This window comes from Cedecea sp. FDAARGOS_727 (assembly GCF_012273235.1).
Lineage (GTDB): Bacteria > Pseudomonadota > Gammaproteobacteria > Enterobacterales > Enterobacteriaceae > Cedecea > Cedecea davisae.
In genome coordinates this window covers 3563644-3678604 of the sequence record NZ_CP050966.1, presented here as the reverse complement: position 1 = coordinate 3678604, position 114961 = coordinate 3563644, and the positions used below count along the sequence as shown (strand labels likewise).

General features: G+C 53.7%; 106 protein-coding genes, 3 tRNA genes, 6 pseudogenes and 1 riboswitch (2 of these 116 running past the window's edge). Of the genes and pseudogenes, 65 read left to right on the top strand and 50 right to left on the bottom strand.

All coding sequences use genetic code 11. The annotated features are described in order from the left end of the window. Together fliZ and fliA are read right to left on the bottom strand one after the other, a co-directional pair. Positions 1–308, bottom strand: partial view of a flagella biosynthesis regulatory protein FliZ gene (fliZ, locus tag FOC35_RS17295; protein WP_016537024.1) — the 5' portion only. Its footprint begins 238 nt before the window's first position; only the first 308 of its 546 coding nucleotides appear in the window; it begins with the start codon at positions 306–308; the stop codon falls past the left edge of the window. A gap of 38 nt (positions 309–346) precedes the next feature. Further along, positions 347–1066 carry an RNA polymerase sigma factor FliA gene (gene fliA / locus FOC35_RS17290; protein WP_039898361.1) on the bottom strand — a complete coding sequence of 240 codons (720 nt, stop codon included), beginning with the start codon at positions 1064–1066 and terminating at the stop codon, positions 347–349. A 391-nt stretch (positions 1067–1457) separates the two neighbouring features. Between fliA and FOC35_RS17285 the strand changes: the two genes are divergently transcribed. Next, positions 1458–2414: an ATP-grasp domain-containing protein gene (locus FOC35_RS17285; RefSeq protein WP_172569611.1), complete on the top strand. Its 957-nt coding sequence runs from the start codon at positions 1458–1460 to the stop codon at positions 2412–2414. A gap of 5 nt (positions 2415–2419) precedes the next feature. Then, entirely contained in the window at positions 2420–3136 is a 717-nt protein-coding gene (locus tag FOC35_RS17280; protein WP_172569610.1) for a class I SAM-dependent methyltransferase, read from the top strand. 74 nt (positions 3137–3210) lie between these two features. On the opposite strand, the gene FOC35_RS17275 is transcribed toward FOC35_RS17280, so the two are convergent. From FOC35_RS17275 to FOC35_RS17260, 4 genes are all read right to left on the bottom strand, one after another. Further along, positions 3211–4338: a DegT/DnrJ/EryC1/StrS aminotransferase family protein gene (locus FOC35_RS17275; protein ID WP_172569609.1), complete on the bottom strand. Its 1128-nt coding sequence runs from the start codon at positions 4336–4338 to the stop codon at positions 3211–3213. A gap of 65 nt (positions 4339–4403) precedes the next feature. Continuing rightward, positions 4404–7754 carry a bifunctional class I SAM-dependent methyltransferase/glycosyltransferase gene (locus tag FOC35_RS17270; RefSeq protein ID WP_172569608.1) on the bottom strand — a complete coding sequence of 1117 codons (3351 nt, stop codon included), beginning with the start codon at positions 7752–7754 and terminating at the stop codon, positions 4404–4406. A 39-nt stretch (positions 7755–7793) separates the two neighbouring features. Then, positions 7794–9221 (bottom strand): hypothetical protein, encoded by a 1428-nt coding sequence (locus FOC35_RS17265; RefSeq protein WP_172569607.1) that lies wholly within the window; start codon positions 9219–9221, stop codon positions 7794–7796. 200 nt (positions 9222–9421) lie between these two features. Continuing rightward, positions 9422–10261 carry a flagellin gene (locus tag FOC35_RS17260; RefSeq protein ID WP_172569606.1) on the bottom strand — a complete coding sequence of 280 codons (840 nt, stop codon included), beginning with the start codon at positions 10259–10261 and terminating at the stop codon, positions 9422–9424. Positions 10262–10675: 414 nt separating this feature from the next. Here FOC35_RS17260 and fliD point away from each other — a divergent pair, with 414 nt between their 5' ends. The 4 genes from fliD (at position 10676) to amyA (ending at position 14436) form a co-directional block, all read left to right on the top strand. After that, a complete protein-coding gene (gene fliD / locus FOC35_RS17255) occupies positions 10676–12097 on the top strand; it encodes a flagellar filament capping protein FliD (RefSeq protein ID WP_016537034.1) in 1422 nt (473 codons plus the stop codon). 9 nt (positions 12098–12106) lie between these two features. After that, positions 12107–12517 (top strand): flagellar export chaperone FliS, encoded by a 411-nt coding sequence (fliS, locus tag FOC35_RS17250; RefSeq protein WP_016537035.1) that lies wholly within the window; start codon positions 12107–12109, stop codon positions 12515–12517. Next, complete coding sequence (gene fliT, locus FOC35_RS17245) at positions 12517–12879, top strand: flagella biosynthesis regulatory protein FliT (RefSeq protein WP_016537036.1); 363 nt, start codon at positions 12517–12519, stop codon at positions 12877–12879. Before fliS ends, fliT begins: the two co-directional genes overlap by 1 nt. Positions 12880–12948: 69 nt before the next feature. After that, the gene (gene amyA / locus FOC35_RS17240; protein ID WP_172569605.1) at positions 12949–14436 is read left to right on the top strand and encodes an alpha-amylase; all 1488 of its coding nucleotides are present in this window, start codon (positions 12949–12951) and stop codon (positions 14434–14436) included. A gap of 57 nt (positions 14437–14493) precedes the next feature. Here the strand turns inward: amyA and yedD are convergent, their stop codons facing one another. Continuing rightward, positions 14494–14913, bottom strand: coding sequence for a lipoprotein YedD (yedD, locus tag FOC35_RS17235; protein WP_016537038.1), 420 nt, complete (start codon positions 14911–14913; stop codon positions 14494–14496). A 193-nt stretch (positions 14914–15106) separates the two neighbouring features. On the opposite strand from yedD, the gene yedE reads away from it, so the two are divergent. Together yedE and yedF are read left to right on the top strand one after the other, a co-directional pair. Beyond that, complete coding sequence (yedE, locus tag FOC35_RS17230; RefSeq protein ID WP_016537039.1) at positions 15107–16321, top strand: selenium metabolism membrane protein YedE/FdhT; 1215 nt, start codon at positions 15107–15109, stop codon at positions 16319–16321. Further along, positions 16318–16554, top strand: a complete 237-nt coding sequence (gene yedF, locus FOC35_RS17225; protein WP_016537040.1) for a sulfurtransferase-like selenium metabolism protein YedF — start codon at positions 16318–16320, stop codon at positions 16552–16554. The genes yedE and yedF overlap by 4 nt, the downstream gene beginning before the upstream one ends. Before the next feature lie 33 nt (positions 16555–16587). Here yedF and FOC35_RS17220 read toward each other — a convergent pair whose 3' ends face one another. The 3 genes from FOC35_RS17220 to fliE form a co-directional block, all read right to left on the bottom strand. After that, complete coding sequence (locus FOC35_RS17220) at positions 16588–17442, bottom strand: MurR/RpiR family transcriptional regulator (RefSeq protein WP_016537041.1); 855 nt, start codon at positions 17440–17442, stop codon at positions 16588–16590. A gap of 301 nt (positions 17443–17743) precedes the next feature. After that, positions 17744–18541 (bottom strand): YadA C-terminal domain-containing protein, encoded by a 798-nt coding sequence (locus FOC35_RS17215; RefSeq protein ID WP_172569604.1) that lies wholly within the window; start codon positions 18539–18541, stop codon positions 17744–17746. A gap of 600 nt (positions 18542–19141) precedes the next feature. Next, entirely contained in the window at positions 19142–19459 is a 318-nt protein-coding gene (fliE, locus tag FOC35_RS17210; RefSeq protein ID WP_016537054.1) for a flagellar hook-basal body complex protein FliE, read from the bottom strand. 229 nt (positions 19460–19688) lie between these two features. Here fliE and fliF point away from each other — a divergent pair, with 229 nt between their 5' ends. The 15 genes from fliF to lpxO all read left to right on the top strand — a co-directional run bounded on the left by fliF (position 19689) and on the right by lpxO (position 32360). After that, a complete protein-coding gene (gene fliF / locus FOC35_RS17205; RefSeq protein ID WP_172569603.1) occupies positions 19689–21383 on the top strand; it encodes a flagellar basal-body MS-ring/collar protein FliF in 1695 nt (564 codons plus the stop codon). Continuing rightward, the gene (gene fliG / locus FOC35_RS17200; protein WP_016537056.1) at positions 21380–22372 is read left to right on the top strand and encodes a flagellar motor switch protein FliG; all 993 of its coding nucleotides are present in this window, start codon (positions 21380–21382) and stop codon (positions 22370–22372) included. Before fliF ends, fliG begins: the two co-directional genes overlap by 4 nt. After that, entirely contained in the window at positions 22365–23060 is a 696-nt protein-coding gene (gene fliH / locus FOC35_RS17195) for a flagellar assembly protein FliH (RefSeq protein WP_172569602.1), read from the top strand. The genes fliG and fliH overlap by 8 nt, the downstream gene beginning before the upstream one ends. After that, a complete protein-coding gene (fliI, locus tag FOC35_RS17190; protein WP_016537058.1) occupies positions 23060–24418 on the top strand; it encodes a flagellar protein export ATPase FliI in 1359 nt (452 codons plus the stop codon). Before fliH ends, fliI begins: the two co-directional genes overlap by 1 nt. 12 nt (positions 24419–24430) lie before the next feature. Then, positions 24431–24874 (top strand): flagellar export protein FliJ, encoded by a 444-nt coding sequence (fliJ, locus tag FOC35_RS17185; protein ID WP_016537059.1) that lies wholly within the window; start codon positions 24431–24433, stop codon positions 24872–24874. Beyond that, positions 24871–26103: a flagellar hook-length control protein FliK gene (locus tag FOC35_RS17180; protein ID WP_172569601.1), complete on the top strand. Its 1233-nt coding sequence runs from the start codon at positions 24871–24873 to the stop codon at positions 26101–26103. Before fliJ ends, FOC35_RS17180 begins: the two co-directional genes overlap by 4 nt. A 121-nt stretch (positions 26104–26224) precedes the next feature. Further along, positions 26225–26692, top strand: a complete 468-nt coding sequence (fliL, locus tag FOC35_RS17175) for a flagellar basal body-associated protein FliL (RefSeq protein WP_016537062.1) — start codon at positions 26225–26227, stop codon at positions 26690–26692. 4 nt (positions 26693–26696) lie between these two features. After that, positions 26697–27701: a flagellar motor switch protein FliM gene (gene fliM, locus FOC35_RS17170; protein ID WP_016537063.1), complete on the top strand. Its 1005-nt coding sequence runs from the start codon at positions 26697–26699 to the stop codon at positions 27699–27701. Beyond that, entirely contained in the window at positions 27698–28108 is a 411-nt protein-coding gene (gene fliN / locus FOC35_RS17165; RefSeq protein ID WP_016537064.1) for a flagellar motor switch protein FliN, read from the top strand. Before fliM ends, fliN begins: the two co-directional genes overlap by 4 nt. After that, the gene (gene fliO, locus FOC35_RS17160; protein ID WP_172569600.1) at positions 28109–28489 is read left to right on the top strand and encodes a flagellar biosynthetic protein FliO; all 381 of its coding nucleotides are present in this window, start codon (positions 28109–28111) and stop codon (positions 28487–28489) included. After that, positions 28489–29229, top strand: coding sequence for a flagellar type III secretion system pore protein FliP (gene fliP, locus FOC35_RS17155; RefSeq protein WP_016537066.1), 741 nt, complete (start codon positions 28489–28491; stop codon positions 29227–29229). The genes fliO and fliP overlap by 1 nt, the downstream gene beginning before the upstream one ends. Positions 29230–29241: 12 nt before the next feature. Beyond that, entirely contained in the window at positions 29242–29511 is a 270-nt protein-coding gene (fliQ, locus tag FOC35_RS17150) for a flagellar biosynthesis protein FliQ (RefSeq protein ID WP_172569599.1), read from the top strand. Next, the gene (fliR, locus tag FOC35_RS17145) at positions 29508–30293 is read left to right on the top strand and encodes a flagellar biosynthetic protein FliR (protein WP_016537068.1); all 786 of its coding nucleotides are present in this window, start codon (positions 29508–29510) and stop codon (positions 30291–30293) included. Before fliQ ends, fliR begins: the two co-directional genes overlap by 4 nt. 347 nt (positions 30294–30640) lie before the next feature. Continuing rightward, positions 30641–31264, top strand: a complete 624-nt coding sequence (gene rcsA / locus FOC35_RS17140) for a transcriptional regulator RcsA (RefSeq protein ID WP_016537069.1) — start codon at positions 30641–30643, stop codon at positions 31262–31264. Between the two features lie 187 nt (positions 31265–31451). After that, a complete protein-coding gene (lpxO, locus tag FOC35_RS17135) occupies positions 31452–32360 on the top strand; it encodes a lipid A hydroxylase LpxO (RefSeq protein WP_172569598.1) in 909 nt (302 codons plus the stop codon). Positions 32361–32425: 65 nt separating this feature from the next. Here lpxO and dsrB read toward each other — a convergent pair whose 3' ends face one another. After that, the gene (gene dsrB, locus FOC35_RS17130; protein ID WP_016537071.1) at positions 32426–32614 is read right to left on the bottom strand and encodes a protein DsrB; all 189 of its coding nucleotides are present in this window, start codon (positions 32612–32614) and stop codon (positions 32426–32428) included. Between the two features lie 132 nt (positions 32615–32746). On the opposite strand from dsrB, the gene yodD reads away from it, so the two are divergent. Beyond that, entirely contained in the window at positions 32747–32980 is a 234-nt protein-coding gene (gene yodD / locus FOC35_RS17125) for a YodD family peroxide/acid resistance protein (RefSeq protein WP_016537072.1), read from the top strand. Positions 32981–33383: 403 nt separating this feature from the next. Here the strand turns inward: yodD and dgcQ are convergent, their stop codons facing one another. The 3 genes from dgcQ to FOC35_RS17110 all read right to left on the bottom strand — a co-directional run bounded on the left by dgcQ (position 33384) and on the right by FOC35_RS17110 (position 36541). After that, positions 33384–35180: a cellulose biosynthesis regulator diguanylate cyclase DgcQ gene (gene dgcQ, locus FOC35_RS17120; RefSeq protein WP_172569597.1), complete on the bottom strand. Its 1797-nt coding sequence runs from the start codon at positions 35178–35180 to the stop codon at positions 33384–33386. A 171-nt stretch (positions 35181–35351) separates the two neighbouring features. After that, entirely contained in the window at positions 35352–35531 is a 180-nt protein-coding gene (locus tag FOC35_RS17115; protein ID WP_172569596.1) for a YodC family protein, read from the bottom strand. A 92-nt stretch (positions 35532–35623) separates the two neighbouring features. After that, positions 35624–36541 (bottom strand): DUF808 domain-containing protein, encoded by a 918-nt coding sequence (locus FOC35_RS17110; RefSeq protein ID WP_115586391.1) that lies wholly within the window; start codon positions 36539–36541, stop codon positions 35624–35626. Between the two features lie 168 nt (positions 36542–36709). Between FOC35_RS17110 and yedA the strand changes: the two genes are divergently transcribed. Beyond that, entirely contained in the window at positions 36710–37627 is a 918-nt protein-coding gene (gene yedA / locus FOC35_RS17105) for a drug/metabolite exporter YedA (RefSeq protein WP_016537076.1), read from the top strand. Here yedA and FOC35_RS17100 read toward each other — a convergent pair whose 3' ends face one another. The 7 genes from FOC35_RS17100 to FOC35_RS17070 form a co-directional block, all read right to left on the bottom strand. Beyond that, complete coding sequence (locus tag FOC35_RS17100; RefSeq protein WP_172569595.1) at positions 37628–38128, bottom strand: very short patch repair endonuclease; 501 nt, start codon at positions 38126–38128, stop codon at positions 37628–37630. 10 nt (positions 38129–38138) lie between these two features. After that, positions 38139–39548, bottom strand: coding sequence for a DNA cytosine methyltransferase (locus FOC35_RS17095; protein WP_254065300.1), 1410 nt, complete (start codon positions 39546–39548; stop codon positions 38139–38141). A gap of 109 nt (positions 39549–39657) precedes the next feature. After that, positions 39658–40353, bottom strand: a complete 696-nt coding sequence (locus FOC35_RS17090) for a phosphohydrolase (RefSeq protein WP_016537079.1) — start codon at positions 40351–40353, stop codon at positions 39658–39660. A 49-nt stretch (positions 40354–40402) separates the two neighbouring features. Further along, positions 40403–41956 carry a fructose PTS transporter subunit IIA gene (locus FOC35_RS17085; protein WP_172569594.1) on the bottom strand — a complete coding sequence of 518 codons (1554 nt, stop codon included), beginning with the start codon at positions 41954–41956 and terminating at the stop codon, positions 40403–40405. 21 nt (positions 41957–41977) lie between these two features. Beyond that, on the bottom strand, positions 41978–44560 hold the full coding sequence (locus tag FOC35_RS17080; protein ID WP_172569593.1) for a glycoside hydrolase family 38 C-terminal domain-containing protein: 2583 nt from the start codon (positions 44558–44560) through the stop codon (positions 41978–41980). Positions 44561–44659: 99 nt separating this feature from the next. After that, on the bottom strand, positions 44660–45775 hold the full coding sequence (locus tag FOC35_RS17075) for a PTS fructose transporter subunit IIC (protein WP_172569592.1): 1116 nt from the start codon (positions 45773–45775) through the stop codon (positions 44660–44662). After that, positions 45768–46082, bottom strand: a complete 315-nt coding sequence (locus FOC35_RS17070; RefSeq protein WP_172569591.1) for a PTS fructose transporter subunit IIB — start codon at positions 46080–46082, stop codon at positions 45768–45770. Before FOC35_RS17070 ends, FOC35_RS17075 begins: the two co-directional genes overlap by 8 nt. Positions 46083–46164: 82 nt before the next feature. Between FOC35_RS17070 and FOC35_RS17065 the strand changes: the two genes are divergently transcribed. Then, complete coding sequence (locus tag FOC35_RS17065; RefSeq protein WP_172569590.1) at positions 46165–46314, top strand: hypothetical protein; 150 nt, start codon at positions 46165–46167, stop codon at positions 46312–46314. 494 nt (positions 46315–46808) lie between these two features. On the opposite strand, the gene drpB is transcribed toward FOC35_RS17065, so the two are convergent. Then, complete coding sequence (gene drpB / locus FOC35_RS17060; protein WP_172569589.1) at positions 46809–47081, bottom strand: cell division protein DrpB; 273 nt, start codon at positions 47079–47081, stop codon at positions 46809–46811. Positions 47082–48278: 1197 nt separating this feature from the next. On the opposite strand from drpB, the gene mgtA reads away from it, so the two are divergent. From mgtA to FOC35_RS17025, 7 genes are all read left to right on the top strand, one after another. Continuing rightward, positions 48279–50972, top strand: a complete 2694-nt coding sequence (gene mgtA, locus FOC35_RS17055) for a magnesium-translocating P-type ATPase (RefSeq protein ID WP_016537087.1) — start codon at positions 48279–48281, stop codon at positions 50970–50972. Positions 50973–51048: 76 nt separating this feature from the next. Next, complete coding sequence (locus FOC35_RS17050; protein WP_172569588.1) at positions 51049–51288, top strand: hypothetical protein; 240 nt, start codon at positions 51049–51051, stop codon at positions 51286–51288. Continuing rightward, entirely contained in the window at positions 51288–52940 is a 1653-nt protein-coding gene (locus tag FOC35_RS17045) for a Na/Pi cotransporter family protein (protein ID WP_172570389.1), read from the top strand. The genes FOC35_RS17050 and FOC35_RS17045 overlap by 1 nt, the downstream gene beginning before the upstream one ends. 66 nt (positions 52941–53006) lie before the next feature. Beyond that, complete coding sequence (locus tag FOC35_RS17040) at positions 53007–53348, top strand: DUF2493 domain-containing protein (protein WP_039898378.1); 342 nt, start codon at positions 53007–53009, stop codon at positions 53346–53348. Positions 53349–53844: 496 nt separating this feature from the next. After that, a complete protein-coding gene (locus FOC35_RS17035; protein WP_244878513.1) occupies positions 53845–54327 on the top strand; it encodes a hypothetical protein in 483 nt (160 codons plus the stop codon). 114 nt (positions 54328–54441) lie between these two features. Next, positions 54442–55710 carry an MASE1 domain-containing protein gene (locus FOC35_RS17030; RefSeq protein WP_172569587.1) on the top strand — a complete coding sequence of 423 codons (1269 nt, stop codon included), beginning with the start codon at positions 54442–54444 and terminating at the stop codon, positions 55708–55710. Positions 55711–55746: 36 nt separating this feature from the next. Beyond that, on the top strand, positions 55747–57072 hold the full coding sequence (locus tag FOC35_RS17025) for an HdeD family acid-resistance protein (RefSeq protein WP_172569586.1): 1326 nt from the start codon (positions 55747–55749) through the stop codon (positions 57070–57072). Between the two features lie 18 nt (positions 57073–57090). On the opposite strand, the gene FOC35_RS17020 is transcribed toward FOC35_RS17025, so the two are convergent. Both FOC35_RS17020 and FOC35_RS17015 read right to left on the bottom strand, forming a co-directional pair. Further along, the gene (locus FOC35_RS17020; RefSeq protein WP_016537095.1) at positions 57091–57426 is read right to left on the bottom strand and encodes a multidrug efflux SMR transporter; all 336 of its coding nucleotides are present in this window, start codon (positions 57424–57426) and stop codon (positions 57091–57093) included. Positions 57427–57648: 222 nt separating this feature from the next. Further along, a tRNA-Ser gene (locus FOC35_RS17015) sits at positions 57649–57738 on the bottom strand. A 94-nt stretch (positions 57739–57832) separates the two neighbouring features. Between FOC35_RS17015 and mtfA the strand changes: the two genes are divergently transcribed. From mtfA to FOC35_RS16995, 4 genes and pseudogenes are all read left to right on the top strand, one after another. Continuing rightward, on the top strand, positions 57833–58630 hold the full coding sequence (mtfA, locus tag FOC35_RS17010) for a DgsA anti-repressor MtfA (RefSeq protein ID WP_172569585.1): 798 nt from the start codon (positions 57833–57835) through the stop codon (positions 58628–58630). Positions 58631–58730: 100 nt separating this feature from the next. Beyond that, a tRNA-Asn gene (locus tag FOC35_RS17005) sits at positions 58731–58806 on the top strand. Positions 58807–58967: 161 nt separating this feature from the next. Beyond that, complete coding sequence (locus tag FOC35_RS17000) at positions 58968–60236, top strand: integrase arm-type DNA-binding domain-containing protein (RefSeq protein WP_014229917.1); 1269 nt, start codon at positions 58968–58970, stop codon at positions 60234–60236. 424 nt (positions 60237–60660) lie between these two features. Beyond that, positions 60661–61898 (top strand): annotated as a pseudogene (locus FOC35_RS16995) (IS110 family transposase). 76 nt (positions 61899–61974) lie between these two features. Here the strand turns inward: FOC35_RS16995 and FOC35_RS16990 are convergent. After that, positions 61975–62769 (bottom strand): helix-turn-helix transcriptional regulator, encoded by a 795-nt coding sequence (locus tag FOC35_RS16990; protein WP_041165282.1) that lies wholly within the window; start codon positions 62767–62769, stop codon positions 61975–61977. 86 nt (positions 62770–62855) lie between these two features. On the opposite strand from FOC35_RS16990, the gene FOC35_RS16985 reads away from it, so the two are divergent. After that, positions 62856–64046, top strand: coding sequence for a CynX/NimT family MFS transporter (locus FOC35_RS16985; RefSeq protein WP_014229922.1), 1191 nt, complete (start codon positions 62856–62858; stop codon positions 64044–64046). Between the two features lie 208 nt (positions 64047–64254). On the opposite strand, the gene FOC35_RS16980 is transcribed toward FOC35_RS16985, so the two are convergent. Further along, complete coding sequence (locus FOC35_RS16980; RefSeq protein WP_048762596.1) at positions 64255–64860, bottom strand: nitroreductase family protein; 606 nt, start codon at positions 64858–64860, stop codon at positions 64255–64257. Between the two features lie 216 nt (positions 64861–65076). Then, entirely contained in the window at positions 65077–65652 is a 576-nt protein-coding gene (locus FOC35_RS16975; protein WP_048762607.1) for a YceI family protein, read from the bottom strand. Positions 65653–65960: 308 nt separating this feature from the next. On the opposite strand from FOC35_RS16975, the gene FOC35_RS16970 reads away from it, so the two are divergent. After that, positions 65961–66347: a helix-turn-helix domain-containing protein gene (locus tag FOC35_RS16970; RefSeq protein WP_014229926.1), complete on the top strand. Its 387-nt coding sequence runs from the start codon at positions 65961–65963 to the stop codon at positions 66345–66347. Between the two features lie 189 nt (positions 66348–66536). Here FOC35_RS16970 and FOC35_RS16965 read toward each other — a convergent pair whose 3' ends face one another. From FOC35_RS16965 to FOC35_RS16955, 3 genes are all read right to left on the bottom strand, one after another. Continuing rightward, on the bottom strand, positions 66537–67109 hold the full coding sequence (locus tag FOC35_RS16965; RefSeq protein WP_014229927.1) for a flavin reductase family protein: 573 nt from the start codon (positions 67107–67109) through the stop codon (positions 66537–66539). A gap of 93 nt (positions 67110–67202) precedes the next feature. After that, positions 67203–67718, bottom strand: a complete 516-nt coding sequence (locus tag FOC35_RS16960; RefSeq protein WP_014229928.1) for an NAD(P)H-dependent oxidoreductase — start codon at positions 67716–67718, stop codon at positions 67203–67205. 17 nt (positions 67719–67735) lie between these two features. Continuing rightward, positions 67736–68701, bottom strand: coding sequence for an aldo/keto reductase (locus tag FOC35_RS16955; protein ID WP_082144865.1), 966 nt, complete (start codon positions 68699–68701; stop codon positions 67736–67738). Positions 68702–68817: 116 nt separating this feature from the next. Between FOC35_RS16955 and FOC35_RS16950 the strand changes: the two genes are divergently transcribed. Further along, complete coding sequence (locus FOC35_RS16950; protein ID WP_041165285.1) at positions 68818–69711, top strand: LysR family transcriptional regulator; 894 nt, start codon at positions 68818–68820, stop codon at positions 69709–69711. 196 nt (positions 69712–69907) lie between these two features. On the opposite strand, the gene FOC35_RS16945 is transcribed toward FOC35_RS16950, so the two are convergent. After that, positions 69908–70795 (bottom strand): LysR family transcriptional regulator, encoded by an 888-nt coding sequence (locus tag FOC35_RS16945; RefSeq protein ID WP_048762594.1) that lies wholly within the window; start codon positions 70793–70795, stop codon positions 69908–69910. A gap of 142 nt (positions 70796–70937) precedes the next feature. Between FOC35_RS16945 and FOC35_RS16940 the strand changes: the two genes are divergently transcribed. The 3 genes from FOC35_RS16940 to FOC35_RS16930 all read left to right on the top strand — a co-directional run bounded on the left by FOC35_RS16940 (position 70938) and on the right by FOC35_RS16930 (position 73784). Beyond that, positions 70938–72335: an amidohydrolase family protein gene (locus FOC35_RS16940; RefSeq protein ID WP_172569584.1), complete on the top strand. Its 1398-nt coding sequence runs from the start codon at positions 70938–70940 to the stop codon at positions 72333–72335. 14 nt (positions 72336–72349) lie between these two features. Further along, positions 72350–72823 (top strand): DMT family transporter, encoded by a 474-nt coding sequence (locus FOC35_RS16935; protein WP_012539997.1) that lies wholly within the window; start codon positions 72350–72352, stop codon positions 72821–72823. 100 nt (positions 72824–72923) lie between these two features. After that, positions 72924–73784, top strand: a complete 861-nt coding sequence (locus FOC35_RS16930; RefSeq protein WP_048762592.1) for an SMP-30/gluconolactonase/LRE family protein — start codon at positions 72924–72926, stop codon at positions 73782–73784. Positions 73785–73889: 105 nt separating this feature from the next. Here the strand turns inward: FOC35_RS16930 and FOC35_RS16925 are convergent, their stop codons facing one another. Further along, the gene (locus tag FOC35_RS16925; RefSeq protein WP_014229934.1) at positions 73890–74843 is read right to left on the bottom strand and encodes an aromatic alcohol reductase; all 954 of its coding nucleotides are present in this window, start codon (positions 74841–74843) and stop codon (positions 73890–73892) included. 69 nt (positions 74844–74912) lie between these two features. On the opposite strand from FOC35_RS16925, the gene FOC35_RS16920 reads away from it, so the two are divergent. Further along, the gene (locus FOC35_RS16920; RefSeq protein ID WP_196781243.1) at positions 74913–75347 is read left to right on the top strand and encodes a helix-turn-helix domain-containing protein; all 435 of its coding nucleotides are present in this window, start codon (positions 74913–74915) and stop codon (positions 75345–75347) included. A 330-nt stretch (positions 75348–75677) separates the two neighbouring features. Beyond that, positions 75678–76634: an alpha/beta hydrolase gene (locus FOC35_RS16915; protein WP_048762591.1), complete on the top strand. Its 957-nt coding sequence runs from the start codon at positions 75678–75680 to the stop codon at positions 76632–76634. A 517-nt stretch (positions 76635–77151) separates the two neighbouring features. Here FOC35_RS16915 and FOC35_RS16910 read toward each other — a convergent pair. Next, positions 77152–78084: a LysR family transcriptional regulator gene (locus tag FOC35_RS16910; protein ID WP_048762590.1), complete on the bottom strand. Its 933-nt coding sequence runs from the start codon at positions 78082–78084 to the stop codon at positions 77152–77154. 121 nt (positions 78085–78205) lie between these two features. On the opposite strand from FOC35_RS16910, the pseudogene FOC35_RS16905 reads away from it, so the two are divergent. The 6 genes and pseudogenes from FOC35_RS16905 to FOC35_RS16880 all read left to right on the top strand — a co-directional run bounded on the left by FOC35_RS16905 (position 78206) and on the right by FOC35_RS16880 (position 86818). Then, positions 78206–79645, top strand: a pseudogene (locus tag FOC35_RS16905) (NAD-dependent succinate-semialdehyde dehydrogenase). Positions 79646–79686: 41 nt separating this feature from the next. Further along, positions 79687–80013, top strand: a complete 327-nt coding sequence (locus FOC35_RS16900; protein ID WP_014229939.1) for a carboxymuconolactone decarboxylase family protein — start codon at positions 79687–79689, stop codon at positions 80011–80013. A 39-nt stretch (positions 80014–80052) separates the two neighbouring features. Beyond that, the gene (locus FOC35_RS16895) at positions 80053–81033 is read left to right on the top strand and encodes an NAD(P)H-quinone oxidoreductase (RefSeq protein WP_048762588.1); all 981 of its coding nucleotides are present in this window, start codon (positions 80053–80055) and stop codon (positions 81031–81033) included. Positions 81034–81317: 284 nt separating this feature from the next. After that, positions 81318–82465 (top strand): IS3 family transposase gene (locus FOC35_RS16890; protein ID WP_172568949.1). Its coding sequence is split into 2 segments (ribosomal slippage): positions 81318–81555 and positions 81555–82465, totalling 1149 coding nucleotides; the frame shifts between segments, so codons are not numbered across the junction. Between the two features lie 191 nt (positions 82466–82656). Continuing rightward, positions 82657–83430, top strand: coding sequence for a Hachiman antiphage defense system protein HamA (locus FOC35_RS16885; protein ID WP_064793688.1), 774 nt, complete (start codon positions 82657–82659; stop codon positions 83428–83430). After that, the gene (locus FOC35_RS16880) at positions 83417–86818 is read left to right on the top strand and encodes a DEAD/DEAH box helicase (RefSeq protein WP_064793687.1); all 3402 of its coding nucleotides are present in this window, start codon (positions 83417–83419) and stop codon (positions 86816–86818) included. The genes FOC35_RS16885 and FOC35_RS16880 overlap by 14 nt, the downstream gene beginning before the upstream one ends. Positions 86819–86842: 24 nt before the next feature. Here FOC35_RS16880 and FOC35_RS16875 read toward each other — a convergent pair. Then, positions 86843–87106: pseudogene (locus tag FOC35_RS16875) on the bottom strand (JAB domain-containing protein); the annotation flags it as partial. A gap of 393 nt (positions 87107–87499) precedes the next feature. Between FOC35_RS16875 and FOC35_RS16870 the strand changes: the two are divergent. Both FOC35_RS16870 and FOC35_RS16865 read left to right on the top strand, forming a co-directional pair. Continuing rightward, positions 87500–88075 (top strand): hypothetical protein, encoded by a 576-nt coding sequence (locus FOC35_RS16870; protein WP_172569583.1) that lies wholly within the window; start codon positions 87500–87502, stop codon positions 88073–88075. A gap of 5 nt (positions 88076–88080) precedes the next feature. Beyond that, positions 88081–88380: a hypothetical protein gene (locus FOC35_RS16865; RefSeq protein ID WP_172569582.1), complete on the top strand. Its 300-nt coding sequence runs from the start codon at positions 88081–88083 to the stop codon at positions 88378–88380. A 158-nt stretch (positions 88381–88538) separates the two neighbouring features. Here the strand turns inward: FOC35_RS16865 and FOC35_RS16860 are convergent. Further along, a pseudogene (locus tag FOC35_RS16860) lies at positions 88539–88658 on the bottom strand (patatin); the annotation flags it as partial. A 161-nt stretch (positions 88659–88819) separates the two neighbouring features. Between FOC35_RS16860 and FOC35_RS22780 the strand changes: the two are divergent. Continuing rightward, on the top strand, positions 88820–89020 hold the full coding sequence (locus tag FOC35_RS22780; protein WP_254065396.1) for a hypothetical protein: 201 nt from the start codon (positions 88820–88822) through the stop codon (positions 89018–89020). A 60-nt stretch (positions 89021–89080) separates the two neighbouring features. Further along, complete coding sequence (locus tag FOC35_RS16855; protein ID WP_172569581.1) at positions 89081–89407, top strand: gamma-glutamylcyclotransferase family protein; 327 nt, start codon at positions 89081–89083, stop codon at positions 89405–89407. Positions 89408–89453: 46 nt separating this feature from the next. On the opposite strand, the gene FOC35_RS16850 is transcribed toward FOC35_RS16855, so the two are convergent. Together FOC35_RS16850 and FOC35_RS16845 are read right to left on the bottom strand one after the other, a co-directional pair. Continuing rightward, on the bottom strand, positions 89454–90029 hold the full coding sequence (locus tag FOC35_RS16850; RefSeq protein WP_172569580.1) for a DUF1349 domain-containing protein: 576 nt from the start codon (positions 90027–90029) through the stop codon (positions 89454–89456). A 29-nt stretch (positions 90030–90058) separates the two neighbouring features. Beyond that, positions 90059–91081 carry an LLM class flavin-dependent oxidoreductase gene (locus FOC35_RS16845; RefSeq protein ID WP_172569579.1) on the bottom strand — a complete coding sequence of 341 codons (1023 nt, stop codon included), beginning with the start codon at positions 91079–91081 and terminating at the stop codon, positions 90059–90061. A gap of 159 nt (positions 91082–91240) precedes the next feature. Then, positions 91241–91343, top strand: a riboswitch (TPP riboswitch). Positions 91344–91403: 60 nt separating this feature from the next. On the opposite strand from FOC35_RS16845, the gene tenA reads away from it, so the two are divergent. The 4 genes from tenA to FOC35_RS16825 are packed head-to-tail and all read left to right on the top strand — an operon-like array spanning position 91404 to position 94546. Further along, positions 91404–92084: a thiaminase II gene (gene tenA, locus FOC35_RS16840; RefSeq protein ID WP_172569578.1), complete on the top strand. Its 681-nt coding sequence runs from the start codon at positions 91404–91406 to the stop codon at positions 92082–92084. Continuing rightward, positions 92081–92821: an ABC transporter ATP-binding protein gene (locus FOC35_RS16835; RefSeq protein WP_172569577.1), complete on the top strand. Its 741-nt coding sequence runs from the start codon at positions 92081–92083 to the stop codon at positions 92819–92821. Before tenA ends, FOC35_RS16835 begins: the two co-directional genes overlap by 4 nt. After that, on the top strand, positions 92818–93585 hold the full coding sequence (locus FOC35_RS16830) for an ABC transporter permease (protein WP_172569576.1): 768 nt from the start codon (positions 92818–92820) through the stop codon (positions 93583–93585). The genes FOC35_RS16835 and FOC35_RS16830 overlap by 4 nt, the downstream gene beginning before the upstream one ends. Before the next feature lie 25 nt (positions 93586–93610). Then, positions 93611–94546, top strand: a complete 936-nt coding sequence (locus FOC35_RS16825) for an ABC transporter substrate-binding protein (RefSeq protein ID WP_172569575.1) — start codon at positions 93611–93613, stop codon at positions 94544–94546. Between the two features lie 55 nt (positions 94547–94601). Here FOC35_RS16825 and zigA read toward each other — a convergent pair whose 3' ends face one another. From zigA to FOC35_RS16785, 8 genes are all read right to left on the bottom strand, one after another. Beyond that, on the bottom strand, positions 94602–95822 hold the full coding sequence (zigA, locus tag FOC35_RS16820; RefSeq protein ID WP_172569574.1) for a zinc metallochaperone GTPase ZigA: 1221 nt from the start codon (positions 95820–95822) through the stop codon (positions 94602–94604). Positions 95823–95969: 147 nt separating this feature from the next. Next, a complete protein-coding gene (locus FOC35_RS16815) occupies positions 95970–97514 on the bottom strand; it encodes a methyl-accepting chemotaxis protein (RefSeq protein ID WP_172569573.1) in 1545 nt (514 codons plus the stop codon). Positions 97515–97901: 387 nt separating this feature from the next. Further along, a complete protein-coding gene (cbl, locus tag FOC35_RS16810) occupies positions 97902–98849 on the bottom strand; it encodes an HTH-type transcriptional regulator Cbl (RefSeq protein ID WP_039898381.1) in 948 nt (315 codons plus the stop codon). Between the two features lie 106 nt (positions 98850–98955). Then, a complete protein-coding gene (nac, locus tag FOC35_RS16805; protein WP_016537106.1) occupies positions 98956–99873 on the bottom strand; it encodes a nitrogen assimilation transcriptional regulator NAC in 918 nt (305 codons plus the stop codon). A 254-nt stretch (positions 99874–100127) separates the two neighbouring features. Beyond that, on the bottom strand, positions 100128–100631 hold the full coding sequence (locus FOC35_RS16800) for a protein disulfide oxidoreductase (protein WP_016537107.1): 504 nt from the start codon (positions 100629–100631) through the stop codon (positions 100128–100130). Next, positions 100621–101250 carry a DsbA family protein gene (locus FOC35_RS16795; protein WP_172569572.1) on the bottom strand — a complete coding sequence of 210 codons (630 nt, stop codon included), beginning with the start codon at positions 101248–101250 and terminating at the stop codon, positions 100621–100623. The genes FOC35_RS16800 and FOC35_RS16795 overlap by 11 nt, the downstream gene beginning before the upstream one ends. Then, positions 101247–103133: a protein-disulfide reductase DsbD gene (locus FOC35_RS16790; RefSeq protein ID WP_172569571.1), complete on the bottom strand. Its 1887-nt coding sequence runs from the start codon at positions 103131–103133 to the stop codon at positions 101247–101249. The genes FOC35_RS16795 and FOC35_RS16790 overlap by 4 nt, the downstream gene beginning before the upstream one ends. A gap of 48 nt (positions 103134–103181) precedes the next feature. Further along, on the bottom strand, positions 103182–103547 hold the full coding sequence (locus FOC35_RS16785) for a hypothetical protein (protein WP_016537110.1): 366 nt from the start codon (positions 103545–103547) through the stop codon (positions 103182–103184). A 191-nt stretch (positions 103548–103738) separates the two neighbouring features. Between FOC35_RS16785 and FOC35_RS16780 the strand changes: the two genes are divergently transcribed. After that, a tRNA-Asn gene (locus FOC35_RS16780) sits at positions 103739–103814 on the top strand. A gap of 77 nt (positions 103815–103891) precedes the next feature. Here FOC35_RS16780 and FOC35_RS16775 read toward each other — a convergent pair. Continuing rightward, a complete protein-coding gene (locus tag FOC35_RS16775; RefSeq protein WP_172569570.1) occupies positions 103892–104761 on the bottom strand; it encodes a hypothetical protein in 870 nt (289 codons plus the stop codon). Positions 104762–105452: 691 nt separating this feature from the next. On the opposite strand from FOC35_RS16775, the pseudogene FOC35_RS16770 reads away from it, so the two are divergent. From FOC35_RS16770 to FOC35_RS16760, 3 genes and pseudogenes are all read left to right on the top strand, one after another. Beyond that, positions 105453–106684 (top strand): annotated as a pseudogene (locus FOC35_RS16770) (pyridoxal phosphate-dependent aminotransferase). Continuing rightward, positions 106680–108128 (top strand): annotated as a pseudogene (locus FOC35_RS16765) (Na+/H+ antiporter NhaC family protein). Before FOC35_RS16770 ends, FOC35_RS16765 begins: the two co-directional pseudogenes overlap by 5 nt. Before the next feature lie 5 nt (positions 108129–108133). After that, on the top strand, positions 108134–108766 hold the full coding sequence (locus tag FOC35_RS16760; protein ID WP_172569569.1) for a transcriptional regulator: 633 nt from the start codon (positions 108134–108136) through the stop codon (positions 108764–108766). A 46-nt stretch (positions 108767–108812) separates the two neighbouring features. Here FOC35_RS16760 and nfsB read toward each other — a convergent pair whose 3' ends face one another. The 3 genes from nfsB to FOC35_RS16745 are packed head-to-tail and all read right to left on the bottom strand — an operon-like array spanning position 108813 to position 110838. Continuing rightward, positions 108813–109466 (bottom strand): oxygen-insensitive NAD(P)H nitroreductase, encoded by a 654-nt coding sequence (gene nfsB, locus FOC35_RS16755; RefSeq protein WP_172570388.1) that lies wholly within the window; start codon positions 109464–109466, stop codon positions 108813–108815. 57 nt (positions 109467–109523) lie between these two features. After that, positions 109524–109829 (bottom strand): putative quinol monooxygenase, encoded by a 306-nt coding sequence (locus FOC35_RS16750; protein ID WP_172569568.1) that lies wholly within the window; start codon positions 109827–109829, stop codon positions 109524–109526. Position 109830: 1 nt separating this feature from the next. After that, entirely contained in the window at positions 109831–110838 is a 1008-nt protein-coding gene (locus FOC35_RS16745) for a zinc-binding alcohol dehydrogenase family protein (RefSeq protein WP_172569567.1), read from the bottom strand. A 111-nt stretch (positions 110839–110949) separates the two neighbouring features. Here FOC35_RS16745 and FOC35_RS16740 point away from each other — a divergent pair, with 111 nt between their 5' ends. Next, a complete protein-coding gene (locus tag FOC35_RS16740) occupies positions 110950–111870 on the top strand; it encodes a LysR family transcriptional regulator (protein WP_172569566.1) in 921 nt (306 codons plus the stop codon). Here FOC35_RS16740 and FOC35_RS16735 read toward each other — a convergent pair. Beyond that, positions 111867–113504 carry a methyl-accepting chemotaxis protein gene (locus FOC35_RS16735; protein ID WP_172570387.1) on the bottom strand — a complete coding sequence of 546 codons (1638 nt, stop codon included), beginning with the start codon at positions 113502–113504 and terminating at the stop codon, positions 111867–111869. The genes FOC35_RS16740 and FOC35_RS16735 overlap by 4 nt on opposite strands. Positions 113505–113704: 200 nt before the next feature. Between FOC35_RS16735 and FOC35_RS16730 the strand changes: the two genes are divergently transcribed. Beyond that, on the top strand, positions 113705–114961 hold the 5' portion of the coding sequence (locus FOC35_RS16730; RefSeq protein WP_172569565.1) for an AMP nucleosidase. 198 nt of this gene lie beyond the right edge of the window; 1257 of the gene's 1455 nt are visible here — the first part of the coding sequence; the start codon lies at positions 113705–113707; its stop codon lies off the right edge, out of view.

Sequence of the window (114961 nt, the reverse complement as noted above, 5' to 3'; positions counted from 1 at the left end):
CTCATTTCGGTTTGCTCAAAGAGATATTGCTTGAAACCGATAATATCGAAGTAATTATTTTGTTCTTTGCAGTGCAAATCGCCACAAAAACGACACAGCGCAACCCATTCCTTTTGCTCGATAAGCCAGGTGGCCTCGTCAATTAAGGTATCCAGTTGAGCAATGGTGGCTTTATTAATAATGACCCCGCTACGCGTCAGCGTGATACGGTCAAGAAGCTTGCTGCAATGTGCACAATGTGTCTGGGTGTGTTTGAAATCTTTGAGATAGCGGCTTAATGGCCGTCTTTTTGACTGCTGCACCGTCATGATAATTCCCAGGTCGTCAGATAATTGTGCGGCACTCCTTACAACTTACCCAATTTGGTGCGCAAGCGCTTAATCGCCTGGCTATGCAGCTGGCTCACCCTCGACTCACCAACGTCAAGCACCGCGCCAATCTCTTTAAGATTCAGCTCTTCCTGGTAATACAGCGTCAGCACCAGTTGTTCGCGTTCCGGTAAAGCTTCAATGGCTTCCATCACGCGCTGGCGCAAATTACTGTCCAGTAATTGCTGCAGCGGGTTTGCCTGCTGATGTTCCTCGGTGACCAGTTCGATACTATCGCCGTGCTCTTCACGCCACTCGTCATAAGAGAAGAGTTGGCTATTGTTTGTGTCGAGCAACATCTGGCGATACTCGTCGAGTGGGATCTCCAGCCGCTCCGCGACTTCCGTCTCGGTAGCGTTGCGCCCCAGCTCCTGCTCCAGTTGACCAATCGCCTGTGCCACGCCGCGGGCGTTACGCCTGACGCTTCGCGGCACCCAGTCACGGCTGCGCAATTCATCAAGCATCGCCCCACGGATGCGTTGCACCGCGTAGGTAGTAAATGCCGTTCCCTGCAGGGCATCGTAACGTTCGACTGCATTCAACAACCCGATGCCGCCTGCCTGTAGCAGATCGTCAAGCTCTACACTCGCCGGCAGACGTACCTGCAGGCGCAATGCTTCGTGACGCACAAGCGGTACATAACGCTGCCACAGCGAGTGTTTATCCATTACACCTTCAGCGGTATACAGTGAATTCACGATAAACAGCCCTGCGTTAATTGAGTTATCGGCATGATTATCCGTTTCTGGAGGGGTTTTAATCGTCAGAATAGTGGGTGAAATGGGGGGTTATTTGGGGGTTATGAAGAAATAAACCTCTAGGATTTTAGCCATAAGCTATGGCAAATCGTGTTCAGGCTTACTTAAAAGTATCAATTGGTTGTTAATTATTAACGCCACATACTATAGCTATTCCTCGCTAATTAAGCCGGACAATCTATCGTCCAAAAAAGATGGAAAAAAACCTTTTATTCCGGGCCTGAGTGCGCCTTGTTTTATCTTAAAGTGTTAATATATGTGTTGTCTTTACGCACCAAAAACGGGTTCCCTTTCCTCCCGAACCCGTTCGATTACAAGGTAGGTTCCCCGAATGAAGATTTTAATTACGGCTTTAGGTTCAATGTCCGCTAACGCCGTGATAGATGCGTTGAGACGCGCATCTCATACCGTCATAGGATGTGACATCTATCCTGCCCACTGGCTTTATTGTTCCCAACGGGTTGACGCTTTCATTCAGGTCCCCCGCGCTACCGATGCCGAAGCCTATATTGAAAGCATCAATGCTATTTGTGGCGACCATGAGATCGACCTGATTATTCCGCTTACCGATGTTGAAGTTGACGTACTTTCCCTGCACCGCACTCGGCTGCGCTCGCCTTCGGCTCTAACGCTGATGGACGCGGAGTCTATCGCTATTGCCAGGGACAAATTCGCCTGGAGCCAGCGTTTTGCCGGCAACGATACCTTTCTGCCGCTGCCCTCGATACTGCTGGCCGACTACCGGCCACAGGCGCTCGGCTTCCCGGTTATTCTCAAGCGCAGGGATGGCCGCAGCAGCGAAGGGCTGCGCCGTATTGAGACTGAAGTCGAACTGCTCGAACTCAGTGCCAGACTTAACGGCGACGACTGGATCGTGCAGCCATTTCTGGCAGGAGAGGTCCACGTTATCGATATTGTGCGCCAGCAAGAAACCGGCGCATGGGCAGGTATCGCGCGCAAAGAGCTGCTGCGTACCACCAACGGGGCCGGTCTAACCGTTGAAGTATTGCCAGACGACGCATTGGTTGCAAAAGCCGCCGCCGTCGCCCGGCTGCTGGATCTGAACGGCTGCATCAATATTGAATTTATGCGCCATAAGACCGGCGATTACCTGATGGACATTAACCCTCGCTTCTCGGCGGGAGTCGAGTTCTCGGTGATGGCGGGCTACGACATGATAATTAACCATATTCATTGCTTTACCCGTCAGCCGATCCAACCCTCTGTTGCGGTACAAAATGCCGTATTTACGCGCCACTACGTCGCTGAAAAATCAATTACAGGATAGAGAAAATGAGCCAAACCACCGAGCCAGCTAAGCTGATTACGGCCGAGGACTGGGATCAAAAATGGCAGGGAATTTTCGATCATTACCAGAATGATATTCGGCACGCCTACTATATTGATGCCGTCAGAAAGAGCCACGAAAAGCGCGTGCTTGAAATTGCTGCCGGCAGTTTCCGCGATATCGTGCAACTGACAAAACGCGGCGTTGAAGGCCACGGCATCGACTTTTCACCCGAATCGGTGAGCCTGGCGAAAAAACTCTATCCTTCTTTGCAGGATCGTTTTTCCGTAATGAACGCCTTCAATCTGCAATACCCGGATAAGCATTTTGACCTGACCTACCACAACGGGTTCTGGGGATATTTTGCTGAAGAAGAGATTCATCAAATGGCAACTGAACAAGCAAGAATCACGAAAGGAAGAATGATCGTTACCGTTCATAATGCACACAATAAATCCTTCGTGAATTACTTCAATTCTAAAAAAGCCGGTGATGCTGTTTTCGACATCAAATTCTTTACCATTGAGCAAATGCAGGAAATCCTGGGGCGTATCTCCAGTAGAGTTATTATCATTCCTGTTGGCAAAGGCAAAAAAACGCATGAAGACTGGCTCATCCGCCACGGCCTGCACAACCCGCTGTTGATAAACGGCATGTTTAAATGGTCCGGCGACCGTTATCTCGAGCGCAGCGAACGTTTGATGTGCATTGCCGAAATGTAGTCCTAAACTGTCGCCTGTAAAAGGGGCTCTGTCTTACGACAAAGCCCTTTTTTGTTATTCACTCCGCCAGCACGCTATGCCGCGGCGCTTTGCCCAAGGCTAATACGTCTTACCGCGGCGATAATACGCTGCTGCTCCTCTTCGCCCAGGTCAGGGAAAATAGGCAGGCACAGCACCTTCTGAGAAAGCTCATTGGCTACCGGCAAATGTTCCGGGGCGGAAGAAGGCAGATGCCGGTACATGGCAAACGAGCTGATGAGCGGGTAGAAGTAACGGCGTGAATAGATGCCCTCTTCTTTCAGGGCGTCATAAAGCGCATCGCGGCTAATCGGGAAACGCTCATCCACCAGAACCGGATAATAGGAGTGGTTCCACTCATAGTCGCTTTTCTGGGTATAAAACTCCAGCCCTGGAATACCGGCCAGCCCTTCGCAATAGCGCTTATAAATAGCGGCGCGAGCGTTTAATGCCCCGTCAATATGCTGGAGCTGTAGCAAGCCAAAAGCCGCCTGTACTTCATTCATTTTGGCGTTAATGCCCGGAGCAATCACCGTGGTTTCATCGGCAAAGCCAAAGTTTTTCAGGTAGTCGATGCGTTTTTTAGTTCTGGCATCCGGGCAGATAATCGCCCCGCCCTCGATGGTATTAAACACCTTGGTGGCGTGAAAGCTCAGAATAGACAGATCTCCGCAGTTAAGAATGCTGGAGCCGTTTTGCTTCACGCCGAACGCATGGGCGGCATCATAGATAACCTTCAGACCGTACGTGTCTGCGATGCGCTGAATTTTATCCACATCGCACGGGATGCCGTAGCAGTGTACCGGCATAATCGCGGTAGTTTGCGGGGTGATCAGAGCCTCGATAGAGTCCGCATCAATATTAAATGTCTGCGGGTCAATATCGGCAAATACCGGCGTCAGGCCATTCCACAGCAGGCTGTGCGAGGTGGCCACAAAGGAGTAAGGCGTGGTAATGACTTCGCCACTCAGCCGCAGGGTCTGGAATGCCGTCAACAGCGCCAGCGTGCCGTTAGAGAATAGCGATAAGTATTTAACCCCGAGATAATCGGCCAACGCCTGCTCAAGCTGCTGATGAAACGGACCGTTATTGGTGAGGTACTTATTGCCCCAAATTTGCTCGAGATACGGAATAAACTCTTCAAGCGGCGGCAGCAGCGGGCTGGTTACAAAGATATCTTTCATAGTGCATACACCTCAGCGTAGAGACGGCGGGGACGGCGAGTGCATCGTTACCCGCCGCGGCCACATCACTCCATTACGGTAAAAGTACGGGGCGCCTCGCCCGCGCAATAAATGCGCCAGGCCTCCTGTAGCGCCCGTTCAAAGGTAGCCGTCGCGTTGAAACCGTTTTCATTTTCCCTCGGGAGATTGCCTCGCATCGTCATACGTATTTCATTCAGTTCGTCAACGTTATCGCGCCAGCCGATTGCTTTGTTGATGTAATCTTCTACGCTGTAGGCAACAAACTGCTCCAGCCCGTATGAGCGCATAATGTCCACACCCTGGCGGGCGGCCATGGTCGCGCCGCACAGCGTCAGGGTTGGCACGCCCATCCAGCAAGCATGGTTGCTGGTGGTGCCGCCGGAGTAAGGGAAGGCATCCAGCAAAATGTCGATTTCATGGTGATAGGCCAGGTAATCCACCAGCGAGGCTCTTCTCTTGAAAATCAGCCTCGACTCATCAATACCCAGCTGCTGCAACTTTTTCGTCATAGCCGCTACCATCTTGTCATCGTTCATAAAGCCAATGACAAACCGCGACTCGGGATACAGGGTCAGAATTTTGGCCCAGACCCTGAGGACTTCATCGTTGATTTTTTTCGGGCGATTAAAGCTGCCAAACGTAAGCCAGCCATTTTTAAGCGCCGGCAGCGGCTGAATATCCGGGCTTTGCGGATGGGGTTCGAAGAACTTACGCATCTCAATAAACATGATGCTTTCAGTCAGTTGCTGTTCGAGATCGGCAGGCTGGGCAAGCGTCGCGGTCAGAATGCGATAATCCATGGTGCTCAGGCCGGTTGTCCCGGGGTAACCAATCCAGGAAATTTGCACCGGTGCCGGGCGTAGCGCAAACGCGGGCAGGCGGTTATCTGAGGTATGGCCGGAAAGGTCGAACAGAATATCTATGCGATCCTCATTAATCTGTTCGGCAAGCCGGCGCTGGCTCAACTTGTCAACATGGCGCCACAATACGGAACCGGCCTCTAAGTGCTCGGTTACCTCGTCGCGAATTGGCGATACGCTGTAGCCAACCAGTTCAAAATGCTCGCGATTCAGCCCATCCCAGAACGGCTCCAGGAAATGGCTGACGGGATGTTTACGCAGATCCCCGGAGACAAAGCCCACACGCAGTTTTTTAGCCGGATCTTTTTCCCCGGCGTAAGAAAAATGCAGATCGCAGGCTTTGGCCCATTTATCCACCGCCTGCCCGTATTGCAGGTGTTTTTCAAACAGCTGTTCAGCCGTCACGTTGTGGTCGTGAGTCAGCACAAACAGCAGGCTGGTGAAGTACTCAAAATTGCCCGGCTCAAGCTCTATTGCCTTGTTAAGGAACCAGGCCGCCTCGTCGAGCTTTTGACTGTCGCTTAAAATCACCCCCATGGTCGCAAGATGAATGGCCTTAACGCCCTCACTGCGCAGGGAGGCTCGGGAACATTGCTCCGCCAGCGCCATCTCTCCGTGCTGATAATAGGAGTAGGCCAGGCTATGCCAGAAATTGACATTTTTTTCCTCAAGCCTTAATAACCCCTGTAAAACCCCCCGGGCATGATAGTGATCGCTGGTTTTCTGGAATGCAGTCGCCAGGTCATAATAAATATCCAGGCTGGAGAAGTAATAGCCCATCAGGCGACACAGCGCATTTATCGCGTCATCCCACTGATTGGACAAAATGCAGGTACGGGAATAGCAGCGTAACGCTGAGATATCCTCGGGATTATCGCTCAGTAATTGCTCAGAGCGCGCTTTAGCCTGCTGAATATCTTTAGCCTGAATGAGCTGATTTATCTCATCATAAATATCGTCGCCGCTTTGTTCCGTTCGCGGCACGTCATTAACATCCTCACTCAGGAGTCCGCCCCGATTGGTGGAAACGCTAAGCAGGAGTAAGGTATTCAGCAACTGCCGTAAATATTGAGTGTTTCCGGTACGCAGAAAAGATTGATAATGTTTTTTCCAGGCAAGGGGAGATCCCGTCAGCGCGCCTTTATTGCGCAGTGAGAGAAAACATTGCCACGCATCATCGCTGACACCGGCCATCCCGCTGCGCAAGTAGCACAGCTCTTCCGCCGTCAGAGTAAAGTCTTCGCCCCAATAATTTTGCAGCGTCAGCGCTTCACCCTTTTCCGCATCGAAAGATTCCGGCGGCACGATGGCGCTTAGCGTATCGTTTTCTGCCCGATTGTAGGCACCTGGTGATGCACTCCAGTAAAGGCCGGAAGGCTGCTTAAGGTAGAGCTCCTTTAGCGTCGCCAGCACTTGCTCACGAACGTCGGCATGCTCTTCGGGCATACGGCAGTTAAAGACTAGCTGATCGACGCTCAGGCTGAGTGGCCATGCCGCGCCCAGCAGATCCAGCACTCGTAGCGTAACGGGATTGTCGCTACTTAACGCTTGCCCGCTGCCGCTGGTATGCCCTTTAACAATCTGAGCATTGTCATTGATTCTGCGCGTAAAGCTCCCCGACCAGTGAAGCGTTTCAAGGCTCGCCAGATCGGGAAGCGGCGGAAAATGCGCCTCTTCCCGTGCGGCAGCCAGCAGGCTGAAACGTTCGCTACGTGATACGCTAAAATCCAGATATTGCTGAGCCGCTACCCGATCCTGCCCGGCAACCAGACCATGGAGCGTGGCAACTTTGTCACCGTAATAGTCCGGTAATTCATACTGCGGTACGGCATCTCCCGCATAACCGAAGCCCAGCTCATCGACTTTGCTATAAAACTCACTAAAGGTAAGTGGTTCAACGGCAGGTGCAAGGTAACGCAGAGTCAGCATTAAATCGCTCTCTCGCTCGGCCTCTTCAACACGCGTTTTTAGAGCACCCTGCGGCAACGTCATCGCCAGATAACTCAGCATGCCACGCACGGCGTTGACCTGTACCTCAGTATCGCTATTACCCCCACGCATGGCATGGTAGCTGAGAGCATCACGGATAGCCGCAGTGTCACCGGCTCCCGTCGAAGGGTACCAGTGCAGGCAGACAACGCCTGATTTGGAGAGGTTTTGGCGACACCACGTCAGCAGCGCTTCTTGCTCAGGAGCCCCGAGCAATGAGAAAGCGCCGCGCACGATGATGTAATCAAATTCACCGCCTTCAATAGCCAGAATATCTCCCAGCCCCGCATTAAACAGCTCAACATTTGCGAGTCCATGCGCCAGCGCACGCCGCTGCCCCACGGCAATACTGGCCTCATCGATATCTATGCCAATAACAATGCTTTCCGGGCACGCATGCGCATGGGCCACAATGCCCTGCCCCTCACCACAGCCAAGCTCAAGAATACGCGCACGCTCAGGCGCCACCGCAGGCAGATGGTAGAGGTGGGCCGCGCACTGAATGGCCGCGGTAGAAATATTGCGATCCGGGTAATACTGACTCACTTTACGCTATCCATTATTTTCAGGAGAAATGACCTGGGGTCAGCCGATTAATACGCTGTAGTTTTCCAGCAGCGAAGATTTGTATTCTCTGTAGGCCTCGCTTTCCTGCCGGGACTTACCCAGCACCCAGCAAAATGCATCTTCACCGTGCCCGGCATCCGCCAGTTTGCTGGTTGCTTCACGGCCGATTGCCATTTTTTCCATGGCGCTAAGTTCATTTTCTGCCGCGGCAAGAGCTATCTGATCGAGGAACCATTCGGCGTTATTGTTTTGCAGATTGATATCAATAAACCGCGCGACGGTCGCAAGATATTTCGCCGACGGCTCGCCGCCTTCGCTATAGATAAACGCCGCCAGAATGGACTCCCAGAACGGGACATTTTCATCCCAGGTCAGCAGCAGATCTTTCGCTTCAAGGGTCTCTTTCAAAGCTGACCACGGTTTTCTTACCAGGCTATCGGCATCCAGCAGCAGAACAGGAGAAGCTATTTTTTTCAGGGCATGCGGTAAGAAAACCAGGCGACGGCTGGCGTAATGCACTTTGTCCGCCTTGCCCGTCCTGAACGCTTCGCTACTCAGCGAAATACCCAGCTCGGGCATTGCCTCACGCAGCCCGGAAATCTGCTGTTCCAGTCCAGCGTCACAGTTATAAATGTGGAAGTGAACGTTAAGCTCGCTGCGGTTGGTATTAAAGATTGAGAGCAGCAAAGGCAGGCCGTGCGCCGAGAAATAGGCTTTGTCGCAGCCGACCAGAACGGTTGTTTTGCTATTGTTCGCCGGTTCAATCAGCCATTGGTAGCGTTCGCTATCCGGCCGGTAGAGCGTGTCTGCCAACGGGCGAAAATCGATAAATGAATCCGGGCAGCCACCGAGCTGATAGAGAGCCGAAACCACCATCAATAGCGTCATAGGATCTTCGCCAATAAGCGCCATATTTCCGGTGAGCTGCTCAATAATGACATAGGCCTGATTAAAATCTTCTTCCATCAGGCAAACCAGCAGCAGGATTTTCAACGCCACCGAAGATTCGCTAAGCTCGGAAAGGTTATTGGAGATCAGGAAAATCGCAGAGCTAATTTCATTAATGCGGAACAAGACCTGAACGCCAGCAACCAGATAGTTTTTATTGCCGTCGAGCTTCAGGGCTTCAACAATATAATGGGTTATTTTCTCAACTTTATCGGCATCGACAGGCTCCGGATTAGCATGCTGATGCATGTCCAGCGCTGAATTCGAGAGGATAATAGCCCCCATCATTAGCTTCAGCGCCCTATCTTGTTCCGGATTCAGCCCGGTCTGAGCAAGGGTTAATTTGTCGTTCAGGGAGGCAAAATCAGGGTTGACGAAATTAAGGACTTCAGTCACCAACCACGCGGGCAAAACATCCGCTTCCGGCAGGAAAATAGTGCGGGTAAACAGATCGCGGTAATATTGTTGCAGCGCCCGGGTGCGAGAGAAACTGTTCATAACTGTCCTTTGATGTGCATTTTTTTGCCAGACCGGTGATTGTCTGATGCTAGCATTCGCACGGCAGGCATAATGCGCAGAACAAAACTGAAATTAGCGCCTTATCCTTCATATTAAAAAACGGCAGTCGGCGGCTATTTTCGACAAAAACAAAAAAAGGCTGCTGTTTCCAGCAACCTTTCTTGTAGCAGTCTGCGAAATTAACGCAGCAGGGACAGCATTGCCTGTGGAACCTGGTTTGCCTGGGACAGTACGGAAGTACCAGCCTGCTGCAGGATCTGCGCGCGGCTCATGTTGGAAACTTCGGTCGCGTAGTCAGCATCCTGAATACGGGACTGTGCAGCAGACAGGTTGGTGATGGAGTTGTTCAGGTTGTTGATAGTGGATTCGAAACGGTTCTGAATCGCACCCATGTTAGAACGAGCTTCATCGATTTTTGCAATTGCAGCATCAGCAGCAGAAACAACAGCCTGTGCAGTAGAGTGGTCGGCGACTGTAGTGCTCAGACCAGCGTCCAGGCTAGCGGAAGAAGCAGCGATCAGCGCGTTGCTGCCGATAACGATGGTGTCGTTAGAGGTGGTGTTAGCGCCAACCTGAATGTTCAGACCGGTGCTGCCTACGGAACCGTCCAGCAGTTTTTTGCCGTTGAAAGAAGCACCGCCAGCGATACGGTCGATTTCGGACAGACGCTGGGTGATTTCAGTCTGGATGGATTTCAGGTCAGTGGTACCGTTGGTGTCGGTAGCAGCCTGCAGAGACAGCTCACGGATACGCTGTAAGTTGGTGTTGATCTCGTTCAGGTTACCTTCAGCGGTCTGAACCAGAGAGATACCGTCGTTAGCGTTACGAGCGGCCTGAGTCATACCCTTAACCTGGGAAGTCATACGGTTGGCAATCGCCTGACCAGCAGCATCATCTTTTGCGCTGTTGATACGCATACCGGAAGACAGACGCTCGATAGCGGTACCCAGTGAGTTCTGAGATTTGCTCAGGTTGTTCTGAGTAGTCAGGGACAGCAGGTTAGTATTGATAACTGACATAGTTTTAATTCCTTAAAAATTGGGTTTAGGTTCGGTGCCTAACACTCACGGCGTCTCTCACCGTCAACAAGGTTATCGACGCCCTCAGTTCCAACTTTAGAAATAATCACAGAAAAAATATCAAACCATTGAATTAAAAGAAAAATTAATATCAATATATTCTTTTTTCTTTCGTTTATACCTGCATTTCCCTCCGCCGGTTTATATCAACAGGCGGAAATGAAAATAAATACTCCCCGGCCTTCTGATGCGAACCGACTACTCTATTAATGAAGACATACGCTTCGACAATCGGCTTATAAGACTAATTCCCACCCGGCTATTCGACTGATTATTTTTTTCAACTGGCAGTAAACTTTTCGTCCAGTCCGCCGATAAGTAGTGTAACTACCAGCGACTTAAAGGAAGACATCAATGGCATCGATCTCTAGCCTTGGAGCAGGCACGACCCTGAACCTCCAGGACACATACGATAAGCTTTACGCGGCAGAACAGACTAAATTAACGATTTTTGATACCCAGACCAAAACGTATCAGGCTCAGTTTAGCGCCTTCGGTCAATTAAAAACGGCGATATCGGGTCTGGAAACGGCGACCGCTGCGTTAACAAAAAGCGGCGCACTGCTGGCAACATCCGTCAGCAGCACCAACACCGCATTCAGCGCCACAACCACCAGCGATGCGATTCTGTCTGACTATACGGTTAACGTACAGCAGATGGCGAAATCCCAGGTGCTGATGAGCGGTAGCATTGCCAGTAACACCGCGCAGCAAGGAGCGACGACCGGTGGAACACGAACAATCACCATTACTCAGCCAGGGACAACGACCCCGCTGAACGTGACGCTATCCGACTCGGATACCTCGCTGAACGGTATCGCCAAAGCCATTAATGCGGCCAACGGGAATGTTTCCGCTTCCGTGGTTAAAGCTAGCGACGGTGATTACCGCCTGATGCTCTCCTCCAAGAGCACCGGCGTGCAGTCTGACATGACCGTCACCGTGACCGGCGATGACAAACTTCAGGGCGTTATTGGCTACAACTCGGCCAGCAAATCCGGCGCGTTAAATGAGCAAACGCCGTCGCAGAATGCCAAAGTACAGGTCAACGGCGTCGTCATTGAACGCCAGAGCAACACCATTTCCGACGCCATGCCGGGTGTGACGCTGAACCTGAAAGCAAAAAGCACGGCTGACGAGACGCTCAGCGTTACGCGTACCAGCGATGCCAGCAAAAAGGTTATTAATGACTGGGTTAAAGCTTATAACTCCCTGCAGTCAACCATTGCCAGCGTCACCAAGTATGTGAAAGTTACCGCAGGTAACGCCCAGGACCCGAATAACGGCGCACTGGTCGGAGACAGTACGGTACGCGGCATTCAGGCCGATATTCGCAGCATGCTGACCAACGTTCAGGCTGGCGATTACAGCATCATGGCTCAGCTTGGCGTTAGCCAGGATCCGGTTCTGGCTCCAGACGGCTCCAGCGTGCTGAAAGTGGATGATGCCAAGCTGACTAAAGCGTTGACGGATAACCCGCAGGGCGTGATCAACTACTTTGTTGGCGACGGTAAAACCACCGGTTTTGCTACCCAGTTGGATACCAAGCTGAACAACATGCTGAGCACCAGCTCAATCAATGCCGGCGTGATTAAAAATGCGCAGGACGGCCTCACTTCAACCCTGAAGACCGTGGCTGACCGTAAGCAGGATATGAGCGACAGTATTGACGCCACCATGGCACGTTACAAGGCACAGTTTACCTCTCTGGCAAACCTTGTCAGCAAGATGACCAATACGGGGAACTACCTGACGCAGCAGTTCACCAAAAGTTAAGGATATAATATGTACAAGAGTTCTGGTGTACAAGCCTATCAACAGGTCGGTCTGGAAAGCGCCGTTATGAGTGCCAGTCCACACCAGCTCGTGGTGTTGTTGTTCGACGGGGCACTCAGTGCCCTTGTGCGGGCGCGCCTGTTTCTGGAGCAGGGCCAAATGGCCCCCAAAGGCGAGGCGCTCTCCAAAGCCATTAATATTATTGATAACGGACTGAAAGCAGGTCTGGATATGGAGATCGGAGGGGAATTGCCCGTTAACCTTGCGAATCTTTATGACTATATGGTGCGGCGTCTCCTGCACGCTAATTTGCGCAACGATGTCGACGCAATCAGCGAAGTAGAAAGGTTGCTCGCCAATATTGCGGATGCATGGAAACAAATAGGCCCTTCTCCCTCTACACTTCAGGATGCTATCTGATGAATGATTTCATCTCATCCCTAAATGAATGGTATGCCCTTCATGCCCTCAGTCAAACCATGCTTGACCTTGCTCATTCTGGAAAGTGGGATGAGTTGATAGAACAGGAAGTGAAATACGTTCAGCTGGTGGAGGCGATTGCCAATAATCCTATTGCCCAGGCCAGCAACAGAAGCCAGGAAGAAGCGAAGGGACTGCTGGATATGATCCTCGCGAATGAAAACCAGATCAAAGCGCTGCTGCACGGTCGGCTTAGCGAACTGCGCGACCTTATCGACCAAAGCGGCCGCCAGAAATCGCTCAACAACACCTACGGATTTCTTTCCGGCAATGTTTTAATGCCCAGCGATTTAAATCAGTAAACCTGCCTGTTTTCGCTTCTTACTCCATACTCCAGAGGTCAGCTAAATGACTTCTGGAGCACGGATGATATGAAGAACCCCACCCTGTTACAGTTTTTCCACTGGTATTCCCCCGGCGACGGCAGTCTGTGGCGCGAAGTTGCGGACCGTGCAGGCAGCCTCAGCGACATCGGCATCAATATGGTTTGGCTCCCGCCCGCCTATAAAGGCAGCTCTGGCGGCTATTCCGTAGGCTATGACAGCTACGATCTTTTCGACCTCGGTGAATTCGACCAGAAAGGCAGCGTGCCGACCAAGTACGGCGATAAGGCCCAACTGCTGACGGCGATTCAGGCCCTACGTGATAACAACATTGCGGTGCTGCTGGACGTGGTGGTGAACCACAAAATGGGCGCCGATGAAAAAGAACAGGTGCGGGTTAACCGGGTCAACGAAGAAAACCGCAACGAAATTTCGGAAGAAGTCATAGAATGCGAGGCCTGGACTCGCTACACCTTCCCCGCCCGCGCCGGGCAATACTCGCAGTTTATCTGGGACTACAAATGCTTCAGCGGCGTTGACCACATTGAAAACCCGAACGAAGACGGCATCTTTAAAATCGTCAACGACTACACGGGCGAAGGCTGGAACGACCAGGTGGACGACGAGCTTGGCAACTTCGACTATCTGATGGGCGAAAACATTGATTTTCGCAACCACGCGGTCACCGAGGAGCTGAAATACTGGGCGCGCTGGGTAATGGAGCAAACAGGCTGTAATGGCTTCCGGCTGGATGCGGTAAAACACATTCCGGCCTGGTTCTATAAAGAGTGGATTGAACACGTACAGGAGGTTGCCGCTCAGCCGCTATTTATCGTTGCCGAATACTGGTCACACGAGGTCGATAAACTCCAGGAATACATCGCCCAGGTCGAGGGCAAAACCATGCTGTTCGACGCGCCCTTGCAAATGAAATTTCATGAGGCCTCCCGCCAGGGCCGCGATTACGACATGAGCCAAATTTTCACCGGCACCCTGGTGGAAGCCGACCCGTTCCATGCCGTCACCCTGGTTGCCAACCACGATACCCAGCCGCTGCAATCCCTCGAAGCTCCGGTGGAGCCGTGGTTTAAACCACTGGCCTATGCGCTGATCCTGCTGCGTGAAAACGGCGTGCCCTCGGTATTTTACCCGGACCTTTTTGGTGCTCACTATGAGGATGAAGGCGGAGACGGCCAAAATTACCCGATTGAGATGCCGGTTATTGAACAGCTGGACGACTTGATTCACGCCCGGGAACGCTTCGCCCACGGCGTACAAACGCTGTGGTTCGATCACCCCAACTGCATCGCTTTCAGCCGCAGCGGAACCGATGAAGATCCGGGCTGCGTGGTGGTCATGTCTAACGGGGATAACGGCGAGAAAAACCTGACGCTGGGCGAAAACTTCGGCGGGAAAAACTGGCGTGATTACCTCGGCAACCGCGAGGAAACAATCTCCACCGACCAGAGCGGCAGCGCAACCTTCACCTGCAACGGCGGAAGCGTCAGCGTTTGGGTGCTGGAGGATGTTCTGTAGCGTTATCTCACCGGCCCCCTCCCATCGCCACATCAGGAAGAGGGGTCGGATGAGGGCTTACTCTTTGGGCAGCTTGCTGTCCAAAGGGTTTTTAGCGAGGAAATCAGCGCACTCTGTCGTCAAACGATCAACGCGCTTCAAAGTCATTCCGGCGTACTCCAGCGTGTCGCCGTCGCGCTCTATAGCGTAAATCTCACGTTTTACGGTCACGTTGCTAAGCTCGCCGGAAAGCTTTGTCAGCTTGCCCGGCAGGGCAATCACACGCTGCCACTGGCGGCAATCGAGAGTATCGCCGTCGGCGGTAACCACCAGCGAAGCAATCGCCTCCGGGCTGACCAGCTTGCTCTGCGGTCCGTTCGACTGCCAGTAGCCCGCCAGGCCTGCCGGAGCTGGCTCACGGACTACTTGCTTATAATCTCTGACCTCGGCGCAGCCGCTCAAGGCTACCAGCGCCGCCAAAAGTAAAACCTTCTTCATCGTCTATCCTGACTGCGGAGAAAAAATAATTTTGGCATTAAAGCCACGCCCTCGCCAGCAATTCCTCCATTGGCCGAAAAATTGATCCAGATTGATTTTTCATGTTTTCAGCCTGTTAACCCCCGGATATCGGCGTATGATCGCGCCCTCTTCGTCCCATGTGGCGCGTTCTTCTGAGTTCAGAGGCGAAACAATGACCTGGCAACACTTCAAACACCAATACCTGGTAACCTTCTGGAAACCGATGCCCGCGGTAATCGCCGCCGGCATTCTCTCCACCTACTATTTCGGCATCACCGGCACCTTCTGGGCGGTCACCGGAGAATTCACCCGCTGGGGCGGCCAGCTGCTACAGCTGATGGGCGTTCACGCCGAAGAGTGGGGCTACTATAAGCTTATCCATCTCGACGGCAGCCCGCTGACCCGCATCGACGGCATGATGATCATCGGCATGTTCGGCGGCTGTTTTGCCGCAGCACTATGGGCCAATAACGTCAAGCTCAGGCTGCCGCAGCACCGGATCCGCATCATTCAGGCAGTGGCGGGCGGCATTATTGCAGGCTTCGGGGCAAGGCTTGCCATGGGCTGCAACCTCGCCGCCTTCTTTACCGGTATTCCTCAGTTTTCTCTGCACGCCTGGTTCTTTGCTCTGGCAACGGCAATCGGCTGCTGGTTTGGCGCACGCTTCACCCTGCTGCCGATGTTCCGCATTCCGGTGAAACTGCAAAAAGTCTCTGCCGCCTCTCCTTTGACGCAAAAGCCTGACCGGGCAAAACGCCGCTTCCGCATCGGCATGCTGGTGTTTATCGGTATGCTCGGCTGGGGAGGCTTTACCGCCATCAACCAGCCTAAGCTGGGGCTGGCGATGCTGTTCGGCGTTGGCTTCGGGCTGCTTATCGAGCGGGCGCAAATCTGCTTTACCTCCGCTTTCCGCGATATGTGGATAACCGGCCGTACCCATATGGCCAAGGCTATTATTCTCGGCATGGCGGTAAGCGCGATAGGTATTTTCAGCTACGTGCAGCTTGGCGTAGAAGCCAAAATCATGTGGGCCGGGCCAAATGCGGTTATCGGTGGCCTGCTGTTTGGCTTCGGTATCGTGCTGGCCGGTGGCTGCGAAACCGGCTGGATGTATCGCGCCGTTGAGGGCCAGGTGCATTACTGGTGGGTTGGCCTGGGGAACGTTATCGGATCCACGCTGCTGGCCTGGTTCTGGGATGATATTTCACCCGCGCTTGCCACCAGTTGGGATAAAGTGAACCTGCTCAACACCTTTGGGCCGCTGGGCGGGCTGCTGGTCACCTACCTGATGCTGCTGGCGGCTTATTTACTGATTGTCGGCTGGGAAAAACGCTTTTTCCGGCGTAAAAATCAGGCTATCGCTAACGCTACCGGGGAGGCAGCATGAGCCAGAATATTGTTCCTGATTATCGTCTCGATATGGTGGGAGAACCCTGCCCTTACCCTGCGGTTGCCACGCTTGAAGCCATGCCACAGTTGAAGAAAGGTGAAATCCTTGAAGTGGTAAGCGACTGCCCGCAGTCCATCAACAACATTCCGCTGGATGCAAAAAACCACGGCTACACGGTGCTCGATATCCAGCAGGACGGGCCGACCATTCGCTACCTTATTCAGCGTTAATCAGTAAAAAGGGGCAACACTTTGCCCCTTCAATTAACGAACCGGTTTCACCCACGCGCCCGAGTCCAGCAGAAAGCGCTCGGCGCTGGCAATCTTCTCTACCGCTCTGTCACCGTGTTTTGCAACCATCATTGCCAGCAGGCATTCCGCAATTCCCATAGCCGACACCACTGAAGGGAAAAATGACGGGCTGTGTGCGGAAAAATAGAGCGTGCTGGCCGCATCCTGAGCCAGAGGCGAAAGCGGCGAGTCGGTCAGCGCCACAATTTTACTTCCGGCACGCCTGGCCGCTCCCAGAACGTCGAGCGACTCCCGCGAATAAGGCGCAAAGCCAATCATCAGCACCACATCCTTTGGCGTCAGCTCGCGAGTGAATATCTCGTAGTTACTGGCCTGGCCGTCAATCAGGGATACGTTCTTATTAAACAGGCGGTAGATATAAAACAGCGTGTAGGCAACCGAATAACTGGCGCGGAAACCGCAAACATACACATGATCCGCCGCATCCAGCACTTCTACGGCCACCGTCATTGCCTGCTGGTTTTCCGCCTCGGTATGGGACAAATTGGCGGCGTGAGCATCAAAAACTTCCTGATAAAGCGAAGCCGTACTACCTTTATCTACCAGTTTTTCCGCCCTCGCCTGATGGCTTTCAAGGCTTAACCCCAGCCCCTGAACAAACGCCTCTTTCAGTTCACCCCAGCCAACATACCCCAGGCGCTGGGCCAGGCGCAGCAAAGTGGCAGGTTTAACGCCAATACGCGAGGCAAAAGCCCGCATAGAAAGCGTAACCAGGTCGTTGATGTTATGCAGGGTCAAATCCGCCGCACGCTGCAGCTCCGGCGTTAAAGTGGAGTAGTTACTTTCTATCGTCTGTTGCGGGGTCATAGGCAGATAAGGCGCTCCGGTTGCGACCGGAATTACAAACCGGTGCCAAAAGATATCACCCTGATTTTGCAGTGGAATTGCTTACTGCGTCAAACAAATGCGCGCAACGCCCCGGCTTTGCTGGCTAAAACGATACCTGGCTCAACAAACTGAGATATATGTCTCAATTATCCGTGATAAAAAGAACATCGCTGCCGCACATATCCCCATAACGCCGCACGCAATAAAGATAAAAATCCAATAAGACCGCATCGCCACTCTCTACGCCAAAAAGCCTCCGAAGAGGCTTTATAAGCTTACATCACCACTGATATGCCGCGCCTGCACCCACGACAAAGTTCTGCTGCGAGTCATTCGAGACCGAGGCTTTAATGACAGTGTTTTCTGTCGCACGGGCGGAAAAGCCAACGGCCAGAGCGCTTTCGCCATCCGTTGTACCGGCACCGGCGCCAACAGAGAAGGTAGCGCCCTGAGTAACCTGCGGGATGTTTGCCATCGCCGCGACGCCCGCAATACCCGCAGAGGCACGCTGGCGGTTATCGTCTACCTGGTTTTTGAGTCTGGCAAAGCTATTGCCTGCGCCGGTATTGGCTTCTAAAGCATCAATACGGGATTCATGGTTAGCCAGTTCCGCAGAATGTGCCGCTACAGCCTGATTGGTTTTAGCCAGCGCCGCTTTATTGTTTTCAGCATTGGCAATTGCGGCATCGGTTCTGGATTTTGCATAAGCACCAGTCATCTGAATTTGCCCATTCAGCACATTCAGCGCTTTGTTTTGATCTTCGTTTTCTGTCGCATTGTTGATCAACGCGGTTTTGGTGGTTGAGCCAAGATTTGCGATAGCCTGCTTATTGACGTCAACCTGGTTTCCCAGCATCGACCGTGCCGACACCTCAGCATCGGCCTGAGCCTGCAGGCTATTAATTGCGCTATCGTGCTGGAAGACGGTAAGCGCCGTATTCTCCAACAGAGAGGACTCACCTGAGGTAAACACCGGATCATAATTATTTGGGGCATCGACAACCGTCGCTGCGTTAGCGAAACTGATTACAGAACTCAGAGTTGAACCAATAATTAAAGCCAAAGTTGCCTTTTTCATTCTAAAAACCTACTATATATTCGCTTGTGAAGATTTAGTAAAATCCGATCAAATTGATAGTTAACCGGCTGCAACCGGTTAACTATCACCCTTCAGTCATTTATTTATTCAATTATCAAAAACACATCAGTTAATAAAAGCGGGTTAATGATTTCGTCCGAAACTAATTAATTAAATCACTCTTGATGCGCCGTACAGCGGAAAAAAACGCCCGCGCCGCGCAGCGCAAACCCGCACAACCATCTGTTAATTATGCTCTTTTACTTTATTTAGTTATTAAACCAATCTGCACACTTTGCCACCAGGAGATATGGCAACAACAAAATAAAATAATAATATTGCGTGATAATTGATGCGCTGAATATGCATTGCGTGAGGGGAACGAAGTTTGATCTACGTCATGCTATTGAGCATTTATTTAGCTTTAGGTGGGAATATTCTTAATGCCTTTCATATGAAATAGACAATTGTTAATTGAATATTGTTGAAACGTTCTGCTGCGGGATGTTAATGAAATTAAAATACGAATGATTATTAAATTTAATTGTCTTGCCACGATCAAGTAAAAGGCCTTCAACAGGCCTTTTACCCGCCAGGCGGCTACACCTGCATGTTCATGATTTCCTGGTAGGCAGAAACCAGTTTGTTACGCACCTGCACGCCCATCGCCAGAGAAACGGATGATTTCTGCAAATCAACCATTACATCATTAAGCGCAATGCCCGGCGTGCCGAGAGCAAATTTCTCTGCCTGAGCGCGAGCGGTGTTAGACGTCTCGCTGACGCGGCCCAAAGCAGCCTGCAGCTCACCGGCAAAACTCACTCCCGGCGCGGCAGCGGTAGACGCCGCGGGATTCGTCGCCGCCAGTGCGGTGGTCTGGAGTTGTTGCAGTACGCCTTCGATACCCTGAATAGCCATTTCTTAGCCCCATTTTTATTAAGCGGGTGAAGATTAACACCTTGTCAATAGGATAAAGGCGGTAAATAGACGTAAAAAATAGAGCTAATTCAGCCATCGAAATCTTCCGAAAAGAAAATAATGACACTGCCATCCATATGGAACTTTTGTCGTGTTTGTCGACCCGGGAGTCTGTCTTGTTCACTCTTTACTCAGAATTTTATGTCAACGCTAAGCCGCGAGGTGCCCAATGACCACTGCTGCTCAGGCGCAAACGCCGCAGAACAAGACTCTTGAGTGGTTGAACCGCATTCGTGCTAACCCCAGAATACCGCTGATGATGGGCGGTGCCGCCGCCGTTGCCATCGTGGTCGCTCTGGTGCTGTGGGCAAAAGCCCCGGATTACCGCGTGCTTTACAGCAATCTTGCCGACCAGGACGGCGGCGCGATTGTTACCCAGCTCACGCAGATGAACATTCCTTATCGCTTCTCCGATAACGGCAGCGCGATTATGGTTCCGGCAGACAACGTCTATGACCTGCGTCTGCGTCTTGCCCAGCAGGGTCTGCCAAAAGGCGGCGCGGTTGGTTTTGAGCTGCTGGATCAGGAAAAATTCGGCATCAGTCAGTTTAGCGAGCAGGTTAACTACCAGCGCGCCCTGGAAGGCGAACTGGCCCGCACCATTGAAACGCTTGGCCCGGTAAAAAGCGCCCGCGTTCACCTCGCCATGCCAAAACCTTCGCTGTTTGTCCGTGAGCAAAAATCACCTTCCGCTTCCGTTACCCTGAGTCTTGAACCTGGCCGTGCGCTGGATGAAGGCCAAATCAACGCCGTTGTGCATATGGTTTCCAGCGCCGTAGCTGGCCTGCCGCCGGGTAACGTGACCTTAGTGGACCAGGGCGGCCATCTGCTGACCCAGTCCAACACCGCGGGACGCGATCTTAACGACGCGCAGCTTAAATACGCTAACGATGTTGAAAGCCGCTACCAGCGCCGTATCGAATCTATCCTTGGGCCGATCGTCGGCAACGGCAACGTACACGCCCAGGTCACCGCTCAGATTGACTTTGCGAATAAAGAGCAGACCGAAGAGCAATACCACCCGAACGGCGACCCGGCTCAAACCGCGGTGCGTTCGCGCCAGTTGAACCAGACGTCTCAGGTTAACGGCCAGTTCCCTGGCGGCGTGCCGGGCGCACTGTCTAACCAGCCTGCTCCGGCCAACACGGCACCTATCACTACGCCGCAGCAGAATAATCAGAACAACCAGGCCAACAACGGCCAGCAAAATCAGAGCACGACTTCAACCTCCAGCCAGAACGGCAGCAGCAATACTTCCCGTGACGAAACCACTAACTATGAAGTGGACCGCACCATTCGTCATACCAAGCTGAACGTCGGCGACATCCAGCGCCTGTCCGTCGCCGTGGTGGTGAACTACCGCACGCTGGCAGACGGCAAACCTCTGCCGCTGACCGCAGATCAGTTGAAGCAAATCGAGAACCTGACCCGCGAGGCTATGGGCTACTCCGAAACCCGCGGCGATACCCTGAACGTGGTTAACTCACCGTTCACCGCCACCGAAGACGACAGCGGCAGCAGCCTGCCATTCTGGAAGTCTGCGGCGTTCTTCGACATGCTGCTCTCCGCCGGCCGCTGGCTGATTGTGCTGATTGTTGCCTGGCTGCTGTGGCGTAAAGGTATTCGCCCGCAGCTGGTTCGTCGCGCAGAAGCAATGAAAGCCGTTACCGAGAGCCAGAAAAACCAGAAAGCCGAAGAGGAAGCCGTTGCCGTCAGCCTGAGCCGCGACGAGCAGCAGCAACAGCGTAAGGCAAACCAGCGCCTGAGCGCAGAAGTGATGAGTCAGCGTATTCGCGACATGTCTGATAACGATCCTCGCGTAGTTGCGCTGGTGATCCGCCAATGGATGAGTACCGAAATATGAGTATTACCGGAACAGAAAAGAGCGCCATCCTGCTGATGACCATTGGCGAAGACCGCGCCGCCGAGGTGTTCAAACACCTCAGCCCGCGTGAAGTGCAGCACCTGAGTGCGGCAATGGCTAACACTCACCAGATTTCTAATAAAGTGCTGACCGAAGTGCTGGCGGAGTTTGAGCAGGAAGCCGAGCAGTTCGCGGCCCTGAGCATCAACGCCAACGACTACCTGCGCTCTGTGCTAATTAAAGCGCTGGGTGAAGAGCGTGCCTCCAGCCTGCTGGAAGACATCCTCGAAACTCGCGATACCACCAGCGGTATCGAGACGCTGAACTTTATGGAGCCGCAGAGCGCCGCGGACCTGATTCGCGACGAGCACCCGCAGATCATCGCCACCATCCTGGTCCACCTCAAACGTGGCCAGGCGGCGGACATTCTGGCGCTGTTCGACGAACGCCTGCGCAACGATGTAATGCTGCGTATTGCCACCTTCGGCGGCGTACAGCCTGCCGCGCTGGCGGAGCTGACCGAAGTGCTGAACAACCTGCTCGACGGCCAGAATCTCAAACGCAGCAAAATGGGCGGTGTGAGAACAGCAGCCGAGATTATCAACCTGATGAAAAGTCAGCAGGAAGAAGCCGTCATCACCGCGGTGCGCGACTTCGACGGAGAACTGGCGCAGAAAATCATCGACGAAATGTTCCTGTTCGAGAACCTGGTGGCCGTGGACGACCGCAGCATCCAGCGCCTGCTTCAGGAAGTGGAGTCCGAATCCCTGCTTGTCGCCCTCAAAGGCGCGGAACAGGCGCTGCGCGAGAAATTCCTGCGCAATATGTCCCAGCGTGCTGCGGATATCCTGCGCGACGACCTTGCCAACCGTGGCCCGGTACGTCTGTCTCAGGTGGAAAACGAGCAGAAAGCCATCCTGCTTATCGTACGTCGTCTGGCGGAGACCGGCGAAATGGTAATCGGCACCAGCGAGGATACGTATGTCTAATTCGCTGCCATGGCAACGCTGGAAGCCGGACGATTTAGCTTTCCCTACGCCGGTATTCGAAGAAATTTCTATGCCGGAAGCCTCCCCTGCCGCCGAAGAGCAGGAGAGCGAACCTGATTTACAGCAGTCCCTGGCGCTGATGCAGGCTCAGGCCCGCGAACAGGGCTACAGCGCGGGTTTTGCCGCCGGGCACGACCAGGGCGTGGAAGAAGGCCGCAAGGTTGGGCACCAGCAGGGCGTCGAGCAGGGTCTTAACGAAGCCAGACAGCAGCAGGCGCCGGTACACGCGCGCATGCAGCAACTGGTGAGTGAATTCCAGTACACGCTGGACGCGCTGGACAGCGTTATTGCTTCCCGACTAATGCAGATGGCGCTGGAAGCCGCGCGTCAGGTTATTGGTCAGACGCCTGCGGTAGACAACAATGCCCTGATTAAACAAATTCAGGGCCTGCTGATGCAGGAGCCTCTATTTAGCGGTAAACCACAGCTGCGCGTACATCCGGACGATTTGCAGCGTGTGGAAGAGATGCTGGGCGCGACGCTAAGCCTACACGGCTGGCGTCTGCGCGGCGACCCAAGCCTGCATCAGGGCGGCTGCAAAGTCTCCGCCGACGAAGGCGACCTTGACGCAAGCGTTGCCACCCGCTGGCAGGAGCTGTGCCGTCTGGCCGCTCCGGGAGTGCTCTAATGACCGCCCGCCTCACGCGTTGGCTGAACACGCTGGACAATTTTGAAGCGCGGATGACAGAGCTGCCGTCGGTACGCCGTTATGGCCGCCTGACACGCGCAACCGGGCTGGTACTGGAAGCCACCGGGCTTCAGCTGCCGCTCGGCGCAACTTGTATCATCGAGCAACACGACCGTGAAGTTGAATGCGAAGTGGTCGGTTTTAACGGCCACAAGCTGTTCCTGATGCCGCTGGAAGAAGTGGAAGGCATTCTGCCGGGAGCGCGCGTTTATGCCCGCGTCACCACGGCTGAAGGCCTGCACAGCGGGAAAAAACTGCCGCTCGGCCCGGCTCTGCTCGGGCGCGTACTCGACGGCAGCGGCCGCCCGCTGGATGGCCTGCCTTCCCCGGATACCGGCCTGATGGGTGCCCTTGGCGCGGCGCCGTTTAACCCGCTCCAGCGAACCGCAATCGAACACGTTCTCGACGTAGGCGTGCGCCCGATCAACGCCCTGCTCACCGTTGGCCGCGGCCAGCGTATGGGCCTGTTTGCAGGTTCCGGCGTCGGTAAAAGCGTCCTGCTCGGCATGATGGCGCGCTATACCCAGGCCGACGTCATCGTGGTCGGGCTTATCGGCGAACGTGGCCGCGAAGTAAAAGACTTTATCGAGAATATTCTCGGAGCCGAAGGCCGTGCGCGTTCGGTCGTGATTGCCGCTCCCGCCGACGTTTCACCTCTGCTGCGTATGCAGGGAGCCGCCTACGCCACACGTATTGCGGAAGACTTCCGCGATCGCGGCCAGCACGTCCTGCTGATCATGGACTCCTTAACCCGCTACGCCATGGCGCAGCGTGAGATTGCCCTGGCTATCGGCGAGCCTCCGGCAACCAAAGGCTACCCGCCTTCGGTATTCGCCAAGCTCCCCGCGCTGGTTGAGCGCGCCGGGAACGGCATTCACGGCGGCGGGTCTATAACCGCATTTTATACCGTGCTCACGGAAGGCGACGATCAGCAAGATCCGATCGCCGACTCCGCGCGAGCCATCCTTGACGGCCACATTGTGCTGTCGCGCCGCCTGGCGGAAGCAGGCCACTACCCGGCCATCGACATCGAAGCTTCCATCAGTCGTGCAATGACATCGTTAATCACCGAGCGGCATTACGCCCGGGTTCGTCGTTTCAAACAGCTGTTATCCAGCTTCCAGCGCAACCGTGATTTGGTCAGCGTGGGGGCTTACGCCAAAGGCAGCGATCCAATGCTCGATATGGCCATTGATCTGTGGCCACAGCTGGAAGCATTCCTGCAACAAGGCATTTTTGAACGCGCAAGCTGGGAAGAAGCCTGCCTCGCACTGGAGGCGCTCTTCCCGACTCTTTGATAAGAGGTGACCATGAACCAAAACAGCGCACTGGATACATTGCGCGATCTCGCCGCCCAGGAAGTTGAAAAAGCAGCGATTCGTTTAGGTGAGATGCGCCGGGGCTGCCAGCAAGCTGAAGAGCAGCTCAATATGTTGATTAACTATCAGTTTGAGTACAGCAACAGCCTTAATGACAACATGAGTCAGGGTATCGCCAGCACACGCTGGCATAACTACCAGCAGTTTATCCGCACGCTGGAGAAAGCTATCGATCAGCACCGCCAGCAGCTGATGCAGTGGAGCAACAAAGTAGACCAGGCGCTAAGCTTCTGGCAGGAAAAACAAAAGCGCCTGCAGGCCTGGCAAACCCTGCAGGACAGGAAGGCAGCGGAGCTGTTGCTTGCAGAGAACAGGCTTGATCAAAAACAGATGGATGAATACGCCCAGCGGGCCACACTGAGGAAAGGCGAATGATCACATTGCCACAAATTTTGTTAAGCAACGCGGCCGATGGCGCTGCGGGCGGCGACGCAAAAGGCACCGACGGCAAAGGCGTTGGCGCGGATTTTCTGGAGCTGTTCAGTAAAGCTCTGCCCGGCAAAGTGACGCTTGAAGACGGCAAAACCCTGCCGCTGAGCGCCGCGTTAAGCAAAGTGCTGGGCAAAGATAGCGTTCAGCATGACGGGAAAGAGAGCCAGGCCGCACTCAGCGAACTGCTCAGCAACCCCGGCCAGCCGGAAGCGCTTTCGTCCCTGCTGGCTTCTGTCAGCAAAACCGATGCCAAAGATAAGCTCGACCTGACCGCCAAAGATTACGGCACAGACAAGCCGCTGAGTAATGCCGATCTACAGGCTCTGAGCGCGCTGTTTGCCATGCTGCCGCAGCCCGTTACGGCGGCTTCTGCGGCTGCGCTAAGCAAGACCGACGCTGAAACCTCCCCGCTCTCCGGCCCGATCTCTCCTCAGGGAGCCGGCGCTAAGAGCTCGACGGAAAGCCTGCTATCCACCAGCGGCAGCGCGAAAAAAGCGCCAGCAACGGCGGCAACGCTTGCCGAGAGCAAAGCCTCGACCGCTCCGGCTTCTGCGCCAGGCCAGCAGCACGTTGACGATAAAATTCAGCTGGCAGCCAATAGCGACAGCCGCGATAACGCATCGCCGCACGCCAATAACACCGCTACAGTAACCGCGCAAATCACACCGGCTATCAGCAGCGCGACCGTTGCCGCACCAACCACAACGCACATCGCCACCCCAACCGCGCCGATGATAAGTTCCCAGCTTGGCAGCCATGAATGGCAACAGCAGATTTCTCAGCACGTTACGCTGTTCACCAAGCAGGGCCAGCACAGCGCCGAACTAAGATTGCATCCGGAAGATCTCGGACAGGTGCAAATTAGTCTAAAACTAGAAGATAACCAGGCTCAGCTTCAGATGATGTCGCCGCACAGCCACGTCCGGGCCGCGCTGGAAGCAGCCCTGCCAACGCTGCGTACCGCGCTTGCGGAGAGCGGTATTCAACTGGGCCAGAGCAACATCAGCAGCGAGAGCTTTGCACAGCAGCAATCCGGCCAGCAGCAACAGCAGCAAACTGCCCGCAGCGCCGAGCGTTTCTCTCTTAACGGCGACGACGCGCAGGCGCTCCCGGTGGCCGAAAGTTTGCAGCGCCTGGCAAGCAACAACGGCGCGGTGGATATTTTTGCCTGAGGCTTACCCACGGGTAAACGCCAGAGCTAGCGACAATAAACGTGTGTTTTCCGGGCTTTGACCGCCCGGATACACGGGATAATCGCCATTCAGCAGTACCGATACAGGAATAAAGCGTTCAATGACTGATACCGCTATCACGAAAGGCCGTAAACGCGCCATCTGGGTGCCGATACTGGTTCTTATCACACTTGCCGCATGCGCTACCGCAGGCTACAGCTACTGGCGGATGCAACAAGCGCCGGCAGCCGCACAGGTTAAAGCTCCTGAGCCACCTCCTGCGCCGGTGTTTTTCGCACTGGATACCTTCACCGTCAATCTGGGTGATGCGGACCGCGTGCTGTACATCGGCGTAACGCTGCGCCTGAAAGATGAAGGGACTCGTCAGCGCCTGAGCGAATTCCTGCCGGAAGTCCGCAGCCGCCTGCTGTTGCTGTTTTCTCGTCAGGACGCCAACCAGCTTGCCACCGACGCCGGTAAGCAGAAGCTGGTCGAAGCAATTAAAACCACGCTGGCTCCTCCGCTGGTAGCCGGTCAACCCCAACAGGTAGTCAGCGACGTGCTGTATACCGCCTTCATTTTGCGGTAACTCCATGGGCGACAGTATTCTTTCTCAGGCCGAAATCGATGCGCTGTTAAATGGCGACAGTGAGAATAACGACGAGCCAAAGGCCGGTGTTGTGGGCGAAACAGATATTCGCCCTTATGATCCGAACACCCAGCGCCGCGTAGTGCGCGAGCGCCTTCAGGCGCTGGAAATCATCAACGAGCGTTTCTCTCGTCAGTTCCGTATGGGGCTGTTTAACCTGCTGCGTCGTAGCCCGGACATTACCGTCGGGGCTATCCGTATTCAGCCGTATCACGAGTTTGCCCGCAACCTGCCGGTGCCGACCAACCTTAACCTGATCCATCTGAAGCCGCTGCGCGGCACCGGGCTGCTGGTGTTTTCCCCAAGCCTGGTGTTTATCGCGGTCGATAACCTGTTTGGCGGTGATGGCCGCTTCCCGACGAAAGTGGAAGGCCGCGAATTCACCCACACCGAGCAGCGCGTTATCAACCGCATGCTGAAGCTGGCGCTCGAGTCCTACAGCGACGCGTGGAAAGCCATCTACCCGCTGGACGTGGAATACGTTCGTTCGGAGATGCAGGTTAAGTTTACCAATATCACCACTTCGCCAAACGACATCGTGGTCAATACCCCGTTCCACGTCGAGATTGGCAACCTGACCGGTGAGTTCAACATCTGCCTGCCGTTCAGCATGATCGAACCGCTGCGCGAGCTGCTGGTGAACCCGCCGCTGGAGAACTCTCGTCAGGAAGACCAAAGCTGGCGCGACACCCTGGTGCGCCAGGTGCAGCATTCCGAGCTGGAACTGGTGGCGAATTTTGCCGATATCCCGCTGCGGTTATCCCAAATCCTAAAACTGAAACCTGGCGATGTGCTGCCCATCGAAAAGCCAGATCGCATTATCGCGCATGTCGACGGCGTGCCGGTGCTGACCAGCCAATACGGCACGGTCAACGGCCAGTATGCCCTGCGCGTAGAACATTTGATCAACCCGATATTGAATTCGCTGAATGAGGAACAGCCCAAATGAGTGATATTAATCAACCGTCCGATGACAATGCAGGCTCAGTGGACGATCTGTGGGCTGATGCGTTAAACGAGCAGAAAAGTTCCGGTAAAAGCGCCGCTGATAACGTATTCCGCGCGCTGGAAGGCAGCGATGTTGCAGGCAACATCCAGGATATTGACCTGATTATGGACATCCCGGTCAAGCTGACCGTGGAACTGGGCCGTACCCGCATGACCATTAAAGAACTGCTGCGCCTGACGCAGGGTTCCGTCGTGGCGCTGGACGGCCTGGCAGGCGAGCCACTGGATATTCTGATCAACGGCTATCTGATTGCCCAGGGTGAAGTTGTGGTCGTCGCCGACAAATATGGCGTGCGTATCACCGACATCATCACGCCGTCGGAACGTATGCGTCGCCTGAGCCGCTAAATGAAAACCGGAGCCACCGTCAGCCAACCGTCCGTTAACGCCAGCTCGCCGCTTGTTCAGGTGAGCGGAGCCTTAGCGGGCATTGTTATTTTTATTCTGGTGGCCGCATGGCTGGCGAAACGCTTTGGTTTCACCGGCGCGGGCGTTGGCGTAAAAAAGTCGCTGAACATCAGCGCCAGCGTCAGCGTTGGCCCGCGGGAGCGGGTGGTGGTAATTGACGTCGAGGATGCACGCCTGGTGCTCGGCGTAACCGCCACTCAAATCACCCATCTGCACACTCTGCCGCCCGCACCGGTAACAGAAGAAGCAGAGGCGAAACCCGCCCCTGCTGACTTCCAGAAATTGATGAAGAATTTGCTTAAACGTAACGGGAAAGATTGATGAAACGTTTGCTGCCGCTCTCGTTACTTAGCGCATTATTGCTTATCCCGGTTTCGACCTTCGCCCAGCTGCCGGGGCTGATAAGCCAGCCTCTCGCCAACGGCGGTCAAAGCTGGTCGCTGCCGGTCCAGACTCTGGTCTTTATTACCTCGCTCACTTTCCTGCCGGCTATTTTGCTGATGATGACCAGCTTCACCCGCATCATTATCGTGTTTGGCCTGCTGCGTAACGCCCTGGGAACCCCGTCGGCACCGCCAAACCAGGTGCTGGTTGGCCTGGCGCTGTTTCTGACTTTTTTCATTATGTCGCCGGTTTTTGACAAAATTTATTCCGACGCCTATCTGCCGTTTAGTCAGGACAAAATTTCGATGGAAGTTGCCATCGATAAAGGCGCTCAACCGCTGCGCGAATTTATGCTGCGTCAGACCCGCGAAGCCGACCTCGCGCTGTTTGCTCGCCTGGCCAACACCCAGCCACTCCAGGGGCCGGAAGCGGTGCCGATGCGCATCCTGCTGCCTGCCTATGTTACCAGCGAGCTGAAAACGGCCTTCCAGATTGGCTTTACGGTGTTTATCCCGTTCCTGATTATCGACCTGGTGATCGCCAGCGTGCTGATGGCGCTGGGGATGATGATGGTGCCCCCGGCAACCATTGCCCTGCCCTTCAAGTTGATGCTGTTTGTGCTGGTGGACGGCTGGCAGCTGCTGGTCGGCTCGCTGGCCCAAAGTTTCTACAGTTAGCGGAGAGAGAGAATGACGCCAGAATCGGTCATGATGATGGGCACCGAAGCGATGAAGGTTGCCCTTGCCCTCGCCGCGCCTTTACTGCTGGTCGCGCTTATCAGCGGCCTGATAATCAGCCTGCTGCAGGCGGCGACGCAGATTAACGAAATGACGTTGTCGTTCATTCCAAAAATTCTGGCTGTGTTCATCACGATGGTTATCGCCGGGCCGTGGATGCTCAACCTGCTGCTCGACTATATGCGTTCGCTGCTGACCAATCTGCCGAATATCATTGGATGATCCACGTTGACAGTAATCAGTGGCTTGACTGGTTAAGCCTCTATTTCTGGCCGCTGCTGCGGGTGCTGGCGCTGGTCATGACCGCGCCTATACTCAGCGAGCGCTCAATCCCAAAACGCGTGAAGGTGGCTCTGGGATTGATGATAACTTTTACCGTCGCGCCGACTCTGCCGCTAACCGGCGTGACCATTTTCTCTGCCGCCGGTTTCTGGCTCGCCGTCCAGCAAATTCTTATCGGCGTGGCGCTGGGTTTCACCATGCAGTTTGCCTTTGCTGCGGTGCGCACCGCCGGGGAAATTGTTGGCCTGCAAATGGGCCTCTCATTCGCCACCTTCTTCGACCCCGGCAGCCGCCTGAATATGCCGGTGCTGGCGAGATTTCTTGATATTCTGGCGATGCTGCTGTTCCTCACGTTTAACGGCCACCTGTGGCTGATTTCAATGCTGGTGGATACTTTTCATACCCTGCCCATCGGCGGAGAGCCTATCAACAGCAACGCCTTTATGGCCCTGACCCGCGCCGGGGGACTTATCTTCCTCAACGGCATGATGCTGGCCCTTCCGCTTATCACTTTGTTACTTACGCTTAACATAGCCCTGGGTCTGCTAAACCGTATGGCACCTCAGCTATCGGTATTTGTTATTGGTTTTCCCGTAACCCTGTCTATCGGCATGCTAATTCTTATGGCACTGATGCCGCTTATCGCTCCATTCACCGAGCATTTATTCGGCGAGATTTTTGATCTACTGGCGGATATAGTTAGCGAAATCCCCAAAAATTAATCCCCCTGGATTTCATGATGTCTCTCTGAGGATATTCCTAAAAATAATCCCTAATAACATCCGCCACGATATATCTGGCGCGGAATATATGATTTTACCTGGCTCACAATACGTAACATTCACTTTACTTTAAGAACATTCCTGGCAAATTATAGGCAACTTTACGGGATAGTGATTTCGCCTTTTAGATTATTAATAATGGGTTACCCCAAATAATTCGAACTGCGGAAATGCGGCGCACTGGTTTGCCCTGGGATTGACACGGTCATTCATCTGGTAATACCAGTACAGCTAACAATCTGCTCTCCGGGCTATTGCGGGTATAACGCGCTTAGTGAGGGTTTGCTATGTCAACGATTATTATGGACTTATGCAGCTATACCCGGCTGGGGCTTGTCGGCTATTTAGCCAGCCGCGGGGTTAGAAAACGGCATATTACAGATGTAGAAACGGTAGAGCAGCTGGCACAGGCATGCCGGTTGCAGGCGCCCAGCGTGGTGTTTATTAATGAAGACTGCTTTATTCACGACCCAGAAAGCAGCCAGCAAATAAAGCAGATCATTAATCAGCATCCGGGCACGCTCTTTTTAGTCTTTATGGCTATTGCCAATATTCATTTTGATGAATATCTGTTGGTCAGGGAAAATCTGCTGATCAGTTCGAAATCCATCAAGCCGGAATCATTAGACGATATTTTAGCGGAGTATTTAGCAAAAAATGCACAATGTATTGGACATATTAATTTGCCAACGCTTTCTCTAAGTCGCACTGAATCCAGTATGCTGAAAATGTGGATGTCCGGGCAGGGAACAATTCAAATTTCCGACCAGATGAACATCAAGGCAAAAACCGTTTCGTCGCATAAAGGGAATATCAAACGCAAAATCAAGACCCACAATAAACAAGTTATATATCATGTAGTGCGTCTTACCGATAACGTCACCAACGGTATATTTGTTAATCTTCGGTAGTTTTTTTACTTGCGCCTCCCCCCTACGCCCCTGTGGCCGTAGTATTTAATCTCTGACGCCTGTCAGAGATTAAATACAAGCTAAACAAGATCCACCATTGTAACAAAATAGCAACCATCGCTAAACAAAAGCGGATGAGTCTTACTACGCTTGTAGCGCATGTTTATACAAGGAGAGATTTGCAGTTATGGTTGCCGTCATTATCATTGGCATTTTTGTCATCAGCGTCATCTACGCTCACTCCCGCGGCGTAGAAAAACAAAAACTTTCGCGCCAGCTTTTTGACCATTCAACGTTTATGGCGCCGATTAATATGTTTATGACCCGCTTTTCGCGCCTGCCGCCAAAACAGCCCTACTTCCCGACCGGCGACTTCCCTGAGTTACAAAAACTCACAGACAACTGGGAAATTATCCGTGAGGAAGCGTTACGCCTGCAGGGTCATATAAAGGCCGCGGAAACTCACAATGATGCAGGGTTTAATACCTTCTTCAAGCGCGGCTGGAAACGTTTCTATCTAAAATGGTATAGCGAAGCGCACCCTTCGGCTAAGGAACTCTGCCCGGTGACTACCCGCCTGGTCAGCGAGATCCCGTCGGTTAAAGCGGCAATGTTCGCCGAATTACCCGCGGGCTCTCATTTGGGTAAACACCGCGACCCTTACGCCGGTTCAGTTCGCTATCACCTCGGGCTGGCCACGCCAAACGACGAACGCTGCTTTATTGAAGTTGATCGGCAGCGCCACAGCTGGCGCGACGGTGAAGCCGTCATTTTTGATGAAACCTACGTTCACTGGGCGCAAAACCAAAGCGAACAAACGCGAATTATTCTGTTTTGCGATATAGAACGCCCGATGAAGTGGCGCTGGGCGCAGGCGGTAAATCACTGGGTGGGAACAACGCTGATGTCCGCCGCCAGTTCGCCAAATAGCGCAACCGATCGCACCGGCGGGGTGAACAAAATTTTTAAATACGTTTATGCGCTGCGCAATGGCGGGCAGGATCTCAAAAAGCGTAACCGCAAACTTTACTACACGATGAAATATTCAGTCATAACGCTCATCTTTGCGGCAATTATCGCACCAAGCGTAATGTAGGAAAATCTTCCCCTCTTTCTTCCCTGCGGAGGCGAGGGGAAACAATCCCGGCGTGAATGAATATTCTACTCTTCTTTCTCAACAAAAATACCGTCCTCATGCCCGGACTCATTAAAGAACCAGATCCCCAGCGGGTAGTCCTCCAACGACACCAGGTACATGGTCCCCTCGTTAAACGGCTCAACCGCCAGCACAACCCCGGAACGTCGCGGCCCGCCATCGGTTTTAACGGTGACTCGGTCATTGATTTGCATCGCAATTTCCTCCAGATTCTTTGCCTGCCATTGTAGATCAAAAAAGGGCTAAACGCCCTGCTCCCCCGTGGAACAGGCGCATTATCTAAAGCGTCTATACTTACAGATGCACATGGGCGGGAGGTGAATGCAATGAAAACCGTGAAGATGAGCGCCGATGGCGCGCGCCCGCAGGCAGAGATCGATGTTGATGCGCTGCTGGCGGCAATTAATGAGATAAGCGAAAGCAACGTCCAGCATGCCGGAAATGAGGAGCACCCGCAGCGCGTCAGCGTTGATGGTCGGGAATGGCATAGTTACCGGGAGCTGGCAGATGCGTTTGAACTGGATATTCGAGATTTCAGCGTGAATGAGATAAATCGCTGATAAAAGAATCCCGGCCGGGGAGCCGGGATGAAAACTTGCATATGCAAGAAGCATTTTAAATTCGTTACATCAGGAAATCTGATGTGTTGACCACATTACCCTAAATTTTATTGAACACAAGAATATATTCTTTTGATGAATATTTACCTCGATTGTCATTGATCGAGGGAATTCATTGTAATTATTGGGAAAATCGTTTTTTTAGTTACTAATCACGCTATAGCTTATAAAAATGATTTCTTGAAATGGGATTTATCCTAAACATTATATCACGCCCTCTTATTGCGGATCGGGAACCCCGGCGACCAACGGCTCGCCACTTCGTCTTACCAAACGTAAATGCTTTACGCCTGCTCCGTCCAGAACGGCAGTAGACGAAGTAAAAGCATCAAGATTGTTTATATTACACGCCGGAACTATCCGGCCCGGCTGAACTATCAGCGGCGCAAACCTGATTCCGACCATTTTGCTTGGCCTTATACAGCCGCCCGTCCGCTATCGATTGCAGATGCTCAAAATCATAATCATGGCGCTCGTGGGCGCAGCTCACCCCAAACGATGCGCTGATTGTTATGCTTTGCCCGGCCATCAGCAGCAGCTCTTTATTATTGATTCGTACTCGGATCCGCTCAGCCACGCCCGCCGCCGCCGCGAGGTTCGCCCCCGGCAGCACTACGCAAAACTCCTCGCCGCCCACGCGCCCGGCAACATCCTCCTCGCGCAGCGCGGAACTTAGCAGAGCCGCGGCATGGGCCAGAACCTTATCCCCGGCAATATGCCCGTAGCGGTCGTTTATTCCTTTAAAAAAGTCGAGATCCATCTGGATAACCGAAAACGGCTCCTGCCGACGCTGGCAGTCGCTCGCAAGAGCGCGGGCCGTCTCGAAAAAGGCCCCGCGGTTATAAATTCGGGTCAGGGTATCGTAGTTAGCCCGCCAGCTCAGCGTCTCCTGTAAGGCCAACATGCTGTTGACCAAACGGCGGATGACCCGCCAGGAGATATACAGCATCAGGGTAAACAGCATCCAGAGCACGGTGAGCACGATACTGATGCGGCCAAACTCGCCGCGCACGCCTTCGTCCAGGGTATGCACCTTGATCAATACGCCGTCAAAATTCGTCAACCTGGCCCAGGTTACGAAGCGGGTATCCATTCTCAGTTCCCCTTCTTCCCCGTCCGCCATCGACCGGGCAATTTCCGCCTGCTGTTTGTCATCGAACAGCTGTCCCGCAGGCACCTTGTCTGCGCCGGTGGCAATCAAATTAAACTGCTTATCAAACAGCATCACCGTGCCTTCATAGCGGTCGCGCGATGAGTTCTGCAAAAATTGATGCATGGCTTCGATAGGAAAATCCATAGCCAATACGCCGTACCAGCGCTGTTCAAAATCCAGCGGTAGTGCGGCGGTAATTATCTGCCCGCTCTGGCTGGAAGGATTGAAGGTATGCGTCCACTGCACGCAGCGGCGGGGATTGTTTTGCGGCGACTGGGCGGCGAAATAGGGCTGGTCAATTAGCCGGTGATACAGCGCGACGATGCCCGGATCGTTTTCCGGCGGCGTGCTTGAAAGGAAGAACCCCGCGCGCGAAGCGTAGAACACTCTGCGCTGCAAATCCCTTTTGCCGTCGGCAAGCTGGATGATATAGCTAAACTCCAGCGCGGCGGCAAGCTCCGGGTGCAGCAGTGCCTCATCGCGTTTCAGCAAAGGGCTACGGGAAACTGACTCATCGGAAATGCCATTAATCGGCATGCCGCGGTTGATATCGAGCCGGAGCTGCCAGTAAGGCTGGGTGCGCTCAATATCAAAATTCGCCAGCAATTTACGCGAAATGTCGGTAGAAATCGGCGATTGCATCGCGTAATGCATGGTATTGCGATAAAACAGCAAATTATCGATGCTGTGCTGAAGCTGCCTGTCTAAAGCGGTGGCGATGTTGTCCAGGCTGTTGCGCTGATTGGAGACGTATGCCGACTCGAGTACAGAGACTTCGCGCCAGGTCAACACGGTAGAAAACAACAATACGGCGATAAAACAAATATTTACCACACGCTGAGGTCTTTTGTAGCGGCTTAAAAAACGTTCAAATACGTTACCGATCAATGTGGGTGCTCCCTGGCGGACGAATCGAGCCGCTATTTTTTCAAACCACCCGTTACGTTTTTTGCGCCTCTCGGGGCGCAACAGCCGCGTATTATGCATAAATAACGCTTACAGCCCTCCAGGAAAAATCCTAACGGGGCTTTTAATACACAGATTCTGCCATTGAGCCGGCGCCTTTATGCGGTGATTACCCAACAAAAAACCCGGTATATACCGGGTTTCAGGTCACCAACATAAAACGAAAGTAAGGCTTCGTCCTGCGGGTGTCAACTAGCTTTGCTGCTGCGCTAAGGCTTTAACCGGAGCCAGGTCTTCCTCGCGGAACGCCTCCCGTTTAACGCCAAATCCGTCGTACCAACGGCACTCAACCATGCCACTGGAATAACCTGTGACAACCATGCGTGGGCCACCGTTTTTACGCCGGACCTCATCACTGACCATATAGACCATCGCCGCCTCCGGCATCAGGGGTGAAAACCTCTAAAGTTATAGCCAGGGGTCAGCGTTTTTGCCTGCTTAAAGGGATATTTTTCTGCGAAAAATTAATCCGAAGCGCGTCCCCGCAGGCGGTTTATGCCGTTAACCGCCAGCAACACTATGCCGCCGACGATAAAGCCCAGCACCAGGTTCACAAGCGTCGGCCCCACCAACGCCACAACGCCGCCGAACTGGCCAGCCCCCTGCTCGATAGCATGGTGAAGCGCCGGAATACCGTGCACCAGAATGCCGCCGCCGACGAGGAACATAGCCAGCGTGCCGACAATCGTCAGCGCCTTCATTAGCCACGGAGCCAGCACCAGCAGCCCTTTGCCCACTGCCCGGGCAAGCGCGGCGCGTTTATCCGCCAGCCAGTAACCCAGGTCATCAATTTTGACTATCATCCCCACCAGGCCATAGACGCCGATGGTGACCAGAATCGCTATTCCAGCGAGGATCAGTACCTGGTTAAGCAGCGGTGCTTCCGCCACAATGCCGAGCGTAATGGCGACGATTTCCGCAGAAAGTATAAAGTCGGTGCGCACCGCCCCTTTCACTTTCTCTTTTTCAAATGCCATAGGATCCTGAGAGGCGATGGACTCCAGCCGTTCCTGCTTCTCTTCCGCGCTCTCCTTATGCTTACGCGCCTGCAGGCTATGGATAACTTTTTCCACGCCTTCGAAGCAGAGAAATGCCCCGCCCACCATCAGCAAAGGCGTAATCGCCCACGGCGCAAAGGCGCTGATGATAAGCGCCAGCGGGACCAGAATGAGCTTATTGAGAAACGAGCCTTTTGCCACACTCCACACCACAGGCAACTCGCGGTTGGCCCGCAGGCCAGAAACCTGCTGCGCGTTCAGGGAGAGGTCGTCGCCCAGCACGCCCGCGGTCTTCTTCGCCGCCAGCTTGCCCATCATCGAAATATCGTCCAGCAGCGTGGCAATATCATCGAGCAGAGTCAGTAAACTACTTCCAGCCAAAATAAAGTCCTTCTTGAATGATTTACCTCTCAGTATGAAGCAAAATCGCCGCCGCGAAAATCGGGCCGTCTTGTCAATGAAAATTAACAATATATCAACAAGTATAATGCTCGCTATCACCCCGATTTTGGCGTTAACTATCGGCCTGCTATTGAAGCCTGGTGAGGGATTATGCGTCTTCGTTCTGGTCAATTATTGCCGCTGATTGCGGCGCTTTTCGCACTGTATATCATCTGGGGTTCCACCTACTTCGCTATCGCCATCGGGGTGAAAAGCTGGCCGCCGTTTATGATGGCGGGCGTGCGCTTCCTCTGCGCCGGGGCCATATTAACGGCCATCTTGCTGCTCAGAGGCCATAAGCTCCCTCGCCTGCGGCCGATGTTGAATGCCGCGCTGATAGGCGTTCTGCTGCTGGCGGTTGGCAACGGCTTTGTGACGCTTGCCGAGCATCAGCACGTTCCTTCCGGCATTGCCGCCGTAATGGTTGCCACCGTGCCGCTGTTTACCCTCTGCTTCAGCCGCCTGTTCGGGATTAAAACCCGCAAGCTGGAATGGCTGGGGATTGCTATCGGGCTGGCGGGAATTGTACTGCTGAACAGCGGCGGCAACCTCAGCGGTAACCCGACGGGCGCGCTGTTGATTTTGATTGGCTCACTGAGCTGGGCGTTTGGCTCGGTTTACGGTTCGCGCATCGAGCTGCCCGAAGGGATGATGGCCGGGGCTATCGAGATGCTGGCGGCGGGCATTGTCGCCCTTTGCGTTTCGGCGCTTAGCGGCGAGCGCTTAACCGCTATGCCGGACGCTGCGGGTTTCCTCGCGGTTGGCTATCTGGCCGTGTTTGGCTCGATGATCGCCATCAGCGCTTATATGTATTTGATTCGCAATGTTTCCCCGGCGGTTGCCACCAGCTACGCCTACGTTAACCCGGTGGTCGCCGTTCTGCTCGGCACCAGCTTTGCCGGGGAGAGCCTCTCCGGCGTTGAATGGCTGGCTCTGGCTATTATCATCTTCGCGGTGGTGCTGGTGACGCTGGGTAAATATCTGTTCCCGGCTCCACCCGTTGTTGCTTCCTGCGAGCCTGAAAAGTAGCTACTCTGCGGCCGGTTGCCCCCGGCCGCCGTCATCAAGCTGATGAATGCCTTTAGTGTCTATTTCTGCTCCCTGCCCGCCGCCGCAAATCCACTCTTCCAGCCGCTCGACCAGCCCGGTATCGCTCATTTTTTCGCGGCCGCGCAGCGCGCACTCCCAGACCACCAGCACCCGCCAGCCCTGCTCCAGCAGCAGCCCGATATCACGTTTATCTCTTTTGACATTACTGTCGATTTTACTCAGCCAGAACTCGGTGCGGGTAGCCGGAACCTTAAACAGGTAGCAGTCGTGGTGGTGCCAGAAGCAGCCATGGGTAAAGATAATGCAGCGGTAATCATCGACCACAAAATCAGGCTTACCCGGCAGCGAGGCGTCCTGCATGCGGAAGCTAAAGCCGCACTCGGCGAGTAAAACCGCAAGGCGTTTTTCAATGGCGGTGTCGTGCGTTGCAATCGCCCGCATGTTTTTACTGCGTATCGCCTTGCTGTGTACGTCCGCCATTGTGCCTCCGCTAGCGCTTTTTCACCGCGCGTTTGATGGTTGGCTCAAGCAGCTTCGCCACGGCGGCAAAAGCCGGAACCACCACCGAGTTACCAAACTGGCGGTAGGCCTGAGTATCGGAAACCGGAATACGGAACGCTTTCCCCTGAGGCGCTTCAAATCCCATCAGCCTTGCGCATTCGCGCGGCGTCAGGCGGCGAGGCCGGTGCAGCTGATTTGTCGGGTCGTTAAAGTCGACTTCTCCCAGCGCTTTGTCCCAGCCGCGATCGATAAGGATTTCCGCCCCGTCTTTATAATATCGGGCCGAAAGCGTGCGGGCGACGCTGGCAGGATTAGTGGGGTCCACCAGCCCATACCCGAACCCGTTGCCCTTGGCCTGGTGCTTCTTCGCGTAGTTGTAGAGGTATTTCCACAGCGTCGGCGTCAGGATGTATTTGGGGTCAACTTCAGGGTCAAGTAACTCGCCAAAGGCGGGACGGCGGGCAGGATAGAATTCGCTAAGCCGGGTCAGCGTGACGTCCGGGTGCAGATTGAGGTCGCGCCGCGTCCCCACCAGCACGATGCGCTCGCGGTGCTGCGGCAGGAAGTTTTTACCGTCGACAATTTTCGGGTCATCGCGCCCTGTGACCGCCGCGTCCGCTACTTCGTAACCCAGTTCATCGAGGGTCTGCATGATAATGCGGAAGGTGTTGCCCTTATCGTGGCTCTTGAGGTTTTTAACGTTTTCCAGCACAAACACCGGCGGACGTTTGGCGGCGATAATCCTCGCCACGTCGAAAAACAGCGTTCCCTGAGTTTCGCAGGCAAAGCCGTGGGCGCGGCCAAGCGCATTTTTCTTCGAGACGCCTGCCAGCGAGAACGGCTGGCAGGGGAACCCGGCGAGCAATACGTCGTGATCCGGCAGCGTGGCCTGAATATGCGCCGTTGCCTGCTCGTCCGTAACTTCGGGGCGATTACTCAACGTAACGTCGCGAATATCTTCATTAAACTGGTGCTCGGCCGGGTCGCAATACCAGTTCGCTTTATAGGTGCGAACCGCGTGTTTGTTCCATTCGCTGGTAAACACGCACTTGCCGCCAATAGCTTCAAAACCGCTGCGAATGCCGCCGATACCGGCAAATAAATCGATAAAGCGAAACGCATAATTTCCGTGATGAGCGGGCGGCGACGGCAGCATACTTTGCAGCATCCGGACTTCCACTTCGGTCAGCCCTCGCGGGCTCGATTTACCGTTATACCAGCGGTTCAGGGACTCACGCGTCCAGTCTCCTCCTACCTGCTTCAGGCGCAGGGCTACGGTTTTCTGATCGTAGATTTCCAGCAGGCGGCTCACCAGAGCGTGGTCTTCTTCTTGCTGAGTCTGTTTATGGCGCAGGGCCTGGAGGGAGAGTTGTTCTGCAATCGCGTCGAGGTCGTTCATTATCAACCAAAAATGGGAAAAGGTAGTGAGACTGTATCACTGATTTGACCCAGAGAGAACGGAAACGGCCCGCGCTAGTGGCGAGCCTTATAGATTAAGCCTGCGGGCGCTAAGGCTGTGATTTAAAACGGCGTATAACCTGGTCGTCCAGCGTCAGATAATCCCCTTTCAGTTCAGCGCACAGCTTAGCCATATAACCGACGAGGAAATCGGCGTTGTGGTGAGCCAGCGCGCGGCCAGCCTCGGTTTGCATTGACCCCGGAAGGCGCAGCAGCTTTCTCTGGAAATGGTCGAGGGAATAAAGCGTGTCGTCCAGCTCGCGGCTTTCAGCAAGCGGGTCCTCACTGTCAAACAGCGAGCGCCCGAGCGCGCCGGAAACGTAAAACACACGCGCCAGGCCGATAGCGCCAAGGGATTCAAGCCGGTCGGCATCCTGCACAGCTTTGGCTTCCAGCGTCTGCGGCTCAATGGCTGCACTGAAGCTGTGGGCGCGGACCGCGTGGGCGACGTCGTCGTACAGCTCGCGCGGAAACTCCGGGAAATGAGCGTCAAGAATGCGCAGCGTTTCCTGCGCCGCCTGGGTCGACGCCAGATGGCGCTCCGGGTGATTTTTTGGCAAATTTACGATGTCGTGAAAATAGCAGGCCGTCAACACTACCAGCCTGTCCGCCTCGGTGCCTTCGATAATGTGTTGAGCGGTTTTCCACACGCGCCGAAAGTGCGCCACGTCATGGGCTTTGTCGTCCTGCGCCCAATTTTCAATCAAATACTGCTCAAACTGCTGCTGCCAGTGGGCAATCGGCATACTCGTACTCCCGTTTTCGTGAAAAGCGCATGTCCGAGTATACCCAGATTTATGACGATATCATGACCTCATCCCGCAGCAGGTTGAGCATCTCTCGCGGCGAACCGGCGGCCATAAGGCGTTTGCGGAAAGATTCATGCATCAGCCGCCGGGCTAAAACTGAGAAAATACGCATATGCTGCTGCCCTTCGCCCTCGCTGAGGGTCAGCATAATCACCAGTTTTACCGCCACTCCATTCCCCCACTCCAGCGGCTCGGTCAGCCGTAAAACGGAGATGCTGCTGCGGGTTATTGCCGCCGATTTACAGTGGGGTATAGCGATAGAAAATCCCAGCGCGGTGGTGAAAACTTCCTCCCGCTGCCAGATGGAATGCTCGGCCAGCGTCGCCGAAACAACCCTTCCCTGAACGTCAAGATTATCCGTCAGCCGCTTTATCACCTCGTGTTTGTCACGCAGGCTTTCATTAAGCAGCACCAGCGACTCAGAGAGCATATCCCCCTCCGGCTCGTCACCGCTCGCGGTTGGCAAACGCCGCTGTTTCTCGTCTTCAAGCTGGAACCAGCGCCGGGCGACCTCATCCGGGTCCGACAGCAGCAGGCCACAATCAGCAGCCAGCAAAAGCTCCCCGGCGGGTTGAGCGAATAACTCGCCCGTTGAGTCAGGACATAGCAGCGGAATAGCAAAGACCCCGGCCAGAATAGCGGTGTGGGACGTTTCGCCCCCTTTGGGCATCACAATGCCCCGCAGATTTGCACCGCGCAGCAGCAGAAGCTGGCCGGGCGTCAGCAGGCTACGGCATACCAAAATCGAACCTTCGTTCAGCTCTGGCAGCCACATCCTCGCCTCCCCGGTAAGCTGGCAGGCAAGCCGCAGCCCGAGATCGTAAACATCCAGCTCGCGCTGGCGCAGGTAGTCGCTTCCGCTCTGCCGGAACGGTTCCCGCAGCGCGTCAACGGCTCGCGCCAGAGCGGCAATCGCATTAGGCGTTCCCGACTGCCCGAGCAGGCATTCCTCAACGGTTTCATCCTCCAGCAGCTGGCTTTGGGCATCGAGGATCTGCGCCGCCTCCCCATCGTGGCGGGCAATATCGGCCCGCAATTGCCGGCGGGCATCTTCGAGCGCCTTGCCCAGCTGCCGTTGCTGAACGTCGGGCGGCGTTTCCTCCTGCTGGCGGGCAAGTTCATCGAGTTCTGTATGCTGCAAGTAAACGGCTTTTGCTATGGCAATACCTTTCCTGACGCCGGTTCCCTGCCAGATTTTCGACCGGCTGCGGGAGAGAAAGACCGGCAAAAGCTGCTCGCCGCCTGCGCTTCCCCCGGCCAGCGGCCCATCGCTATGCTCAAATTCATTTTCGATAAAATCCCGCAGCGCCAGCAGTGCCTGTTGCTCGTCCTCGCCCTCTATCTGCAACTGGCATTCATCCCCCGGAGCCACGTCGGCTCCCACCATAGCAAGCACGCTTTTGGCGCTGGCCCGCCGTGATTTAGTCAGGTTTATCAGGGTCACCGTTGCGGCGAACCGCGCCGTCTGCTGCTCCAGCGCGCTGGCGGGCCTGGCGTGAAGCCCGTTGGCTAACCGGCAGCGAAATAAAAGAGTCTGCATAAGTGTTCCACCTTGTTCAGATTATCGAATCAGCCAGGAGATCGGCGTTCCGGCGGCCACAGGATCCGCAGAATTGCCGACCGGAAGTTCCGCCAGCGTGACCTGCTCCAGCAGCCCGTCAGCTTCCGGGGCAATGTTTTCCAGCGGCTCCAGGCCAGGATTCCAGCCTCTGAGCAGCAGCGCCTCTTCGTTCTGCGCTTTTTTCAGGGTGCTGAAATGCAGCTGACTCTCCCAGTTGAGGACGCTGAAGCGAGAGGGGAAATTTCGACCATGAGGGTTGGTGCGAAAGCGCGACCAGCCGGTGTCCAGATAGCCGGAGGCCGGCGTGCGCCATTGCTCAATTGCATGCCAGAATGCGCCATCCTGCCCGTTATTCATCGGCAATACCGCAAGATGGAAGCGGTGAATACCCGGCATTTGCGAGTCTGGCGAAGGGAGCACCATTCCGGAAGCTCGCCCCGGCCGCCACGGCAGCGCCGCCTGCCCCAACCAGCCCACGCAGCGGAACAGGGTGATTGCCAGGGTGTCCGGCTGCCCGACGGGGATTTCATACTCCCTCAACCCGGCAGTCACCACGCCAAGACCACGTTGCCGTTCGTGGAGCAGAGCAAGGCTTTGCATCGGCCAAAGCGACGCGGGCGCTTCGGTCCAGTTTTCCTGCCGCCAGACCGCTAATTCCCCCGGAATATTTTCCCGCTGGATCAGGCCAAAAGGCTGGTCGGCAAAGTGAAATGCCTGGTGGATATCCGTCGGCAGTTCCACCTGTAAACGGTGATCGCGCAGCGTATTGTTGACCTCAATTTCCACATCCAGCCACGCTCTGTCGTGCGGCAGAGAAACGGTCAGCGTCACTTCAAGCAGAGCATCCAGGCGGCGTGCGCGACGAGAAGCCGAGTCCACGGGCACGGGAATACGCCAGTCCAGCAGCAGCGTGTCTTTAAGCGGGCCACGTTCGAGCTTGCTGTGATGCAGGCAGCCGTCGCCAGTAATTTTCCAGTCCTCTTCCGGCGGCGAGTAGTTGTAGTTGTCCCCGGCATCTTCACCGTCCACCAACCGCAGAATGTGCGGGTAAACCTCGCCGGAACGCTTATCGATAAGCGTCAGCACGCCGCTATTAATCTCGAGGCGCAGCCAGGCGTTTTCCAGGGCGTCAATCTGCGGCTCCGGCAGCGCGAACCCGGCGGACTCCCCTTCCTGAAGGTAAAAAGTTTGATAGCCGCAGGCCGGAAGATCCCGTGCCGCCAGCAGGATCTGGCACTTGCGGTACCAGGTTGGACTGGTGCTGTTGGACAGTTCCTGCACCACCAGCGACATGTCCTGCGGCGCTTCATTCAGCAGTTGCCAGACGCAGGCGTTGCCGTTCTCATCGACGATGCGGAACGCCTGCTCCGGCGTGAACAACGTCAGGCTGACCTCAGCATCTCTGGTATGCGGAAGCGGGTTGAAGACCAGAATTTTTTTACCCTGCTGCCGGGCTTCTATTCCCTCCGCCAGCATTTTCATATTCAGGTCAAACAACTGCCGGGCACTCTCTTTCCCGGACTGCAAACGCCCTTTCACCATTTGATTTACGCGGTCTGAATTACAGCCGCCGATGCTGTCGTGAGCGTGGGACTTCATCGCCTCGCGCCAGAGGGTTTCAACCGCATGCTGAGGGTAAGGCAGGCCAAGCCGCCAGCCCAGGGCCAGCAAAGGTTCCAGCGTCTGGCTGAGGAACTGCTCCAGCGAGGCGTTGAGCTGTTTGATGTCGGCGCGGGTCGAGAAAATACCGCGGTGGATGCGCATATATTTCGGGCTAAGCAGCTCGCCGCGCCATTCGGGCAGGCTTTCGCCGCTGGCGCGTAAGGCGCTGAAGAAATCGCTGAAGCTGCTGCGCTTGAAGCAATAGTCCTGCTGGCGGGTATTCAGCCGCTCCAGCGCTTCAGGCACGCCGTATTCGAAAGGCGACTGATCGTTACCGTTCGGCAACAGCAGGTGATCCGTGGCCGAGAAACGGGCCTGTTTTTCAAGAATGGGCGGCAGCGCTTCGCCCAGTTTTTCCGGCTCGGTCGGAAGCCACTTCGCGCAGCCGTAGCCCCACGGCAGCACCGCGGTTAACACGCTCTGCCCTCCCTGCGCATGCCAGTAAAACTCACTCCTGGCGACGTCGCGTTCGCACCATCCGCGCCAGATAACCGCGCTGTCGATAGCAAATTCGCTAAGGAACATCGGCAGCTGAGCGCTTTGCCCGAAGGAGTCCGGCACGTAGCCAACCGGCATATAGCTGCCCCAGGCTTTACAGTCCGCCAGGCCAAATAGCAGGTTACGGGCGATAGACTCCGCGCCAACGACTAAAAAGTCGCTTTGGGTGTACCACGGGCCAATCAACACCCGGCCATCGGTAACTAATTTTTGCAGGCGCTCACGCTGCTCCGGTGCCACCGCCAAAAAATCTTCCAGCATCACCGTTTGCCCGTCGAGAATAAAAGGTCCCAGCGTTTCGTCCTGCTCCATACGGGTAAGTAAATCCAGCATAAAATAATAGAGCACAACTTTTGAATCATTCTCGGTGAAATACCACTCACGATCCCAGTGCGTGTGTTGAACCAAATGTACGGTCTTCATTTTGTCACCTTAATAGCGAAATTCAGGGTGTAAAAAACCTCTACAGTAAATACTGACGTGAATATCTAAATTGCCGCCTTGAATTAATCAGGCACGCATCTAACGCCCCACTTTGAATTTAGGCGTAGGTGCCGTCGCTTTATTTTCAATAACGCTCTCGCCGCGGAAGACTAATAATGAGCCAACGGCAATAATCGCCGATCCGGTAACAATGGAAAGCACGTATATCGGCCATTTGTCCACCGCCAGCCAACCGTAAAAACCGGAGATGGGCGCATGATTCACCGCTCCCAGCCCGACAGCCATGGCCGCCCCGGTGGCGGCGCCAATAACGTTGATGAGGATGATTTTTGGGTTGGCAAGTGCAAAGGGAATTGCCCCTTCAGATACGCCGATTAGCCCCATCAGCGTAGAGGCTTTCCCCGCTTCACGCAGCGATACAGGAAAGCGCTTTGACCACAGCAAAGTAGCGACGCCCAGGCCGATTGGCGGGACGATAATTGCCACCTGCGCCGCCGTGTTCGGGTCATAAATACCGGAGGCCAGCAGCGCCATAGCGGTTGTTACAGCCGCTTTGTTCACCGGGCCGCCGAGGTCGAAACCCACCATGCCGCCGACTACTGCTGCAAGAATAATTTTGTTGGCACCGGACATCGCCAGCAGCCAGTTTTCCATGCCGTGGTTAAGCGCCGCCAGCGGGTTACCGATGATAAAAGCCATGACAATACAGGTCAGCAGCGTCCCGCCTACCGGCAAAATAAAGATAGGCCCGGCGGAGGCCAGCACCTTCGGCAGTTTGATATAAGTCGCCAGCCCGCGCACGATGTAGCCCGCCACAAACCCCGCAGCTAGTGCGCCGAGGAACCCGGTGCCGAGGCCGCTGGCAAGCAGGCCGCCAATCATCCCCGGAGCCAGACCGGGTTTGTTGGCAATGGCAAAGCTGATATATCCGGCCACAACCGGCAGCATCAGGGAAAGCGCGAGGCCGCCAAAACCGTCAAATTTATGCAGCGTTTGCACCACAATGCTGGCCGCCTGGGCATGGCTAGCGTCCCAGATATTGTCGATGCCGTACAGGGATGCTCCAATGCGCGCGATGCCCATAATCACCGCCCCGGCGATAACAAACGGCAGCATCCATGACACCCCGGTCATAATGGCATTCTTAATCTCGGTTCCGGTTTGGGATTTCCCCTCTGCCCTGAATTTAGCCATTTGCACACTCCGCCTCTATCGCCTCAAAAACGGCGTCGCCGAACTTGATAGGGTCCGCTACGCTGCACTCCAGCTTCATCATGCCGTCAAAACGTTCCCGGCCGGTAATCGCCACGTCCGCGGCGATTACCGCCGCATCGGCTCTGGCGAGATCTTCGGCGCTGATTTCATTTTCAACGCCCATGCTGCCCTGGGTTTCAACTTTAATTTCATGGCCGCGCTGTTTGCCGGTCATTTCAAGCGCTTCCGCAGCCATGTAGGTATGGGCGACGCCCGTCGGGCAGGCTGCAACACAAACGATATACATAACAACTCCTTATCGGGCTGAATTGAGGCAATAAAAAAAGCACAATGGCTGAAAAGCGCATTGTGCTTCGGGGGAGAACGACTTGCTGCATAGCTGTATCTCCCGAGTCGCCGCTGGCGTGGAGGCACATCATCAGCTGATGCAGGCTGGAAATACGGAACAGGAAGGCAAGCTCGTAGCGCTTACGGATAGCCAGGCGGCATGGCCGACTGACAGCGCGCTGCGTTTTTAATAACCGAGCATGACCATGGCATAACTCGTTATACAATTTCCCGGCGCTGCACCACAGCCGTGACCAATTTGCGGCGAACTCGTTATCGATACATTCGGAATATACTGAGGTATCTTTTTCCAGATCGTTAACCACGTTGAACCAGCAGCTATTATTCAGACAGATGCGCACCTTGTTGCTGGCGGACAGCAACATCAGGCGGCAAATTATAAAGGTCCGAACAATATAAGCGTGCATGGCTTCTCCTGAAAATATGAGTGCAGTGTAGACAGTTCGAAAAATAACAAACGTGACTTTACGCACAGATATAAACACAGAGTTATATGCCTGTTTTTTACAAGGGATTATTTATAACGAGCTTAACAAATGTTAATTAATAAAAAGAGCGTGCGTGCGGGGAATTAAATCAAAGACCGGAAGAGGTAAATCAGAGGGAGGGTTTGCGCTCTGAATCACATGCATAAGAATGCCATTCAGAGCGCAAGTTTTCGAATTCAGCGCAGGCGGTTATCCCTGATGCGGGCCGGATAAGCCCGCGGCCGGGTGTACCACGCAATCCATCCCAGCACGGCCGCCACGGAGCCAAGCACCAGCAGCCCCATTAACGCGCCAAGCAGTTTTCCGCCGAAAGTCCCGAGATCGCCGCCGGTTACGTTGCTGACCACCCAAAAGTAGCGAATCATCGCCCAGACAATGTACAAACAAAAAGCATAAAACAGCCACAGCGCGATTTTACCGCCGGGACTGCGAGTTGGTTTCGCATCCATAACGTTCGACCTAACTTAATCAACTAAACAAGACGGGTTGCCGGCAGCAGTTCCCCTGCCGCCTGAATGTGATTTTTATCACACTAACGGCGTATATCAACCGCCATAAGCGTTAAATTTTGTTTCATATCAAGGCTTGTGGGCCAAAAATCAGCATTGCAGCCCGGAATTGATTTAGCTTAAGGAAAATTCTTAATGCTGCTTTTGCGGTTGCCTCCTCATCCTTGTTCGTTTTTCCGGGAGGAAGGCAAAAACAGCACGACCGATCGTCCTCTCTCCTTTCGGCCACATGTCCGGGTAAGCCAGACATATTCTCAAATCCCTAATATTTAATTCCTTAACCCTCAATATTTCCTAACTGAAATATAAACGAATAAATTTAATCTTCCCTGACGGGTTGACAATACTATTAGGCATGGGTAGATTTCACGGGCCGAAGTTGCGGCCTTTCCTAACCTGACATAAGAGACTAATGGATACTGAATTTAGTAGCTGCCCGAATATTGCCTTAAAGGCTGTTCGGGAAAGTAAACATGAAATCGATTGTGATCACTTCTTCGTTTTGGTGTGTCTCGCCGGAGCCTGATGCTCTTGTGCTGTCCCACCTCGACCAGGGTTTTCACGGTCCCGAGGTGTGTTATGAACTTCAAATCTACCCTTTTTCCTGGTGTCAAAACAGTGACATCAACTTTGCGTGTCCGGCCGCCCCGCGATCGGGTTTTGTCTGCACGCAAAAAACAGCCAAACTCAATTTTCTCTTCGAAAATCAGTGAGTTGAGGCAACGCATCACTAACTGGCGCGTCAGTCCTGTGACCGGCCAGCTGGAGCGCCGTTGCAGCTTCTCCGATAGCGAAGACCCACAAAGTCGACCCTCCGCCGCCTGATTCAGCCGTTGCGTTGTGATGCCGTGCGCGCTCTACCGAGCCGCCTGCGCCTGCACGTTACGCTGAGTTAAGCCATTATTGGTGCCTGAATATTCACTGATGTTTTCACATAGACATCAGGCGGCTTAGTCATGCCCAAATAAAAATAAATAATTTTCCGTTCTATTTATTTCAAATAATAAATAGCGGAAAGCCGTGTCTGAAATTAATTTGAAACCGATCGTTTGCGCTACCGCAGACTATTTTCGGCCGCCCTTAATAAGGCGCTAACCGCAAAATGGTCGGCTGCTGCCCGGCGACAGGAGCACCACCATGACTGTACAAACCAAGAACCGTAATAAAAAAAGCACGCTCTCTATGCGTGCGGCCCAGGAAGCCAAAAACGGCATCGCTGAAACATTGGTTAACCTCAACACCACCAGAGAAGGATTACAGGAAGCCCACGCCAGCGCTCGTCTGGAACGAGATGGCCTGAATGAAGTCGCCCACGACAAGCCGCCTCACGCGCTGCTCCAGCTGCTGATGGCATTTAACAACCCGTTTATCTACGTGCTGGCCATTCTGGCCGGTATCAGCTTCTTTACCGACTACTGGCTGCCGACCAGCCACGGCGAAGAAGGCGACCTGACCACGGTTATCATCATCGGCACCATGGTTGCCCTTAGCGGCCTGGTCCGTTTCTGGCAGGAACACCGCTCGGCAAAATCGGCCGAAGCGCTGAAAGCGATGGTGCGTACTACCGCAACGGTCGTGCGCCGTGAACACGCAGGGCAAAAAGGAACCCCGCGTGAAATCCCGATGCGCGAGCTGGTGGTGGGCGACATCGTGCAGCTGTACGCCGGGGATATGATCCCGGCAGACGTTCGCCTGATCGAATCCCGTGACCTGTTCATCAGCCAGGCGGTATTGACCGGTGAGGCGCTGCCTATCGAGAAGTACGACACTCTCGGGGACGTGGCGCAGAAGTCCGCTCACGACAAAGCCGACGAGAGCGAAAACCTGCTGGATCTCCCGAATATCTGCTTTATGGGTACCAACGTGGTTAGCGGCACGGCGCTGGCCGTTGTGGTGGCAACCGGGCCACGGACCTACTTCGGCTCGCTGGCTAAAGCGATTGTCGGCACCCGGGCGCAAACCGCCTTTGACCGCGGCGTAAACAGCGTTAGCTGGCTGCTGATCCGCTTTATGCTGGTGATGGTGCCGGTGGTGTTCCTGATTAACGGCCTGATGAAAGGCGAATGGTGGGATGCGCTGCTGTTTGCTCTGGCGGTTGCCGTCGGCCTGACGCCTGAAATGCTGCCGATGATAGTCAGCGCCAACCTGGCAAAAGGCGCGGTCGCCATGGCGAAGCGCAAAGTGGTGGTTAAGCGTCTCAACGCTATCCAGAACCTCGGCGCGATGGATGTCCTGTGTACCGACAAAACCGGTACCCTGACGCAGGATAAAATTATCCTCGAGCATCACGTTGATACCCACGGCCAGAAAAATGAGTCCGTGCTGGCGCTGGCGTGGCTCAACAGCCATCACCAGAGCGGCATCAAAAACCTGATGGACCAGGCGGTGATCTACTTCTCCGAAAATGAGCCGGGCTTTGTGAAACCGCAGGGCTTTAGCAAAGTGGACGAAATGCCGTTCGATTTTGTGCGCCGCCGCCTGTCGATTGTGGTGAAAGATGCCCAGAGCAACCATCTGCTGGTGTGCAAAGGCGCGGTGGAGGAGATGCTGAGCATTGCCACCCACATGGAAGAGAATGGCAAGGTTATCGCCCTCGATCAGCCGCGCCGGGACGCCATGCTGGCGATGACAAACGACTATAACAAAGACGGGTTCCGCGTTCTTGTGGTTGCCACACGCGATATTCCTAAAGCCGAAGCTAAAAAACAGTACGGCGCAGATGATGAGCATGACCTGATTATCCGCGGCTTCCTCACCTTCCTCGATCCACCGAAGGAGAGCGCTGGGCCGGCGATTGCCGCTCTGATGGATATTGGCGTGGCGGTAAAAGTGCTGACCGGCGATAACGCAATTGTCACCACGCGTATCTGCCGCCAGGTCGGGCTGGAGCCGGGCGAGCCGGTGCTAGGGCCACAGATTGAGCAACTGAGCGATGCTTCTCTGCAACAGCTGGTGGAAGAACGCACGGTATTTGCCAAGCTGACGCCGCTGCAAAAGTCCCGCGTACTGAAAGCGTTGCAGGCCAACGGGCACACGGTCGGCTTCCTCGGCGACGGCATTAACGATGCCCCTGCCCTGCGCGATGCCGACGTCGGTATATCCGTAGACAGCGGCACGGACATCGCCAAAGAGTCTGCCGATATCATCCTGCTGGAAAAGAGCCTGATGGTGCTGGAAGAAGGCGTTATCAAAGGGCGCGAAACCTTCGGCAATATCATGAAGTACCTGAACATGACCGCCAGCTCCAACTTCGGCAACGTGTTCTCGGTGCTGGTGGCGAGCGCCTTTATTCCGTTCCTGCCGATGTTGGCCATTCAGCTGCTGCTGCAAAACCTGATGTACGACATCTCCCAGCTCGCGCTGCCGTGGGACAAAACGGATAAAGAGTTCCTCAGCAAGCCGCGCAAATGGGATGCAAAAAACATCGGCCGCTTTATGGTGTGGATTGGCCCGACTTCATCCATCTTCGACATGACGACCTTCGCCCTGATGTGGTTCGTCTTTAGCGCCAACAGCGAGCATATGCAGACCCTGTTCCAGTCCGGCTGGTTCGTGGAAGGCCTACTGTCGCAGACCCTGGTCGTGCATATGCTGCGTACCCAGAAAATACCGTTTATTCAAAGCACTGCCGCCTGGCCGGTAATGATGATGACCGGGCTGGTTATGGCTGTGGGTATTTACGTGCCGTTCTCTCCGCTCGGGCCGTTGGTCGGGCTGCAGGCGCTGCCGTGGCAGTACTTCCCGTGGCTGGTCGGCACCCTGCTCGCCTACTGCTGTGTGGCTCAGGGAATGAAAACCTTCTACATGCGTCGTTTCAAACAGTGGCACTAAGCTCTTTTTAAAACAATGCCATACGGTGCCGCTGCGGCGGCACCTTTCAGGTAAGCAATAAAAGCTGGAATGCATTATGGAAAAGCACTATTCCATTATTTTCCTGATTAAAAATAGGACCATCGCCTTGATGATTTTATTTTTAATGAAAATAACCCGCACCCTGCGCGTTCGTGCTTTGGCATGGTACGCCGGGGGAAAAATTAACTATCAGCACTCTAAATCACTACTCAATCTCGCCAGCGCCATAAATCGTCTTTCGATCAGGTTACTGCGTTTTGTTACTACACCCGCCCTTAAGAGGGGGAATAAATGATGTCCGGAACTACTCTGTTAATTAACCTGGCTGGCGCCATTGCCCTGCTGCTCTGGGGCAGCCATATGATTTCCACCGCGTTACAGCGCGGCTTCGGCACGCCGCTGCGCAACTGGATGGGCCGCCACCTTACAAACCGCTGGACCGCCCTGCTCTCGGGGGTCGGCATTACCGGCATCCTGCAAAGCAGCACCGCGGTCAGCATGATGGCAACCTCGTTTACCGCCGCAGGAACCCTTAGCCTCGCCCCGGCGCTGGCGGTCATGCTCGGCGCGAACATCGGCTCCACGCTGGTGGTACAGCTGATGAGCTTTAATACCGAAATCGCCATTCCGCTGCTGATACTGGCCGGTTTTGTGGTGTTTAAACTGCGCGATCACTCGAATTTCGAGAGCGTGGGATGCGCGCTGATTGGCCTCGGGCTGATGCTGCTCGCCCTGCATATGCTCGGCAGCACGCTGGGAGAAATTGAAACCACGCCGGTGTTCCACGCCGTAATGCAGGGGCTGGAGGGCGACGTGCTTATCGCGCTGCTGGTTGCCTTAATGCTGACCCTGATTTGCCACTCCAGCGTGGCGATTATTCTGCTGATCGCCTCCCTTGCCGGAACCGGTGCAATATCGCCTGCGACCGCCATGGTCCTGGTGCTGGGTGCAAATATAGGCGGCGCGCTGCCGCCGGTACTGAATGCCGGTTCCGCCGTGGCTCGCCGCCTGCCGATGGGTAACCTGATGGTACGCCTGTCCGGCTGCGCGCTGGCTTTGATTCTGCTGCCGCTGCTGACGGATATAGCTGCGAAAATGGCCCTGAGCACGCCGCAGTTAGTTGTTTGGTTCCATACCGCTTTTAGCGCGGTGCTGGCGCTGCTGTTTATCGGCCTGACCGCGCCAATGGCGCGCATGCTGGAGCGTATTTTCCCCGAGGAAGAGCGCGTTGGCGACCCCGGTATGCCGATGTATCTGGACGAGGCCGGGCTGGAGGTGGCCTATATCGGACTCTCTAATTCGGTACGTGAATCGCTGCGGGCGGCGGACATGCTGACCATCATGCTTGACCGCCTGCTGGTGCTGTTCGTCACCCAGGAGAAACAGGCCGCCGATGAAATTCGCCACCTTGACCAGTCGGTTGATCTGCTGAGCGCGGCGGTGCGCGCCTATCTCGCGGACATCGGCCAGGACGGGCTAAACGATGCAGACGCCGACCGCTCGCAGGAGATCCTGATGTTTATCATCAACTTTGAGCATGCAGGAGACATTCTTTCCAGCAACCTGACCCAGCTGGCTACGCGCCGGGCGCGACGCGGTGAGCTGTTTAATGATTTTGAGCTGAACAACATCCGCCTGCTGCACGCCGAGATCCTTACCAGCCTGCGGCTGGGGATTGCCGCCTTCATGGGGGAAGATTTGTCCGCCGCGCACCAGCTGGTACAGCGCAAAGAGACTATTCGCCAGCTCGAAGCCTCTGCCAGCCGCGAGCATTTTAAAAATCTGCGCGACGACAAAAATACCTGGGCTGAATCCGGCGATATTTTCCAGCGCGTGCTGCGTGATTACCGCCGGGTACATCACCACATCGCCGCCGTGGCCTACCCGGTAATTGACCGCCTGGGCGACAAAGAACCGCTGTTTATTGACCCTCCGGCGGAAGTGTAAAAAAACAATAACCGCCGTGCGCGGAAGAACTTTTTTTCAGGGAAAGCAACTTTAAGGTACAGACCAGTGAGAGTATTAATCTGCTCGGGTCGGTTTTATGCCGACACCAATACCGTGACCCGCGTACTGGAGCTTTACGCCAGCACGCAGGGTATCAACGTTTTAATCCACGGCGGCCATCAGGCGCTGGGGGGAATAATCGAGACCTGGGCGCGCGGAACCGATATCCACGTCATCCGCTACCCGGCAAACTGGGCGCTGCACGGGAAATATGCCGAAGTGCGCCGTAACCTGTTTATGCTCCAGGACAGCCGCCCCGACGTACTGCTGGCTTTCCCCGGAGGGGAAGATACCGCGGAATGCATAAGAATGGCGCAAAAAGCCGGAATCAGAGTGATTGAGATTTAGTCCCTACAGGAAAACGGCGCTGCTTATCGATCGGCACCGTTTTCCACCGTTGCTCAGTATACAATCGATCCCCCCGCCCAATCGAAAACAAGAAAAATATAAAACCACAAAAAACACCCAATTCATAATAAAACTCCAGAAATGAAAGCAGGATAAGTGTAAAATCGCTATGAAATGAGGTTTATCCCTTTTCGTTGAGCCGGTATTTACTCTGTAAGAGGATGATCGTTGGGATAAAGAATAATAAACCCTCGTTTTTAGATCATTTTATCTACAGCAAATTAATTTTTTCATAACCGGGTTTGCTGATTCGTTAATTAAGTTTGGGTTGCTTGATGGCCGTTTCCTCACCGAAACGGCGGATCCAGCCCTGGGGTAGCATCGGATGTCCGGGTTCAAAACACGTTTATTTTTTCTGAAAAGAATCAGCGAGCGCCTGCTATTTCTGTGCAGCATAATACTGCCGGGTTTACTGGCTATACTGATAGTTACCGGCATGTTGAAGCTCCCGGTGAAGGCGACAAATGACCTGAATCCTCCGGCTTCCCTGCTTGTTTACACCTGGGAAGCACAGGCCAGCTCGCATTTATCTGCGGCAAAGATTCGCCATACCACCGACGCCGGAACCCGAAAGGACATTTTGCTGATGGTCTGGAACGTTAAGCCCTGCCTGCTGGCCGGTAAAATATCCGTTTCGGCCATGCCCAATCAGGCGATGAAATGGGTACAAAGAGGGCTGAGGGAAACCTTGCGCGTAGCTTTACTTCCCTCTCCTGCTGCCCGCTGCTTGCGCCCTGACGCAGAATCACGGTCAGGCTTCAATAAACAAAGTATCGCCGCAGATAGCAGACCCTATGGGCAAATACATGAGCATTCCGTCATAGAGAGCAATCAGGATGAGGCGCAGATTCAGCCTACCGGAGCCAGCGCCGGGCATCTTTCCTCGCCGAACAAAATTGACACCCGGCATGCGGTCTGAGGGCCGACATACGGCCCCCCTTTGTTTTTCGGCAAAGGGTTGTTAGCATTAAAGCTAAACATAGATCCACAGCGGAATGCAGCGCGCTTTCTCTGAATCAAAAATGGACGAGAAATGAAAACGTATTTCCCCTCCTGGCTACAGCGAACCTTTATCCTGCTCTTGTGGGGCGGGGTATATTATCTCTCGGGACTGATATCGCTTAAATTTGACGATCCAAATTCTGCCATTGCTATCGTCTGGTTTCCTTCCGGCGTTGCCGTAGCGGCTTTTTTGTCCGCCCGCTGGCGCGACTATCCTGTGCTTATTCTTATTTTCGCATTAATGAGCGTGTTGCTTGATGAGGCATGGCAGAGCGTTCCCATATTTGTCACCACGCTGGGTTATTCGCTGCTGGCGATGCCTGCTAACGTGCTCATCGCCTGGATTGTTCGACGCTTCTCGCGCGCTAATGACGACCTGCATGTCATCCTTCTGTGGATATGCTCCACCTTTATTGTCAGCCTGTTAGATGCGCTGCTGGTCGGCGGAGGTTACGCCTTTATCACCGACCAGCCGATGACAAAAACCATCTGGAACGGGTTCGTTGCCGACGTCACGGGGATCTTCTTCGCCACGACCGTGGTGATGGGTTTCGTGAATAAACGTGGGCCCGCGGCTTCCGCCTCCTGGTCCACCCGCCTGGCCGGTCTTGCGCTGCTGCTGTTGCTCTGCGCGGCAACGGCATTTATTTTCGACTACAAGGGGACCTGGCTCAGAACCGAAGCCGCCGCGCTCTATTTCGCTCTCTCCTGCTTGCCGATTGTGCTGACCATGATGCTTTCTCTGGTATGGGGTAACCGCGGCGGGTCCATCGGACTGGTGGCGTTGGGGGCAATCGTTATCCACTTTACCGACCAGCATCAGGGGCCTTTCTTTCTCCATGGCCTCAGCTTCACGGAGTCACTGCTGCTGGCGCTGAGCTATCTCTCAGCCGCTGCTTTGCTTATCGTGTTTGTGCGTGTAGTAAGACGTTCAACTAACCGTTTCAACCCGGACACCGGCAGGCTAGCCGGGAACGGCGTGCTTTATCGACTGGAGCCCGCCACGGGCGTATTTAACTGGGAGAACGATCTCTCTTCCCTGCTGGGTTCAGCCTCCCCGGATGAGTTCAACACCGTGGAGCGAGTGCTCCGGCATGTGCACCCTTCAGATCGGGAAAAACTTCGGCAACACTGGTTTACCCCGGCTAAGGCCAGGCACAGCGCGCTGATATTCCGTATAAAAACGAATAACGACGAGTGGCTGACGCTGGTTGACAGCGGCGGCGTTGCCATGTCCAACGGCGGCTCGCGGATTATTGTCGGAAACTGGCAGACCAGTCATTACGATCTGGCTATCTAAACACGGATGTGATGACTTTTAAGGAGCGGAAAGCTTGTGATTCAGATTGCCCTGTTATTATTCGGCGTTGATTTTATGCGCTCCCGGGTTAAATACCTGATCCTGCTGGGTGGGCTCTGGGGCCTGCTCGGGCTGGCTATATTTCTTGATGGCCTGGACGGCGTGACCTATTTCCCTCTGCGTTTTTTTGGCCTGCTATTACTGATGGAAAGCCTGGTCACATTGAGCATTGCCTCCGGCGGCGTTGGGGCGCAAAAGGCCGTGCTTTACTTTAAAGGCGGGGTCTTCTGTTTCGTCTCGCTGCTTATCATATCGAATCAATCTTATAGCAACTTGCTGCTGGCAATCGTATTCGGCTTTGCCTACTTCGTGATTGGCCTGTTTGTGATTTTCTCCGCGTGGATTGTTCGTTTCCCGCACTGGAAAAGCACGCTGGTCACCGGCATGGCGCAGATCGTGTTCGCCATTTTCATGTTCAGCCCCTGGCCGACTCACTACAAAGCCACCGTCTCCTTCTTCCTGGGAACGTTAATGATCTTCAGCGGCATCCATACCGTGCGGCTTGCGCTTCGTGTGGCACGTCTGAAAGAAGGCACCTCTGTATTTGAGCTTTTGGTGCCCGCGGGAATGAACTTTCAAGTGAAGAAAGGTGCTGAAACAAAAGCTAAGCCGGTAGACTCGTCTGGCGCTGATTTTAGCGAACCACTAACGGTGCATATCTGGACCCCGGAAGGCACGGCCAGCGCTTCGACCATCCCCCGGCCGGTGATCAATCGCTATATCGCCGCCGTGGATACCGAAGGTGTGATTTCAACCGGCCATGCCGCGCTGGAGGTCCCGCCGGGTATCTACATCAGTCTTTATCCGGCAGAGGACATCGACCGCTCACCGTCAGAGTTTTTAAATACGCTCAAGGCAACGCGCGATAACGACGTTCCGGGCACGTTCCAGCCGGACTATGCCACGGAGGCAGCTGAGTGGTGCCATTCAGATCGCAAAATCTACTTCCACCAGTACAACGGCAAAGCCTTACAGCGGTTCTGGAGCGCCTACAAGCTCACCAAAACCTATAATCTGACCTATCGCAATTGCTCAAGCAGCGTTGCCTATGCGCTGGAGGCCTCGCTGGATGGCGTGCTGTCCAGGCGCAGTAAAAGCTGGCTATCCATACTCAGAACACTCGCAATGCCCGAACTTTGGATAGCCGCTCAGGTTCGTAAACGCGCCGTGTCTATGGCCTGGACGCCGGGGCTGGTGATGGATTACGCCAGAGCGCTGCGCAGCATCGTTCATCCCGTGCCGGAACCATGGTATCAGCGCGTGTCCTACAAATGGCGCGAAGACAAAAAGGCGGAGAAGTAGCCGCCCTGAAAGTGCCTGTTAATGGGTAACGGACTTCGAAAAGAGCTGAATAATCATAATCCCCACGGCAATGAACAGCATGCCTGCCAGGGCCGGGAGATCGAGTTTCTGCTTATAAAACAGGAATGACATCACGGAAACCAGGAAGATCCCCATGCCCGCCCATATGGCGTAAGCGATGCCGATATTCATGGTTTTGACAACCTGCGACAGGCCGTAAAATGAGACGGCATAGCCCACCACCACCACGATGCTGGGTACTAATCGACTGAAACCGTCAGAGGCTTTCATCATGGTGGTAGCCAGCGTTTCTGCGCAGATAGAAATAGCGAGAATAATCCAGGTATTAGGCATTGTTTTTCCTTGAGTTGAAAATCCTGGTTGAATTATAGAACTTAACCCAGGCCAAAATATCAACAAGAAGAAAATGAAAGGCAGATTAAAATAAATGCGATGTTCACGGCAGCAATGCTACGCGAATGAAGAGGTTACAAGATCTGGTTCACAGAATGAACTAAGGGTGGGTAAACAACTACCCTGCTGCACAAGCCAGGTGATAAGTTGTGCGGCGAAGAATGGCGGAGAGAGGGGGATTTGAACCCCCGGTAGAGTTGCCCCTACTCTAGTTTTCGAGACTAGTCCGTTCAGCCGCTCCGGCATCTCTCCGTTCTGGTGGTTGCCATAATGCCAGGTTATGCGGCATTTTAACAGCCTGCGTTCTTTCGTTTCTGTTCAAACGATGACTTTGCGAGCAAGTAACATGATTAAGTGGCCCTGGAAAGCAAGTGATTCAACCGCTGCCCCGGCTTTGCCGTGGGAGCAGGCGTTAGCCATTCCCGTGCTGGCGCCACTCAGTGAAACCGAGCAGCAAAAACTGATTACCCTTGGCGAGCGTTTTTTACAGCAAAAACGGCTGGTGCCGGTGCAGGGTTTTGAACTGGATGAGCTAAAGTCCGCCCGTATTGCGCTGCTATTTTGCCTGCCGGTTTTAGCGCTGGGTATCGAGTGGCTGGACGGTTTTCACGAAGTGCTGCTCTACCCCGCGCCGTTTATCGTCGATGACGAATGGCAGGACGATTTTGGTCTGGTGCACAGCCAGCGCGTGGTGCAGTCCGGGCAGAGCTGGCAGCAGGGTCCGGTGGTGCTTAACTGGCTGGACGTGCAGGACTCTTTCGACGCCTCCGGTTTTAACCTGATAGTCCACGAAGTCGCCCACAAGCTGGACGCCCGCAACGGCGACCGCGCCAGCGGCGTACCGCTGATTGCCCTGCGCGACGTTGCAGGCTGGGAGCACGACCTCCATGCGGCGATGGACAGCATCCAGGATGAGATCGATATGGTGGGCGAAAACGCCGCCAGCATTGATGCCTATGCGGCCACCGATCCGGCGGAATGTTTTGCGGTGCTCTCCGAATATTTCTTCAGCGCCCCGCAGCTTTTCACGCCTCGCTTCGCCTCACTTTACCAACGTTTTTGCCAGTTCTACGGACAAGACCCGCTGCAACGGCTGGTTGATCGGGAAAACACCCCAGGAGTGGCCGGAAACACGGTGCATTAAATCAACAACACGGCGCAAAATTAATCATACGAATTAATACGTTACTTTTACTGTTGACAGTTTTTATGGCTAACGATAACATGCGCCCCGTTGAAACAATTCCTCTGTAGTTCAGTCGGTAGAACGGCGGACTGTTAATCCGTATGTCACTGGTTCGAGTCCAGTCAGAGGAGCCAAACTCTTGTTTTCATGCCGCTCTGCGAATCCTTATGTAATTTAGATTCAATAAGTTAGCGTGAAAAGTCTTCCCGATGTATTTTTAGTTTTCCCTCCGCATCGGGAGAATTTGGTGGTCAGATTTGGGGTCAAGTTGGTTCGATGACGGAGTGACCCCCAAATGTCTCTTAACGACTCAAAAATCCGCAACTTAAAACCATCCGCAAAACCCTTTAAAGTCTCCGATTCCCATGGTCTGTATCTGCTGGTTAATCCAGGCGGTTCACGTCTCTGGTATCTCAAATATCGTATCAATAGAAAAGAATCTCGCCTTGGCTTAGGCGCATACCCTGATGTGTCTTTGGCTGATGCTCGTCAACAGCGTGATGGTATCCGTAAATTGCTGGCGCATAATATCAATCCTGCACAACAGCGCTCTGCGGAAAGATCCACTTCCTCGCCAGACAAAACTTTCAAGTATGTGGCACTGGACTGGCATAAAAGCAACCGAACATGGTCAGAGAACCACGCCTCCCGTCTGCTTGCCAGCATGAACAATCATATATTCCCTGTGATTGGACACTTGCCCGTAGCAGAACTAAAACCTCGTCACTTTATTGACCTGCTAAAAGGCATTGAGCAAAAAGGTCTGCTGGAAGTCGCAGCACGCACCCGGCAGCATATGTGCAACATCATGCGTCATGCCATACATCAGGAGTTGATAGAGAACAATCCGGCAGCAAATCTGGAGGGTATCATCTCCCCGCCCGTTAAACGTCACTACCCCGCCCTTCAGTTGGAGCGGCTACCGGAACTGTTGGCTCGCATTGAGGACTACAAGCAAGGACGAGAGTTAACCCGCCTGGCCGTATTACTCACCCTTCACCTATTCATCCGTTCCAGCGAGCTTCGTTTCGCCCGTTGGTCTGAGATCGATTTCAAAAATAGAATCTGGACCATTCCTGCCACTCGCGAGGCCATCTCCGGTGTCCGCTACTCTGGGCGTGGTGCAAAAATGCGCACTCCACATATCGTTCCACTCTCCCGTCAGTCCATCGCTATTCTGAAACAGATACGGGAAATATCCGGGCATCGCGTGCTGATATTCCCCGGTGACCATAATCCGTATAAGCCAATGTGTGAAAACACCGTCAACAAGGCGTTGCGCCTGATGAGATATGACACAAAAAATGAAATCTGCGGCCACGGATTACGGGCAATGGCCTGTAGTGCCCTGATGGAGTCTGGCCTGTGGGCACAGGATGCGGTTGAACGGCAGATGAGTCATCAGGAGCGTAACAGCGTTCGAGCGGCTTACATCCATAAAGCAGAATATCTCGATTCCCGTAAAGCGATGATGCAATGGTGGTCGGATTATCTGGATATGTGCAGGAAAGCGTATGCCCCACCTTATATTTGTGGGAAGGAAATCAGTTACACAATGGGATAACCCCTCTGACAGAATAAGCCACAAAAAAAAGCCGTATCAGTCTGTACTGGTAGGGCATTTTTCTGGCTTCAACTCGGAGAAATTGTTAAGCCGTTTATGAGCATCTTTAACCGAATTGACCTGCGTGAATCGAAAGTGTGAGGTCCGCTTATCATTTAGATCTATCCACGGAAACGGATTGGGTCAGTTATGAGCGAACTATAGTCATTCTAACCCTGAGAATTACACTTTTGAGTGATTCAGGGTATGCGCTTACTGGTTACGAATATTGAGCGAGAATCATGTGATGATCGCCGCTTCTCTTTCGAACCAGTAGGTGCTCCGCGTTCGCTAACGAATACTCAGGGCATGCAGATACACTGCTGACTATATTTCTTTCGAAGAGCGTGGAATGCATACCAATCCCCGATGAAAGGAGTTGGTGATGACTGCGACTAATCAATTTGCTGCACATGTTGGTCTGGACTGGGCAGATAAAAAACACGATGTCTGTGTTCAGTTCAAAAACGGTGAACGCGTATTCCATGTGATTGAACATACGGCAGAAGCGCTTGATATCTGGCTTACTGAGTTACACCAGAAGGTAAAAGGCAGAATCGCAATAGCTCTCGAGCTGAAGAAGGGCCCCGTGGTATATGCTCTTCAAAAATATCCCTTTATCACCGTTTTCTCCGTCCACGCTTTGTCCCTGGCTCGTTACCGGCAAGCCTTCTCACCCAGCGGCGCTAAAAATGACCCGCAGGATGCCGAGCTAGCATTAGAGTTAATGCTACGCTATCCCCAAAAGATAAAAGCCATTGAACCCGACAACGCAGATATCCGGTTACTCCAGCAATTAGTTGAGCAGCGCCGACTGCTGGTCGAAGACAAGCGTCGCTTTGTAAATCGGCTCATCAACACGCTTAAGCAGTATTACCCCCTGCCCCTGGAATGGTTCTCCCATCGGGACAATTCACTGTTCTGCGAGCTAATCATTCGCTGGCCCAGCCTGCAACAACTCAAACGGGCTCGCAGCGATACTGTTCGTCATTTTATGAACGCTAAAGGTGGTCCTGCTGTTGCATATACCGAACAGCGGGTTGCAAGTATTGCCAATGCTATTCCACTGACCACAGATAAAAGTGTAATAGAGGCAAATGCATTGATGGCAACAGCACTCGCATCTCAAATCAAACTGGCAGGCGACCTAATCAGAACCTACGACGAACGTATTGAATCCTTATTCGGTACGCTTCCGGATGCAGAACTGTTCAAATCACTTCCTGGAATGGGACCGTGCATGGGTCCAAGGATGCTTGCCGCACTGGGTGATAACCGCGACCGCTTCAACAGCGCTGAAGAAATTCAAAACTACGCAGGTATTGCACCGGTGACAGAACGAAGTGGCCAGAAATCCTGGGTTCACTGGCGATGGCAGTGTGCTAAGTTCGTCAGGCAGACTTTTGTTGAATGGGCTGCCAAGACGGTTAACTCATCATACTGGGCCAGACTTTATTATCAGGGACTGCGAGAAAAAGAGAAATCGCACCAATCTGCAATCCGGGCTCTTGCTTTCAAATGGATAACGATCATTTACCGCTGCTGGAAGACCAAACTCGGTACGATGAAGCGAAGTATTTGCTGGCTCTCGAAGCGCGACACTCGCCCTTACTGAAGCCATAAAAAGCTTGTTGAATGTCTCAGGGCGTGAAGCGGACGCTGGTGTTCTTTGAATAAATCCGGCTTCTGTGCTTGTGCACTAATCCAGGGAAGAAAAATATTGCGTCGGTGATTTACCCAGCGCTTTTCTGAACATCGTAATAAACGCACTGACCGAATCATATCCCAGCGTTCCGGCTACGCGCTGCACGGGCTGACCTTCAGACAGATGGCTCAGGGCAATCATCAAATGCAGCTGCTGACGCCAGCGACCAAAGCTCATTCCTGTCGCCTCTTTTATCAGCCTGGCCAGAGATCGTTCGCTGATGGCCAGATGAGCAGCCCAATGCTTTAACGTTCGCCGGTCATCTGGCTCATTAAAAAGTGCCTCAGCCATAATCCGGATTTTAGGATGATCTGATACAGGAAGATGGAGTGCTTCAACCGGCACATCCGGAATATGCTCCAGCAGCACCGCTGCAAGCCTGGCGGTTTTACTGTCAGGAGAATAAGCATGTTCCTGCTCTGCAAGATACAGAACAAGCTCGCGAACCAGAGGTGTAATCGCTATGGTACAGCAGATTTTCGGCATCGCTGCCGTGCCGGGCTCGATGAATAAAAGGCACGTGTCTGCATTCTTCGTGATCCGGCAACGGTGGGGGATTTCTCCCGGAACCCAGACGGCATGTCCTGGTGGAACAAGCCACAGCGCATCCTCAACCTCACAGCGCACTGCACCGCGCAAAGAGAGAATAAGTTGCCCCTTGCGATGAGCGTGCGGACTTTGCCCGGCATACTCACCTGACGATGATACATGCAGGGCGATAGCGGCCTGACTGAAATCATCGGCATTAAACTCTTCCGGCGAGGTCACAGATTTTTTATTAACTGGCATGATTTAGCTATATGTTGTCAGGTTATCTATATTCTGTAACTCATGCGTCCTTTAAAGTCTTTCTTTTTTCAGAGAAAGCAAAACTTATGTCCCACACTACGAACAAGTGGTCTTCAATCATACTTGTGACCGGCATCCTTTTTATCGCCATTAACCTGCGTGTTCCTTTTACCGCTATAGCACCCGTTTTAGAGTCCATTCGCCATGATTTTGGGCTAAGTATCACAGCCGTTGGGTTGCTTAACTCGCTTCCTTTACTGGCCTTTGCCGCCTTTTCTCCACTGAGCGCATCGATTTCCCGCAAGTACGGCCTGGAACGCACCCTTTTTGGTGCCCTGGTCGTGATTTCAGCGGGGATTCTGCTTCGCTCAACAGACAGCGTCTGGGCGCTTTATGGCGGAACAGTGTTAATTGGTATCGGGATTGCCCTGGGCAATGTCCTGCTGCCTGGCCTGATCAAACGTGACTTTTCCGGCAACGTGGCTTCCGTGACGGGAGCATATTCCATCACCATGGGCGCCGCTGGCGCCATTGGATCTGCCATTGTCATTCCTCTGACGCAGAGCTGGGGCTGGAACATCGCGTTAGCCATGTTGGTTATTGCACCGCTCCTTGCGTTGCTTTTATGGTTGCCGCAGTTGAAGAAAAAGCATCAACTGCCAGTAGCAGGTGAGAAAAAAGCAGCGACCGTTGCGGTCTGGCGCTCGTCTCTGGCGTGGCAGGTCACCTTGTTTATGGGCCTGAATGCGATGCCGTTTTATGTTGCGGTCGGCTGGCTGCCAGCCATTCTGACAGACAGTGGGCTCTCCTCAGCTCAGGCTGGTGAGGTACATGGCATCCTTCAGCTCACCACCGCCATTCCCGGCCTGATTCTGGCAGCCACGCTGCGTCGTCTTAACGATCAGAAATTAGCCGCTGCTGGCGTCAGCCTGTTAACCGCAGTGTCCTTTATTGGCATCCTTTATTTGCCAAATCTGGCGATGCTGTGGGCTGCACTCCTCGGCTTCGGCTCGGGTGCCAGCATGATGCTGGGTCTGACCTTCATCGGGTTGCGCACTACAAACGCTGGTGATGCTGCCGCGCTGTCAGGTATGGCGCAGAGTATCGGTTATCTGATGGCGGCGATGGGACCGCTGTTGCTGGGTAAAGTACAGGAGTTGTCCGGAGGTTGGACGGTGCCATTACTGATGACCACAGCAATCTCAGTTGCAGGAGCCTGCACCGGAATGGCTGCCGGACGAGATGCGCACCTGGAACCTGTACAGCAGCCGGGCTGAATGGGTTTACACAGCAAGGTACCAGCTGATCCTCTGCGGCGGATGCTTTCCATCGAGGTTCTGAAGCGTCTTAATGGTACCGGAGCCATCTGTACTATCCCGATGAGCGGACTTTTCGGTGAAAAGGCCGCTCAGGGCGAGCGTAACATTCAGCGGCCGCCCTGAAGCTCAGGGCGATCGCGGTCAGTAATAATATAATAAACAAGCCTTATGACTGTTTGGCAACGATGAATCGCTTTTCATCACTCATAAAGGCTTTTTCACTGGCGGGTGAAAGGATGGCACCGAAATTCATATGCGCGCGGAGTTTCCATGATGGAGGAACATTCCACTCAGTGCGAATATCTTCATCGATCAGAGGATTATAATGCTGCAGGTTGGCACCAATTCCTTTTTCAGCCAGCGCCAGCCAGACAGCATACTGTGCAATACCTGTGCTGTGCTCAGACCATACCGGGAAATTGTCCGCATAGGCCGCAAACTGCTCCTGTAGTGACTTGACAACATCCTGATCCTCGAAAAAAAGTATTGAGCCGGCAGCCGCTGCAAACCCGTCTATTTTATCTGAGGTGCCGGAGAAACTTTCTGCAGGCACGATTTTGCGTAACTGTTCACGCGTGAGTTCCCATAAGCGAGCGTGCTGCTCACCCAGTAAAATCAGAAGCCTTGAGCTTTGCGAGTTAAAAGCAGAAGGAGCCTGCTTCACTGCCTCAATGACAGTGCCGATCAGCTCGTTCTCCGGGACAGGAATATCTTTTCCAAGTACATAAATGGTGCGTCGTTTTCTGGCAAGCTCTAAAAAGTTACCTGTCATGAATTAGCCCTCAGATGAATTGTTTGACATCGTAATTTGCCCCGTCTTGCCCTCTGACTGGACTGATAGGGTCAGCATGCAATAATACACGCTGACTCATTAGTGCATGCTTTCCGAAGGATTACGGACAGGATGCGACATTGTTAAAAGTTTGGACTGGAAGTAAAGATGCTTCATCAGCCCACGCTTCTGAAGCATTAACGGCTCCGCATCTTATTAATCTGAATACGCCTCCGAAGACACGGTCAGTGTGATATTATCGCTTACATAAGGAACGTATTTATCAATTTTAAAGTCTGATCTCTTAATCACACCGGTGGCGTTAAAACCTACCGCATTTTTCTTCTCCATAGCCTGAAAACCTGCTTTGTTCAGGGTTGCATGAAGAATAACCGGCCGGGTTATGGATTTAATGGTTAAATTTCCCCGTACGTCATACTTATCACCATTCATTTCAATGCTGGTGCTTTTAAAATTTGCGACCGGATATTTCTCCGCATCAAAATAATCTGGCTGACCAAACTCTTTATTCAGTGCTGGAACGCCGGTATCAATACTGGCTACAGGAATGTTGATATCAACCAGTGATAAAATTTTTGTTGCCGGATCGAACTTAACTGTGCCATCTACATGATGAAGGGATGCCGTCGGGTTCGAAAAACCTAGGTGGTTCCAGCTAATAACCACAGACGTATGCGATTCATCAAGTTTATAACTCGCTGTTTTCGCCTGTGCAGCAGTAGTAAAGAGAAGTGAAAATAACAGTGAAGCAGAAAGTACATGATATTTCATTGATATAACCCGATTCATAAGGATTGATTGTTATTAGCGCAGGCGCTTATATAGCAAGCCGGCTTATTTGATAAAATTTTCGTTATTACACAAAAAAATTATTTGTTCGTGCTGGCGGCTAATGGCTATCAGTGTTCGTAACGTATGACATTATCGTGTCACAAACTCAGCATTACCAACTCATTATCTGGTTATTTCAATAATTACGATGGTTAAGCCGCAGCAGCATGGCACATGCAAATCTCTTGATTTCAGCGCTATAGTAGATTTAGACTAACTTATCTTCAAGTACCCACCTCAAGGTAAGTATGGAAAAATTCAACGACTGTTTTACACTGGACAACAAAGAACCCGGTAATGTTTTGCGGGAGGCATGTCCTGCCCGTGAAGTTCTCGAGGTTCTGGTGAGCAAATGGACATTGCTCATTATTCATGCCCTTTCTGACGGTGCATCAAGGCCGGGTGATTTGCGAAGAAAAATTCAGGGTATATCAGAAAAGGTGCTGTCACAGAATCTTAAGGAACTTGAAAGCAGGAATCTTGTTACGCGCACTGTCTTTCGTGAAGTACCGCCCAAAGTCGAATATGCACTCACGGAACTGGGAACGTCCCTCTGGCAGGCAGCGAATGAACTCAACCGGTGGGTAGAACAAAACTGTCACTTTCTGATTAAAGACACTGATCCTTCCATGTGACATGCCATTGTTCATTTATGAGTGCTGCGGGCTAACAGGAGCATATAAGAAGGCAGGCTGCAGGCGCCGAAAAGCGACTTCCCTTGCTGGCTCAGAGGCGGTATCGCCTGCTGGCCATGAGGGAACAGCAAGGCATTTTAACAACAAGTCCCTGCAGTTTGTTGTATCAGTACAAAAAGCACTCGCGTCTCAGTCTTTGCCCGGCCCATGGTCAAACCGGGTTCCTTTGCCGATGGCATAAAACTGCCCCCCGGCGACATAATGTATGGTTCGTAATTCGTCAGGTGCTTCATCAAATATCCAGTGTCCATTGCGAAAAACCCGATCGTCACTCCACGCGCCGGCAATTTCTCCCATAAACAGATTATGTTCCAGCTCATATGCCGCGTTGGGTATTACCTTACATACAAGCCAGCCAGCACAACCCTCTACCAGCGGAACATCGAACTCTTTCAGGTAGAACGTCGGTATTTTATGATTCTTGTCAGGCCTGTCACGGTAGCTGTGCTCACCTGCGTACAAAACGGTTTCCATCTGGCTGACTACGGGGATCTGTACGGCAAACAGACCACTTTCTTCCACCAATCCACGGGTATAAGCCTGCGGACCGATATACGCCATGACTTTATTGATCCCCACCAGACTCACCCAGGCAGCGGCCATCACATTGGCATTACCATTATGCTTAGCGGAAATCATTGTAGTTGGGCCGACCTGCAATAATCGATATGCTTTGTTCAGTTCGACTGGCTGTAAAGACACACGATTTCTCCTTCCCATAAATGAAAAATGTGCCGTTATCAGCAACGGCACATTTGAAGGCGTTTTAATACACTGATGATCGCCTGAAGATAATCAGGCTAATACCGTTTTGTATCGTCCGGCCTGAGCTGCGATTTCTTCGTCAGTTATCGTCGCGCTTCCGCCTGTAATGAACGGCTTGATGTAGTTCATACCCAGATACCCGGAGATGGTTTCAAAAGACAGCAGGTACTCTCCTACCGTATGTCCGGCAGCGCCATCAGGCTGATAGGCAGACTCAGCACCTCCAAGCGAAACTGCCAGCATGAGTTGCTTGTCGTGCAGCGCCTGTGTTTCTCCACCATGTGACCAGCCGTACGTCAGTACATCGTCAAGCCACTGTTTCAGAAGTGGCGGCGTGCTGTACCACTGCATAGGGAACTGCAGCACGACACGATCCGTCTTCTCCAGGGCAGCCTGTTCAGCGGCCACGTCGATTTTGCCATCCGGATACAGGTCATAGAGATAACGCACTTCAACGCCTGTCAGTGATGCTGCACCTTTTGCCAGGGCTGAGTTTACCCGGGACTGATTAATGTTGGGATGGGTAACAAATACTGTTGTTTTCATAGCGATCTCTTATTTTTTCAGAAGAATGTTTCGTCAATTTCAAGCCGGGATAAGGCTTCGTTGATATCATTTAATTCGGCGTCACTGAGCTGAACATTTGCGGCGTGAAAATTCTCTTCCAGCCGGTGTAGTTTTGTTGTTCCCGGGATCGGCACAATGTAAGGCTTCTGAGCCAGCTCCCAGGCAAGAACAATCTGTGCTGAAGTTGCGTTGTTTCTTTCTGCAATTTCAGCGATTAGCTTAAGAAGCGTCTGGTTATTTTCCATCACCTCTGGTTTGAAGCGCCCCATCATGCCCCGGTAATCGCCTTCCCCGTAGGTTGTATTAGCTGTGACCTGACCACTCAGGAATCCATTACCCAGCGGGCTGTAGGCCATAAAACCAATATCAAGTTCATCGCAGACCTTAAACAGATCCTGTTCAGGTTTACGCCACATCATTGAATACTGGTCTTCAACCGCAGTGACCGGGCAGATGGCATGAGCCCGGCGTATGTAAGATACGGGCGCATTGGATAAGCCCCAGTACTTTATTTTGCCCTCCGCGATCAGCTCTTTCATTAATCCTGCCACCACTTCCGGCTCAACTTTTGGGTCGACACGATGCTGATAAAACAGGTCGATATGGTCGGTCTTCAGGCGCCTGAGGGAACCTTCCAGTTGCTCTCTGACAGATGCCGGACGGCTGTCTAATACCGGCACCAGCTGTCCATCACTATTTTCCATTCCTGTCACGCCGAATTTGGTCGCGATGACAACGTTGTCCCTGTGTTTGCTGAGCGCTACCCCCAGCAGTTTTTCGTTTTCAAATCCGTAAATGGGGGCAGTGTCGAAAAGGTTGCAGCCCAGCTCTACAGCCTTGTCTATCAGCTTTGTCCTTTCCCGGATCTCAACTGAATAGCCATAGCCATGGTCCATGCCCATGCACCCCAGCCCCATTTCCGAGACATGAAGCCCCTGGCTACCTAACCTTCTAATTTTCACGATTATTTCACCCTTCTTTAAGGTATTAACTATTCTTAGATGCTAAGTATACGGTTGGATTTATTGCTGAAAAATTGTTAATTTAGAAAATCAGAATTGCTAAAATCACAATTATTATGAATAAACTCGATGCCCTGAGATTTTTTGTTACTGCTGCAGAAACAATGAATTTTCGCGAAGCGGCAGTCAGGCTGGCCATTTCTCCATCCGTGGTGACACGCACGATTGCTGATCTGGAACATCAGCTTGGCGAACCGCTTTTTAAGCGCAATACCCGATCCATTGTGCTGACCAGCTTTGGTGAGTTTTTCTTGCCCCGTGCCATGCGGCTGCTTGAAGACTCAGAGGCCCTTTTCCAGACGGCCAGAGATGACAATGAGATGAAGGGTGTTGTGAGGATCACGCTATTCCGGTTTCCCGGCCACGAGCAGGTGTTATATGAGCTTCTGACCGCTCTCGATCCCTATCCTGAGCTGTTTATTGACTGGCGGTTAGACATGATGAAGCTGGATACTGTCCAGAACCGTATTGATATGGGGATCCGTATAGAGCGGGAGCCAAACCCGAATTTTATCGTCAGGCCCATTACGCTGGTTCATCATGCCCTGATGACTTCTCCCCGGCTCATTGACAGGCTGGGCGCACCGAAAAATTTTGAAGACCTGCGTCAGCGTTACCCTTTCAGCGGTCTGCTTAACCCTGAAACCGGCAAGGTGTTTGAATTTATGCTCGACGGCGTCAATACCTTTATTCCCCGGCACCTGGAGTTTTTTACCACCGACTCCCAGTCTGAGATTCAGGCTGCGTTAACCGGTAAAGCCGTGATTCAGTCGAGTAATCTGGCCTGCAGGGAATACCTTGAAGACGGCAGGCTGGTGAATGTCCTGCCGGAACTGAAACTGGAAACCTGGCAGCTTTATCTTTACCGGCCCTATCAGACCCTGGTACCACAGCGCATCAGGACCGTTTTTCACATCCTTGAAAATATTTTACTCAGACACTTTAGTTAAAAGAGGGCCCGGATGTGGCTGGCGCTCTTAGCCGGCGTCCCCCCGTAAACCGGAGATGTGAATTTCTGGGTACAGCCTTTCTCCGGGAAGTCGCTGCTCCGGGATGCTCATATCCGCGAAATAAAGTCTGCCGTTCTTTCAGGTCCCCTGAATACTGCTGACTTTTAGTATGCAACGGGGAGCTGTGACAGACGTATCAACTGAATATTTCATCTATCCAGTCTGCAAATGCACGTACGGCGGGTGAAAGAAAACGCTGATGGGGATAAAGCAATGCGACAGGAACAGACGACGGCTGCCAGTCGGCCAGGACTTCAACCAGCGTTCCTTTCTGAAGGTGTTCTGCTACAACGTTCTCAGCAAGCTGCGCCAGCCCGAATCCTTCGAGGCACATTTTTATATAGAGTCCCGTCTCGTTGACGGCTGCCTGCCCCCTGACGGGTACGGACAGCGTTTCTGTTCCCTTTACAAAACGCAATTCGTCTGTACGCCGGCTTTGTCCGGAAAAATAATGAATAGCCCGGTGATGAGATAAATCTTCAGGTGACTGCGGAATACCGTACTCCCTGAGATAATCGGGAGAGGCGCAGGTGATCCAGCGAAATTCTCCGAGCGGACGGGCTACAAGCGTGGAGTTAAGTAACTCTCCGGTTCTGATCACGCAGTCCACGCCCTCCTGAACCAGGTCAACCTGCCGGTCGCTGACGCCGATCATCAGGTAAATATCAGGATAACGGCTGTAGAACTCTTTCAGGTTTGGCATCACGAGGAAGTGCGCTATACCGCCGGGCATATCAACGCGTAAACGACCACGGGGGCGCCTGTTCGAATCGGCCAGACTGGCTTCCGTATGTTCAATTAAGGCCAGAATTTCCCGGCACTGCGCCAGATACTGCATACCTTCCGGAGTCAGGCTGACACGTCTTGTGGTCCGGTTCAGCAGACGCACCTGCAGATATTTCTCCAGGTTTTTGATGGTGCTGGTAACAGTAGAAGAAGGCAGGGACAGTGTTTCCGCTGCCCGGACAAAGCTTCCGGCCTCAGCCACCCTTATAAAAACCTGCATAGCCTGAATACGATCCACCTGATTGCGCTCCTGAATAGCATGTGACGGTGATAACCATCATTATTCGCAAATTCTGAATGATGAAAACACGTTAGTCATCTTTTTCAGCTTAAACAGGAGGCGTATTGTTTTCCTTCTGAACCTGAAAGAGACAATTCAAATGACCGATTACTGCAGAAATATTGTTAACAATCAGACGGAAAATGCGCCGGTAACGCTGATCAGCGGTGCAACCATACTGAGTATGGATGAGAATGTTGGTAACCATGAACGTGGCGATATTCTTGTCACAGGGTCAACCATCACCGCCATCGGTAAGGACCTGAACGCCGAGGGTGCTCACGTCATTGATGCCACAAATATGATTGCCATGCCGGGGATGGTCGATTCTCATCGTCACGCCTGGGAAGGCCAGCTGCGCCGCATCAACCCAAACGCCACCTGTCTGGACGACTATAGCAATGCCACGCACTTCTCGTTTGCGAAATACTATCGGCCCGCAGATATCTATGTCGGTAATCTCCTGACGGCGCTGGGCGCGATTGATGCGGGTATCACTACCATGATTGATAACTCGCACAACAGCCGTACCGCAGCACATGCAGACGCCGCCGTTGAAGCCCTGCTTGATGCCGGAATTCGCGCTATTCATGCGTCCGGCGCGCCGGTAGCAGGCGAATGGGACAGAGCGCACTGGCCGGGTAACTGGCAGCGTCTGCAGGAAAAATATTTCAAAGACAATCCTGAGGGACTGGTTTCTCTGGGCGTCATGGCCCAGCTGGAGCCGGAATTGTGGGCCGAGGCCCGCCGGCTCGGGCTGCCAATCGTGACCGAATTCTTTGGGGCTGAGATGGCTTCAGAGCTTAAATCACTGCATCAGCAGGGCCTGCTGGGCCCGGACAATATCTTCAATCACTGCACAGCACTGCCTGATGAGGGCTGGGAAATCCTGCGTGAAGCCGGCGTACGAGTGAACGTCTGTCCGCGCTCAGATTCGCACTATGGCATTGAAAGCGGGATGTTTGCCATTGAGGCCGCGCAGCGCCATGGCATCAATCCTGGCCTGAGCGTGGATAACGAAACGTCTTACAGCACAGATATGTTTATGGAAATGCGCGTGGCGTTCTATCTGCAGCGCGTGATGGGTATGCATAAGCAGCACTGCTGTGATTCAGGGCATTCTCTGACAACGCTCCCGGCAGCGCAGCTGCTGAAGTCGGCAACCGTCGATGGTGCGACCTGTGCCGGACTACAGGATAAAGTGGGTAGCCTGACGCCAGGCAAACAGGCCGACCTGATCCTGATTAACGCTGCTGATCTCAATCTCTATCCGAACGGGAATGCCTTCGGGACGGTGGTGCATGCAACTGAACGCAGCAACATCGATACTGTCATGATTGGCGGGCGCATCGTCAAGCAGAACGGCAAAGTTCTGGGCGTGGACAGCGAGCGTCTTCGTGCTGCCATCGATGAATCACGCGAACACCTTTTCGCCGCCGCCGGGTATGAGCCGGACATCTTTGCGGAGAAATTCCTGCCGCTGGTACAGGCAAACTGACAGGGAATAACAGCATGAGCGCGATTTATTACGTAATAGCTTTTGCAGCGGGTCTTGGTATTACCTTGCAGACAACCCTGAACAGTCAGCTCGCAAAAGGACTCGGGGGCGATCCGGTCACCGCCGCGTTCTTTTCCTTTACGGCCGGGGCGTTGAGCCTCGGGATTTACTCGCTGCTACGTGGCGGGTTATTTAGCTCTCTCGCTGCTATTCCTTCGCAGCCAGCATGGAGTCTGGCGGGCGGCCTGATCGGTGCCTGTGCGTTGTTCAGCTACGTGGTGCTGGCACCGAAAATCGGTTTTTCAGCCCTGCTCGGGCTGGCAATCGTTGGGCAGTTACTCTCGTCGCAGATGATTGACCATTTCGGTCTGCTGGGTGCTGTACGGCGACCGGTTTCGCTACTCAAACTGGGGGGCATGCTGGTCATGCTGGCAGGACTCGCCATCATGCTTTTTGGTGACAAACTTTCAGCGCGTTTTTTGCCCTGACAGGGTGGGAATAGCTTGTTACTGCCGTCTGCCATAATGCAGATGGCCTTACGCTTTTGGTCAGGCGCGATGCGAAACTTTTATATGCGGGAGAAATAACATGTTTTCAGTGTCTGCTGATGCCAGAAATTTGCTGGGAGAGTGCCCAATCTGGTGCGAGAGGACACGCAGGATTTACTGGACTGACATTGAAGGCAGCGAGCTGCTTGCCCTTGAAGAAGACACCAGTGTTGTGATGCGCTGGTCCCTGCCTGAACGCCTCGGATCGTTTGCTCTTACTGAACATTCTGACGTTTTATTGATGGGACTGGCGTCCCGATTCGCCTTCTGCGATCTGAATACGGGTATCTTTACGCCGGTTGTGGCGTCACCGGGAGGACCGGGAACACGGACAGGGGATGGTCGGTGCGACCGCGAGGGTAATTTCGTCTTCGGGACCATGGATGACGGATACCCCGCGAAAATCATAGGAAGATTTCACAGGCTAAATGCAGCGACACTCAGCATTGAGACGCTACCCCTGCCTGAGGTGGCCATCCCGAACAGCATCTGTTTCAGTCCGGACGGCAGCACGATGTATTACTGTGACTCGATGCAGGGCCGTATAATGTGCTGTGATTACCCCTCCATGAATAACCAGCGCGTGTTCACTGCAACAGAAGGAAAGGGAGCGCCTGACGGCTCCTGCGTGGACGCAATGGGCTATGTCTGGAATGCCGAATGGGGAGGAAGCCGTGTTGTACGTTATCGTCCGGACGGAACGACGGAGAGTATCCTGCCCTCTCCAGGAGTTCAGAGCACTTGCCCGACACTCGCGGGAGAAGCATTCACAACGCTGTATTGTACCAGTGCCAGCGTGGGTCTTTCTGTGCCGTCAAGGCATGATGGAGCATTGCTAAGAGCGAAATCAGCCGTATTCCCCGGTTTACCGGAGAGCCGGTTTTCAGCGCACACAGCGTAACCGCTTTGCTATCAGTGCCAACAGGGGGAACAGAGTCTTTCTCTTCACCATATTCGGGCAGGCAGGAGAAAGACTCTGGTATTTATTACAGCAGCTTAAATACGATTATAATGAGCTGCCCGGGGTCAGATTTGCATTTATCCAGGCTGCCACGTCGGTAACCGGAATGTTATGGCGTTCATTGAATGTCTGCTTTTTATCCCATGCAACACCCCGCCCCTGTGCAAAAACGGCACGATACTTAGACATCATGTCTTGCGGGTTGAGCGCGAGTTTATCCATCAGATATTGTTCGCTCCATTCCGTGCAGCTGAAAGGACGGCCAAGCGCTGATTGCAGCTTATCTGCTACCTCTGCGTAGGTCAGTGTATCACCGGCGATATACACAATTTCGTTCCGGATGCGAGGAGTTTTAAATACGATCGCTGCCGTCAGCATCCCGATATCATCGGGAGTTGTCAGCGTCATGGTGTTGTCAATACTGCCGAGTGCGTGAACAGTATCGTTCTGCAGATCGACCACACCGAAGTCTGGTTCGAACAAATAGCTCATGAAGATGCCGGTCGAAATGATGACCCACTCAGTTTCATGCTGGCTGCGTAGTAAATCACGCACGTCAATCTGCGCGTCGAAGATGTCTTGTGGACTGCCGCGTCCGATGGCATCAAAATCGGCACCAAACTGCCATGGAAAATAGCGTGGAATCCGCGCCTGCAGGGCCGCCTGCGCCAGTTTCATCGGTGTATTTATGCCGGCCGCGTACCCCGCGCAGCCAACGACTGTGTCAAATTGCGCAAAGAGGCTGGCCAAATCGTCGACAGAACTCATGACGAGATCGCCCGTGACTATATTAATACCGAGGTTTCTGATTTCCGTGATAACGAATTGTTTTCCAGGTTCATCTGACGTTACGGTACTTTCGCGCAGCAGCACGCTGATTTTCGTTCCCTCCACATCTTTTGCCCGAAGGGCAAGATTTCGCAGAACGGGGAGGCCCAGCTCACCGGCACCGAGCACGAGGATATTTTCAGACGTAGTGTTAAGATCTGTTTTGTTCATAATCTGGCCTTACATGAATTGTTGCACCACTCTAGCAATTCATAACAGGCTAAAAAAGAAGGTACATGTATGATACCGGGAGTCAATGAAATGGATCGGGAAGATATTCTTCAGTATTCGCAGGCTGTTTGTAAGGGGCTGAGAGACGATGATGATGGCTTGCGGCGGGAGGTGCTGGCTCATGCCGGAAGTCGCTGGTCGCTGGGTATCGTCAACACGCTTGGCGTTTATGGCAGACTGCGTCATGCCGAAATTGGCAGGCGTATGCACGGAGTGACTCAGCGCATGCTGACGCGTACATTACGACAGCTTGAGCGTGACGGACTGGTTATCCGCCATGATTTCAGTGAAATCCCGCCACGAGTCGAATACGAACTGTCCGATACAGGTATGGAGTTACTTGTACGGATGATCCCGCTGTGGACCTGGATTGTCGATAATGCTGATCGCTTTCGTGAAGACCGGTTGAGATATGAAAAAAATAACAGTAACCCGGGGACGTAACTGGCCATGAATATAAAACATCACTTTTCATGGTTTGTAACGAATACAAGTATCTGAATAGATAAGCCTTCGGATATGTATGTATACAGTAGTCATCCGGAGACAGAACCGATTTCACCGGGCTCGGCCGGGATGGTGTAATTAAAGAGGATTAGATTTTACGTATCTCTATCATCAATATCAGTCGGTGCATATTTCAAATGGGTGTTATAGCGAATTTGATTTTCGCCACCATTAATTCGGCCTTAAAAATTATCTGACAGGATGACCTATCCTTTCAGAATAATAGGTTGACTGGCGAAACAATATTTTAAAAACTGGTGATTTTTTATGATTCCTAAAATAAATAGTGAAGTCTCTTCTGATTATCATGATCTGCCTGGTTATATTCATGGGGCGAAAATTATCCAAGTCGCTTTGACTAAACACCCTATAGACAATATCAGTGATGTGGTTTATGAGACAGTGAAAAACACTCGTTCTGTCAGGCAATTGCATATGTCTTTTCTGGTTCCTCGTACCAAAATTTTGAAACCAGCCATCATCTATTTTCCTGGGGGAGGATTTATGACAGCTGAGCACAATAAATTTGTGGAAATGCGCATGGCTTTAGCGGAGGCTGGCTTTGTTGTTGCAGCGGCAGAATACAGGACAATTCCGGATACTTTCCCTGCGCCAGTGATAGATGCTAAAGCAGCAGTAAGATACCTTCGTCAACATGCCCACGATTATGGAATTGACCCCTCACGAATTGGTGTATTTGGCGATTCTGCAGGAGGATGGCTGGCGCAGATGCTTGGTACCACTAATGGCGATAAATCATTCGATCACGGCGATTTTCTCAGCCAGTCCGCTGATGTGCAGGCTGTGGCTACGCTTTACGGAATATCAGATCTGCGTAACATAGGTGACGGTTTTCCGGATCACCGACAAAAAGTGCATCAGTCTCCTGCAGTCGCGGAGTCACTGCTAATTAATGGTGTGGCTTTCAAGAATTTTGCAGGTGCCTCCATCAGTTCTGTACCTGAAAAAGCGATAAATGCAAGCCCCATAGGACGTCTCAAAGGATGTAAACCTCCGTTCCTAATAATGCATGGAAGTAAGGATACATTAGTATCGCCTAAGCAGAGCGCAACGCTTTACAAAGCCCTTTTGGAATCGGGGAACAAAACGGACTACGTACTTATCGAAGGTGCAGAACACGGTGATGATCACTGGTATCAACCCGTTGTCATAAATAGGGTTGTTGACTGGTTCAGCGGGCATCTTTGTCCTGATAATACATGATGACTGACGCTCTGTTGAATCACTCAAACTGTTGTCAGCAACGTCCGCTTCACGCCCTGAGACATTTGACAAGCTTTTTACGGCATCAGTAAGAGCGATTTTCGCTCTTCCAATGCCAGCAAAATAGTTAGCGAACGTGGAGCACTTACTGGCTCGAAAGCAAAGCGGCAATCATCAAACCGCATGATTCTGGCACAATATTCGTAACCAGTAAGCGCATACCCTGAATCACTTAAAAGTGTAACTCTCTGGGTTCGAATGACTATATCTGGCACAGGCTGTGTGAAAACTCTGCCCTAGAACTGAAGTGCGCGCATCTACGCAAAATCTGGAATTGCTCGACTGGTTAGTTTACGTATGAGCGCAGTTTTCAGCCCTGTTTTAGTCGCAGTTTAATCTACCAAAACAGTTTTCACACAGTCTGGGCTCGGAGCGGACAGGCTCAGGAGTATGATGTCCGCTATAAGCGAACAGCGGAAGTTCGCATAGAATAAAAATGGCAATGTTGCTTACATCGTCAGAGCTGGCAGTGAAATGTTGACCATTTTGCAGGATGTCCGATGAATTCACGCAATGCGTCGAGAAATACCGTGACTCTGGCAGGTGGGTGACGTAACGCGCGTAGCGCATATATTCCTGTAGATACATGTGGTTGCGATGACATTTCCGGAAAGAGTTGTACCAGCGCGCCACTGTTAATCTCATCTCCCGCCACCCAGTCCGGCAGGAACGCGATCCCCATCCCTTCGACCGCTGCCTGACGCATTGCTTCGAAATCATCACAGCCAAACATAGGCAGGCCCGAGTTTTCTCTGGCCGGATGGCCAATCACGCTCGACCAGCAAAGCAGATCCGCACCGTACAGCTTATCGATTAACCGATGTGAGGCGATGTCGTCCAGCGAGGCGGGAATCCCCGCGCTTTCCAGATAGGCAGGGCTTGCGCACAGCACACGTATTTGCGTTGCTATTTTGCTGGCAATCAACGTGCTGTCGGCCATATTACCAATACGGATGACAACATCAAGGCGTTCAGCGACGGGGTCTGCCAACCGTTCGGTCAGATCCAAATCGAAGCTCAGCGCCGGATACTGTCGGGAGAGTTTTGCCATAACCGGCAGCACATAGCGTTTACCAAATGTGGGATAACACGCCACTCTCAGCACACCGGTTACTTCGCCCTTCATTGACGCCAGTTCCTGCTGCGTATCCTCCAGTGAATCGAGGATCCGTCTGGCGCGAATCAGCAACATTTCCCCGGCATCCGTCAGGGTTAAATGCCGTGTAGATCGCAAAAAAAGCGGGGTATCGAGGTATGCTTCCAGCGCATCAATCTGCCGTCCTATCGAGGAGGGCGTGCGTCCGCGACGGCGACCAGCACCCGAAAAACTGCTTTCACGGGCGACATCGACAAAGACTCCAAGGAACTCGGCAAATTTCTCTGATTGCATCTGTGCATTTCTTGCATAGCTGTTGTGGGGAGAAGCCATCTTATCAGTGATGTGCGCTGAACTTAAGATCCCCTCAGCCGAATGACATTACACAAACACGCACACACTGAGGATAACGACCATGCAAAATCATCAATACGATCCCCTTTATCTATTCATCGACGGTGACTGGATTGAAGCGGGCAATCGCGACACTGTCGCTGTGATTAACCCCGCAACCGAAGCCACTATCGGCCGCTTGCCGCTCGCGACCGCCGCCGACCTTGAACGTGCCCTGTCAGCCACCCGTTCTGGCTTTGACATCTGGCGCCGTACCGTGCCTGCCGAACGCGCCCGCATCATGAAGAATGCCGCTGCCCTGATGCGCGAACGCGCTGAACATATTGCCTCGTTGATGACGCTGGAAGAAGGGAAGCCCCTGGCTGAAAGCCGCGACGAAGTATTGCGTGCAGCCGACTATTTTGAATGGTTTGCGGAGGAAGCCCGCCGCATTGATGGGCGCGTTGTACCGTCAAATCGCCCCGGTGTACTGCAACTGGTCAAAAAAGAGCCCATCGGCCCGGTTGCCGCCTTCACTCCGTGGAATTTCCCGGCCATTACCCCGGCACGCAAATTATCAGCGGCGCTGGCCGCAGGTTGTAGCGTGATCCTGAAACCCGGTGAAGAGAGCCCGGCGACGGCGCTGGCTCTGGCACGCTGCCTGGATGATGCCGGTCTGCCTGAAGGCGTACTGCAAATTGTGTTTGGCGTACCGGATCAGGTTTCCGCCACGCTGATCGCCTCACCGGTTATTCGCAAAGTGGCATTCACCGGTTCTGTACCGGTAGGTCGACTGCTGTCTGAGCGTGCTGCCGCCGGTGTTAAACCGATTACCCTGGAACTGGGCGGCCACGGACCGGTGCTGGTTTTTGCCGATGCCGACATTGATGCGGCGGCAACTGGCGGAGCGGCTAACCGTTTTCGGGGCACCGGCTAAATCTGTATCTCTTCAACCCGTTTTCTTATTCAGCGAGGTGTTTACACACAGTTTGTCGAACGCTTCGTGAGTGCGACGGAGCAACTGATTATCGGCGATGGCATAGCGGAAGGCACTCAGGTGGGGCCGCTGGCGAATATCCGCCAACTGGAAAAAATGGAATCGCTGATTGCCGATGCTGTTGCCCTGGGCGCGAAAGTGCTCACTGGAGGGAAACGGCTCAACCGTCCTGGCTTTTTCTTTGAACCTACGGTGCTTACCGATGTGCCGATGGAAGCACGGATCATGCACGAAGAACCCTTTGGCCCGATCGCCGTGATGCGTCCGTTCGACGCGCTTGAGGACGGGCTGGCAGAAGCAAACCGTCTGCCGTATGCCCTGTCAGCTTACGCTTTTACGCGTGACGCCCGTACCGTGCTGGATGTTGGCGATGGCCTTGAGGCCGGAATGATCGGCATTAATCAGTACCGCATGGTGGCGACGGAACTGCCTTTCGGCGGCATGAAAGAAAGCGGACATGGTTCGGAGGGCGGTCGGGAAGGTCTCAGCCATTATCTGGTGAATAAATTCATCAGCCAAATCTAAAACACACTGGCACTAATGACAGAATATAAGAGGAACTGACCATGAAAGCTGTTGATTTTACTCGCCCGCGTGAAGCTGCACGCGCATTTACTCCTAAACTGTCCGGCTTCGTTGAGCAACCACTGTATTCCGATGTCTGGACAGATCCGGACCTGGCACCACGCGACCGTAGTCTGATTACCATCGCCTGTCTTATCGCGCTGAATCATTCCAATGAGCTACCGGCCCACCTGCGTCGCGGCATTGAAAACGGGCTGACCAAAACAGAAATTTCCGCCCTGATTACGCACATGGCGTTTTATGCAGGCTTCCCGGCAGCGATTACCGCTTCTGGTTATGCCAATGCCACGTTTGAAGAACAGGCCTGAACGACGGCTATCCATCTTCTTATTTCGGGAAAGAGAATCATGAAAGCAATCACTTTTGAACAATTCGGTCCGGCCGATGTACTTAATATCAGTGAAGTCGCAGACCCACAGCTGCGCCCCAATGATCTGCTGGTTCGCACGCGGGCAGCGGGGGTCAACCGGGCCGATCTAACTCACCGACGCGGCGGGTATGGCCGCCCTGATTTTGGCGACTCGACGATTATGGGGCTGGAAATCGCCGGTGACGTTATTGCCGTCGGGGAGAATGTAAAAGGCTACAACTTGGGTGACCGTATTATGGGTATCGTCGGGGGCGGGGCTTACGCTGAAATGGCCCGCATTGATTACCGGATGGCTATGCCAGTGCCGGAAGGTATGGACTATATCCATGCGGCGGCCATTGCCGAGGTCTTTGTAACCGCGCATGAAGCGCTTATCCATCTGGGGAAACTGAAGCCCACGGAAACGGTACTGATCCACGCCGGGGCCGGCGGTGTGGGAGGTGCCGCCGTGCAACTGGCGCATGCGACAGGCGCGACGGTAATCACCACCGCGAATGCTGCAGCACACGATCTCGTTCGCCGTCTGGGTGCCGATCACGCCATTGATTACGTGACAGAAGACTTCTCCGAGGTTGTCGCCAGCAGTACGGATAACAAGGGGGTTGATCTTATTCTCGATTTTATTGGCGCGCCTTATTTTGAACGAAACGTGAATGCACTCAACTTTGGTGGACGTCTGGTGCAGATTGGCATCATGGGGGGGATTGAAAACGCGAAGATCCCGCTGGATCGGGTGTTGTACCGCCATCTGCAGATTATCGGTACGGTAATGAAATCGCGTTCGCAAGAAGTGAAACATGAGATGTCCCGTCGCTTTAAAGAGTGCTGGTTAACTCGCTTCGGTAAAGATGGGCTGAGCCCGGTGATTGACAGCGTATTTCCGCTGGCTGAAGCCAGCAAAGCTCACCAGCGTATGGAAGACGGCCTCAATGTCGGAAAAATTGTGTTGACGATGTAGAGGACGCAAACAATAAGGCGACTTTTCCTGCCTTTTCGTCACTAACCCCCTTCGCTATCTGGCATGAACAGCCCGCGCAATATTCTCTGGGCTGTTCAATGTCAGAGGATGTATGAAGTACCGTCAAAAAAGCATCACTAATGGGTTAAAAGTGATACCAGAGTATTGCTGTTACATTGTTTGTCAAAGCTAAGTTCAGATGTCCGCTCATGGCACCAAACTGAATCGCCACGGGTTTAACAGACACTTCGGAGTCATTTAAGATGACTTAAAGAGAGGTGCCCATGAGCGGTAAACGTTATCCCGAAGAGTTTAAAATTGAAGCAGTCAAACAGGTTATTGGTCGCGGTCATTCTGTTTCCAGCGTTGCAACACGTCTCGATATCACCACCCACAGCCTTTACGCCTGGATAAAGAAGTACGGTCCGGACTCATCCACTAATAAAGAACAGTCAGATGCTCAGGCCGAGATCCGCCGACTCCAGAAAGAGCTGAAGCGGGTTACTGATGAACGGGACATATTAAAAAAAGCCGCGGCGTACTTCGCAAAGCTGTCCGACTGAGGTACGCCTTTATTCGTGACAACTCCCGTTGCTGGCCTGTTCGTCTGCTCTGCAGGGTGCTGAATGTTCATCCCAGTGGCTTTTACGCCTGGTTTAAGCAACCGTATTCTCAGCGCCACCAGGTAGATCTGAGACTGACGGGACAGATCAAACAGTTCTGGCTGGAGTCCGGTTGCGTTTATGGTTATCGCAAGATCCATCTGGACTTGCGGGATAGCGGGCAACAGTGCGGAGTGAACAGAGTCTGGCGACTGATGAATCGTGCCGGGATAAAGGCTCAGGTCGGGTACCGGAGCCCGCGGGCACACAAAGGCGAGGCCAGTATCGTATCGCCCAACAGGCTCCAGCGACAGTTCAATCCGGATGCTCCGGATAAGCGTTGGGTAACGGACATAACCTACATCAGGACCCACGAAGGCTGGCTGTATCTTGCTGTGGTTGTTGATCTGTTCTCACGCAAAATTATCGGCTGGTCAATGCAATCCCGGATGACAAAGGACATTGTCCTGAATGCACTGCTGATGGCTTTATGGCGGCGTAATCCCCAAAAACAGGTGCTGGTTCACTCGGACCAGGGCAGTCAGTACACCAGCCATGAGTGGCAGTCGTTCCTGAAATCACACGGCCTGGAGGGGAGCATGAGCCGTCGCGGTAACTGTCACGATAATGCGGTTGCAGAAAGCTTTTTCCAGTTGCTGAAACGCGAACGGATAAAGAAAAAGATCTACGGAACGCGGGAAGAAGCCCGCAGCGATATTTTTGATTACATCGAAATGTTTTATAACAGTAAGCGTCGGCATGGTTCGAGCAATCAGATGTCACCGACAGAATATGAAAACCAGTATTATCAACGGCTCGGAAGTGTCTAGATTATCCGTGGCGATTCAAACAGATCATTAGTATTCTCCGCGAGGCTGAAGCCGGGGTAACGTCGAAGAACTTAAAGTGATGACGTGAGGCAACTTTTGGGTTGGAAGAAAATTGCAGCTTGCGGCCGTCGCACTGAGGGTTTAATCCACCTCTCTCAGAAAGACCTGGCATAAGAATACGGAGCTTTTGAATGCTATATCCACGTTGGTGCGACATAACTATCCAAGAGCAAGACAACAAGCAGCTATGGCGCTTGTCCGAACGCGATGGAGGAAGGGCTGCTATCGAAGCTACCCTAACTACTCGGATCCGAGCTCACTACGACAATTTGGACGAAATAGCTGAAGACGTCCGTGAGTTGGGATATCCAGGCGCGGCTGCAATTTTGGCTGAGCGCATGCCGCGCTCCACCCGAGCACGTTCGGGAGAGCTTGGCGAGATCCTCGCGTCCGAGTTGGTCGAAGAACATCTTGAATTCGAGGTTCCGATCCGTCGCCTGCGATACAAGGATGGTCGAGAGATGGCGCTGCGCGGCGACGATTTCGTCGGTCTAAAGCTCGATGACCAACAAAATTTGCACTACTTAAAAGGCGAGTCTAAGAGTCGTGCAAACCTTGCCAACGCCACCATCTCTGAGGCGCGAAAAGCACTGTCCAGAGACGATGGCAGACCTACGGCAACATCCCTTCTCTTCGTCGCGGATCGACTCATGGAGGGTGAAGGCGAACGACGGCAGATAGGTAGACGGATTCGTAATGAAGTCGCCAGTCGAGCTGCGCCCCAAGGGCGAACCAGTCACATGCTGTTCACCTTGTCGGGCAACGCCACGCCTCAGGCACTGTACGACGATCTCGCAGCGGCGGATCTGGTTCGTCCCCATCTTTCTGCAAATTTGCGCATAGAAGACCATCAGGCCTTCATTCTGGCCTGCTACGAGAGGGCTCTGGCACTTGGAAACGATTGAAGAATTGACTGCATTCCTGCTCGACATCACACAAGACGGATATCGAGGTCGCCTGCAGGCCCGGGGTCAAGCAAGGGCTCTTATTCGCCATGAAGGAAACTTGCCACCAGACGCTCCAGCCTTCAGCGAAGGGCTCGACTCCGATCTTGCGGACTATGGCTTCTCAGTACTACGTGTTTCCTTGGCGCTACGCGAGCTTGGAGGCGATGCAGTGACTTGGCGAAAAGGCTTCGTACAGGCAGGTGGGGCTTTTGAGGCATTGGTTCAGAACGGGTCACAGGCCGACGCATCTCGAGGGTTCTATCGAACAATGGGGGCTGCTTCCTATCACTTGGCCAACTACTCTGCGCTGGCATTTTCGCTTCTGTCGCAATTACAGGCCGATCAGAATCGTTCGCCTGCCGAGGATGCGCTCGCGCTCCTAATCGTGCGTGATCTTCAAGGCCTGGTTCAACGTGCGAGGGATTGGCTTAGCAGCCCAGCGAACCGAGATGAGGGAATCGCCAGAGCTGCGGCCGAGGGAGCGCTTGACCCCGACGATATCGTTTCGCGTGTAGCGACGTCGACAATGTTCAGAGCATTGGTGTTCTTTGAGTTTGCCCTGCAAACCGGCCAAGAGTCCCTCGTTGTAGAAGCTCGCAACCTGCTGAGACGGGCGATTTCGTTGACCGGAGCGGCCAGCGCGGTGTCACTCTGGTGGATTCTTCGAATCACCGTGAACCTGATAGATGATCTTTGGGCAAGCAGTCTGCACAAGGTTCTGCCCTCCGAAGGGCCACTTGGCTCGCAAGACTACGCACAACTTCGGAAGCTTTTTGTCTCTGAGTTGTACTGCAGGAGGTCATCTGAGGTCGAATTGTGGCCTTCTCAACTTCTGGCGGCACAGCGAGCCGTCGATGTCTCCGACGACCTAGTGGTCGCGCTCCCCACGAGCGCGGGCAAGACACGGATTGCAGAGATCGCTGTGTTGATGGCCCTGGCGTGTGGTAAACGCGTTTTGATAGTCACACCACTCAGGGCTCTGTCCGCTCAGACCGAGCGCTCCTTCCGCAAGACATTCACACCTCTTGGATTTTCTGTCTCGTCGCTGTATGGAAGCAGCGGTGTAGCAGGAAATGACGAGGATGCGCTGCGGGAACAGAACATCGTCATAGCCACCCCAGAAAAGTTGGATTTTGCTTTGCGGAACGACCCCGACATCATCAATGATGTCGGCTTGATCGTCCTAGACGAAGGACATCTGATTGGCCCAAGTGAACGCGAGATCCGCTATGAGAATCTGGTGCAACGGTTGCTGCGGCGCACTGACCATGGCGACCGACGGATCGTTTGTCTTTCGGCAATTCTACCGGCAGGCGATCAGCTCAACGATCTGACTGCGTGGATTCGCAGTGATGCGCCTGGCGATCCGATCCAGTCCAGTTGGCGCCCTACGCGTCAGCGCTTTGGCACTCTGTCTTGGCTCGGAAATTCTGCGCGGCTGAGCTTCGACCTTGAGCCAGATGGCCCTTTCATTCGACACTTTGTGCCAGAGGTCCCACCCATTCGCCCTCGTCGAAAGGCGTTTCCAAAGGACAACAAGGAGCTAACTCTCGCAGCGGCATGGAAGTTCTCTGAGCAAGGAAAGAGAGCTCTCGTATTTTGCACCCAACGAGATCATGTTGAAGGATTTGCCGAGACTGCCCTGGACCTGCAGCGACGAGGCTTTCTGCCATCTCTGCTTGCCAACGCCCAAGAGGTTGAACGTGCCATGTCCGTAGGTAGGGAGTGGCTAGGCGCCGAACATCCTGCAGTACGCTGTCTGGCCATCGGCGTTGCGATTCATCATGGTCGTCTTCCCGGCCCCTTCCTGCGGGAAGTGGAGACACTACTTGCCGCAGGCGTTCTACGCGTTACCGTGGCATCACCCACCTTGGCGCAGGGACTGAACCTCAATGCAGCGGTACTCCTGATCCCAAATCTGTACAGGGCGGGCACTCTGATCACGGGTGAGGAGTTTGCCAACGTTGCGGGCCGCGCCGGGCGCGCATTCGTGGATCTCGAAGGACTCGTGATCCACGTAATGCATCAGCCAGAAAATTGGCGCCACCAGCGATGGAGAGAGTTGGTCACGTCGGCCAAGACTCGGTCACTTTCAAGCGGCATCATTGTCGTGGTAAACGAGGTCATACGTCGCCTCTCGACGTCGGGTGTTTTTGCGCGTGGGGATGCCATGGACTACCTGTCTAGCACGCAAGATGCTTGGTTCCCGGACGCTGTAGATGGTGAGATGGAGTCAGACTCAATGGAGAGCCTCATCGAGCGGTTGGATACAACCGTCCTTGGGCTCGTCGAAGCGCTTGACGCGCAAAGTGCGGATCTACCAAGGCTGCTCGATGAAGCCCTTGCGGGTTCACTTTGGGCAAGGCAAATCGCTCACCTTGACGGCGTCGAAAAGCAGAAGCAAGTGTGGATTCTCCTCAGTAGAGCACAGCTCATTTGGAACAAAACAACGGTCGAGCAACGCAAAGGTCAGTTCGCGATGGGAGTGGGCCTAGAATCGGGCCTTGCCATCGACGCGTTGGCTGTCGAGCTGACTGTGCTTCTTGACCGTGGCGATGCAGCCGCCCTCGCCAGTGACGCAGATGCCCTGATCGCTGCTCTCATTGGAATGGGAGAGCGGCTTCTTGCGATCCGTCCCTTCGTTCCAGATGACCCACTGCCGGCGAACTGGAGAGACTTGCTGGGAGCTTGGGTGCGAGGGCAAGACGTAGCGGCCATCGGCCAAGAGGGAATGCGCTTCGTGGACGACGCATTTGTCTATCGCCTGGTTTGGGCGATTGAAGCCATCCGGATGAATCGGCGCATCAATGGAGACGAATCAGAACTACCCGTCGAAGGAGCTGCTGCCGCCTGCCTGGAAGCTGGACTACCGTCCAACGCCATGGCCATGCTTGTTCGGGCCGGACTGCCCTCGCGGGTGGCCGCCAAGACAGCCGTGGAGCAGCTCGCGCCCTGCTTCACAAATCGCGCGGAAATGAAAACCTGGTTACGATCGGAAGAAGTAGCAGGCTTCGACCATGTTCCTGGATGGCCCACGCTTGAGACTCATGCAATCTGGCAGCAGTTTCGGCACGACGTTGTGTCAAGCGTAGATGGCAGGTGGGCGTCGCAGGAGTGGACCATGCAATGGGCAACAGACTCAACAGTGCCTCTGCGTATTGAAGTTGATCCGCAAGATGGACAAGTGTCGATCGCGACGCCAGATTTTTCACAGCTCACAACAATCAGACAGAGGCTTCAGGCGGAACTACCGAGCCTGCTTGAAGTTGAATCTCTACAGAACGGAACGAGTGTCACCATCCGCCGTATTGGAAAAGGCGAGGCGCGTTGGGTGGATAAGGACTGATAGCTTTTTTGTGTAGATGGTACGTCAAATCAGCCACTGCTCCGAAAACGACACGGAGCCTGCTCCGGCCACAATGACCTGATCCTGCATACGCACCTCAACTAGCCCCAGGGCTTCCTTGACCACTTCACGCGGATACACCGATGCACTGTCGATGGTGCCGTGGAACATCTCCCGGTACTTGATCAGCCGGTGGCGCGTATCCAGAAACAGCACCGCAAAGACTTCATGCTCAAAGCCTACCAGCTCGCTGCGCAGGTATTCCTTGACCAGCGCCGTGGAACTAAAACGGGTGTACTTAAACTCTGACTAACAAAAGATTTGTATGCTCAAGATAGATTGCATGTACAGCATAAGTGGTCAGTTTGGGGGGCTTGACAGAAAGGGATTTGCGATTTAGCTTAATTATCAGCCAATTAATGGCAAAGGCGATCCCAGTCAAAGGAGCCGTATTTAAGAAGAGTCCGCTTAAGGATACTTAAGCAGGATTTTTTGCTGTTCTGCGTTCTGTATACCCGTTAACAAGACGATACCCCTATCACACTCTTGGTAAAATGGCGGACATCAGTGACCAATCATTGCTTTTGTCTCAACACCACAATGTTAGGATCATTGGCGCAAATTTAAGTATTCCCCTCTTATCTAAGGTTTTTTTATGTTTTACAGACATGGAGTCACAGTATGATGCAAAAACATTTTGACATTGTTCAGGCTATTATCGGTAACTGCTTTATGAACAATATGGCAAACAATAGATTTTTATACAGCAAGACGAATGGTAGCTCAACTACAAAATACCCATTAAACTGCATAGGTTTTTTCTCATGGAATAGCAGTTTGCAAAATAATTACACAAAATTTGTCTTATTTCCTATTTTCTTTGATTATCTGGATAGCTATGTTGATCTTCGTTTTGACTGTGTCAACGAAAGCTTCAACAAAAAAATCCTCATTCTCGAATCCAATATTGATAAAGATTCAATTGATGATTTGTTCCTTCATACGCTGTACAAAATGTGTTCTCAGATTAGAAATAAAATGCTTCACCATCGGCTCAACTATAACGGTGCCGAAGTGACAGCCAGCGAGACCACTGTCACCATTCCGCAGTTTAGAGTTATCAATGAACTGATTTACCAATATGTAAAATTCTCAAAGACCGGTAATTCACTCTTTGAAAAAAACGCTCTCTATTCCGGGTTAGTTGATATTCTTAAAAAAATAACGATAGTGAACATGAGTTTGTTCAACGAGTAGAGTTGATGTCCGACTACTTGTTCATAACCCCCTATGAAGCTCGCGATTTGCACACTATCAACGCCCCCATGACTTCCACTGACCTCATTATCGATCGAGTCTCTTATCCTGCAAAATGTTTCTACGATGACAATGAAATATTTAAGGAAAAATATCCAGATCCTGAAGAAAAAATCATCATTGGAAATCGTTATTATTTTTTCCAAATGGAAGACAAATTATACTTAGTACCTTCGGAAGCGGTAGACCATCGCAAAAAGATCACTTTCGGTGAGATTGATGCCTGGGAGTTTCAAACACAGTAACCTTTCTACATGCCCGATGCACGAGTGTATCGGGTACTTCAGCGTGAGCCAGTGCATCCGGGTTATGCTCGCAGGAAGAGATACAAAGAGTGCAGTCGGTGAAAATGTGGAAACAAAGCATCACCTATTACGATACATACACTGACTTTATGAGTAACATCAGGAAAATCAAACTTCATGTCCCTGAAAACTTCCAGCAGACCGATATAGCTGGGGTTGTTAGCGACCAAACCACCATCCGCAAAATAAGTGTGGAGATCTTCACAATAGGTTGGTGATTTGTTTTGATTTGGTGATTGATCTGATCGCACAATCCGGGCTGGGTTCCCTCAAAGTGATCTACTATTCCGCGCAGCTATTTAGTCGATGTTGAGCAGGTCATTAATATGCGGCGTTCATGGTCAGAGAAACCAACTCGATAGCCGACTGGCGAGAGGCCATTTTATGGTCTGTTGCACTTCAGCACTTGGTGGTCATTCTGGTGGTCTTGACAACAAGAGCTTTCAGGTTTAGCTTATTTATTAGCCAGTTACTGGCAAAGGCGATCCCAGTCAGAGGAGCCAAATTTAAGAAGCCCGCTCAGGGAAACCTGAGCGGGCTTCTTTCTGTTTTGCATTTCAGTTGCGGGCCAAATCATTAAACCGTATTTTGAGAGCTATGCTCCCTGCTGGCTTCTTATTGCTTTAAATGATGAGGAAATATGGATTCGTTATTTGTCTACGGTACGCTGCGCCCCGGTCATTCCAATGCTCACATTATGGAGAACATCGGCGGTGAGTGGCTGCCGGGTTATGTGACCGGAACCTTTTATGAGAGAGGCTGGGGAGCTGCCGCTGACTTTCCCGGCATTGTGCTGGATAAAGATGGCCCTCAGGTTCAGGGCTACCTGTTCTTATCCAGCAATCTCCATGCGCACTGGCCGATGCTGGACGAATTTGAAGATGGCTACGACCGCGTTAAGGTCGAGGTCACAACCCTTGAGGGCCAGAAGGTTACCGCCTGGATTTACCAGCTAAAGCCGCGCTAAAACAGCCCGCCATGTCTCCCAGGGCAGGCTTTAGAATGTCCAGACATTAGCTTAAATCGTGCAGGTCTTTATCCAGCGCATCACTTAGCACAATATCTTCGAACGTTACCGCCAGCCCTCCCCGCTCCGGGGTACAGCACATAACTCCTACGCTGCATTTCTCCGTCACCGGGAAATGCGCCAGCCGCAACAAAGGCCAGGTTTTACCGTCTACCGAATATTGCAGGCGAAGGCTGTCACCTTTACGGGTCAGGCGCATCCAGAACTGACGGGCATCACCGGGGAAAAGCCCGGTTGCCCAGTCAGACTGGTCAAGCGTTAACACGCTGCCGATAGCCGGTGCGCCATCATTAAACTCAATCCCGGCCTTTAGCCAACGCTCTTTATTCGCCACAAACATGATGCCAGCCTGGTCATAGAGCGCGCTGAAATCTGCTTTTACTTTCACCTGGAAAGTAAAATCACCGGCGACTTCGCGTCCATAAAAATGGCCGGAGAATCTTTCAAAATCGTACCAGGTTTTTCGCCAAAAATCGGTCTTTTCATCGGTTATCACCGCAAGAGAGCCGTTTTCCTGTTTCCACACCTGTGGTTCATTAATCCAGTAAAAATCCGTATGCATCACGACGCCCTTCTGGTTCCTGCCTTCGCTTAACGCCAGCCCAATTCAGGCGCGACGTATTTGAGAATAGATTCAATAACGTGCGCGTTATAATCCACGCCAAGCTGGTTCGGGACGGTTAACAGCAGGGTATCGGCTTCGGCGATGGCTTCGTCCTGCGCCAGCTGTTTGATCAGCAGCTCCGGTTCGGCGACGTAGCTGCGCCCGAAGATAGCTCTGGTTTGCTGGTCGATATAGCCGACCTGGTCACCCTCTTTGCCGCTGCCGCCAAAGTAACTGCGGTCCCGCTGGTCCATCAGGGCGAAGATGCTGCGGCTAACGGAAACTCTCGGCTCGCGGGTATGCCCCGCCGTTTTCCATGCTTCGCGGTAGGCGCGGATCTGCTTAGCCTGCTGGATGTGGAACGGCTCGCCGGTTTCATCGTTTTTCAGCGTCGAACTTTGCAGATGCATGCCCAGCTGCGCCGCCCACACGGCAGTGGCGTTAGAGCTGGCACCCCACCAGATACGCTCCCGCAATCCCGCGGAATAGGGTTCCGGGCGCAGCAGGCCGGGCGGATTTGGGAACATCGGCTGCGGGTTAGGCTCCGCGAAGCCTTCCCCCTTCAGCGCTTCAAGAAAGACTTCGGTATGGCGGCGAGCCATATCGGCTTCGGTTTCGCCTTCGGCAGGAACATAGCCGAAGTAGCGCCAGCCGTCGATCACCTGCTCGGGCGAGCCGCGGCTGATGCCGAGCTGTAAACGGCTGCCGGAAATCAAGTCTGCCGCTCCGGCATCTTCCGCCATATAGAGCGGGTTTTCGTAGCGCATGTCGATAACGCCGGTGCCAATTTCTATACGTTTAGTTTTTGCACCAATGGCCGCCAGCAGGGGAAACGGGGAGCTAAGCTGCCGGGCGAAGTGGTGAACGCGGAAATAAGCGCCGTCCGCGCCCAGCTCTTCGGCGGCAACGGCAAGATCGATGGACTGCAACAGCGCGTCGGCCGCTGAACGGGTGCCGGACTGGGGAGAAGGCGACCAGTGGCCGAACGACAGAAAACCAATTTTTTTCATCGGGGACTATCCTCAGACTCGAAATCACAGGCTTACAGTGACAAAAATTGCGCCTCCTGCGCCAGCGAAATCTCCGTAAACCGCACTAAACGAAACAGTTACGCCAGCCGCCAGGCTCCCCGACGGCGATTGTAATCAAAAAGTAAATATCGTATAACAGGCACCTCCGAGGGGTGTCCTGTTATGGGCTGAGATGGCGTAAGCCGAACCCTTTGAACCTGATCTGGGTCATGCCAGCGAAGGGACGGTCGGCCATAGCGCTTAGCCTATGGCCTGTTCTCACCCCCAGCGTGCCCGGATCTCCACTTATTCAGGAGGTCCAATGTTCACCCCACTTTTCGAAAAGGGTCTTTACGGACGGTTACGCCAGCAGGCTGGTAGCCACTGGCAGGACTACGTTGCTCACCCGTTTATCCAGCAATTAGCCGTCGGCACCCTGCCCGAAGCCGCGTTTCGCCGCTATCTGACCCAGGATTATCTGTTCCTGATCCACTTTGCCCGTGCCTATGCCCTGCTGGTCAGCAAACTCCGCACCCTGCCGGAAATGCGCACCGCCACCGCGTCGCTCAATGCCATCGTTGCCGAACTACCGCTGCACATCGCCTATTGCACCCGTTGGGGCTTAAGCGAAGAGCAAATTGTGGCCCAGCAGGAAGCGCCGGAAACCATAAACTACACCCGCTACGTGCTGGATATCGGTCACTCCGGCGACGCGCTCGATCTGCTGGCAGCCCTGATGCCCTGCGTGGCAGGTTACGCTGAAATTGGTCTGAACCTGCTGCACAGTCCTGCCACGGTGATGGAAGGCAATCCTTATGCTTCGTGGATACGCAATTACGGTGACGAGGGTTATCTGGCCGGAGTGCAGGCCTCTATCAACCTGCTGGAAACCGTCGGCCACCAGCGCGGTGCCGAAAGACGCTTACCTGAACTGGCGGAGATTTTCACCACCGCCACCCGGCTGGAGTCGGCCTTTTGGCAGATGGGGCTAAACGCCTCATGACCGGCAAGCTAACCCCACCCGGCATTCAGGTACGGGATCTCAGCCTGCACTTTGGTAAGCAGGTCATTTTCGAGAAGCTGAACTTCGATATTGCAGGCGGCAGTTTTGTTGCCCTGCTCGGGGCCAGCGGCGCGGGAAAAACCAGCCTGCTGAAGATAATCGCCGGGCTTGCGCAGGCTGACGCCGGGAGCGTTACCGGCAGCGATGGGCAGCCCATTGCTGGGCGAATGGCCTGGATGGGGCAAAAAGACCTGCTTTATCCGTGGCTGACTATCGAAGAAAACGTAGCGCTTGGCTCACGCCTACGGGGTGAAACGGTTGACCGGCAATGGGCGGCTCATCTGCTTGAGCGGGTAGGTTTGAGCGGTCACGCTCGCGCCCTACCGGCAGAGCTTTCTGGCGGTATGCGCCAGCGTGCCGCCATCGCACGGACGCTATATGAACGCCGGCCCATCGTGCTGATGGACGAGCCGTTTTCTGCACTGGACGCCATCACCCGCACCGCAATTCAGGATCTGGCCGCCGAGCTGCTGGCGGAGAATACCGTGCTGTTGATAACCCACGACCCGATGGAAGCCTGCCGCCTCAGCCACCGTATCCTGGTGCTGTCGCGCTGGCCTGCGGGTATCGACGATACGCACGTTGTTGCCGGGCAACCTCCGCGTGCGCCGGACGATCCCGACCTGCTGAAAAGCCAAGCCGGGCTGCTGCAACAGCTGATCAGGGCCGCGCAATGACCGGGGAGAAAGAACACGTCCTGGTTCGCCTGCGCCGGGGTCTGACGGTATTTGTCGGCCTGGTGGTGCTTTGGTGGCTGGCCACTCTGGGCGATATTCCTGCTTTTCTGCTGCCCTCTCCTGGTGCCGTAGCGCAGGCGTTGTGGAATGGCCGGGATTATCTTGCCTGGCACACGCTGGTTACCGCATCTGAAATTATCAGCGGCCTGCTGCTCGGCGTACTGCTGGGGGCGTTGCTGGCGCTGGGGATGATTTTCTCGCCCCGCCTGCAACGCTGGCTGATGCCGCTGGTGCTCACCAGCCAGGCGATCCCGGTGTTTGCCCTCGCGCCGCTCCTGGTGCTGTGGTTTGGGTTCGGGATGAGCGCCAAGGTGGCGATGGCGGTGTTGGTTATCTTTTTCCCGGTGGTTTCGGCCTTTTTTGACGGAATGCGCCGGGTCAACGGCGACTATCTCGATCTCGCCCAAACCATGGGCGCTTCACGCCGGGCGCAGTTAAGGCATGTCCGGCTGATGGCGGCGCTGCCCGCATTCGGTTCCGGCCTGCGCATGGCCGCCGCCGTTGCGCCAATCGGCGCGATTATCGGGGAATGGGTCGGCTCGGCCGAGGGGCTGGGTTACGTGATGCTGAACGCCAACGCGCGCATGCAAGCCGACGTTTGCTTCGCCGCGCTTTTTATTCTGGTGCTGATGACCGTCCTGCTTTGGCTGGCGGTGGATGCGCTGCTGAAGCACCTGATTACCTGGGTGCCGGAAAACGAATGATGTCTCTATTTATTAAGGGAACAAAATGCTGAAAAAAACCGCCTTCGGGCTGCTGCTTGGCGCGACGATAGCCGCTCAGGCTGGCGCTGCTGAAAAACTGACTCTGGTGCTCGACTGGTACATTAATCCGGATCACGCGCCAATCCTGGTCGCCGAGCAGATCGGGGCTTTTAAAGAACAAGGGTTGGACGTCAAAATTGTCCCGCCTTCCGACCCGGCTCTGCCGCCTCGCCTTGTCGCCGCCGGGCAGGCGGATTTAGCTATTACCTACCAGCCGCAGCTGCATTTCTTTGCCGACCAGGGTCTGCCTCTGGTTCGCGTTGGCACGCTTATCAACACCCCCCTGAACACGGTGATGACCCTGGATAAAAGCATCACTTCCCCGGCGGGCCTGAAAGGCAAAAAAATTGGCTATTCGGTTAGCGGCATCGAGCAGGCCACGCTTGCGACTATGGCCGCCCATGAGCATATTTCGCCTGACGATATGAAGTTAATTAACGTGAACTTCCAGCTGACCGGCGCCCTGCTGGCGGGCCAGGTGGATGCGGTAATTGGCGGCTATCGTAATATTGAGGCGCAGGAGCTAAAACTTCAGGGCAAAGATCCGGTCGTGTTCAACGTTGAAGACTACGGCGTACCGGCCTACGACGAGCTGATTATCGTTGCCAACCGTAAAACGGCGGCAGAGCCGAAGATAAAGAAATTCCTCGCCGCGCTGAAGAAAGGCAATGAGTATCTTCAGGCACACCCGCAGGAAACCTGGCTGGCATTCGCCAAAAAACATCCTGAGCTAAACACCCCGCTGAATAAACTGGCCTGGCAGGCCAGCCTTCCGCTGTTTGCCGCAGACCCGGCAATGCTCGATCGCGCACGTTATCAGGCCTACGAGCAGTTCCTGTTTGATAATAAGCTGATTAAGAAAATCACGCCGGTGGACGATTACGCTCTGGAACTGCATTAAACCTGACAAACCCGGCTGCCTTCAGGTGTGGCAGCCGGGCCGGGTAAGGCTTTTGCTATTCAAACCACGCATCAACTGGATCGTAGTATTTCGCCCAGGCTTGCGGACCTTCCGCCATTTCGGTATCGGTCAGCAAAGCATATTCCAGCTTCTCGCGCAGGCCAGCTTCATCCATATCAATGCCAATAAAGACAATTTCCTGGCGCGCATCGCCGATGCCGTCCTTCCAGTTGTTCATGATGTGCCGGAGACTTTCAGGATCCTGCGGCCACTGTTCCCGGGGAATACTTGCCCACCACATCCCCGCCAGCCCCTGGCGCATCACGCCGCCAGCGTGGGACCACGACCCGGCATACTGCGGGCGGCTCGCCAGCCAGAAGAAACCTTTAGAGCGAAGAACGCCTTTTAACCCAGCATCGGCAACCATCTGGAAACGAGCCGGATGGAAGGGGCGACGAGCGCGAAAAACAAAATTGCGGATACCGTACTCTTCCGTTTCAGGAGTATGTTCGCCACGCAGCTCTTTTAGCCAGCCCGGAGCCTGTGCGGCGGCGTCAAAGTCAAACAGCCCGGTATTCAGAACCTGGTCAAGGCTTACCTGGCTAAACGACGAAGTAATGATTTTGGCTCTCGGGTTAAGGGAATGCAGCACGGACATCAGCCGCCTTTTCTCTTCGTCGCCAATAAGATCCGTTTTGTTGAGGATCAGCACGTCGCAAAATTCAATCTGGTCGATAAGCAGGTCAACCACCGTGCGTTCGTCGTCCTCCCCCATCGATTCCCCGCGCGACTGAATGCTCTCATAAGATTCATAGTCACGAAGGAAGTTAAAACCGTCCACCACCGTCACCATGGTATCCAGCAGCGCGATATCAGACAGGCTTTCGCCCTTATCATCCACAAAGGTAAACGTCTCTGCGACCGGCAGAGGTTCGGAAATCCCGGTTGACTCAATCACCAGGTTATCAAAGCGCCCTTCCCTCGCAAGCTGGCTAATTTCCACCAGCAGGTCTTCGCGCAGCGTGCAGCAAATGCAGCCGTTGCTCATCTCAACCAGTTTCTCATCGGTGCGCGTCAGGCTTGAGCCACCTTCGCGCACCAGCGCAGCGTCGATATTCACTTCGGACATATCGTTGACAATCACCGCGACGCGTCGCCCTTCCCGGTTATTTAAAATATGGTTCAGTAGCGTGGTTTTCCCGGCGCCCAAAAACCCGGACAGCACGGTAACGGGCAGCTTTTTCGCCCCTTTATTCGCCTGTGTTAACGATGACATTGCAACTCCTTACTGACTTCATAGTCATTATTGATATGTTATAACATAACAATAATGAGTTGTGTTGTCATGCCGAAGGTTAAAAAAAGCGGGCTGGAGAAAAGAAAAAAGCCAGCGGATGCTGGCTTAACGGAAGTGACGAGGAGATTACCGCAGGCGGAAAACGCGAACCAGGTCGCGCAGCTGCTGAGCCTGATCGTTGAGCGACGCGGCGGCGGCAACGGACTCTTCCACCAGCGCTGAGTTCTGCTGCGTGGTGGAGTCAATCATGCCGATGGCGCTGTTGATTTGCGAAATACCGTCGGTTTGCTCCTGGCTCGCTTGCTTGATTTCGCCGAGTATACTGTCCATTTCCTGCACGTTGCTGATCATCCCGGCAATCTGGGCGTTTGCCTTCTCAACCAGCCCCATGCCGTCGCGGGTTTGAGTGGTGGAGTTTTCAATCAGGCTTCTGATCTCGCTCGCAGAAGAGGCACTTTTCTGCGCCAGCTGGCGAACTTCACCGGCAACCACCGCAAAACCACGCCCATGTTCCCCCGCGCGAGCCGCTTCAACCGCCGCATTCAGGGCCAGAATATTGGTCTGGAAGGCGATGGAGTCGATAAGATTGATAATGTCCGACATACGGTTAGATGTTTCGTTAATCACGCGCATTTTGCTGGTGACCTGGGACATCATCTGGCCGTTGTTTTTCACCACAGATGCCGCTTCGGAAGAAAGTTTGGTCGCTTCGTTGGTGTGATCGTAGGTGTTTTTAACCGTCGCGGTAATCTGCTCCATTGAAGCCGCCGTTTGCTCAACCGAGCTGGCCTGCTCTTCGGTTCGCGCCGCCAGATCCTGGTTACCGGCAACAATTTGCGCCGCCGCCGAGGAGATGGTTTCTGACCCCTGCTGAACCTGATGGACAATCTCTTGCAGGCGCACCTTCATGCTCATCAGCGCCTGCAGCAGTTCTCCGGTTTCATCTTTATGGGTTACGGTAATGCTGCGTGTCAGGTCGCCTTCGGCAATCGCCTCGGCAAACTCGACCGCCTGCACCAGAGGGCGGGTAATAGAGCGGACAATAAAGACGCCAATCACCGTACCCAGCGCGATGCTGAGCAGCGTCAGCAGGATCATAATCAGGCGGTTAGAGCGATAATCTTTATCTACACGCTGCCCGGCGGCGTCCATTTTCTGGTTCTGAATAGCGATCAGTTCCTGAACTTTAGCCTTGTATTTCTCCTGTACCTGAATCGTGGTGCCCATCATCTCCTGTAATGCAGCCGGGCGATTGTTTTGCTGCACGGCCTGCAAAATACGGAAGCGGGAGTCCAGGTATTCTTTACGAATGGCGGCCAATTCCTGCAATGCTTTCTGCGAAGCCGCGTCGGTACTTGATTTGCTCAGGTCAGCAAGCAGACCCGTAATGTGCGCACTTAGCTCACCCAGATGCTTTTCTGACTTCTCACGGAACGTACCGGCATCGTCCAGCAGCATCAGTTGCTGGGTGTTAACGAATTCCTGAAAGCTATCAACCAGGTCATTCGCTTTAACCGTGGTGGGGTAATCGCTATTAACAATCGTCTGAATACCGGTATTTGCCCGGTTCAGGCTTAACAAAGAAAGCACCGAACTGAAGACCATCAATAAAATAAAAAAGGCAATCGTCAGCGTTAATTTGCTGCGAATTTTCACATCATGTAGTGACATTTTTTCTCCCTGGGAAGCATATTTTTATGAATGTGCAGAATCCCCTGTGGTCGAAACCACAGAGATGAAATAAACACAAAGGGATGGAATCACCTCGTACAGGCTTATCGGATACATTCAGATTAACTTTATGAATTTGATCGGTTTTTTCGCATGACCTGGCCACATGGATAGCCCTGGACTATTAATGGCTTAATGATTGATCGATAATTTGCGATAGGGATTATTTTTAAATCATATTTCGCAGAGGGAAGAATTTTTCGCACACTAAATTTCCAAATACAGCAAGAGCACAGTGTATATAAACTCACTGCGCTGCTGCTTTATTTAATTACTTAATATTTCATTAACAATGACTGGAAATACCACAGCGGGGACAGGGAAATACTAAATTTGATAATCAATCGCAGGTTCTTCCGGCTCCAGCGCCAGGCGTTTGATCTCATCCACCGACAGCTCGGGATTACACAACTCGATAAAGCGCCAGACATAATTGCGCTGAAGCTGGCCGCGCCGGATACCCAGCCAGACGGTGTTGGCGTCAAACAGGTGGCGGGTATCAAGCCTTACCAGACTACTCCCCTCTTCGCCGCTGGCCTGGTCGGCAACAAGCCCGATGCCTAAGCCAAGCTCAACATAGGTTTTCACCACGTCGGAGTCCTGCGCGCTCAGCACCACGTCCGCCGTCAACCCGCGTCGGGTAAAAGCCTCATCAATACGTGAACGCCCGGTAATTCCCTGCCTGTAGGTAATTAGCGGCCAGCGGCTGATGTCGTCCAGCGTCAGCGGGCTGGCATGAATCAGCGGGTGGCCCTGCGGAACCAGCAGGCTGTGATACCAGCGGAACCACGGGTAGGCGACCACCAGCGGATCTGTACTCAGGCGTTCGCTGGCAATGCCAATGTCCGCCGCGCCGCTGTGCAGCAGAGATTCAATTTCCTGGGGCGTTCCCTGAATCAGTTCAAGGCGAACTTCGGGGAATAATGCGCGGAAGGCTTTGATAACCACCGGCAGGCTATAGCGCGCCTGGGTATGGGTGGTGGCAATGGTCAGTACGCCACTGGTGTCGTTAGTAAATAAATCGGCCAGCCGTCGCACGTTGCTGGCTTCATTTAATATGCGCTCAGCAATCACCAGCAGCGCCTTACCCGGTTCGGTCATACCTAATAACCGTTTGCCGCGACGGATGAAAATTTCAATCCCAAGCTCTTCTTCCAGCTCGCGTATATGGCGGCTGACGCCCGACTGAGAAGTGAAAAGCATATTGGCGACTTCGGTGAGATTGTAGTCCCGTCGCGCCGCCTCGCGGATTATTTTAAGTTGCTGGAAATTCACATCGCCCCCGGGATCGTAACTGTTCTTTACACCATTGTTAAAGTCACAGCCCCGGCGGGACAAATAATAAAAACCAGCAACCTATTCCATTTAGTAATAAGCAGGCTTAGCCCACCAACATCAGCTCGCGATTTTCCAGCGCCGGACGGGTCACCAGAGACATAAGAATATCTTTTACCGCCTGGGCCTGCGGCGACAGCGGCAGACGAGCAGAAAGGTTGAGGGAGAGCGGCAAATTAAGCGACGGACTGGTAATACGCGCCATCCAGCCGCCTGAAGAATCAGCCAGAGAGCGAGCGGCAGACTCTGGCAGCACGGTGACGCCCATTCCGCTGGCGATAGCCGCCGTTAAGGTCGAAATAGACTCAATTTCGCCGATGATTTTTGCCGTCAGGCGGCGCAGGGAGAAAGCCTCGTCCACGCGCTTGCGCACCGCGCTATAGTCACGCGGCAGGAACAGGTTCATCGCCGCTACGTCGGATAAATCAACCGTGGTTCCGGGGCAATCGCGAGTGCCAACCAGGAACAAATCTTCTTTCAACAGCGGCTGGCTAATCAGCCCAGCCGTCGGCGTGCGATCGTAGAGAACAGCCATATCGAGCTGGCCGCTCAGTAATTTATCATTCAGCTGCGAGCCGCTGTTCTCGTGGAGATAAACCTGCACGTCCGGCAGCTCGGCGCGAACCGCCTGTAACAGCGGCATAGTAATTGAGGAAGCCGCCATCCCAGGCGCGAGGCCGATAGCAACCTGGCCGTTAATCGTCTGGCCGACGTTATTCACCGCCAATTGAGCCTGTTCGCACTGGCGCAGAATAGTGCGCGCGTGGGCATAAAGAATTTTGCCTGCTTCGGTCGGCGTGACGCCGCGCTTGGTGCGGATCAACAGTTGTTGGTCCAGCTCCCCTTCGAGCGTGGCAACCTGCTGGCTCAAAGCCGGCTGTGCGATGTGCAGTACTTCTGCGGCCTGGGTCAGGCTGCCAATATCAACAATTTTCACGAAGTACTTCAGTCGTCTTAAATTCATTTTGCCCCCTATTACGGAATGCCAGTGCCAGTCATGGCAGTGATGTCGTAATGGGTTTTGCAATATGCTTGCCACATTTCTCGTTTATGGCACAAACGCGTTAACAGGCTGGATAATAAGAGAAACTAATAAAGACTTCGGGGATGATTAATGAAACTGGGGTTTTGCTTATGCCCCATAAGAGGTATGAATGCACCACGAAGGTGCATTCTGAGACTGAAAACAGCGTGCCGGATAGGTTCCGACACGCCCGGTCACACTCCGGCCCACCACAGGCGCAGTTTCATGCCCCAGTAACTGGTCCAGCCGCTGGTGCTGGAGACCACTTTACCCTTATCTACCACCACCAGCGTTGGCGTTACGCCAATCTGCCAGCTTCGGGAAATAGCGCCGTCCGCGTCGTTAACCACCGGGAAGCTCGCGCCTTTACGCGCCAGCCAGCGGGCAACTTCGCTTTCATTCCCGGAACGAAGCGCAATCGTCATGACGTTGTTCCCTTCAGCTTGCAGCTTTGCCACATCCGGCGTAGTAAAGCGGCAAACCGCGCACCAGCTGGCCCAAAAATAGACCAGCAGCGGGCGTTCGGCACTAAGCGCCCCCAGCGTGACGGTCTGCCCGTCGAGAGTGTGCAGCGGCGTGCTGTCAAAAGCCGGCGGCGAGTGCGGCGCTCGCCACCAGTCCATCGCCAGCATCACGGCGGCCAGCAGCATCAGCAAAATCAATCCTTCGCGCAGCCAGCGCCTCAGCTTACTGACCATTGGCCGCCGCCAGTTTTTCTTTTACTACTGCTTCAAGCGTTTCCCACGGTACCGCGCCGGGGATCATCTCATCGCCAATAATGGTGGCAGGCGTTCCCTGAACCCCAACAATCCGGGCCAGCTGGAGGTTAGTACTCAGCGTTTCCATGCTTTTTTCATCCGGCGTAACCGGCGTTGCGCCGCTCTTCTCAACCGCAGCGGCGATGCTTGCGGCATCGTGGTAGCCTTTTTTCTGCATCAGTTTTTCATGCAGAGCCAGGAACTGGTCAGGATGCTGCCGCCAGGTGGTCAACACGGTACGCGCGGAGAGCACCGAACTTTCTCCTTTAAACGGCAGCGGTTTCACAATCACCGCAACCTGCGGATACTTCTGGACGATTTTTTCCAGCATCGGGTCCAGCTGTTTGCAGTAAGGACAGTTGTAATCGGTGAAGTTGACCAGAGTTAAAACCGGCTTTTTCGCCCCAAAGCTCGGGCTGGCCGGATCGTTAAACAGCGCCTGCTCAATCAGCACCTCCAGCTGTTTTTGCTGCTCGGCGGAAAACGGCGCGGCCGGCTCTTTAGCGGCCATAGTCAGCCCGGAGAACAGCGCGAAAAACAGAATGAAGATATATTTCATGGTTTAGATCCTTTGGCATCGTCCAGGGTGCTCAGCACCGAATCGCGAGACAGCAGCGTCGGCAGCACTTTGCCTTCCGGCAGCCCCGGGCCATAAATTTGGTTGAAAGGCACGGCAACCTGGCCGCGGCTTCTTAAGAAATCGGTAATTTGCGGGGAAGGCAGCGTCCAGTCGCCGCGCAGGGCAACCACGTCCGTGGCCTGCAATGCGGCCTGCACATCTTCTTTATTCAGCACGTTGTATTTATTGGCCTTGCAGGTGATACACCAGTCGGCCGTGACGTCGATAAATACCCGCTTGTGTTGGGCAAGCGCGTCCTGAATAGCCTGCTCGCTGAGCGGCTGCCAGGCGATGTTCTCCTGCGCAGGCTTGCCGGAGGAAATGCCAAAATGCACCAGCAGCAGGCTCGCCAGCCAGATAGCGGAGCCGAGCATCAGCAGGCCGAGGATCCGGCGCAGCCAGTTCATCCATTTGCCCGGACGAGGCAGGCGCATGGCAAGCCCGGGGCGTAGAGCTATCAGCAGCCACGGCAGGCTCATCCCCAGCCCCAGTGCCAGGAACAGCCCCCACAGCACCGGATAAGAAGCGGTCAGCGCCACGGCAACTGCCGTCCCCAGGAACGGAGCGCTGCAAGGCGTAGCGAGCAGCGTGGCAAATGCGCCCTGCCAGAAATGCCCCGCCATGCCGCTGCCGCCCTGCGTTGCCAGGCGGGTGTTCATATTCGAAGAAAGACGGAACTCAAACAGGCCAAACAGACTGGCGCTGAACACCAGCATCACTACCGCCATAAACCCGATGAACCACGGGTTCTGGAACTGAATACCCCAGCCCAATGCCTGATTCGTCAGGCGCAGGACCGTCATCAGCAGCGCCAGCACCATAAAGGAGGCGAGAATACCCGCCACGGAGGCAAGAAACTGGCGGCGAACCAGACCGCGGTCTTTTTCCTGCACCAGCAGGATCGAGCCGAGCTTCATGCCAAGCACCGGCAGCACGCAGGGCATGAGGTTAAGGATAAGCCCGCCGACCAGCGCCATCAGCACGACCTGCCAAAGCGGAATGCCGCTGTTGCCTCCTGCGCCAGCAGAAGCGGAGCCGATAGTCAGCGTACTTTGCTGGGCAATACCGCCGTCTTCCAGCACCAGAGTAAGCGCTTTACCCCGCAGGTCCGGCGCACCTTCGCCCCAGCTGTCGCTGACCGGCACCGTCGCCTGAAGGCTATCGCCTTCGATACGGAACTGCGGTTTGCCAAGGTCCGCGTCTTCCGGCGGGTCGAGATAAAGACCGGGCTTATTCCAGCCCCCCGCACGCACGGCATCCACTACCAGTTCGCCCTGGCGATAGCCCACATTCAGAGAGTCCGTCAGCCCGCTGGCAACCGGCACCTGCCCCATTGCCTGGGCGAAGTCATGGTCAAACTGAGCGTCCTGATGCGTAGGCGTTACGCTGAAGTGATAATCGGTCAGCAGGCAGACGTTGCTACAGGTGGATAGCGTCAGCACGCCGCTTATAGCCTCCGGCGCGGTGCCTTTGATAACCATCGGGAGGGTGACCTGGTTGTGGTAGCCCTGGGTCGTTATCCCGGCAACATCAAAGCGCGCCGGCGTTGGCCAGAACCACTCCACCTTTGGCATTTCTCCCTGCCAGGCAATAGACGGCGCAACGCCGCCCTCGCCCGGCGAGCGCCAGTAGGTTTTCCAGCCTTTCTCCAGCTTCACGTCCAGCAGCAGGCGAGTTTCGTTATTAGGTGCGGTATCCGCGCGCAGCCTGACGCTGGCGTGATCGTTGTCCGGCGAAGTCAGCCAGCCGGTTTCCGCCGCCCAGGATACGGGCAGCCAAAGCAATAGCAAGCTGAGCAGCGCCAGCCTGAAGCGAGTAAACATGTTTTTTCTCCGTAAATGATTAACTAACTGTCGGTAACAGCCGGTTTGTCATTCACGGAATACGCAGAAGCGTAGATGCACCCTGAGGGTGGGAGATGAAGTGGCTCTGGGGGTCAAGAACGGCATGCGCGTGGAGCGCACCGGCGCCAGCAGAGAAAGCAGCAGGCAAAGCGCAAGCAGCGCGCCTTCAAACAGTACCGGCGGCACGCTCAGCAACGACTTGGCGCTGAGTTCACAAGGGGTCACCGGGGCGGCATCTTCAGCCTGCGGGTTATCCTGCTGGGCAACCAGGGTAGTAGCGGCGGCTTCCATTTGCAGCGCGTGCATACCCGCCATGCGCTGCGCGGTACACACCAGTACCACTACACATGCCAGGCAGAGAAACCAAATCCCTATACGCTGCTGTTTGACCATTACGCCCTCACTGTTTAACCCGGCTTATCTTAACCGCTGGCGAAATATTGGCAATCTTTGCCCTGTAAAGTTATGTCTGAGTGCGATTTATCGCCCGGCTTGCTTGTTTTATCGGCAAACGATTCAAAAGGCGCATTGCAGGCTTTGACAAGCCTGACCTGCCTCGCTAATATTCGCCCCGTTCACACGATTCCTCTGTAGTTCAGTCGGTAGAACGGCGGACTGTTAATCCGTATGTCACTGGTTCGAGTCCAGTCAGAGGAGCCATATTTGAGAAGCCCGCTTAAGGAAACTTAAGCGGGCTTTTTGCTTTTGGTTCACCCGAGCGGCAGGCGAAGAATATATTATTTGGCATTCAGTCTCTTTTCGAGACGTGCCGCAGCTTCATCCACTCTGGGCTTCAAGATATTAAGCGGCCACTCAGAAGCTACTTTTGCCGAATAGATTTTCGCCACCATGTCGGCAACAGCTGGATCATCTATCATTTTATCCGGCACCCATAGCAGCATCCAGTGAGCAAACCAGACCGCGACAACATAAGTGACGGAACCATTATTCCCTTCGTAAATCATGACATCCCAGCCATGAGGAGCGACAGCCTGAGGGCCAGCCAGCTCTAATGTAAACTCCAGCGGGGGAAGTAACAGGGTTAAATATCCCGGCTCTGGACTGGATTCCGAGCTGATATAGTCATTTACATCCCTGTTCATCTGCCTGCCACGCGAAGATTGCAGATAATCAGTAAGTAAAGAATTCCGGCTGCTTCGGGCCGTCGCATGCAGCGCTCGCCAGCAGGTGATAATCCCATTGCACCTTAAAAGTTGCTGTTTATCTTCAGGTAATTGATATTCACTGAAACCCTCCAGCCCACTCAATGTTGTAGGAACCAGGCAGGGGCTGGAATAAATCTGCTCCGGGTTGCGCAATACATTCGAAGCATCAATTAACGCTGCCAGACGCTTCTCCCCTTCGCTTAATGAGCCATCGCAATCTGCACACATCAAATAAGGTTTCGGCAGGTCTTGTTGATATTTCCAGGCTATTTTTTTCACACTAGAAGGGCTGCCAGCTCCCGGAGGTGTGGTTCCTCCAACCAGAGTGAACCCTCCACTTTTAGCTGGCCCCTGGTAGACGCGCCTGCCCATAAATTTGCTGATAACATGACTCTGAATCAGCGTTTTTTCTTCCCCACATTTTATACATATTCCTTTCATCGTTATCCTTACCTGTATTGCCGTTGTAGATCTTTCTAAGCGTTTCTTGCCGCGCCTGTATTTGTTAAGTTGATTTTAACATTCATCCGCCAATTACCTCATATTTATCAGGCTAGCACCAACCGCACACAATCTTTTGCATCCATCAAGCAGTTAAATGTATAATAATCTCTAAACATTTTCCCTGGTATTGCTCAGGTCGCTGACCACCTGATCCGCAGACGTGTTGGCGTGGCGGGTCAGGTTTCTTTTCATAATGATTAGAAAACCAAATGATTAGCCACGGATGGATGTTTACGGGCAGGGATGCCTGGCGCATTGTGCGCCCGATCCTTTGATAATAATATATGATGTTTTTCTTCGTTTACTCCCCGGGCTCAATGGCTACATCAGCCAAAGCGATTTAAAGGGCATAAAGCCGCTCGCCGGATAAGCATTAGATATGGCGCAAACTGGCCGCACGCTCAACGTATCCACCGCTCCAACTCCCCGCCAGAGTGCTGCTTTGCTCACTGCATGAAAAATAAACCCCACCCACCTACGTTTTAATTAATGAAAGCTAAAAATATACCCCTGAAAATCACGCATTCCGTTTTCTTATAATAAACATTTATCGTGTTGATAATTTTTTATCACCGTGTTTTAGTCCAAATCAATTAACGCCAATTTAATTAATTGAGGGCTAAGTGCCATGCAGGATATTCGTGAAAAGATGAACCCGGAGTTTAGCATATTGCAGGGTGGGCTCTTTAGCAGCGTAAAAAAAGCGGATGTCGGCACCGCCATACTCGACTTAATGAATAACGGCGTAGACATGCTTTGCTGGGCGGATCCCTTTTTTCCCGACCACGTATTACCCCAGCATATTGCCGATGCCGTAAGCCAGTCGATGGTTAACGGAAGCGCCAGCCATTATACAATGCCGATTGGCAACCCTTATTTAAAAGAGAAAATAGCCGAGAAGCTGAAACGTTATAATCATTTAAATGTCGAGCCGCAGCGCAATATTCTTATCACCCCAGGTTCTGACTCCGGACTGCTCTTCGCGATGATGCCGTTTATTAATGAAGGCGATGAGGTTCTGATCCATGCGCCCTCTTATCCGAGCAATTTTCTAAACGTGAAGCTGCTCGGCGGCAAGCCGGTTTCCGTGAGCTGAAGGCGGTAAATAACTATCAGATAGATATTGCCGCCTTCGAAGAAAAGCTGAGCGTAAAAACCAAAATGGTGGTGCTCACCAACCCCAATAACCCTACCGGGACGGTATTCCGCCGCGAAAGCCTGGAACAGATTGCAGACTTTGTTATCCGCCATGACCTGGTGCTGGTGGTTGACCAGGCCTTTGAAGACGCCATTTTCGACGATATTGATTTTTGCTCTGTGGCTTCGTTGCCCGGCATGTGGGAGCGCACGGTTAGCGTGTTTTCGTTTTCCAAAGGCATGGGCCTGAGCGGGTTCCGCGTGGGCTACCTGGTGGCGGACGACCGGATTATGGACGTGCTGTTTGGCTGTACCGTTAACGTGCTTGGCACCACCAACACGTCGTCGCAGGCGGGCATGCTGGCCGCACTGGATAAGCCACAATTTATGGATGAATACATTCAGATATTCGATGCACGCAGAAAAAAAGCATTTGAGATAATTAATTCAATCCCCGGAGTTTCCATGGCGTTGCCGGAAAGCGGATTTTTATCCTGGATAGATATTTCCAGCCTGGGAAGCTCCGCGTTTATCTGTGATTATTTATTAGAACACGCCAGGGTTATTGTTAATGCCGGTACGCCGTACGGCGAAGGTGGAGAAGGTTTTATCCGCCTGGTTCACGGCTGTTATAAAGATGACGACAAGCTGTATGCCGTCCTCAATAAAATAAAAGATACACTCACTTTATTAGCGCAGCACCAGGGGATAAGCAATGATTGAAAATGAACTCACCTTTCACGGCGGGAAGAATATTGCACTCTTGCCGATAGCACTCTTTATTATTTCATGCTCGCTGTTTTTTTCGGTTTACCACGTTTTTGATTTAACCGCGCTGGCGATGTGCGCTTTTATTGCCATTATGATCGGGGCTGTTTTTTCCCGCAACGTCAATGAATACTGGAGGGCGGTCGTTTCTCAGGGTATCGGAAGCGAAATGGCAGTGACTATCGCCACCATTCTTTTAGTCATCGGCATGTATGCAAAAATGATTGCCCAGTCCGGCGTGGCGGACAGCTTTGCTTTGCTGGCAAGCCACCTTGGCCTGCATGACGGAGCCTTTACCCTGTTTACCTTTGTGGCCGTGTGCGTGGTCTCAACGGCGACCGGCACTTCCATCGGCACCCTTTTTACCGCCTTCCCGGTTTTCTAGCCTTCCGGCATTCTGCTGGGCGCTGACCCGGTGGTGCTGGCCAGCGCGATCCTGTGCGGCGCAATTTTTGGCGATAACATCGCGCCAATCTCGGACACCACGGTAGCCTCTTCCTCAACCCAAAGCTATACCCATCGCCGCGGCAGTGCGGAAATAGCAGGCGTAGTGGCCGCGCGTTTCCCGTTCGCGATAGTCAGCGCTCTGATTGCCTGCGTATTTTTCTATCTGTTTGGCACTCACAGCGGCCCGGTTCCTTCTCTGCCGGTAACCCATCATGACCAGGCTTCCTGGCGTAGCCTGTGGATGCTGGTGCCTATGGCGGTTCTGCTGCTGGTTGCCATGAAGACACGCAACATCTTCAAGGCCATTCCTTCCGGGATCTGTGCCGGGATTGTGATTGGCCTGCTGGCCGGTATTTTTCACCTCCAGGACATCTTCACGCTGGATAACGGCAACGCCGGAGGCTTTCTGTATAAAGGGTTCAGCGGCATGGTAAGCACTATTCTGTTCGTGCTTTCCCTGTTCGGCATTATCGGTATTCTGCGGGCCAGCAACACCATGGAGCGTATTTCTTCCGCGATATGCCGCAGCCGTCTGGCTCAGTCTTCACGCGGAGCGGAATGGTGCATTGCTGTCGGATCTATTGTTGCCACCGCTTTAGTGAGCGGCGTGACCAGCGCCTCTATTCTGGCCTTTGGCCCGGTAGCGAGCGAAATTGGCGCTCGCCGGTCGCTGCATCCTTACCGCCGCGCGGTGCTGCTGGACTGCTTCGCGATGACTCTGGCGGCCATCCTTCCCTTCCTGAGCGCGTTTATTTTTATCGTCACCGCAATTATCAGTTCGCTGCACAAAGACTATCCGTTTATTAACGACGTCAACCCGATCTCTCTGTCGCTGACCTCGTTCTACCCGCTGGCGCTGTTTGTGGTGATGTCGTTTGCCATCGTCGTGGGCTGGGGCCGCCGCTATGAAAATAGCCGGGGCGAAGCCGTTACCCAGCCGGAGAAAGAGTAGCCAATATGACTCAGGATGAAATTATTAAGTCATGGACTCCGATGGTTGATTTTATCGCCCTCACCTATGGCGAACATTGCGAAGTGATTTTGCATGACCTGCGGAATATCGATAAATCCATTGTCGCCATCAGCCAGAACCCTATTTCCGGGCGGCAGCCTGGCGGCACGATTACCGATTTTGCGCTGAAAATCATTCAGGACAGGTTGTGGGAAGACAAGGACTTCATCACGAACTACAAGGGCCGGATCCCCGGGAAGTCTGAAAATCTGCGATCCTCAACGTTTTTCATCCGCGATGAAGAAAACGAGATCATCGCCATGCTGTGCATGAATGTCGATCTCACCCCGCTTTCAATGGCGAAGAAGGTGATTGAGGGATTACTGTTCACTGAGCAGGAAAACAAAGTTGATGAGGAAACGTTGAGCAGCCTTTCGATGACCGACATGCTGCACGAGCAGATTTCTGATGTGCTGAAAACGTCTCCCCGCTCCCCCGCGCTGCTGGTGATGGAGGAAAAGAAAGAGATAGTCCGCAAGCTGAACGACAAAGGCGTGTTTTCGCTTAAAGGAGCGGTAGCGGAAGTTGCAAGGCGGCTTGAAACCTCCGAGCAAACTATTTACCGCTATCTGAAATAGTGGATGATGCAGGCAAGCCAGCAACGGTTCGCCTGCAACACGGTAATTACAGTTCGGTCAGGATTTGGCTGAACTCAAGGCGGGATTTTGGCAGCCCGGCGTTGAAATCTTCCACGCTGCGGTAGCCAATCGGCACGATAACCGAACTGGTGAACCCCTTATCACGCAGGCCAAATTCTTCATCCAGAATACGGGCGTCAAAGCCTTCAATCGGCACTGCATCAATGTTAAGCGTGGAAACACCCAGCAAGAAGTTGCCCACATTGAGGTAAACCTGCTTCTCCATCCAGTGCTGGGCGTCTTTCAGGTCAAAGCGGTGCATATTGGCAAAATAAGAGCGGCCTTTATGCTGGCCTTCCATCGCCTGCTGGCTGGCAAAACGCCCGTCTGCCTGTTCTTTTTCAAGCAGGGCTTTCAGGTATGTTTCATCGACGGTGGTTCTGGTGCAGAACACCACAACGTGAGAGGCATCCAGAACTTTGCGTTCGTTAAACACGTAAAAACCTGATGTGGATTTTGCAATACGCGCCTTGCCTTCTTCGCTGCTCGCCAGAATGAAATGCCACGGCTGCGAGTTGGTGCTCGACGGGCTGAGGCGCAGCAGATTTTTAACTTTTTCGATCTCTTCGGCGGCTATTTTTTTAGAAGCATCGAAGGCTTTGGTCGCATAGCGTTTAGACGCTGCATCAATAATATTCATCATTTTTCCCTGTGGATTTCTTAATTCCGCGGCGGCGGGCGGGCCACCGCAGGCCAATTAAATGTCTATCGCTTCCAGCGGCACCAGCTTCAGAGGCTCCGCCAGCAGGTCGTCCATCTGCTTAATAAAAGCCTGGAGGTGCGGCAGCGAGTTATGCAGCTCAAGCGCCTGTTGCCCGCGCCAGGACTCGCGAACGTAAAAGGCGTCCGGTTCGTCTTTTAGCTGGAACAAAGCGTAATCCAGGCAGCCCGGCTCTTGCCGACTCGGCGCCACCAGCGCCTTTAATGCCGCTTTGAGGTTCTCCCTCTGTCCTGCTTTCGCCTTCAACATGGCGATGATCGTCAGCGTTTCCGTGCTCGCCATGTTAAAACCCCTCCAGCACGATTTTGCCAACGGCACGGCCGGTTTCCAGCAGCTCGTGGGCACGCCTGAGGTTGGCGGCGCTAATTGTACCGTAATGTTCGCCCAGAGTGGTTCGCAGCACGTCCTGGTCGATAAGATTTGCCACGCGAGTCAGGAGGTTATGCTGCTCGATGATATCGCTGGTGGTAAACATGGAGCGGGTAAACATAAATTCCCAGTGCAGCGAAATGCTTTTCGCTTTCAGGGCACGAACGTCCAGCGCGTCTGGGTCGTCAATCAGGGCGAATTTCCCCTGCGGAATAAGGGCTTCGATCAGTTGGCCGTAATGCTGCTCGGTATTGGTCAGGCTGGCAACGTGAGTCACCTGCTTGATGCCGATGCGTTTTAGCTCTTCGGTCAGCGGCTTACTGTGGTCAATAACGTAATGCGCGCCCAGTTCGGTGGCCCATTTCTGGCTTTCAGGGCGAGAGGCCGTACCGATAACGGTCGCTTTTGTCAGCTTACGCGCCAGTTGAGTCAGAATTGACCCCACGCCGCCCGCCGCGCCAACAATCAGCAGCACGTCATTTTCGCTGCCGTTCTCCTTAATCCCAAGACGGTCGAACAGCATCTCCCAGGCGGTGATGGCCGTCAGAGGCAATGCAGCAGCGGCGGCGTTATCAACGGACTTAGGCTTCAGCGCCGCAATACGCTCGTCCACCAGCTGATATTCGCTGTTACTGCCTGGGCGAGTCAAAGACCCGGCATACCAGACTTCGTCACCCGGCTGGAACAGGGTTACGGCCTCGCCGACTTCAACCACTTTGCCTACGGCGTCCCAGCCCAGCACACGAGGCTCGCCGCCCGCATAACCAGCGCGAACTTTGGTGTCCACCGGGTTAACGGAAATAGCGTTAACTTCTACCAGAATATCGTGGCCGCCAGCCTGAGGCCTGGGCAAAGTAATATCCTGTAGCGCGTCAAGATTGCTGCCGTTTTCGGCGGCACGGGTAATAGCGATAGCTTTCATAGCGACTCCAGCGAGGTAATGGATTCATCAATTTAGTAAAATCATGGTACAAGGAGCGCTAAACGCGAAAAACAGGCGCCAGGAAACAACACTTATACTCGGAGAGTGAAAATGCTCAGGCTGGAAGACCTTACTCTGTTCGTCAGGGCCGCGGCGTTAAACAGTTTTAGCGATACCGCCAGAGAGGCCGGGCTACAGCCCGCCCAGGTCAGCACCGCCATTAAGCGGCTTGAGCAAAGCCTCAATATTCGCCTGTTTGCCCGCTCCACCCGCAGCCTGAGGCTGACGCCGGAAGGCGAGGCCTGGCTCCCGTTTGCGGTACAGGTGCTGCAAACGCTTGAGGCGGGCTATGAACAGATCCAGCCGCCCAGCGACGAAGTTCGGGGCATTTTGCAAATCGCCGTGCCGTCCGACCTCGGGCGCAATATGCTGCTGGCGGTGTTCCAGGCGTTTCGCCGCAGCCACCCTGCCCTGAGCCTGAAAATCCTCTTTTCCGATCAAATAACCGACGTCTTTAAAGATCCGGTGGATGTGGCATTCCGCTACGGCAACAACGACGATGCCTCATTTATTTCGCTCCCGGTTGCGCCAGAAAACCGCCGCGTGGTCGTTGCTTCCCCGGACTATATTGAGCGCCACGGCGAGCCAAAAACCATCAGTGATTTAGCCCAGCACAACGCGCTGACCTACGTTTTGCGCGGGCGGGTTTATGACAACTGGACGTTTACCCGCCACGGCAACAAGCACCACGTAGCGGTAAAAGGGACGATGATGAGCGACGACGCGGAGGTTATTCACCGTCTGGCGCTCCACGGCGAAGGCATTACTTATAAATCGTGGCTGGATGTGGCGGAAGATGTGCGGGCCGGGCGCTTAAAGCTGCTGCTGCCCCAGTACGAGGGGGACAGCATTCCGCTGAACCTGATTTGCCCGCACCGCAAACAGCTCTCTGCCACGGTGCGGCTGCTGCATGAGGCGGTAAAAGCGCGCTGCGAAATTGAGATGCGCACCCTTCCCGCCGTTAAAGATTAGAACGCCACCCAGTCATCCGCCGCCGCGCCCGCTGCGGCGGGTTTAGCTAACGGCTTAACCTTTGCTTCAGGAACAAAGTTTTCATCACGCCCGGAGAGGCGGAAGCGGGCAACCGCTTTCTGCAATGTTTCCGTCTGGCCTTCCAGCGCCGCCGCCGCCGCCGAAATCTGCTCGACCAGGGCGGCGTTTTGTTGGGTCACGCTGTCCATCTCGCTGACGGCCACGCTGACCTGCGAAATCCCCTTGCTCTGCTCGTCGGTCGCGGAGGCAATTTGCTTCATGATTTGCGTGGTGTCGGACACCGCCTTCAGCACCTCTTTCATGGTGTTGCCCGCCTCGTTGACCAGTGCAGAACCGCTGTTGACGCGGCTGACCGAATCGGCAATCAGCGTTTCGATTTCTTTTGCAGCACCTGCGCTACGGCTAGCCAGATTGCGCACTTCACCCGCTACCACGGCAAAACCACGTCCCTGTTCGCCCGCGCGTGCGGCCTCAACGGCGGCGTTCAGCGCCAGAATGTTGGTCTGGAAGGCAATGCTGTTAATGACGCTGGTGATTTCGCTGATTTTTCTGGAGCTGTTGGAAATCCCTTCCATTGTGACCACCACGTCTCCCACCAGCTTGCCGCTGCGGCTCGCGGTTTGAGAAGCCTTCTCGGCAATGCTGCTGGCCTGGCGGGCGTTCTCGGCGTTGAATTTCACCGTTGCGGTCAGCTGTTCCATGCTGGCGGCAGTCTCTTCCAGCGCCGCCGCCTGCTCCTCGGTGCGCGACGAGAGATCGTTATTGCCGGAGGAAATCTCCGCCGAGCCACGATAGATGTTTTCCGTGCCGCTGCGAATGGCGCTAACCGCCTCGCGCAGGCTGCTTTGCATCTCGGCAAGCAGCGGGAACAGTTTACCCACGCAGTTGCGGCCAAAATCCTCTATCGGGTGGCTCAGGTCACCTTTGGCGATAGTCGAGAAATGCTCGCGAATGCGATCCAGAGGCTTGACCAGCAGGTTAACGAGGTAGCGGTCGGTAAACAGCAGGATCAGCAGCCCAATCACGATAGCCACCACGACGGTCACCTTCATCAGGCGCGTCAGCCCGTCTACCGCAACCCTGGTGCGGTCCAGCCGCTCTTCGGCTACCGAGGTGAATTTACTGCTGCTGGCACCAAATGCCCGGCTTAACGGCGGGGTCACCTGCGTTGCCTGCTGACGATACTCCGCAGCCGACCCCTGCTGCGCGAGCTGCATCTGAACGGCCACGCCGTTATCCAGCAGCTTCTGCCATTTGTCGATAACGTCGGCGGAAACTGCCGGGTCCATTGGCCCAGGCGAAACGCTTTTCAGCCGCTCAAGTTCTTTTTTCATATTATCCAGCGCTTCCTGCACCGGCTTAAAATCTGTGGCTTCTCCGGCGGCTTTCGCCTCCATCACGCGTGAAAGGCGGGTAATAAAACGGAAATACTGGTCGTTACCCTTGCTTAGAATCGTCATCTGGGACACCAGCTGACGGTCAACGGCGTTGCCGTCACCGAGCTTAGCCAGCGAATAGACGGTAAACACGCCCACGGCAGACCACAGCAGGCAAAACAGCCCCAAAACGGTAAGCATCACCCGGCGTACGGTAAAGTTCTTTAACATTCCCATGTGTATCCCCAATTCGTTATTGTCGTTATCCCATTTACCTCGGGTATCACTTTGGTTATCGGCAATGCCTGCCCGGGTATTCATCTATTTGTGATTAATTTTTTATGAGGCACACAACCCGGGCTGTCTTCCCCTTCCGTTCTCGCCACGGCATGACATACTGAGGGTCTAACCCGGTTTGAACCGGTAAAGGAGAATCAATGGATAATAACGTTGTAAATCAGGGGCTGACGCCTGCGCAGGCTCTGGAAAAGCTGGAAGAATTGTACGAAAACTCGGTCGCCGCACTGCGCGATGCAATAGCCCTCTATACCCAACAGGGCACGCTGCCGGACGTTGACGCCCGCTCCGACGGCCTGTTCGTTTACCCGGAGCTGCGCGTAAGCTGGGACGGCGTTCCCAGAGGCCCGAAGAACACCCGCTCCTACGCCCGTTTTACCCATTCCGGCAGCTATACCACCACGGTAACGCGCCCGGCGCTGTTCCGCAGCTACCTCAATGAGCAATTAAGCCTGCTGTGCGAAGATTACGGCGTCCACATTGAAGTTGGCCCGTCGCAGCACGAAATCCCTTACCCGTACGTGCTGGACGGCCTGAACCTCGACCGCACCATGAGCGCGGGGCTGACGCGCCATTTCCCGACCACCGAGCTGGCGCAAATTGGCGACGAAACGGCGGACGGGCTGTTCCACCCGACCGAGGCCTGGCCGCTTTCGCACTTTGATGCACGCCGCGTTGACTTCTCGCTGGCTCGCCTGCGCCACTACACCGGCACGCCGGTTGAGCACTTCCAGCCCTTTGTGCTGTTCACCAACTACACCCGCTACGTGGATGAGTTTGTGCGCTGGGGCTGCCAGCAAATTCTTGACCCGGACAGCCCGTATATCGCGCTCTCCTGCGCGGGCGGCACCTGGCTGACCGCCGAGACGGAAGCCCCGGAAGAAGCGATTTCCGACCTCGCCTGGAAGAAACACCAGATGCCGGCCTGGCACCTGATCGACAAAAACGGCAGCGGCATCACGCTTATCAACATCGGGGTTGGCCCCTCCAATGCCAAAACCATCTGCGACCACCTTGCGGTACTGCGCCCGGATGCCTGGCTGATGATTGGCCACTGCGGCGGCCTGCGCGAAAGCCAGCAGATTGGTGATTACGTGCTGGCACATGCCTACCTGCGTGACGACCACGTGCTCGACGCCGTGCTGCCGCCGGATATTCCTATCCCGAGCATCGCCGAAGTACAGCGTGCGCTTTACGACGCCACCAAACAGGTCAGCGGCATGCCGGGCGAAGAGGTCAAACAGCGCCTGCGTACCGGGACGGTGGTCACTACCGACGACCGTAACTGGGAGCTGCGTTATTCCGCCTCGGCGCTGCGCTTCAACCTTAGCCGCGCGGTCGCAATCGATATGGAGAGCGCCACGATTGCCGCCCAGGGTTACCGCTTCCGCGTGCCT

Excerpts from the sequence above, each read along its gene's own strand:
- FOC35_RS17285 (WP_172569611.1), top strand. The coding sequence starts at position 1,458 with ATGAAGATTTTAATTACGGCTTTAGGTTCAATGTCCGCTAACGCCGTG.
- FOC35_RS17280 (WP_172569610.1), top strand. The coding sequence starts at position 2,420 with ATGAGCCAAACCACCGAGCCAGCTAAGCTGATTACGGCCGAGGACTGG.
- FOC35_RS17275 (WP_172569609.1), bottom strand. The coding sequence starts at position 4,338 with ATGAAAGATATCTTTGTAACCAGCCCGCTGCTGCCGCCGCTTGAAGAG.
- FOC35_RS17265 (WP_172569607.1), bottom strand. The coding sequence starts at position 9,221 with ATGAACAGTTTCTCTCGCACCCGGGCGCTGCAACAATATTACCGCGAT.
- FOC35_RS17260 (WP_172569606.1), bottom strand. The coding sequence starts at position 10,261 with ATGTCAGTTATCAATACTAACCTGCTGTCCCTGACTACTCAGAACAAC.
- fliD (WP_016537034.1), top strand. The coding sequence starts at position 10,676 with ATGGCATCGATCTCTAGCCTTGGAGCAGGCACGACCCTGAACCTCCAG.
- fliS (WP_016537035.1), top strand. The coding sequence starts at position 12,107 with ATGTACAAGAGTTCTGGTGTACAAGCCTATCAACAGGTCGGTCTGGAA.
- fliT (WP_016537036.1), top strand. The coding sequence starts at position 12,517 with ATGAATGATTTCATCTCATCCCTAAATGAATGGTATGCCCTTCATGCC.
- amyA (WP_172569605.1), top strand. The coding sequence starts at position 12,949 with ATGAAGAACCCCACCCTGTTACAGTTTTTCCACTGGTATTCCCCCGGC.
- yedD (WP_016537038.1), bottom strand. The coding sequence starts at position 14,913 with ATGAAGAAGGTTTTACTTTTGGCGGCGCTGGTAGCCTTGAGCGGCTGC.
- yedE (WP_016537039.1), top strand. The coding sequence starts at position 15,107 with ATGACCTGGCAACACTTCAAACACCAATACCTGGTAACCTTCTGGAAA.
- yedF (WP_016537040.1), top strand. The coding sequence starts at position 16,318 with ATGAGCCAGAATATTGTTCCTGATTATCGTCTCGATATGGTGGGAGAA.
- FOC35_RS17220 (WP_016537041.1), bottom strand. The coding sequence starts at position 17,442 with ATGACCCCGCAACAGACGATAGAAAGTAACTACTCCACTTTAACGCCG.
- FOC35_RS17215 (WP_172569604.1), bottom strand. The coding sequence starts at position 18,541 with ATGAAAAAGGCAACTTTGGCTTTAATTATTGGTTCAACTCTGAGTTCT.
- fliE (WP_016537054.1), bottom strand. The coding sequence starts at position 19,459 with ATGGCTATTCAGGGTATCGAAGGCGTACTGCAACAACTCCAGACCACC.
- fliF (WP_172569603.1), top strand. The coding sequence starts at position 19,689 with ATGACCACTGCTGCTCAGGCGCAAACGCCGCAGAACAAGACTCTTGAG.
- fliG (WP_016537056.1), top strand. The coding sequence starts at position 21,380 with ATGAGTATTACCGGAACAGAAAAGAGCGCCATCCTGCTGATGACCATT.
- fliH (WP_172569602.1), top strand. The coding sequence starts at position 22,365 with ATGTCTAATTCGCTGCCATGGCAACGCTGGAAGCCGGACGATTTAGCT.
- fliI (WP_016537058.1), top strand. The coding sequence starts at position 23,060 with ATGACCGCCCGCCTCACGCGTTGGCTGAACACGCTGGACAATTTTGAA.
- fliJ (WP_016537059.1), top strand. The coding sequence starts at position 24,431 with ATGAACCAAAACAGCGCACTGGATACATTGCGCGATCTCGCCGCCCAG.
- FOC35_RS17180 (WP_172569601.1), top strand. The coding sequence starts at position 24,871 with ATGATCACATTGCCACAAATTTTGTTAAGCAACGCGGCCGATGGCGCT.
- fliL (WP_016537062.1), top strand. The coding sequence starts at position 26,225 with ATGACTGATACCGCTATCACGAAAGGCCGTAAACGCGCCATCTGGGTG.
- fliM (WP_016537063.1), top strand. The coding sequence starts at position 26,697 with ATGGGCGACAGTATTCTTTCTCAGGCCGAAATCGATGCGCTGTTAAAT.
- fliN (WP_016537064.1), top strand. The coding sequence starts at position 27,698 with ATGAGTGATATTAATCAACCGTCCGATGACAATGCAGGCTCAGTGGAC.
- fliO (WP_172569600.1), top strand. The coding sequence starts at position 28,109 with ATGAAAACCGGAGCCACCGTCAGCCAACCGTCCGTTAACGCCAGCTCG.
- fliP (WP_016537066.1), top strand. The coding sequence starts at position 28,489 with ATGAAACGTTTGCTGCCGCTCTCGTTACTTAGCGCATTATTGCTTATC.
- fliQ (WP_172569599.1), top strand. The coding sequence starts at position 29,242 with ATGACGCCAGAATCGGTCATGATGATGGGCACCGAAGCGATGAAGGTT.
- fliR (WP_016537068.1), top strand. The coding sequence starts at position 29,508 with ATGATCCACGTTGACAGTAATCAGTGGCTTGACTGGTTAAGCCTCTAT.
- rcsA (WP_016537069.1), top strand. The coding sequence starts at position 30,641 with ATGTCAACGATTATTATGGACTTATGCAGCTATACCCGGCTGGGGCTT.
- lpxO (WP_172569598.1), top strand. The coding sequence starts at position 31,452 with ATGGTTGCCGTCATTATCATTGGCATTTTTGTCATCAGCGTCATCTAC.
- dsrB (WP_016537071.1), bottom strand. The coding sequence starts at position 32,614 with ATGCAAATCAATGACCGAGTCACCGTTAAAACCGATGGCGGGCCGCGA.
- yodD (WP_016537072.1), top strand. The coding sequence starts at position 32,747 with ATGAAAACCGTGAAGATGAGCGCCGATGGCGCGCGCCCGCAGGCAGAG.
- dgcQ (WP_172569597.1), bottom strand. The coding sequence starts at position 35,180 with ATGCATAATACGCGGCTGTTGCGCCCCGAGAGGCGCAAAAAACGTAAC.
- FOC35_RS17115 (WP_172569596.1), bottom strand. The coding sequence starts at position 35,531 with ATGGTCTATATGGTCAGTGATGAGGTCCGGCGTAAAAACGGTGGCCCA.
- yedA (WP_016537076.1), top strand. The coding sequence starts at position 36,710 with ATGCGTCTTCGTTCTGGTCAATTATTGCCGCTGATTGCGGCGCTTTTC.
- FOC35_RS17100 (WP_172569595.1), bottom strand. The coding sequence starts at position 38,128 with ATGGCGGACGTACACAGCAAGGCGATACGCAGTAAAAACATGCGGGCG.
- FOC35_RS17095 (WP_254065300.1), bottom strand. The coding sequence starts at position 39,548 with ATGAACGACCTCGACGCGATTGCAGAACAACTCTCCCTCCAGGCCCTG.
- FOC35_RS17090 (WP_016537079.1), bottom strand. The coding sequence starts at position 40,353 with ATGCCGATTGCCCACTGGCAGCAGCAGTTTGAGCAGTATTTGATTGAA.
- FOC35_RS17085 (WP_172569594.1), bottom strand. The coding sequence starts at position 41,956 with ATGCAGACTCTTTTATTTCGCTGCCGGTTAGCCAACGGGCTTCACGCC.
- FOC35_RS17080 (WP_172569593.1), bottom strand. The coding sequence starts at position 44,560 with ATGAAGACCGTACATTTGGTTCAACACACGCACTGGGATCGTGAGTGG.
- FOC35_RS17075 (WP_172569592.1), bottom strand. The coding sequence starts at position 45,775 with ATGGCTAAATTCAGGGCAGAGGGGAAATCCCAAACCGGAACCGAGATT.
- FOC35_RS17070 (WP_172569591.1), bottom strand. The coding sequence starts at position 46,082 with ATGTATATCGTTTGTGTTGCAGCCTGCCCGACGGGCGTCGCCCATACC.
- drpB (WP_172569589.1), bottom strand. The coding sequence starts at position 47,081 with ATGGATGCGAAACCAACTCGCAGTCCCGGCGGTAAAATCGCGCTGTGG.
- mgtA (WP_016537087.1), top strand. The coding sequence starts at position 48,279 with ATGACTGTACAAACCAAGAACCGTAATAAAAAAAGCACGCTCTCTATG.
- FOC35_RS17050 (WP_172569588.1), top strand. The coding sequence starts at position 51,049 with ATGGAAAAGCACTATTCCATTATTTTCCTGATTAAAAATAGGACCATC.
- FOC35_RS17045 (WP_172570389.1), top strand. The coding sequence starts at position 51,288 with ATGTCCGGAACTACTCTGTTAATTAACCTGGCTGGCGCCATTGCCCTG.
- FOC35_RS17035 (WP_244878513.1), top strand. The coding sequence starts at position 53,845 with ATGTTGAAGCTCCCGGTGAAGGCGACAAATGACCTGAATCCTCCGGCT.
- FOC35_RS17030 (WP_172569587.1), top strand. The coding sequence starts at position 54,442 with ATGAAAACGTATTTCCCCTCCTGGCTACAGCGAACCTTTATCCTGCTC.
- FOC35_RS17020 (WP_016537095.1), bottom strand. The coding sequence starts at position 57,426 with ATGCCTAATACCTGGATTATTCTCGCTATTTCTATCTGCGCAGAAACG.
- mtfA (WP_172569585.1), top strand. The coding sequence starts at position 57,833 with ATGATTAAGTGGCCCTGGAAAGCAAGTGATTCAACCGCTGCCCCGGCT.
- FOC35_RS17000 (WP_014229917.1), top strand. The coding sequence starts at position 58,968 with ATGTCTCTTAACGACTCAAAAATCCGCAACTTAAAACCATCCGCAAAA.
- FOC35_RS16990 (WP_041165282.1), bottom strand. The coding sequence starts at position 62,769 with ATGCCAGTTAATAAAAAATCTGTGACCTCGCCGGAAGAGTTTAATGCC.
- FOC35_RS16985 (WP_014229922.1), top strand. The coding sequence starts at position 62,856 with ATGTCCCACACTACGAACAAGTGGTCTTCAATCATACTTGTGACCGGC.
- FOC35_RS16980 (WP_048762596.1), bottom strand. The coding sequence starts at position 64,860 with ATGACAGGTAACTTTTTAGAGCTTGCCAGAAAACGACGCACCATTTAT.
- FOC35_RS16975 (WP_048762607.1), bottom strand. The coding sequence starts at position 65,652 with ATGAAATATCATGTACTTTCTGCTTCACTGTTATTTTCACTTCTCTTT.
- FOC35_RS16970 (WP_014229926.1), top strand. The coding sequence starts at position 65,961 with ATGGAAAAATTCAACGACTGTTTTACACTGGACAACAAAGAACCCGGT.
- FOC35_RS16960 (WP_014229928.1), bottom strand. The coding sequence starts at position 67,718 with ATGAAAACAACAGTATTTGTTACCCATCCCAACATTAATCAGTCCCGG.
- FOC35_RS16950 (WP_041165285.1), top strand. The coding sequence starts at position 68,818 with ATGAATAAACTCGATGCCCTGAGATTTTTTGTTACTGCTGCAGAAACA.
- FOC35_RS16940 (WP_172569584.1), top strand. The coding sequence starts at position 70,938 with ATGACCGATTACTGCAGAAATATTGTTAACAATCAGACGGAAAATGCG.
- FOC35_RS16935 (WP_012539997.1), top strand. The coding sequence starts at position 72,350 with ATGAGCGCGATTTATTACGTAATAGCTTTTGCAGCGGGTCTTGGTATT.
- FOC35_RS16930 (WP_048762592.1), top strand. The coding sequence starts at position 72,924 with ATGTTTTCAGTGTCTGCTGATGCCAGAAATTTGCTGGGAGAGTGCCCA.
- FOC35_RS16925 (WP_014229934.1), bottom strand. The coding sequence starts at position 74,843 with ATGAACAAAACAGATCTTAACACTACGTCTGAAAATATCCTCGTGCTC.
- FOC35_RS16920 (WP_196781243.1), top strand. The coding sequence starts at position 74,913 with ATGATACCGGGAGTCAATGAAATGGATCGGGAAGATATTCTTCAGTAT.
- FOC35_RS16915 (WP_048762591.1), top strand. The coding sequence starts at position 75,678 with ATGATTCCTAAAATAAATAGTGAAGTCTCTTCTGATTATCATGATCTG.
- FOC35_RS16910 (WP_048762590.1), bottom strand. The coding sequence starts at position 78,084 with ATGCAATCAGAGAAATTTGCCGAGTTCCTTGGAGTCTTTGTCGATGTC.
- FOC35_RS16900 (WP_014229939.1), top strand. The coding sequence starts at position 79,687 with ATGAAAGCTGTTGATTTTACTCGCCCGCGTGAAGCTGCACGCGCATTT.
- FOC35_RS16895 (WP_048762588.1), top strand. The coding sequence starts at position 80,053 with ATGAAAGCAATCACTTTTGAACAATTCGGTCCGGCCGATGTACTTAAT.
- FOC35_RS16885 (WP_064793688.1), top strand. The coding sequence starts at position 82,657 with ATGCTATATCCACGTTGGTGCGACATAACTATCCAAGAGCAAGACAAC.
- FOC35_RS16870 (WP_172569583.1), top strand. The coding sequence starts at position 87,500 with ATGATGCAAAAACATTTTGACATTGTTCAGGCTATTATCGGTAACTGC.
- FOC35_RS16865 (WP_172569582.1), top strand. The coding sequence starts at position 88,081 with ATGTCCGACTACTTGTTCATAACCCCCTATGAAGCTCGCGATTTGCAC.
- FOC35_RS16855 (WP_172569581.1), top strand. The coding sequence starts at position 89,081 with ATGGATTCGTTATTTGTCTACGGTACGCTGCGCCCCGGTCATTCCAAT.
- FOC35_RS16850 (WP_172569580.1), bottom strand. The coding sequence starts at position 90,029 with ATGCATACGGATTTTTACTGGATTAATGAACCACAGGTGTGGAAACAG.
- FOC35_RS16845 (WP_172569579.1), bottom strand. The coding sequence starts at position 91,081 with ATGAAAAAAATTGGTTTTCTGTCGTTCGGCCACTGGTCGCCTTCTCCC.
- tenA (WP_172569578.1), top strand. The coding sequence starts at position 91,404 with ATGTTCACCCCACTTTTCGAAAAGGGTCTTTACGGACGGTTACGCCAG.
- FOC35_RS16835 (WP_172569577.1), top strand. The coding sequence starts at position 92,081 with ATGACCGGCAAGCTAACCCCACCCGGCATTCAGGTACGGGATCTCAGC.
- FOC35_RS16830 (WP_172569576.1), top strand. The coding sequence starts at position 92,818 with ATGACCGGGGAGAAAGAACACGTCCTGGTTCGCCTGCGCCGGGGTCTG.
- FOC35_RS16825 (WP_172569575.1), top strand. The coding sequence starts at position 93,611 with ATGCTGAAAAAAACCGCCTTCGGGCTGCTGCTTGGCGCGACGATAGCC.
- zigA (WP_172569574.1), bottom strand. The coding sequence starts at position 95,822 with ATGTCATCGTTAACACAGGCGAATAAAGGGGCGAAAAAGCTGCCCGTT.
- FOC35_RS16815 (WP_172569573.1), bottom strand. The coding sequence starts at position 97,514 with ATGTCACTACATGATGTGAAAATTCGCAGCAAATTAACGCTGACGATT.
- nac (WP_016537106.1), bottom strand. The coding sequence starts at position 99,873 with ATGAATTTAAGACGACTGAAGTACTTCGTGAAAATTGTTGATATTGGC.
- FOC35_RS16800 (WP_016537107.1), bottom strand. The coding sequence starts at position 100,631 with ATGGTCAGTAAGCTGAGGCGCTGGCTGCGCGAAGGATTGATTTTGCTG.
- FOC35_RS16795 (WP_172569572.1), bottom strand. The coding sequence starts at position 101,250 with ATGAAATATATCTTCATTCTGTTTTTCGCGCTGTTCTCCGGGCTGACT.
- FOC35_RS16790 (WP_172569571.1), bottom strand. The coding sequence starts at position 103,133 with ATGTTTACTCGCTTCAGGCTGGCGCTGCTCAGCTTGCTATTGCTTTGG.
- FOC35_RS16785 (WP_016537110.1), bottom strand. The coding sequence starts at position 103,547 with ATGGTCAAACAGCAGCGTATAGGGATTTGGTTTCTCTGCCTGGCATGT.
- FOC35_RS16775 (WP_172569570.1), bottom strand. The coding sequence starts at position 104,761 with ATGAAAGGAATATGTATAAAATGTGGGGAAGAAAAAACGCTGATTCAG.
- FOC35_RS16760 (WP_172569569.1), top strand. The coding sequence starts at position 108,134 with ATGACTCAGGATGAAATTATTAAGTCATGGACTCCGATGGTTGATTTT.
- nfsB (WP_172570388.1), bottom strand. The coding sequence starts at position 109,466 with ATGAATATTATTGATGCAGCGTCTAAACGCTATGCGACCAAAGCCTTC.
- FOC35_RS16750 (WP_172569568.1), bottom strand. The coding sequence starts at position 109,829 with ATGGCGAGCACGGAAACGCTGACGATCATCGCCATGTTGAAGGCGAAA.
- FOC35_RS16745 (WP_172569567.1), bottom strand. The coding sequence starts at position 110,838 with ATGAAAGCTATCGCTATTACCCGTGCCGCCGAAAACGGCAGCAATCTT.
- FOC35_RS16740 (WP_172569566.1), top strand. The coding sequence starts at position 110,950 with ATGCTCAGGCTGGAAGACCTTACTCTGTTCGTCAGGGCCGCGGCGTTA.
- FOC35_RS16735 (WP_172570387.1), bottom strand. The coding sequence starts at position 113,504 with ATGGGAATGTTAAAGAACTTTACCGTACGCCGGGTGATGCTTACCGTT.